Here is an 87,861-nt window from a genome sequence, read left to right as displayed (position 1 = left end):
TATGCGGAAAATGTGGAAAATAAAAAACCTTGTATTTTCAACCGTTACGGTCAAATACAAGGTCACATTAATTTATTGGCGGAGAGAGGGGGATTCGAACCCCCGATACAGTTCCCCGTATACCCGCTTTCCAGGCGAGCTCCTTAAACCACTCGGACATCTCTCCATAGTTTATTAATTAGTGCATCAATTATTGGAATTTTATCTATATCATTTGTTTGCTGTAATACATTTTGTGTATTCTTCTTTAACTACCTATTAAGGTTTTCTTTTTGGCTTTTCTTAGATGCCTAAAAAATCTCTTTATGATGTACGGACTGATAGTCTTGATATATTCATAGTTTACATTATGAGGAATCATTCTGTCCTTTAAAATAGGCAGATAGCTCGATACACATCCTCTTTTAGGGTCTATTGCTCCTATGTAGAGATTCTCTATACGTGAATCCATGATTGCCCCACTACACATGATGCATGGCTCTAGAGTAACGTACATATCACAGCCAACTAGTCTCCATCCACCTAGATGCTTAGCTGCTTTTTTTATTGCTATTAGCTCTGCATGTCCTAGAGGATCTTTATTTTGCTCCCTATTGTTATGAGCTCTTGCTATGATTTCTCCATCCTTGACTATTACGCATCCGATTGGAACCTCATTTATGCTATAGCTTTTTAAAGCTTCTTTCAAAGCTTCTCTCATAAAAAAATCTTTATTCATCATAAATCGCCTCGTATCATTTTATACAAAAATCCACTGATTGTCAATAATATTGTAACCTTTGACCCTTGTAATGACCTCTAGGTTAGTATACTATTAAATTAATAATTTTTTAAATATTTTAGAGGAGAACTTTATATGAAGAAAAACAACATTTTATTTAAATCTTTTCTGCATAAGCTCGGAATTATCACTATTATTCTCATATCAATTTTTACTTTTTCTTATGGTTCATCTCCAGTGTATGCAAACCACAGCATAGGTGTCTACATAGATAATAAGCCCCTAAAAATGGACGTTCCTCCTATAATAAGAAGTGGTAGAACTCTAGTTCCCATTTCTGCTATAGGAAATGCTCTTAGCTGCAAAATCACTTGGAATGAGCGAAATCAAAGCGTAATCATAAGAAAACAAGCTTCTATTATAAGGCTATCTATAAATAGCAAGCTAGCATATATAGATGATAATCCTATGCATCTAGACTATCCCCCTATAATAGTGAATGGTAGAACTATGGTTCCTCTTAGCTTTGTTGCAAATGCTCTGAATTACGATATTAAGTGGGACCCTGTTCGTATGAATGTATATGTGCACTCTGACCCTGTTAATATGACTATGGCAGAAGCTAAAGCTGCTGATAGCTCAATAAAGGTACTAGATATTACTACCCTAGAGATGAATATCGATGGTCAAATTAAAAAAGTTCAGCTTGCAAATGTAGTGTGCTCAAATGAAGACAATAAGCTTTTAAACACTGGTGGAGCTTGTATCTTAGGCAGTATTTCAAATCCTAAGCTAGATGAAATTAAAGAGCTTTTAGCTTCCGGAAATGTAAGCATAAAGGTTACTCAAAATCTAGATAAAGACACTGTAATAGCAGAGGTATATATAGACGGAGCATCTTTAAGTCAGCTTCTTATAGAGCTAGGATATGCAAATAGTATAAATAATTAATCTAGATGCGTATCGATTCAATTCTCCTTTTTTAGTAAGTTTATCATAATTGTATTGTAATTTTCCAAATAATATGGAAATATATAGGAGTAACACCAATACAATTATCGATACACTTACATAAAGGAGGCAATACAATGGAAAATCGTTATGACTTAAACAAAAACTTAGCTCAGATGCTAAAGGGCGGAGTAATCATGGATGTAACAAATGCACAGGAGGCTAAAATAGCTGAAGAAGCTGGAGCTTGTGCAGTTATGGCATTAGAAAGAGTACCTGCTGATATTCGTAAAGATGGCGGAGTAGCTAGAGCCTCTGACCCTAAAATGATAAAAGAAATTCAAGCTGCTGTATCTATACCAGTAATGGCAAAGGTTCGTATAGGGCATTTTGTAGAGGCTCAGATTTTAGAAGCTCTGAGCGTGGATTACATAGATGAAAGCGAAGTGCTTACACCAGCAGATCCTAGTCTCCACATAGATAAAAAAGCCTTTAATGTGCCTTTTGTATGCGGAGCAAAGAATCTTGGAGAGGCTCTTAGAAGAATCGGAGAAGGTGCTTCTATGATTCGTACTAAAGGAGAGCCTGGAACAGGCGATGTAATTGAAGCAGTTCGCCATATGCGTATGATGAACAGTGAGATAAGACGTATACAGGGACTTACTAAGGAAGAGCTGATGAATGCAGCTAAAGAGCTTCAGGCTCCTATAGAGCTAGTGACTTATGTACATGAGCACGGAAAGCTTCCTGTTGTAAATTTTGCTGCTGGTGGAGTAGCCACTCCTGCCGATGCTGCTATGATGATGCAGTTAGGCTGTGATGGTGTGTTTGTAGGCTCTGGAATATTTAAATCTGGAGATCCAAGAAAGAGAGCTGCAGCCATAGTAAAAGCTGTAACAAATTACAATGACCCTAAAATATTGGCTGAGGTATCAGAAAATCTAGGCGAAGCTATGGTAGGTATAAATGTATATTCTATAGCGAAAGACGATATAATGGCAGACAGAGGTTATTAATATGAAAACAATAGGGGTTCTCGCTCTTCAAGGAGCTTTTATCGAGCATGTAAATCATATAGAAAAGCTAGGTCATAAAGCTGTAGAAATACGAAGAAAAGAGCAGCTTGAAGGTATCGATGGAATAATTCTTCCTGGTGGAGAAAGCACTGCAATCGGAAAACTACTAGTCGATTTTGATATGAAGCAAGCTCTAAAGGAAAAAATAGAATCTGGGTTTCCTGTTTGGGGTACCTGCGCAGGAATGATATTACTAGCCAAAAAACTAGTAGACGACCCTACAGTTCATCTTGGCTGCATGGATATCACTGTCAAAAGAAATGCCTATGGAAGTCAGCTAGATAGCTTTATCACTGTAGATAATATAAAAGCACTGGATGACAAGCCATCAAAGCTAGTTTTTATAAGAGCTCCATATATTGAAGCCATAGGAAATACTGCAAAAGCGCTTCATACTGTAGACGAAAATATAGTAGCTGCAAGGCAAGAAAATATGATGGTTACATCCTTTCATCCTGAGCTTACAGATGAAACCCTGTGGCTTGAGTACTTTATAAACAATCTCGTTATAAACTAAAAAAACAATACAAAACCACTATCAAATTTTAACTTTATACTTCCAGTTAGATAAGGTCTTATAATAGACGACTTATCTAACTGGAAGTTTTTTATGCTCTTTTTTATCGGTCTTTTAATTTTACAAAGTTTTCTCTCTTTTTAGCCTAAAATCAGTATTGATATCCTAATCTATGATTATTTTTTATACTTGTTATATAATTTACTTTATATATATATGAAGTAAATATAATTTATGTTAAAATGTAGTCAATATATCCTAATCCATTTGTAACATATTGTCTAATACATAATACTACGATGTAAGGATTCATAATAAATAGTGTAAAGGGAGGTAAAAAATGAATAAAAATACGATATTCATGCTGATATCTATACTGCTAGGAAGCGGCGTAGGTTATGCTTACGGAAATCAGATGCTAGGTTTAGTTCCAGCTCTAGTAATAATCGTGCTACTTATAGCTATTGCTATATACATATCCGCTTCTTCAGGCATAACTTCAAACAAAGACTTAATAAACGGTCTAAAAGCTGTAGTATCTGGAGATTACGGCTATAATTTCAAAATGAAACTAGGAGCTACTGGCGAAATGGGAGAGGTAGCTGCTGAGCTTGATAAAATCATGCTGGCAGTAAATCATATGATTGCTAAAATGAAGGTTTCTGGCGAGCAAAGTGCTTATGAAAGCGAAAAGGTATATCACCAGCTCGAAATCAACAACGAGGTCTCTTCAAACATCAGTCATGCCGTTGAAAAAATAGCTTATGGCTCTACTGAGCAAAAGGAACATATAGATGAAATAACTGAAAATTCATCTGAAATGACAAAGCATGCAAGCTCTATAGCTGATAAATGTGAGCATAACTACAAGCTATCTGTTACAGTAGAAAAAAGTGTAAACGATGTAAAGCAGTATGTGGATAAGCTCCTAGATGGAATAGAATTTACAGGAGATGTAACAAAAACCTCTGCAAGCAAGATTCACGATTTGAAAAGAAAAGTGGAGAATATATCTAACTTTATAACTGTAGTTACTAAAATCTCAGAGCAAACTAATCTTCTAGCACTGAATGCTTCTATTGAGTCAGCAAGAGCTGGAGAAGCTGGAAAAGGCTTTGCAGTGGTTGCAAATGAAGTTAGAAAGCTAGCCGAAGAATCTAGACTAGCATCAGAGGATATCATCAAAATAGTAAATGAAGTAGTAAAAGAAACCGAGCTAGTAGTAGAGCAAATAGACAGTAACACTGCAACTGTAGCTCAAAACGTCAGCATGGTTTCAGAGGTGAAAACCCTAATAGAGCAAACTGCTACTCACATAACTCAAATGGAAAATGAAATTTCTTCTATCAAAGATATTACTATAAACCAAGCCAAGGAATCTGAAAAAATAGCTGAGGCTTTAGCTCAAGTATCAAATCTATCAAACGATATAGCATCTCAGACTCAAAATGTTTATGCCGCTTGCGAAGAGCAAACCTCAAGCGCAGAGCAGATGATGTCTTCATGCGAAATATTAACAAAATCATCAAAGGATGCACTCGATCAAGTTAAAGAGTTTTCCAAAGGAATTGTAATTAGCGAGTTAAAGAAAAAAGAAATAAATCGTTTAATCTCTGAACTAAAAAAGCTTGCTCTGACATCAGCTCTTACAGGGATGGATTACAATCAGCACAAAAAAGCTATAGATGATATTGTGAGTAAAGAAAAGAATCTATCTGTAGTATATTCTGCAACTCCAGAGACTCACAATCTACACTACATAAACCTCAACCTTAAGATGGATACTGTTGCTTTTAGAGAGTGGTACAAAAACCCACTCACATCTAAAAACAATTATATTTCTGAGGTATATGTGCCACTGGGTTCTGATAGTCCATGCGTGACTATATCAGTGCCAATACTTGATAACGGGCAAGTAGTTGGAGTTCTAGGTGCCGATTTAGAATTATCAGAAATTCAATAAATTATTAATTTAAAAACCTTTGTAAAAAATGCTCCTTTGGATTTATTAATCCGAAAGAGCATTTTATTTTTAAACGCAATTTATAGATTTCAACTTGGATATTTCTACATAATCTCTTTATTGAAATGTCCTCTTGTGTCAGTTTCTTTGTTAAATATAATTTGATTATCTTTACTTTTTAATTTTTTCATTGCCATATTAATGGTTTTAATAACCTGTTCTTTAGACTCAACCGTAAAATTCAATCTAAATGCCTCTACTCCTTCAATGTTTTGAACCTCATCTAAAAGATTGAGAATCTTTCCATTAAGTATAGTTGTAGTACAATCATCATGAGTAATGATAGGAAATGTCCCATGCTCATCTTTTAACTCATAGCTCCTAGTTTTACAACTACCGCATTGATTCATTTTTTTTAGTGGACAATATTTTGAAAACATCATAGGTGCTCTACCATATACAATCATCTCTAGTGCTGGATAACCATCATTTTTTTCATAATAAGAACTTATTAAATCCTCAATTTGCGTTTTGTTCAATTCGTATGATAGCGTAACTCGTTTTGCTCCTAATTTAAATAATTCGTAGCAGCTGTCTGAATTAACAACATTTAGAGAATAGTCCGTAATAAAAGGATTTGTTTTTCTATAGTGGTAAATTCCACCATATCCTCCAATTAGTAATTGTCCTTCTTTTTCCTTATAATCATTCTGGTTTCTTCTAACAGTATTATCAAAATAAATTTCTTTAATTCCACAACTCACGCAAGCATCATACTGCTCCTTAGAAGTTACAGAAGCAGTAAAGAATGGCTCTCTTGGAGTAAAGCTTATTTTTTCTTTTGCCTTAAAAGCCTTAATGCTTTTTTTCTTGCTGTTAAGCTTTAGCTCATACAAAGCTTGTACAATTTCTCTTCTTGCTACATTTAACAATTTTGCTGGAATAAATACATTACATTCCTCATAAATCACATTATTAAGCTCAAATATTGTATCATTTAGTCTTGAAAATTGTTTTATTACTTGCTCTTTTGTTGTTGGATTATTAATTGCTTCACTTAGTATGTCTTCGCCTTCATATAAATAGTTAAAACCCAAGCCTTCTGCTTCTATAATAAGCTTTGAATTTGGTTGTGCATACACCTTAATATCCAAATTAAAACGCTTAAATTCTTTTTCTAGTGACGATTCTAGCTCTTTGTAATATAAGTAATCTTTTGTTAAATATACGACATCATCCTTAGAAATCTTTTCTTTTATTTTGATATAGCCTACATCATTAGCTCTATTTATTAGCTTACCTTCTTTATCGTACAATTTTACGACAGTTAGAACAATATCTTCATTGTTATGGCTTATCCTTATAATATCATTTTGATTTAAAGGTCTTGTGAGCTTTATTTCGTACATGCCTTTAACAATATTACTAATTCTTCCAATTTCATAACCATAATTGTTTGGTCTTAATATATTTGTTATATCTTTCTTATCCTCATGAAATAAATATCCTTTAGTAAATGTTCTATTAAAAGTTTTACTTAGATTTGTTTTATCTTCTTCAGTTATTTTATAATCTAGAGCTCTTCGGTAGCGTGATACTACATTAGCAACATAGGCTGGTTCTTTCATTCGCCCTTCTATTTTCAAGGAATCAATTTCCTTTAAATCGTCAATATAATCTATTGTGTTTAAGTCCTTCGTGGATAAAATATAATTTTTTCCTAAAGCCTCATCAGCTGTCTTATCGATTATTTCATATTCTTTACGACATGAACCAACACATCTTCCACGATTTCCGCTTCTATAGCCTATTAACCCTGACATTAAGCAGTTTCCAGAATAAGATACACATAAAGCACCATGAACAAAAATCTCCAAAGGTATTTGTGCTATTTTCTTAATCTTTTTTACTTTTTCAATGGGAACTTCCCTAGACAAAACTATTCTTTTTGCCCCTAATTCTTTGAACAATAAAGTCCCGTCTAAATCATCTATCCCCATTTGGGTTGAGCAATGCGCTTCCATATCCACAAAGTTGTTAACTAAATAATCAAAAGCCGCAAGGTCGGCAACAATAATTGCATCAACTCCTATTTCATTTAATTGATGCATCTGCTGCTTCATAGCTTCAATTTCATTTTCAAAAACTATGGTATTCATAGTTACATAAATTTTGACATTTCTAAGATGAGCATAAGAAATAGCTTCTTTTAACGATTCAAAATCAAAATTTGATGAGTATGCACGTGCTCCAAATTTTTGCATTCCTAAATATATCGCATCACATCCATTAGAAATTGCAGCTATTAAAGCCTCCATATTTCCAGCTGGAGCTAGTAATTCAGCCATTTTCCCCTCCATATTATTCTCTAATTCGAACTAATTTCTTCTAATTGATTGCATAGCTTTTCTACTTTCATTAGCTCATCCATTTTAAAAGCTAATGTAATTTTTGCTTCTAGCTCTTGTTTTTTCTTATCTACTTCTAAATACTCTTTATTGAAATATTTATCATATACCATCTTTCGAAAGGTTCTTGTACGCATACGCTTTAACGTCTTATCTTCTACTAGTAAAACATGGTCTGCACAATTAGCTATAAGATAAAAATCGTGGCTAATCATTAGTACAGCTCCTTTATATTCAGAAATAGCTTTTTCCACAGCCATTTGGACATAAATATCGAGATGGCTAGTAGGTTCATCAAGTATAAGAAGCTCTGCGTTGGTATTTGCAATCATGGCTATTTTGAGCAAATTCTTTTCTCCACCAGATAGCTGTCCAACCTTTTGCTTTAAGGCATCCCCTTCTAAACAAAATTTCTCTAGATATCCGCTAATACTCTCTTTTGTCTCAAATCCTAAATTCTCCATAACTTCAAACACAGTTTTTGTTTCATCTATATTCTCATCTGTTAATTGTGATAAGCATGCATAATTTATATTCTCATCAATTTTAATTGAGGGATGATTGTTCTTTAAAATATCTTTTATCAAAGTAGTTTTTCCTGTACCGTTTGGACCAACAATAGCTACTTTCTCTCCTGATTTTAATTCAAAACTAATATTTTCTAACAAAACATCATCAAATGAAACGCTATAATCTGTAACGCTTAAAACCGTATAGTCATCTTTTACTTCCACTGGCTTAAATTCAATAAGTGGTTCACGAAGCTCAATAAATGGTTCTTTAATTTGTCTTGCAAGTAAACGGTCAAGCTGTGTTTGTTTCGCATTTACAGCATTTCCAAGTGTAGGATTAGCCACTATCGTAGCTCTTATTCTAAGAGCATCGACCATCTTCTCGGTACGATAAATTTCTTCTTGCTCTTCGATACTTTGTTGCTTAAGTTTTAACTTTTCCTTTAATTGAGAACAACGATATTCTGAATAACTACCATCATATTCTTGAATATCGCCGTCCTCTAAATGTAAAATCTTATTAAAACAATGATTCAGCAAATATCTGTTGTGTGTAATAGCTAATAATGTGCCCTTATACCCATTAATCAGCTTGCAAAGTCTATTTAAGTTTCCAAAATCAAGAAATACATCTGGCTCGTCCAAAACAAGAAGATTTTGAGATAATAACATTTCTTTCATAATTTGAAGTAATTTATACTCTCCACCACTGAGTTCTGATAGCTTCGTCTCCTCTAATTCACGCATACCCGCTAAATATAGTTGTTTTTGGATATTACTAATATAATTATCTCCATCCATTGACACAAATTCATCGAGTAGAGCTTGATACTTTTCAAATAAAGGCTCTACATTCTCAGCTACAGCCATTTCTTCACATATAGCAACTGTAGCATTTTGATTTTTAACGAATTTTTCGCTCAAATATTCAAATACAGTCTGCTCTTGTTCTTTATCTCGCACTGCAAACTGACTAGCATAACCAATACGGCAACTTTCATCTTTAATTATCTTACCGTCATACATATATTTATCTGGGTTAATAATCATATCAACAAGAGTCGATTTACCCGAGCCATTGCTTCCTATAAAAGCGCAGTGTTGTCCCATTTCCAACGAGAATGAAACCTCTTTATACAATACTTTTGCAGGAAAATCAAAGGAAAGTTTTTTTACTTGAATCATTTTGTTATCCTCAATTCTAAAAGTTTTTATCTAAATTATCACAGTAAATTATAGCAACTAGCACTACATAACACAAGAAAAGTTCTCAAATAATGACATACACATTAAAATTCTCTATATAGCTAATTACATAGCTAAAAACTTATTGTATAATTAAAGTTAAGTAGTTTTAAATTTGCCCTCTATGGGTAATAGTGTAAAGAAAAATTATTTGTTTTTTGAAATAAATTTGTTGTTATAGTAATCATTTGAATGGGGGCATAATTTTGAAAGGTACTGTTGTAGGAACTTGGGTCAAAACGCTTAGTCGCATGTATCCAGAAGATATCGTAAAAGAAAAAATGAAAGTGGCAGGAATGGATCCTAACAAAGCCATATCACCACTAGACGATATAGAGGATGCTAAGGTTTTTAGATTTACAAACGAAATATCAAAGCAATTTTCAATAAAAGAAGAAGACCTGTGGAGAGAAATAGGAAGAGATAATATCAAAGCATTTTATGAAGGCTACTCATCATTCTTCAAAAAAGCTAACCTATTTCAATTTCTAAACTCCATGAATGATGTCCACCAAGTAGTTAGAAAAAGAATTTCAGGCTCTAACCCTCCTGGACTGGATATGGAGATAATAGGAACAAACGATGTACTGCTTACATACCGCTCTAAACGTGGTATGTTTAACTATCTTCATGGACTTATAATAGGGGCTAAAGCTCACTTTAACGAAGACGTAAAAGTAAAAGAGCTATATAGAAAAGATGGAGAGATGCAGCTTCAGCTTACCTTTCCATATGAAGTAAGAAAAAGAAAAACTTACCAAATCAACAAGCTAATGTCTCTAGGCTTTATAAGGGATTTAGGAGCAAAGGTTTCTATTTTCGCAGTAATTATAGGGCTAATAGCTGGATTTTTAACCAAAGATGTAGCCTATGGCTATGTGATTACTCCAATAGTAACTGCACTTTTTGCATTTATAGGCTTTAAAATGCTGAGCCTTCCTCTTGAGGATATAAAAAATGAACTAAATGCTCTTTCTGCTAAAAACTTTGTAATCACAACAGAGATAGCTACAGGAAAAGATATGTACGAAGAAATCCACAGCGCTCTTAATAAATACAAGGAATCAGTAGCTGAGGACTTTATAGGATTTAACAGTATGACTGAAGAAATGCAAGGCTTTAGCGATACCTTAAGTGGGATTTCTAAGAAAATGGACACTACTAGCAAGGATATAGCAGATGTAGTAGAGCAGCTTGCTTACTCTGCAACTACTCAGGCTGAGGAAACAGAGCACGGTGTGAGCATGCTTCAGGACAATGTAGAGAGCATCAAAAATATATCTGAGCAGGAAAACAAAAACAAAACCGAGCTAGAGGACGCTCTTACCAATATCAAGGATTCATTCAAGGCTCTTGATAACACAGTAGTTAGCCTTGGAAATATTCTAGAGAAGTTTGAAAACGTGAGAAATGAAAGTATCAATTTAAAAAACAAAGGAAAAGAAATAGAAGAAATAGCTTCATTTGTATCAAGCATATCTTACCAAACTAATCTGCTAGCACTTAACGCTTCTATCGAGGCTGCAAGAGCAGGAGAAATGGGAAGAGGCTTCTCAGTTGTTGCTGAGGAAGTTAGAAAGCTTGCTGAGCAGTCAGAAACTGCCGCTGATAACATCAAAGAAAACGTATATGGCTTCTTGTCTGAAATGGACAATATGGTAAGTAGTATAACAGATCAGTACGATGTAATAAATTCAGAAAGCACTTCTATAAAACAAGCTATAGAAAAAACAGAATCTGCCAACGGCAAGATAGAAACTGTAGCTGAGAAAATGCTAGTAACAGCAGTAGAGCTAGAGAGTCAATCAGAAAAAATCACTTCTATGTTTACAAACATAGAATCCCTAGCAGCTATAGCTGAGGAAAACTCTGCATCTACAGAGGAAGTAAGCTCAAATGTAACTAGCTACTCAGAAGAAATTCTAAAGCTTACTGAAGGAATAAACGACTTCCAAAAACTTACAAACGAGTTCAAGGGATATATTTCAACCTACAAGCTCTAAAATTTCTCATTAAATCTTTGCAGCTTACAATTGAGTTTAATAGTATTTATTTTATTTAGTATTAAAGCCTGATTTCAACATTTCGCTGAAATCAGGCTTTTTAATTTACTCAGGTTTCTTTTTAGCATCTATATCCTCTGGAAGTGTATCTTCTTCTTGATTTCCTTGAGTATATAAATCGTAGTACATTCCCTTTAGAGCCATTAGCTCGCTATGTGAGCCTTGCTCCTTTATACCCTCTTCAGTAAGCACTAGTATCTTATGCGCCCCTCTTATAGTAGAAAGTCTATGAGCTATAGTAAGGGTAGTTCTTCCTTTAGAAAGCTCTACTAGAGACTGCTGGATGATTCTCTCACTTTGGTTATCAAGAGCTGAAGTCGCCTCATCTAGTATAAGTATAGGCGGATTCTTTAAAAATACCCTAGCTATACTGATTCTTTGCTTTTGTCCTCCAGAGAGCTTTACTCCACGCTCTCCTACATAGGTATCAAATCCATCGTGCAGATTCATGATAAAATCATAAGCTCCAGCTAGCTTTGCCGCATACTCTACTTCTGCTTTTGAAGCTCCTGGTCTTCCGTACTCTATATTTTCAAAAACACTGCCTGAAAATAAATACACATCCTGCTGAACCATTCCTATCTTGGAACGAAGGCTGTTTAGCGTGAAGTTCTTAATATTGCTATCATCTATAGAGATATTTCCCTCAGTTACATCATAAAATCTAGGAATAAGATTACAAAGCGTGGTTTTTCCTCCACCAGATGGGCCAACTAGAGCTATGTTTTCTCCAGGCTCCACTACAAAGGAAAGCTTTGAAAGTACTTTATTGTGGTCATCTGGGTATTCAAAGCTCACATTGTCAAATGTAATTTTGCCATCTACATGCTTTAGCTCTACTGCATCAGGCTCGTCTTTTATATCCACATCTGTATCCATAATCTCAATAAAACGCTCAATGCCTGTCATTCCTCTTTGGAACTGCTCCATAAACTCAACTATTCTTCTAACAGTTGCAAGAAGAGTGGTGACATACATGATGTAGGCAAGTAAATCCGCTGCGTTTATTCTTCCATTTAATATGAAAAATCCTCCAAGAAGTATAACCATAAGGTACATGATACCGTCAAAAATTCTAGTCATACTATGAAAGCCTGCAAGATATTTATATGCCTGTTTTTTAATTCCTAAAAACTTTTGGTTGTCTCTTTCAAACTTCTCTTTTTCTATTTCTTCATTTGCAAACGAACGAACCACTCTCATTCCTAGTAGAGCATCCTCTATCCCTGCATTTAAATCTCCTATGTGGTTTCTCTGGCTTTTAAAAGCTGACCTCATCAGCCTGTTAAACTTCGTAACACTCACTAGCATTATAGGTATGAATATAAATATTGCCATAGTAAGCACTAAATCTATTTTTGCTAAAACAGCAAATGAAATTACTAGCTTTAGTCCACCTATAAAAAATTCCTCAGGACAGTGATGAGCAAACTCAGTTACGTCAAATAAATCGCTCGTTATTCTAGCCATAATCTGACCGACTTTTGTGTTGTTGTAAAAAGAATCAGATAGATTTTGAAGATGAGAAAAGGCATCCCTTCTCATATCAGTTTCTATCTTTGCACCCATGATATGCCCCACACTTGACATATAGTAATTGCCAAGCACATCTATAATTCTAAGTACGAAATAAATTCCTGCCATCTGCCATATCAGCTCTTTAGTAAGAAGAGCCGCATCTTCCATTCCGACAGTTGCTATCTTTCTAAGGATAAGCGGAAGTGCAAGCTCGCAAAGTGTTGTAAGAGAAGCAAAGAATAAATCTAAGTAAAGTGTAGTTTTATACTTAGAAAAATATGGGACAAAGCGCTTAAACAATTCCCATGTGCTGTGTTTTCTATTTTGTACATTTTCCGCCATATTTTCCCTCCTTAATAAAGTCCAAATAAGTTTTATTTATTAAGAGAACCTGCTCTTTTCATACTTTTAAATCCTTTACTCGGACCTGAATTCGTTTTACTAGTTGTACTACCAGCCTTTCCTTGTTGTGTACTTTTTTTCTTTTTTTCTTCAATTAATTTTTTCATTTGTTCTATGTTTGTATTTGACATATATTAACTCTCCTTTATTTAAGTTTTCTGTTTTTATTTATAAAATTCATACATACAAAATATTTTATCACATTTCATTCAAATCACCTATAGCAACTAATTCTACTATTTTTATTTAAAAATATCAAACTAGTGATACCAAATCATATATTTAAATTAAAAAAATATCCACAATAAAAATCCACTTAATAGAGATAATTCTCCTCCTATTAAGTGGATTTTAGGCTTTTTTTACTTCATTCTTCCATATACTCTAGCTGCGTCTATAAAGTGCATGATTTTTTCAGGCGGAGTTCCTATTGGAATATCACAGCCTGAAGCCAAGATGTAACCGTTTTTGCTGCCCATTCCTTTTTCGCAGCATACTCTTACAGCTTCATAGATATCTTCTTTCGTTCCATTTAAAATTACTCCAACTGGATCTACATTTCCTATGACTAGAACTTTGTCTTCATAACCCTGCCTGAACTCGCCTATGTCTTCTATATTATCGAGACTAAATCCAGCTATTCCTGTACTTACTATTTCTTCCCATACAGGCTTTGTTTTTCCGCAAATATGCATTATGCCAGTGCCTCCCATTCTCTTTCTTATATGGTCTTGGCAAGTCTTGATGGTTGGAAAAACGAACTCCTTGTATACACTTTTATTTATAAGAGTACTTGAAGCAATAGGATCAGCTATCCCTGGAGTAATTCCTAAATCCATAATTGCATCCATGACATTAAGTGTACTTAGTGTAGCTATTTCAAGTATTTCTTTGATTTTATCTGGATTTCTTCTTAAATCTCTTAAGAATTTTTCTGTGCCTATTAAAAACGCTGTCGTAGTAAATGGCCCACCCACTGTATTTCCTATGTTTACCTCATTACCTAGCTTATCTTGAACTATTTTTAAAGCTTCAAGATATAGCTTTAGCCTTCCATCCTTATATGGATTAATAGGATTTAGCTTAGAGATTTCTTCATAGCTTGATATAGCAGGAGCAGCTATTTGGGGTATATCATTTTTCGAAAAGTGAAGCCTTGCTCCCATAGCTTCAGGGATTCCTTGAAGTCCAGGCCCTATACTGCAATTGTCAGCACGAAACATTTGAAAGGTTCTTATTATAGTATCTACTATTATTTCAGTGCTGTGGTTATAGTCATCTAGAGAGTAACCAAAATAAGTGGCATAAGACTCTCCAGTAAAAGGACAGCATGGCACTCTATCTATTTCTTCTCCCCTACCAAATGCATCCATCCTTTCTTTTGGTGTCATTTCATCCTTTGGTATAGCAATCATAATAGCCCCCTACTTTCTCTAAAAGTTAAAATAATAGGCAATCAGCAAATAGTCTCTCATATCCATCAGATGCTCCTAGCTCCATATAGTCTATAGTTTTTGCTATTTTTTCAAGGTCTTTTTTGATGTCATCTGACATAAGCGCCATATATGCGCCAGTTTTTGACGAGTTTCCTACATAGGTTATTTTGCTTTCTACTTCTTTTGGAAGTATTCCTGTACCTGTTAAGCTATCCACTGATAGATGAGAGCCAAATTGCCCAGCAATTACGACCTTATCTAGTTCATTTATGGAAATACCCGATTTATTTAGGAGAGCATAAAAACCAGAAAGTATAGCGCCCTTTGCAAGCTGTATCTGCCTTATATCTGACTGAGTTATATAGAGAGCCTGGGCTTTATCTTCTATCATAAACTCTCTTTTTTTACCATTTAGCCTGATGTATTTTTGTCTATAGTCATCCTCTGCTAATTTTTCTTTTTTTATAAAGCTTCCGTCTTTTTTTACTATTCCTGTTTTTAATAATTCTCTTAATGCTGCTAATATCCCACTACCACATATACCTATTGGCTGCTGCTCTCCTATAACTGAGAGTCTGACTTGCTCTTTATCTATTACCATATCCTCTATAGCTCCAGTTGCCGCTCTCATGCCACAGCTGATATTCATTCCTTCAAGTGCTGGCCCTGCCGCGCAGGAGCAAGAAAGAAGCCTACCATTGCTCGCAAGTACAATCTCGCCATTGGTGCCTATATCAATAAATAAAATATTGTCTTTGCTGTCATGAAGCTTTGCAACAAAAGCTCCCGCTACTATGTCAGAGCCTATATAAGAAGATACTCCAGGCAGACAGTATAGCTTGCCATTACTATTTATGTTTATCCCTATGCTAGAAGCTTTTATGTATTTTGATTTTACAAATACAGGTGCATAAGGAGATTTTCCAATTGAATTAGATTTTATTCCAAGTAAAAAATGAAGCATAGTAGTATTTGCAGCTACTGAAACCTCATATATATGCTCTTTGCTTATATTTGCACTCATGCACATTTCAAAAGTCATTTTATTTATTAAGTTTACTATTTCATGTTGAAGATTTTTAACTGCCTGCTCTTCATTTTCTAGAGCGTAGGTGATTCTAGTAAGAACATCGAGTCCAAATTTTTTCTGAGGATTAATATCTGAGCTAGACAAGATAGCCTTGCCACTGTTCATGTCCACAAGGTCAGCCGCTACGGTTGTAGTTCCGATATCTATAGCAAGTCCATAAATATTATCTGTTGTATTGCCTTTTTCAATTGCAATAACCTTATCCTTGTCAAATACAGCTGTCGCAACTCCATCAAATGGCTCTATCATTTTTAAAACATCAAAATCCACCTCATCTAGTGAGAGGCTCTTTAAAATTGCATCTTCAAAAGAAATTTGATTTTCAAGAGAAGGCTTTTCTATCTCAAATAATTTCTTAGATATAGAAGGACTTAAATTAAATTTTGGCATATATCCTGTAGTTAAAATTTTATGTTCTCTTTCCTTATGAAGAGTTTCTATTACTAAATTACTTTCTGGATGAATAAGGCACGAAAGCCTCACTCCTTCTTTAATTTCACTTTCACTTAGAAATTTTTTCTCTGCTTCAGGTATTTCGCCTAGACTTCCTTCTGTTATTTTTACTTTGCATTTTCCGCAAGAGCCCTTGCCATTGCAAGGGTTCTCTATAAATATATCGTTGTCATGAAGAATTTGAAGCAAATTTTGACCAGGCAAATACTCAATAGCCTTACTGCTTCCTTTTACAAAAATCTTAGGCATTATTTTTTGCATCTCCTTCTGTCAGTGCGCTCAGCATGGACCTTACATTTTTCAGCGAGGACTTCATACCAAGTCCACATGCTGGCGAAATGATATCAGAACCATCAAGCACGCATTTTTTTGTCATATCTGCAATTTTTTGCATCTCCCCAAACTCGATTGTATATGTACTTACATTTCCCATAATAAGTCTATTTCCTAGGTTTTTCTTGGCTTCAGAAATACTCACTATAGAATCAAAGCTAAGTACATCACTTTCTATCTTGTTTACTTCTTTATATACGTTCTTCATTTGTCCACAGATATGCACTATGCTTCTTTTGCCTAGCCTTTTAACTTCAGCTATTATTTGATTTATGTATTTTACTGCAAATTCATCAAACAGCTTTGGTCCTAGTATCTCCCCTGTACCACTCGGGTCAGATATAGCTATGATGTCTGCTCCTGCTTCTATCTGCTTTATAGCAAACTCTGTAATTTGCTTTGTAATAAAGGTCATGTACTCATGAGCTTTTTCGTTATTCTTTCTAAGCTCCTTATAAAAAACTACAGGCTCCATAATAGAACTGGCAGTGCTTATAGGCCCTGTGATATTTCCTATTATAGGAACCTCTGTATTTTTGGCTTTGAGAATTTTTATGGCGTCTATTACTGTGCTTGATCTTCCTTTAGAAAAATCTATAGCCTCAAGTTTTTCCCACTCAGATACAGAGCTTATGTTGTAATTTATTACATGAGGCTCATAGATATTGCTCCCCATATCAATGTCTGCTCCAAATTCCTCTGCTTCAACAGTCATACAAAATGGAACTCCATAGTTTTCAAAACAACCTTCTTTATACACAGCCTCAGATAAATCAGCCATCTGCTGAGGATTTTGGTGAGCATCTGGAAAACTTATTTCGCATAGCTTAATAAGTTCCTCTGTCACCATGTTCATCATTCCACCTGGACATATGCAAGGAGGTCTATCCACTTCTTGATGATTTAGAACCTTTTCTAGTCTTTCCTTTGGAGTAAGCATATAAATCTCCTTTCTATGCAGTAACTAGCAATTTTTTTGCAAGCTTAACTGCCTCAACTGCATTTGAAGAATATCCATCTGCCCCTATAGTGTCCGAGTATTTCTGAGAAATAGGCCCTCCACCAATTAAAACCTTAACCTTATCTCTTAGTCCTTCTTCCTTTAATCTATCTACTACTGTCTTCATTCCACCCATAGTAGTAGTCATAAGAGTAGATAGGCATACAAAATCAGCTCCTACTTCCTTAGCTTTACTTACAAAGCTATCAAGAGGAACATCTCTTCCTAAGTCAATCATTTCAAAGCCAGCTGTTTCTAGCATTATTTTCACAAGATTCTTTCCTATATCATGCGTATCTCCTTCTACTACTCCAATTACACCCTTTATCTTTGCTTTATCAGCTTCCTCTGCTGGCAGGTGTGGTCTTAGTATGTTAAGCCCTTCATACATTGCATCCGAGCATAAAAGCACATCTGTAACAAAATATTCTTCCTCATCATATAGCACGCTTGCTCTGTTCATCCCATCAACTAGCCCTTGCATAATACCATCAAACGCTTCATATCCTGCTTCTATATATTCTTTACTAGCCTCTATTACATCCTCTTCTTCCATATCTACTACACCATCTGACAGTCTCTTTAGTAAAGCCTCTTTTGATTTAAGCATTTTATTTCCTCCCTAAAAGTAGTTATTCTATATTTTTATTTAAAATTTGCTGAGTCAAGCGGCCATTTGCCATATTTTCTTGCTGATTCCATAAACTGATCTATATTCTCTAGTGGCAGATTACCAGAAAGGTCACAACCAGATGCAAGAATATATCCACATGGACTGTCATAGCCTTTTTGGATACAATTTTTCACTGCTAAGTCTACATCCTCTTGATTTCCTAGATAAAGGACTTCAACTGGATCGACGTTTCCTAGTATAGGTACCTTATCTCCCACCATTTGTTTTGTATACTCTAAATCTACTCTATTATCAATACTCAGCATATCGCAGCCTGATTTGACCATATCTGACACTATAGATGTAGTATCTCCACATATATGGTAGCAAACCATCCCCTTAGCTTCGTGAATTTCTTTCATAAGCTCGATAGTATAAGGAAGAACAAATTCTCTATACTGTTTCTGATGCAGTATAGTGCCTGATGCTATAGGGTCACATAATAGTATAAGTACCCCTTCCTTAATAAACTCTTTGCATATCATTTTTAAGGCTTCATTACAAAAATTAATTAATTTATGAAGCTTCTCTGGATTTCTTCTTGTAGCTCTTAAGAGGTTTTCTGTTTTATAAATACTCGCTGCTGCAGTAAAAGGCCCTGATATCAAAACTCCTGTAGGCACCTCATGTCCGATTTTTTCTATAATTAGTTTTGCCGCCTCCAAATGCAATTGAAAGGCTTTGTCATTTTTTAGCTCTAGCTTTGACATGTCTAGCTTATCTACATCATCCAAATCTTCTAAGATATATTTGACAATAGCTGGCACTGCATCTTCAGGATCAGTCATTTCACTTCCTAGAGCCATACCTACGCCATGAAGGCCATATTCAACTACAGCTAGGTCATTTCCAAATCTTTCATAGCAAGCAATCTGAGCATTTGCCTCGTTTACTGCACTGCTTCTCTTTTCCTTATGGGTCATTCCCAAAGCCAAGCCTGACATTGAGCACGCTACTGGCATAGCCAAAATTCTGTCCATTGGCTTTCCTGTCATAAAAGCTCCTAATCTTTCATTAGGGGTCATCTGATCTTTTTTATGCATATATTTCCTCCCAAGTTCACTTTATATTTATATTAATTCTATGGATTTTATGACTCTATCTTTCAATATATAATTTTTATTCTTGATGCACATTTCTCCCAAAAATTTTGCTTTTCCAATCATACTAACGCAAGCTTTATCGTATTTCATAGACTCTACTAGCTCAACATCTTTCCATTTTGCTTTATTCGTTCCAATTAAAGCAAAAGATGTTTTGGGACAAAGTAGCATAATTGAATCCTCAGTTATAATCTGCTGAGCTTCTTTTAATAGTGGGTAGGTAAACATCTCAACTATCTGCTCGGATAGTTTAGGTCCTAGGATATTAAGCCCCCCAGAAGAATCTCCATAACTAAAAATATTAACTCCCATATTTTGTGCTTCCCTTATAAAGCGAAGTAATTCAACTCTCAGCTTTTCTAAAATTTTCTCCATTACTTCAGGAGATTTTTTAAAAGCTTTAAAAACATACCTCAAATCAATTAGAAGGTTCAAAATCGTAAATGGTCCCGATATATATAGTGCTACATTTTCGCCTTCTTGCCTTAGATAACTACAAGCTTTCAGAACCTCTGCCAGTCTTCCCTTCGAAAAATCAAGCTCAGAAATGCTCAGTAAATCTTCTATGCTGGATGTGAGATAATCCTTGCCCCTAGGTCCTATTCTTTCATCACCGTAATTTATAACTGCGCCTAATGCTTCTCCTTCTAGAGTATGGCAAAAAGGCAAAGTGCAAAATGATGCGTCTTCATGATTTTTAATCTCTTTAGCTAAAACTGCCATGTCTTCCCAATTTTTATACGCATCTGGAAATTTAAGCTTTGTTTTTTGTACTATTTCCTCGTTTACTCCTGCTCCATTATTATATGTACAGTTAAAATCAGTTATGCTCATATTAATGCCTCCAAAACATCAGAAAACAAACCTTTGATATATGCTTGGTTCAAATCCTTGCCTATCACCGATATTTTTGTATCCTTGCTAGTATTTAAATACTCCCAGTCAAAATAATTAGGAGTAAAATCAAAATGCACAAAGCTAGAATCTGCTAGCTGAATTACTCCTTTAGCTCTTAACACTGTTCCCAATTCTCTATTTCTGAAAATATTTGATAAATTTGATAGCTCTTCCATAGATAATTTGTTTGGATTGTGAATTGAAACTGTAGTAAAATAACTCGTTGCTGGAATTGTTTTACCTGAGCCTGCAACATTAAGTTCGTGATTATACGCAGTTTTTAAAATATCCAAGGTTTTTTGGGTAGGATAGGACAGATAGTCTTCAGAAAAAATAACTGCTGAATTATTGACAGCTTTTATCTCATCCGTAATTTTCTCTAGAGCTGATTCATTTACATCCTCTATGTGAGTTATTATTATAGCCTTGGCATTTTCAATTTGATTGATATAAAACTCTCCAAAGCTATCTATATAGTCTTCGAATGAGCTAGCATCCACTAAAGTGACCACGCTCTGAATCTCAATGGTTTTAACTGAAGTCTTTGATATATCCTCACAGACAGCTACTATATCGGATAGGCAGCCTACCCCAGATGGCTCGATAAAAATATGCTCTAAATCATAATTGCTAGTGAGTTCATCTATGGTAGTTCTAAAATCCTTTATCAAGCTACAGCAGATGCATCCTGAGAATATCTCTTTTATTACTAGCTCTTCCTTGATAAAAAGCTCAGAGTCTATGCTTACATCAGAATACTCATTTTCAATTAAAGCAATTTTTCCTTTCATAAAAGGAATCACTTTTCTAATAAAAGTAGTTTTTCCTGCTCCTAAAAATCCTGAAACAATATGTAGTTTAGTGCTCAATCTAATTCTCCTTTGCCATTGCTTTAACTAATCAAAATATAGAATTTTATCTGGCTTAATTTTTAAGTTCACTATGTCTCCAATAGAAAAACCACTGCATCTGTCAACTAAAACATCCACATCTACATATTCATCCATGATTTTTACAGAAAATCTAACAATATTACCTTGAGGTATGAGGTTACTTATCACACCACTTAAAATAAACTCATTAGCTTTAGCTTCAAGCTTTTCTTTATGAATTTCTATAGACTCAGGTCTTAAGCCTATAGTATGCTCCTTGCTATACTTTCCACCTGTTATCTTAGAAAAAATTTCAGCTTCTATGACATTATAATTCCCCATAAAAGAAGCCACATATTTGCTTTTTGGCGTAAGATAAAGCTCAGCCGAGGTTCCTGACTGCTCAATTACTCCATCTTTAAATAGATGTATGGTATCTGACATTATCATTGCCTCGTCTTGGTCATGAGTTACCATTATGGAAGTCATATCATATTCCTTATGTAGTTCTTTAACTTTTAGCTGAAGAGCTTTTCTTAGCTTTGCATCGATGGCATTAAAAGGCTCATCAAGTAGCAAAACCTTCGGCTTCATTACGAGAGACCTTGCAAGTGCAACTCTTTGGCGTTCTCCACCTGAAAGCTGAGAAGGGTAACTTTTTACTTTTTCCAGTAAGTTTACAGACTCTAGAGCACTCATAACTTCATTTTTAATTTTACTTTCTGGCTCTTTTTTTAACTTTAGCCCATAAGCAACGTTATTAAATACATTCATAGTAGGAAATAAACAGTAAGACTGAAATATCATTCCTATATTTCTATCTCCTGGATTTTTATGAGTAATATCTTCAGAATCTAGCATTATTTTTCCATTATCTATACTTCCAAGGCCTGCAATAGACCTTAGAAGTGTAGTTTTTCCGCATCCCGAGGAACCAAGAAGCGTAACAAATTCATTTTTTTTGATAGATAAACTGATGTTTTTCAGCACCTGATTATCTGCATATGACTTACTTACATTTATAATATCTATATAAGACATCGATAACACCTTACTTTACATCTTGGGCTTTTTCAACAAAACTCATATCTATGATATTGTCAAATCCAACTTTATTTTTTAGAACTCCTGTCTTTAATGAGAAGTTTTCCATAGCTTCATAGCCTTCTGCTGATATTTTGCAATCAGGAGAATAAGCTATTTTTATTAGAGAAATTCTTTCTATTAAATCTTCTTTTGTACTTCCATCATGGTATGGCATAAGCACCTCAGCTACTTCTTCATCGCTGTGTGATGTAAGCCATTTCGCACCTTTAACTGTAGCATTTACAAATTTTTGCACTGTTTCTGGATTTTCATCTACAAATTTTTTAGTAGCTGTTATAATAGAGCCTTCAAATTTTTCTGAGCCAAACACTCTTTTTTTAGTTTCCATATCTGCACCGTCTACAAGGAAGTTTGCTCCTATTGCAGAGAATTTGTTTCTGTTGTAATGATCCATATAAGAAGCATCAATAGTTCCTTGCTCTAAAGCTGTAATAGATGCTCCATACTGCATTTGAGCAAAAGTAACATCCTCTGCTGGGTTAAGTCCTCCTTCTTCTAAAATGCTCCAGATAAATGAATATGGTGCTGAGCCTGGTGCTCCTGCAAATACTGTTTTTCCTTTTAGCTGTGATATTTCAGTAATATCCTTTGAACCTGCAAATCCGTAAAGTCTAGTAGTGTCAAGTGCTGCAACAACTTTTGATTCTAATCCTTCATCAAAAGCTCTAAACACTGGTTCTATAGATAGCATACAAAACTGAGAATCTCCAGCATGCATACCTTGGAAAGCAACTGGTCCATCTCCATATACTGCAAACTCCACATCAAGTCCTTGCTCTTCAAAGTACCCCATAGCATCTGCAATATGTACTGCTGCATAGTTCATTCCTCTAAATTCAGATACTACAACCTTTGTAAGTTCTTTTGACTCTGACCCTTCAGTAGTCTCAGCAGGTGTAGCTGTGTTACTACTACATCCAGTAAAAATACTCATAACTAAAGCTGCTGATAAAACTAAATTTGTAAATTTTTTAATATTTTTTTTCATAATCTTCATCTCCTTATTATTAAATACAAATTAATCTTGATTTTTTAAATTTTCCATTCTAAGACTAGTAACCGTTCTCCATACGAGTAGCTTTTGCTCCATAATATCCAATATTTTGTTTAGTCCTAGTCCTACAAAAAGCAGTATAACTATGCACGACATCACTCGACTAATATTAAAATATGAAGTTGAATAGGTAATCATCCAGCCAAATCCACCTTTTGAGCCTATATACTCGCCTATAATAGCTCCTACAAGAGCCGCACTTACTCCCCCTCTGAGTCCCGACAGTATCCATGGCATGCAAGAAGGAATTACAACTGTTCTAAGCGTTTGAAAATGACTTGCTCCAAGAAGATTTGCAGATTCCAGTATCCCTTTATCCATAGACTTAATAGCTCCATAAGTAGCTGAAAATACATTAAAAAATACCATTAAGCCTGCAAGAAAAATCTTAGAGGTAAGCCCTAGTCCAAACCAAAGAACATACACTGGCGCAAGTGCTAACTGTGGAATACAGCTAATTGCTGAAATTATAGGAGTTATTATTTCTCCAATAAAAGAGAAGTATCCAAAAACTATTGCCAGCAAAATACCTATAGCACTTCCAAAAAATAACCCCCAAAATACCTCGGTAAGTGTTATAGATGCATGCTTATATAGCTCTCCACTGGTAAAAAAGACTATTAAATCCTTTAGAATCTGACTGGGATAGCTTGTAAATATGGGATTATAGCTTCCAGATGATGCACTGTACTCCCACAAAAAAATCCCTGCAATAATAAATACGCTTCTTATAGCCACTACGCTAAAATATCTTTTCTTCTCTTTATCAATGCTTCTCATTTTTTCGTTTTTCCCTTTTTTCTTTTTCATATTCCGTATAATAAGTTTTTCCATATTCCATTTCCATACACTCGATATTATTTAAAGTCAGTTCCTCGCTTATTTCTGATTTTCTTTTATCCATCTCTACAGCATTTACTGTATTGTATATGCCGTCTATGACTTCGCTAAATAAAGAAATCGGAATTCCTACTGCACCCTCATCTTCAGCCCACTCAGCTAAAAATCTAGTCCCTGAGCAAAGCAAGGACATATTTATGGTATTATGTATCAAAGGATAGGCAGTAGCTTCTACACATACTCCTTGATTACCCGACATGCTAAACTGCTTACTTATCCCTTTGTTATATGTATAGCCTTGGATTATTCTCATTAGCTCTCTTGGTTTTCCTATAGCAATAACAACATCTGGCTTGTCATTGCTACTAAAAAACTCTACCGGCTGAACTAAAACTCCATATGTATTCGATAAAATATTGCCTGTCTCAAGCGCCGCTCTTTTTGCTACATTTTCATCTTTAAAAAGTCCAAGTCTGTATGGCGCCGTTCCATCCAAAAAATCATCTGCAGGTTTTTCTAATCCAAGTGCCCTTGTGCTACCTCCACACCCTGAAGTTAGCTTATCAAACTTTATTCTATGCCCTAAACTAGCTGATTTTACTGCTACACAATAAGACAGAGGATTTATAAGATTAACTACATCGTAGGAATCAAACTCTTGCTTATTTTTAATCAGCTTAACCCCAACAATTTTTCTCTCTATATTTAGTAATGCATAAGCTTTTATAATATCGTTTTCAAACATTTTCTTTCACCTCCTTGTTTCATATAAATTCATTTACATCTCCACCCCTTTTATATCTATACGCAAAATGTATACATTATGCATACACGTTTTTAGCGTAGCATGTTGTATTATCAATATCAAATTGAGTTTTTCTATTTAAAGTATAGAGTTTATTTATGCAAAAAAATAAGCCCTGTCATTTTTAACAGGACTTATGAAAACTATTTGATTAGTATAAAATTCTTTCTTCATCCTCTTCATATTTTCTAAATGGCCCTAAGCACAGCTCTCTATCTATCTGACATATTTTCATTTTTTCGTTTGAATGCTTGTTTTGTAGTACCTCATAAATATAACTATCATCAAACCCTATATCCTTTGCATCATCTTGAGTTGCTCCATAATATATAAGCGGAATCTTAGCCCAGTGAGCTGCACTGTAGCACATAGGACAAGGCTCGCAGGTAGTATAAAGTATACAATCTGAAAGGTCAAATCTTTCAAGTAATTTAGTCGCCTCTCTTATTGCTACTATTTCTGCATGTGCAGTAGGGTCATTGGTTTCTATCACTCTATTGTGACCTCTTGCAATTACTTTATTATCTTTTACTATAACCGCCCCAAAAGGTCCTCCAGCTCTTAATCCTATGCCCTCAAACGCTTCTTTTATAGCTTCTTTCATAAACTCGTCCATAATGCACCTCCCATAGCTTTCACCCTTATTTTATATATACCCAAGGCAAAAGAAAAATAGGCATTTAACGCAAAAAACTGCCTAAAGTAATATTTAGACAGTCTAATTATCGGTATTAGTTTTTTAAATGTGCTAAAAAAGGGTTAAAATTTATATTTTCAATAGTTCATAGTTCTGAAAGCCTTGAAATGGTGCACCCAAGAGGACTTGAACCTCCGACTCACAGTTTAGGAAACTGCAGCTCTATCCAACTGAGCTATGGGTGCACTTTGTAGCTAAAATACTACTTTACTATGATATCACTTTAATTTAAGCTAGTAAATATTTTTCTTAATTCACTTCTGAGTAATATTTTTGATTTGGACTAGTTGGTTTGCTTGGAATACTTAATTTCAAAAGCCCACCTCTTAACAAAGGACTTAATATATTTTTAGAAAAATGCCTTCTATCTTTAATTCCCAAATAATCTTGTATTTCTTTTCTGCTTTTTGGACTACGACAAAACTCAAGAATATCATGGGTTCTATCATCCTCAATTTTAGCTTGGGGGGTAGCTTGGGGGGTAGCTTGGGGGGTAGCTTGTTCATCTAAAGGTATTATTGTTTTAAAAACATCATCTTCTATAAATTTAGGATCTGCTCCAGAATATATCTTAGTGTACCTGAATATATTTCTAATCCCTGAGCCCAATTCCTCTGCCCATCCGATTTCACTAAAAAACTTAGCTAAAACAGGATTTTTAGGATATGGGGAAAAATTGAACGGATCAATTTCACCTATAATTCTAGATTTCGTAGCATTCTCTATATAAACTCTATGCTTTTCAATGATAATTTTTGCTGGATATGGATTTGAAAATTCTCTATGAATCAGCATATTAGATACTGCTTCTCTAAAGATTTTGTTTCTTAAGCTAATCCTTATATCTCCTTCTAAATAAAATTTGTCATTTAAATGCTTTGATATAAAGGCCATGAGCCTATCTCTACTTTCTATTAAGTTGGTTCTTATATCGTCTCTATCATCATAGCGATCTATATCTACTTTTCTTAAGATTGCATCTGTTCTATGATGTGGTAGTGCTGCTCTAATCAATTCATCTTTTCCAAATAACAAAATACCAGCTAATGTAATACCCTCCGTACCTGTTTGTGGATCTAGTAGATATAGTCCAGCACTCTTAAGTAAGTTTATATCATCCATAGATATCCATGGGTGATTATCTCTCTGATTTGAAGCCATCTGCCTTATTCTACTAATCAAATCCGTTCTTAAATCTTCTAGCTTTGCATATGGAAAAATTTTATTTTCAATATAAGTAGACTGTTTTCTTATATACATATTTGATAATAGTGTTGTATTTTCTGATATGTTAAAATCTCCATCTTCGTTACGATCATAAATTTTTCCACTACATTTATGAACTTGTGAACTCTCTGGAATATAGGCATAAAGAACATTTTTCCCTTTTATTTCAACTCCTGTTATTGATATATAAGCTGTAGGACTAATCTTATTTGAGTTATTTAGAGATGTAACAAATTCTTTTTTTATTTTTTCTATTTCTTCATCTTTTATTCCTATAATTTCTCCATCATCTCTGACTCCTAAGAACAAATGGCCTCCATTGCGATTTAGGAATGCACAAACTGTTTCAAAAACATCTTTATTCAATTTTCCTTTACTCTGCTTGAATTCAACTGTTATACTCTCTCCACCATCAATTATTTGCTTTAACTTTTCCATATTTATTCAACATCCTATAGATTTATTTTTTATTTAAATCTGATCTTTATCAATATCCTTACACTAATATTATATTACAAAATCTCAATCCTATTAATATTATTATATTAACCATTAAAACTCTCAAGCCAAATTGATATTTCTTGAATATTTAATTATAATGAAGCTATACAGATTATTAATAATTTTACACAATTATCAAGTTACAATAGGCATGAAAGTGCGAAGTAAAGGTTTTAGACAAGGAGATTTTTATGGAATATGAAATTAATGAATTAAAATTACAAGATTTAGATACATTAATAAATAAGTATATAATTTACTACAATGATGAAGGAGGAAGATGGACATATAATATAGCTAAAATAAGACTTGAGCAAAATTTTTTAACTCCATCTTTTTACGGTGTTGGACTGTATGACAAGTCTGAATTACTTGGATTTGCTATTGGGTGTTTCAAACAATATGACGACCTTCTTATTTACTATTTAGAAGAGATACTAGTATTCAAAGAATATCAAAATAAAGGATTAGGAACAAAATTATTACAAGAGCTAGAATCTTTAGTAAAGAAGCAGGGTGCAGAAAAGATAAGTTTATCTACAACAAATGAAGAAAAACATCAAAAATTTTATTCTAGACTTGGATTTGAAAAGTCTGACTTCCTCGTTCCTATGTTGAAAATAATCTAACATCTAAGACATCTCTTATATTTACGCTCTCCGAAACGCATTAATTTGAATATGCCCATCTATTTTGAATTTGAAAATTTCAAAACCACATTCTTCAAAATTTCGCTTAATTTCTTTTGGAGAATAAAATTTGACATCTCCTGCTTTTGATAGTGGTACAAATGGATTTAAAATTGCACGGATAATTAATGGATAGTATATATCAGCTATATAGACTACACCTTTTGGTTTTAATATTCGCCTCATTTCTTTAGCAAACGATTTTGGGTCAGGAAAGTGATGGTAGGCGGCACAAACTGTTACTATATCAAACATTTCATTATCAAAAGAGGTATGTTCGCAACTACTTACTTCAAATATCATATCCGGACAGCTTTTCTTAGCATTTTCAATCATCTTTTCTGAAATATCTATACCATAACCTTTCATACTGTGATTGTTTGATAACATTTTAAGAAATGTAGCATTTCCACAAGCAACATCTAAAATTTTGCTATTTGTATCTACGATCATCTCTTCTAATAAAAGTTTTTTGAATTTCAATGTGAATATACCTTCAGGAGTTTCATCATAGTTATCCGCTTTTTGATTATAACTTTCACGTGACTTATCCTCAAATGTTTTCATATCTCAAACCTCTCCCAATAAATAAAAAATCTTCTAATCTTTAAGGCTTCCTCAATATTAATCCAGTTGTAATAGCTATAAAACTAAGTTTTAGAGTTAAATTAACAACAGAGCTTCATACCATGTTCTTTTAACCACTTTCTTTTATCTTTATAATCTGGCATAATTGAAGACACTCTGTTCCAAAAGTTTTTAGAGTGGTCTTTATGTTCCATATGGCACATCTCATGAATAACCACATAATCAAGGACATGAGGTGGTGCCATTATTAGTTTGTAGTTAAAAGCCAAATCATTTTTATAGGTACAGCTTCCCCACCTAGTTTTTTGAGCTTTTATTTTGATATTATTTGGTTTTAGATTGAAGTATCTGCTATAGTATTCCACTCTATCAGCTATGGTCATCTTCGCTTCGTTTTTATACCATGACCAAATGGCATCTTTTATTGTTTCCTCATCATGCCTATGCATAGTTATGATTAATTTATCTTCATATAGCTTTACTTCAGGCTTTTTTAGTTTTTCATCTATCACTACTCTAAGCAGATAATTTTCTCCCCTATACATAAATGTCTCTCCCTCTACATATTCTTTTTTTATAGGAGTTATGTCTAGTTTGCTAAGAATTGCTAGTTTTTCTATTATCCACTTGCTTTTATTTCTCACACTTTTTTCTATTTGTTCTTCCGATATATAAATAGGCGCTCTTACTGTTATGATACCTGGTGCCTTAATACTGATTTCTAAGGTTTTTCTTTTTGAATAGACTACATTATAATCTATTTTAGTTGTCTCTAGATTCATACTGTATTTCATTATTCCCTCTTTTTTCTTCATTTTCATTAGAACTCTGTTCTACATTTTTTAAAGGTTCTTTCTTCGAAGATTTTTTAATTTCTTTATTAACTTCATTCATTGTTTTTATAATTTTTTTATTAATCCCTCTTATTTTATCTTTCATTTCAGAAAGCTTCTTTCTTTTTTCTGAAACATCTAGCCCTCTACCTTCATCTGCTTTGATTTCACTTTCTAATACACGAGCATTTCCCTTAATTTTTACACTTGCAGAGGTTTGAAATTTCACTTGATTAAGAGAGCTTGTTATACTAAACAAATTTGTCATTTCTTGTTGCTCATCATCAATGTAATTTTTATCTTTAAGCTGCTCTTTAATATTTTCTTCACGTTTTTCTTCTTGCTCTTTTCTAATTTCTAAATCTCTTTGTATGATTTGTTTGTTAAGCTCATTCAATTGCTCTTTCAAATCTTTTTGCATTTGTTTTTTCTGTTCTATCGATAAAGATTTATTTTCAGATACTGAATATATCTGCTTTTGAATATTTATAATTTGATTCTGCAAGCCTTCTTTTATAGAATCTTTTTTATTATATTTCATCACGGTATTGTTAGAAAGAAAACCGCTTTGATTTCTGATTTCTCCGAGTTTCATATATTTTATCCCCCTATAATTTCTATTTATTATATCCTCCAATATATTCCATTTGGTAATACTCGCAAATATCCATCAAATTCCTCATTAATCGCGCCTGTATTTACATCTCTTACTATCACACTCTCATGATACTCTGGATCCTCATACCACCGAGAAAAATATAAATCATTTCCATCACGAACTATCAACGATTCAGTTTTTCCTATTACTATTTTTTTACTTTCTGGCCATATTATTTCATAAATTCCATCGTTAGCATCTCTGCACAGCATTAAAGGATAACCTTTAAGCATAAGGTTGTAGCAATCAGGAGTTATTGATAGAGGTAATTCTTGCATGACACTAAGCCTTATGTATTCTGGTTCATAGCTATATATTTGTATTACTTTTAAATTAAAGTTAACTACTAAAAAATTAAACTTCCCATTATTCCATATTGGTTTTTCTATATATACATTGGATTTCATTTCAAATGGACTATGCACAGTGCCTTCTGGATAATGTATCAAATGACAATTCATACCTTCAAAGTTATGTCCTAATTTTACTATTTCTTCAGCTTCATACAAGTCGCAAAATGTTTTTTTGCTTTCTTGGCAATAATACCACTGTGAAGTTCCTTCAATTAATTCTGGATAGCAGTCTGAGATTCCATGTATTTTTATAATATTTATCATATTCACCTCATAATTCATACTTATTATTCTTTGATTCTAACATATTTTCTTCATTGAATTATTACAATCCAGAATCTGGGTATAATTAATAATAGCAAGTTTTTATTTTTTTAGGGGGCGATTTTGTGGAAATTAATAACTCATTACCTATTATCGATTACTCTGATAACGAGACCGGATGCTGTCCTAAGTTTCATCCAGAAAACTGGGACGAGAAAATTTTTAATTTTGACGAGCTTAAATTCATCAAAGCATCGACAAAAAGCTTTATGCATATGCCTATAACTATGGGTAGTGTTATGACAAAAACCTTTGGAGCTATTCAAGGCGCAAAAGCAGAAACAACCGAGCAATATCTCATACTTTCAAAGGACATTTCAAGTTGGAAATCCGACCATTATTTTTTAGTAGCTTCAGATGTTCCTGGCTATGAGAGCTTATCTCTTAAGGGAAACTATTACGCAAAGGTTTATGATGGAGCTTTTAAAGAGCTACCAAAATGGATGAATGAATTTGAAGAATTATTAAAGAGTAGGGGCTATAGTTCACATGACATGATGGCATTTTATACCACCTGTCCTAAATGCGCTATTCATTATGGACATAATTATATCGTTTTGTTCTCTAAAGTATCATAGTTATTAAGCTAAAAAAAGCCTGATAAAACAAATTTAATGTTTTATCAGGCTTTTTATTGTGAGTTAGTTAATTTATTGGGTTTTAAGTAATATAGCTTTTATATTACTAGTAAATCTTTTACTCTTAATTACTATGCTACTTTTTTGTTTGATTCTTTGCCCATTTTCTTTTCATAGCTAGAGTACATTACTAATGCTACTACTGTAAAGAATGCTGGTCCAGCTATACTCCAAATAGTAGAGCTTAGGTCTCCTTTTAGAGCTGGGTCTATTATTGTAAAGAAGTTTGCAAATCCAACTGTAAATACAACTATTATACTAGCTAACTTTGCACTTGATTGAGTTTTGTATATAACAAATGGCTTTTCGATTTCTTTTTTAGCTTTGAAGCTGATGAAAGCTCCAGCTATGAACATATATGGAAGAGTCATCGCAACGTTTGTCATTAGTACTAGCTTTGTAAAGAATGCAGACATTGCATCTCCACCAAATGATACTAAAAATAACATTACAGATACTGCTGTGCATTGTAACCACATAGCTGCTTTTGGCATTCCGTCTTCTACTTCGGACATTCTTCCTGGCCATAATTCCTTTGGCGTTCCTTCGATTAGCTGCTTTAGTGGAGCGTATGTAAGTGTGAAATATGCACCCATAAGTGCTAATACCATAGATGCTCCTACGTATCTAGCCATCCAGTTACCCATAGAAACAGATACTGCTTCAGTAGCACCAAATGCTTGTCCTAATTGATATCCTAAGTTGTTCATTATTACATAAGCGGCATTACCCATATGTACGTTTTCAGAAGATAGTACGTTTGTCCAGTTTACGAATACTCCGCAAAGCAGGATTCCAAGTGCATATCCTATAGAAATTACTATTGCTGCTATTGTTAAGCCTTTAGGGAAAGTAACCTCTGCATTTTCAGTCTGGTCAACCAGCCCTCCAACTACTTCAGTTCCTCCAAAAGCAAAGATTGCAAATACTAGAAAAGCAAGTATTGCTATAGGTGATTGGTAAGCTGCATTAGGAGATGAAATAAATGACTCTACTCCAGTTATAGGCTGAGCTAATTGTCCACCATTTCCTATAAATACAGCTATTGCTCCTATAATAAGTACTACGTTTAAGAATGTTACTGCGATTCCACCTACTGATGTAATCTTTTTGATTTTATCAAGTCCTTTTGTAGATACAAAAGTAACCATAAATACCCATAGGATTCCAAGAATTCCTAAGGTTTGTGTTGATGAAAGTCCAAATAATGACCATGTAGATGTAGTATCAGTTCCGAAGATAGCATTTGAGAATACTACCCATATTCCAGAGCCTACGTTTACCATCCAAATTATGTATGAAGCATACCACATAAATGTTCCTACGAAAGCGTATTTAGGTCCTACAGATTTTTCCATCCATGAATAAATGCCACCTTTTTCATTTTTGAAAGCTGCTCCGTATTCCGCCATCATAAAAGCAAATGGTATAAAGAATGTGATTGCAGAGATTATGTACCAAGGAATAGCACCGTATCCCATAAGGAAAAACGATCTAGGCATGTTCGCAAATCCGAACACTGAAGTAAAAATCATAAGTATTAATGATACCAGTGTTAACTTTTTAGAGTTATCTGTACTCAATTTCTTCATTCCTTTCGTAATGTTTAGAATTTTTTAAATTTTAAATATTTGTAATATAAAAAACATTAGTGTGGCATATAATATTTTTTATACGGATTAATTATAAAACTAGTATGTTATTTTTGCAACAATATAATGCAAAATTTTACTCAAATCGTTATACTCGAAATATTTAATCTAATGAATTTATTCTTTATTTTTTGTATGTTTAAAATTAGCGGAATATTGCATTTATTGCAAATTGTCTAGAATTAATGAAATACATAATTTAAATAGAGTTTTAAAACATAACTCACTACTATTAAATAAACTTAGAATTTATTGTTAAATATTTATCTATATTTATTGACGCTTTACAGAACGTATGTTCTTGTTTTAAAATGAATATGAGGGAGTGATTTATATGGGCGAAGGTATAGATTATTCAAAGCTACCTAGAAGAGATGTGCTATGCATTGATGTTAAGTCTTTTTTTGCATCTGTAGAAGCAGTACGGCGAAAGATTCATCCTTTAGATGCTTATATTATAGTTATTTCTGATTTCGAAAGACCTGGCGCAGTAGTTCTTGCTTCTTCTCCTAAAGTAAAGAAGGAATTTGGCATTAAAACTGGCTCCAGAAAGTTTCAAATCCCAGAAGATCCAAAGCTAATGATAGTAGAGCCTTCTATGAGTCTTTATCTTGAAATAAATCGCAGAATCTGCGATATTTTCAGAAGGTTTGTAGCTGATGAGGATTTACTAGTATACAGCATTGATGAAGCTTTTTTGGATATTTCTGCAACTAGGAAATTATTTGGAGAGCCTCTAGAAATTGCAAGAAAAATCCAAAAAACTATATGGGATGAGCTTAAATTAGTAGTGTCTGTTGGAATAGGAGACAATCCTCTGCTTGCCAAGCTTGCTCTTGATAATGAAGCCAAGAATAATAAATCTCAAATTGCTTACTGGTCTTATGAGGATGTGCCTCGCACTGTATGGAGGATTCCAAAGCTAACTGATATGTGGGGAATTTCTTACGGCTATGAAAAGAAACTAAATGATTTAGGAATAAAATCTGTGTATGAACTAGCTCATAGTAATCCACTTTTTTTAAAGAGTTATCTTGGAATCATGGGCCTTCAGCTTTACTATCACAGCTGGGGTGTGGATTACAGCAGAATATCAGAAAAAGTAGAATCCAAGCACCACAGCTACAGCAAGGGGCAGATGCTAATGAGAGATTATGATTCTAAAGCAGAGATTATGGCCGTCCTTAGAGAGATGGTAGAGCAAGTGTGCATTAGGCTTAGAAAATACGATATGACTTGCGAGGCTGTGAGTCTTTATATCAGCTTCTCCAAGCATGAGACTAGCTTTGGATTTAAAAAAACCAAAAAACTTCCTAGAGCTACTAATCACACCTCAGAGATAGCACTTTATTTCGATGCTATATTCGAAGAGAACTGGCGTGGAGAGCTAGTAAGACAAATCAACGTTTCTTGTGAAGAGGTAAAACCTGCTGAAGCTTATCAGTTGGATTTATTTGGCTCTATACAGTCAGAAAAAACAAATAAAATAGATAATATTATAGATGAGATAAGAGAAAAATATGGAAAGACTTCAGTATTTAGAGCTTATAATCTTTCTCATGGCAGTACATTTTTGCACCGCTCTGGTTATGTAGGTGGTCATAAAGGAGCTAGCAGCTTAAATAAGGAGGAGAAAAAATGAAGGAAATAAGGGGATATAATAAGCTAGAGATGCTTTATCCAGATAGGTGTATGCTCAAATGGAAGCCTATGCTTTTGTCAGAGCATGGTGAAAAGCTTTTAGACCACAAACTTGAGGTTGAAAAATCAGAAAATCCTTCTAAAGAGCTTATAAAAACCCCAAAAAAATAGGCATGTCGATTTAAGACTAGCCTATTTTTAACCCAAAATCTATAAAGTAGTATTTAGGAATCTGTATAGCTCTAATTTAGTAGAGTTTTTTATTGCATAGTAATTTATATATAAGCTTCACTGCTTTTAATCTCTACAGATATAAACACTTACCGAGCCGTCATTTACTAAAAAAATTCCGTTACCTTTTTCGTCGATTTCTACCTCAGCATCTGTATGACCTAGGGCATCAATCCAAATTTCCCCTTTATGCATTTCTCCTACATTCATGGTTTTTTCCCCAGCTTCTGTACTGGTCATGATAACTGCGCATCCTTTAGGGTGCTCTTTATCTCCTAGTCTCACCCATCCTATAACGTGCTTGTGATCTAGATAATCATCTTGCCTTCCATATGCATGATTTTGTCTTAGTCCCATGAGCTTATCTAGTATATCTGCCATAGGCTTAATTTGATTATCTCCAAGGGTTCCATAATAATCTCCATAAAATATGCACGGATATCCATCTTTTCTAAGCAGTATAGCTGCATAGGCAAGTGGTTTAAACCATTGTTTTACATAGGATTCTAGAGATTGATTAGGCTGCGAATCATGGTTTTCTACAAAAGTCACAGCATTTAGTGGATATTTGCTCACTATAGTGTCATTAAAAAGCTGTCCCATATCAAAGTTGCTCGCATCATAAGATGCTGCATGAAATTTAAAATGAAGTGGTACATCAAAGACATCTAGCTGGTAATCCACTTCGCTCAAATAGCTTTCTATAGTTGGCATTTCAACTGACCAATATTCTCCAACAGCATAGAATTCTTCACCAAAATCTGCTCTAGTTTTTAAAACCAAGTCTTTTATAAACCAGTCATTTATATGCTTTATTGCATCTAGTCTTATGCCATCGACTTTAGTTTCTTTTATAAACCAGTTAATCCAATCTAGAGTATGGTTGTATACGTCTGGATGCTTGTAGTCTATGTTTGTAAACATCAAATAATCATAGTTACCAAATTCCTCAGCTACATCCTGTGCCCAGTCTTTATTTTCACCTAGTATAAGATATATTGCAGATTTCTCTGTTTCTTGATTATAATCAGTTCCATTAAAATGCTCCCATGACCATTTGAAATCAGAATATTTATTGTTTCTGCCTTCAAAGTTAAACTTCGTCCAGCCTTGAATTTCATAAGGCTCGGATACTTCTTTATTTCTATCCATAGGGTCGACTTCTACAGCCATGAACCTCTGAGTCTCATCAGCTGAAGCTTTGTGATTTAACACTATATCTGCATACACTTTTATATTGTTATCGTGTAGCACATTTATGGCCTCTAAAAGCTCTTCTTTAGTTCCATATTTCGTTCTGATACTGCCTTTTTGATCAAACTCTCCAAGGTCGTAAAGGTCATATATTCCGTATCCCGTATCATTTGTAGCTGTAGCCTTCATGCAAGGAGGTATCCAAATAGCTGTTATGCCTAGTTCCTTAAGATGATTTGCATCGTCTTTAAGTTTATTCCATAGCTTGCCATCATCTTCTAAATACCATTCAAAATACTGCATCATGATGCCATTTAAGCTCATAGCGTTCCTCCTTGCAAATGAAGACCCTAAAAATACAAATTACATAAAGTTATATTATTTTTTTATTATTTTATCTGTTCCCATGTATGGGCGAAGTACCTCTGGCACTACTACAGTTCCATCAGCTTGCTGATAGTTTTCAAGTATAGCGGCAAGAGCACGTCCTATAGCTACTCCAGAGCCATTAAGAGTATGAACAAACTCTGGCTTAGATGCCTTGTCTCTTTTGAATCTAATGTTTGCTCTTCTAGCTTGGAAATCTTCAAAGTTAGAACAAGAAGAAATCTCTACATATCTGTTGTAGCTAGGCATCCATACCTCTAGGTCATATTTGTATGCTGCAGTAAAGCCTAAATCACCTGAGCATATACGAACTACTCTATATGGAAGTCCTAGTAGCTGAAGCACTTTTTCTGCATCTGCAGTAAGGGTTTCTAGCTCTTTGTAAGAATCCTCTGGCTTTGTAAATTTAACTAGCTCTACTTTGTTAAACTGATGCTGACGGATAAGTCCTCTAGTATCTCTTCCAGCAGATCCAGCCTCTGCTCTAAAGCAAGGTGTATATGCGCAGTATTTTGTAGTTAAATCATCGCCATTCATGATTTCGTTTTGGTGAATATTAGTAACCGGAACCTCTGCTGTAGGCACTAGGAAATATTCAAAGCCCTCTAGCTTAAACATATCTTCTTCAAATTTAGGAAGCTGACCCGTTCCTATAAAGCTAGTACGGTTAGCAATAAAAGGAGGAAGTACCTCTGTGTAGCCATGCTCAGCTGTATGTGTATTTAGGAAAAAGTTGATTAATGAACGCTCTAATCTAGCTCCTAAATCTTTGTACAATGTAAATCTAGAGCCAGTGATTTTTCCAGCTGCTTCAAAATCTAGAATATTAAGCTCTGTTCCTATATCCCAGTGTGCTTTTGCGTCAAAATCAAATGCAGTTGGCTCTCCCCATTTTCTTACTTCTAAGTTATCTTCGTCAGTATCTCCAGTTGGTACATCTGGATGTGGCACGTTTGGTATTCTAAGAAGCTTTTGGAACAAATCCTCTTCTACTTCTTTTACTTTATCGTCTAGATTTTTGATTTGCTCTGATAGCTCTTTTAATCTAGCCATAAGCTCATCTGTATTTTTTCCTTCTTTTTTATACTGAGGAATAAGCTTAGAGTCTACATTTTGCTCATTTTTTAGGGCTTCAACCTCTTGAAGTAGCTCTATACGCTTGTCATCAAGCTCTATTACCTCTTCGAAGCTAAAATCTTTTTCTCCTCTTTTTGCCATTAAAGGTTTGATTTCTTCTAAATCTCTTTTGATTCTTTTAATATCTAACATGTAAATCCCCCTCACTAAAATTAATATTTCATTTAGATAATAACTCAGTATTTACTAACTACCCATATTACAAAATAATAATACGGATGTTATTATCAAATTTTGTGAAATCAAAAAAGCTCCCGTCCCTAAAAAGGGACGAAAGCTTATACTTCCGCGGTGCCACCCAAATTGTCTACAAAGACCACTTGAACCTGTAACGTAGGTAGACGTTATCTTCTAGAGCTAGCGCCTTCAAAGATAAAGCTCAGAAACGGATTCAAAAGCTTAGTACGTGAGTTTTCACCTACCACTCACTCTCTGTAGAACTTGGACTTTTTACTACTTTTCATCATAGCCTATACATATGATTTTGTATTGCTAAAAATTATATCACTTATATCAAGCTATTTCAATTGCAAAAATAAAATTAAATTTATATTTAGAATCTTTCGCAGTGAAGTTTAAAGAATGCCTTAGGCTGTTTACAGACAGGACACATAGCTGGAGCTGCTGAACCATCGAATATATATCCACAGCACATACATTTCCAAAGCTCTTTGTCTTCTCTTTTGAATACATTTTCAGCTTTTACATGCTCTGCAAGTGTACGATATCTTTCTTCGTGGTCTTTTTCGATATCTACTATCATTCTAAATGAAGCTGCTACCTTTGGGAAACCTTCTTCATCAGCTATTCTTGCAAACTCTGGATAAAGCTCAGTCCACTCTTCGTTTTCACCCATAGCTGCTGCTACTAGGTTAGTGTATGTATTTCCCATAACTACAGGATAATCCGCATCTACGTGAAGTGCTACTGGAAACTCTTCTCCCTCTAAGCCTGCTACTGCATGATCATAAAATATCTTTGCATGAATACGCTCGTTGTCAGCTGTCTCGTTAAAAACCTCTGCGATTCTCATGAAGCCTTCTCTTTCAGCTACTTCTGCAAACATATTGTATCTGCCTCTAGCTTGAGACTCTCCAGCAAATGCTTTGATAAGATTTCCAAGAGTTCTTGTACCTTTTAATGATTTTTCTGCCATGATATTACCTCCTGATAAAGTTATTTTGGTCAGACGACCTCTAATTCACATTTACCCACTAATATAGCTAAAAAACAGCTATATTTATGATTATAGTATAAAATCTGTATATTTTCTAATATAAATTCCAAAATTCATTATTTTTTTATTATTATTCTAAATTTATTTTCAAGATAATCCAATATTTAAAATTAAATTGCATTTATTACAATTTATATTTTTATATCACAATCATAAAAAAACAGATTGAACTTTTAATAAAAATCCAATCTGCTAATTTACTTTCAATATATCAAGCTACTAGACACCTACCATAAATCTTTGATTTCATTAAGGTGAGCTCACTTGAGATATTTTAATTTTTATCTGAATCTAAATGCTTCATGTAAAGCATTCTGTGAGGATATGGAATTTGAATACCATTAGCATCAAAATCGTCCTTTATCCTTTGCATTATTCTATAGTATGCATTCCAGTAGTTCTCGTTTTTTACACTAGGCAGTGCGAATATCTTTATCCCGCTCTCTCCAAATTCTCGAAGCGCTACTGTAGGTTCTGGTTCATCGTAAATATCTGGATCCTCTTTGAATATAGCTTTTATTAGCTCAATAGCTTTTTTATAGTCTGAATTGTAATCAACCTCTATCATAAGCTGAATTTTCCTATCTATAGCAGAAGAAAAGTTAACTACATTTTCAGATGTTAGCTTTGAGTTAGGAATTATTATTTTTCTGTTGTCTACCGAGTATAAAATGGTATTCATAATTTGGATTTCATTTACGCTTCCAGACACTCCAGCTGCCTCAATAAAATCTCCTACTTTAAAGGGTTTAAATATAAGGATTAATATCCCTGATGCAAAGTTAGAAAGATTATTTTGAAGAGCTAATCCAATAGCAAGTCCTAGTGCTCCTATTGCCGCTACAAATGAATTCGTAGGAACTCCTATCCTTCCAAGAGCCGCTATAGCAACTATTATCAGAAGTAGAAAATAAAGTATCTGCGATATAAATCCTATAGCAGATGGATCTACATTTGATTTTCTCATGATACGCTTAGACAAATTCCTTACGTACCTAGCAATATAAAGTCCAACTAAAAATATCATTATCCCTATTATTATGTCCATCCCATAAGCCAAGAATAGCTCCTTTAGGGTTTTCATTAAATTAAAGCTTTCTTCTACTGCTGTTTGTACTTCATCTGTGACAGCCTCTGTGACTTTCTCTGTTACAGCTGCCAGATTGAAATAATTAATCATCTAGTGTCACTCCTTTTACTGCTCCAAACGCTTAAGAATATTTCCAAGCTCGTTGATTTTCTTTTCGTACTCACTTAAGCTTCCTGCTTTCAAAGCCTCTTGAGCTTGCTCATATAGTTCATTTGCCTGCTTTATAAGTCCAGCCTCATCCTCTGGTAGAGGGCTATCTGATGGCATCTGCTCTATATCAGTAGGTTCATCACTTACAGATGACTCTATTTGCTCGTTTGGATCTGACGGGCCTCCAAACAAGCTTGTAAGTGCTTTTTCGAGTGTATCTTCCATCACTACTTTATCATTGTAAGATGCTATTATCCTTCTAACCTCAGGTATAGCTTTTTCAGAATCAGCTCTGATGTAAAGTGGCTCAATATACAAAATAGAGCTGTTTATAGGTATTGTTAGTATATTGCCTCTTAGAACTTGAGATCCCCTGCTATCCCATAGGGCAAGATCTCTAGATATAACATCATTGTTGCTTATTCTAGCTTCCACCTGCTCTGGTCCAATTATAGTCTTGGATTTTGGAAACTCATAGAGCTTCAGCTTGCCATAATTATCTCCATCATTTCTAGCTACTAAAAATGCTGTCATATTTTGTTTTCCTGTAGGTGTATATGGTATGCTCAGAACAAATTCAGGCTTGCCTTCACCTGGAAGCTCAAAAGTAAAGTAAAGCGATTCCATTACTTGAGTCTTTCCTTGATAGTTCTGTTTAGCGATTTCCCATTTGTCTTCACGATTATAGAATATATCAGGCTGATTTGTATGGTAGGTTCCATACATTTTTGCTTGAATATCAAACATAGTCTGAGGATATCTCAAATGTGATATGAATTCTTTTGGCATATCTGACATAGGCTTAAATAGCTTAGGAAAAATCTTCGAATAGGTCTCTACTAAAGGATCTTTTTCATCTACTATATAGTAGTTTACATCTCCATTATAAGCATCTACTATAACCTTGAAGGAATTTCTTATATAATTTGCATTTTCATTAAAAGGCTCTGCATAAGGAAAATATTTTGTAGTCGTATATCCATCTATAATGTAATAAATCTTTCCATTTACAACTACTGCATATGGATCCTCATCATAACTCAAAAATGGAGCTATTTTATTTACTCTATCCATAATATTTCTATTTATTATAATCTTGCTATCAGAATTTACTCCACCTGAAACTAAAAGCTTAAAGCTTCCTTCTCTGATTGAATATAGCACCTTATTCAAGAAGTTGAGTTTAATACCAGCTGTTCCTTGATATTTAGTTGTTTGAAGCTCTTCTCCCATTGGATAGTCAAATTCTTGCTCATCTGTATTTACTACTACATAATCATTTGTAAGCTCTCCGAAATAAATTTGTGGTACAGTAACCTCTAACTCTTTATAATCTGAAACTGGTGGAACATTTCTTACTACCATGCTAGGCTGTCCAGATGAAGTTACTTTGTTTACTGGAGACATAGTAAGGCCATAGCCATGAGTATATTTAAGATGCTGGTTTACCCAGGTTTTAGCATTGTCGTCAAGAGCCTCTTTATCTAGCTCCCTAACAGATAGAAACATCTGAGTAAGCTTTCCATCGATTATATACCTATCTATGTCCACATCGTGAAATTTATAGTAATTTCTAAGACCTTGTAGCTGGTTGTATGCTTCATTTGTAGGTCTATAATCGTTTAAGCTTATATTACTTATAGTATCTTGATTATCAAGCAGGTCATCATAAGTTAAATCTTGATCTACCGAAAATTCTTCTACATCTATGTCATCAAGCCCATAGGCCATCTTAGTGTATTCTAAGCTGTTTGTTATATATTTTCTCTCTCTTGCCAATTCATTAGGTGATACTATTACTGCTTGGACAGCCATCTCAGCTCCTATTCCTAGCAGGTAGACAGCAACAAGGGCTATAGGGCCAAATGCAGCTAATTTCTTATTTCTTTTATATCTAGCTAGTATAAGAGCTATTGCTGATACAATGCTTACTACCATTTGAATTCTATATACGCCTAGAGTTACATTGATATCTGTAAATCCAGCTCCATATATAGCTCCAGTTTCTGAATATAAAAGTGCAAATGAAGCTAAATAGCTTCTAAGAGCTATTATTGCAAAAAATACTACTCCGATTAGCATTATTTGATCTAGAGCTAACTCCATTACTCTTTTTTGGAGGCTTACAAAGCTATTTTCTGTCCTTAGTCTTCTAATTTTACTACCCAATTCTTCCTTGTCCATAGGCTGTCTTATGGAAATAAGCACTATATAAATAACTATAGTTATAAGCATTAAAAATATAATAAATCCAAGTAAAAAAGTGAAAATTTCAGTGACTAGAGGAAGAGTAAATACATAAAAACCAATATCCTTAACAAAAATAGGATCCTTTATATTAAAGGAAGTGGAATTAATGAATTTTAGTATCTGCATCCAAAAAGAGCCTGCAATTCCAAACGAAAAAAATAGTGCAGTCAGAACAGCTACTACTCCCATAGTTTGATTTAAAGTCTTTTCTTCATCTTTTGTCGTAAGTATATTCATATATTTATAGTAATTGCTCTTTATGCGCTGAAGATATATATAAATAAATACTGTAAACGCAACAAAAAAAGGTATTCCTATATAAAGCTTTGCAAATACCTGTTTAATATAAGTAGAGGTATAGCCTACTTCTTTGAACCACAAGAAATCTGTCCAAAAATCAAGTAGCTTTCCAAATGATAAAAGAACTGCAATAATCACCATAAAAATTATTGTAATAGTTATTTTTTTAAAGGTTATTTTCTTTTTCGTCGATTGTGTCTCCATAATTGCCCCCATTTTATATAAATATACTATTGTTAATCTTATAGGTTATTGTTTACCCAAATATAACATAATGTATTCTCAATTAGAGTATATATTATACTTGAGGTTTTTAAAATGCTTTTCAAGGCATAAATTATATTTTTCTTTAAATTTAAAAAAATCTAAATATTTTGTTTAATAAAATTTACTCGTGGTATATATACTATAAGTTCAATATAAAAGGAGCTGATTCCACCAAAATAACTCATACTATATGAAAAGATTTAGTGGCAATGCTTATTTACTTATTTAGTAGAAGGAGTGAAGGGCGTATGATTCCACCAAAAACGATAAGTGAGATTCAGATTTAAACCTAGTCTTTAGATTAAATTATTAATTTCTAACCACCCTTGAAAAAGGTGTTTATCTATAAATTAAAGATTTAGTTTATTTGATTATTGATATATTGAATTAGATTTATGGATTAAAGCTTTATTTAAAAGTAAAGTAAGTAACCTATAAAAAAATTAAAGTATTTAGATTTAAAAACGAATTTAAAATATAAGTAAAGAAGACGCTGAGTAAAGCGTCTTCTTTTATTTATCCTCTATATATTTTTTTAACCGAAGTCGAAGCTGTAAGATAAAGCATAGCCTGATAATAAAGTTCAAACTCTATTATATCTCCTACCTTAATTTCCTCCGCTGCATCAGTTACATCTAAAATTACGTGGTCACTACTGCTTCCTTCTACTGTTATTCCTTTTAATTTAGGAATCAGGCTGTCGTGATGTCCTATATCTTTTTTTCCTAGAGCTATAAGAGCTCTTTTTCTCATTCCCTTATCTTCATACTCTGGTGTATTTCCAAAAGCATCTACAAATATCCTGCCTATAGGATGTGATGGCTTCTCCTTTACCTCTATCACCTGTGCCTCAAGGACAAAAGTATCTGTGTGATAGTCTTCCATAGAATAACCCCATAAATCTATTAAATCTCTAGCTAAAAGCATAGCCTCTCCTACTCTAAGATGATTTATCCCTTTTGGCATCTTAGAATCAAATAGTAGTGGCAATGAAGTTGTAGCTCCTCCTGATACTATTTCTAGCTTTCTTCTTATTAGTACAGAAATCTTTTCACTTATCTGAGCTAATTTTCCTAGATTCGATTCATCAGGGCAAATCGCTCCAAAACAACCAAGATTAGTTCCTACTCCATATAAATGAAGGCTATCTAGCTTTGTTTCTATATGCAGAGCTGTTTTTATTAGCTCTTCTTCATCAAAATAACCCTCTCTTAAATCTCCTAAATCAGCCATTAAAATTACTTTGTGAATTTTATTTTGATTGTTTGCTTCTATATTAAGTGCTTCTAAAACTACTATTTCTGAGTTTAGGCTTATTTCCGAGTATCTTACTACCTGCTCTACTTCGCAAAGCATAGGTACTCTAAGGAGCATCATATCTTCCTTTATACCCTCTTCTTTTAATTTTGCTAGCTTTTCTATTCTTGAATCAGCTATTCCCATACATCCTGCTTTTATAAACTCTTTGGCTACCTCTTTAGAGGAATCACTTCCCTTTACTACTCCAGTGATATTTATACCATTAGCATTTGCAAAGCTCACTAGATTTTTTGCATTATTATATAGCTTTTGTAAATCGATCTGTAGATTTGGATAAGCTGTATTTTCCATGTAGTTTCCTCCTTTATGTCTTTAATGAGTATTTTACTGTAAATTTCGAAAATTATAAATCAATAAAATGTTTTACATAAATAAATAATATTTTACTTTACATTTCAAATTTTTTTGATAGAATTGAAACCATAGTACATTTTTGCAGTATTACTTTTTTTATTTCAAAATAAAGGAGTGATACTATGAAACAAAACCATGAAATACTGCCACTTATCGAAGCGATGATGCAGTATGATCAAAGAGACGTTGTGCCTTTTGACGTGCCCGGCCACAAGCACGGGCGAGGAACCAAGGAGTTGGTGGACTTCTTCGGTGAAAAAGTCATGAGGATAGATGTCAACTCTATGAAATGCCTAGATAACATAGGTAATCCAGTAGGTGTAATAAAAGAAGCTCAGCAGCTTATGGCAGATGCCTACGACGCTGACCATGCTTTTTTCCTTACAAACGGTACTTCTTCTGGCGTACAAGCTATGATTATGAGTGCCTGCCAAGCAGGAGATAAGGTAATCTTACCTAGAAATGCTCACAAATCTGCAATAAACGCTCTTATATTAGGAGGCATTACCCCTGTATATGTTCAGCCTGAGATGAATACTCGTCTTGGTATAGCAATGGGAGTAACTGTTGAAAAAATAAAGGAAGCTATAGCTCTTCATCCTGATGCAAAAGCTGTCTTTCTTATAAATCCTACCTACTACGGAGCCGCTTCGGCGCTAAAAGAAATAACTGAGCTATGTCATAAACATGACATGGCAGTACTTGTAGATGAAGCTCATGGAGCACATCTTCATTTTCATGATGAACTACCTATGTCCGCTATGGAAGCTGGAGCAGATATGTCAGCAGTAAGTCTTCATAAAACAGGAGGCTCTCTTACTCAAAGCTCGGCTCTTCTTTTGAAAGGAGACATCATAGACAAGGACAGAGTAAAAACAATACTTAACCTCACAACAAGCACAAGTGCATCCTATCTACTTATGGCTAGTCTTGATGGAGCTAGAAAAATCCTAGCTACAAGAGGAGAAAAGATGCTTACAGATACTCTAAAGCTTTCTAGAAGCGCAAGAGCTGAAATAAATGAGATAGAAGGCCTTTATGCTTTTTCTACAGAACTAATTGATGCTCATGGTGTTTATGCTTTTGATGAAACAAAGCTCAGCATCAATGTAACTGGTATAGGACTTACAGGCTTCGAGGTATATGATATATTAAGAGACGAATATAATATCCAAATGGAGCTAGGCGATATCAACAATGTGCTTGCTATCATAAGCCTTGGAGATACAAAAGAAGCCCTTTGTGCTTTAGTATCTGCACTAAAGGATATAAGCGTAAAATATAAAAAGCCTGAATTTGACTGTCAAGTTAAGCCTCTAAAGAATCCTGAGGTTGTAATCATCCCTAGAGATGCGTTTTATATGCAAAAGAAAATTCTTCCTCTAGCTGATTCTGTAGGAGAAATAGCAGGAGAATACATCATGGCTTACCCTCCAGGTATTCCAGTACTAAGTCCTGGCGAGAGAATAACAAAAGAAATAATCGATTATATCGAAGTGCTTAAAACTCAAAAAAGCGTACTTACTGATAATCACGACCCTTCTGGCGAATTTATCAAGGTACTAAAACATAACAACGTATCTTCAATAGCTATTTGAGATTAAGCTTTACTATAAAATGTTAATTCAAAGTTAGTTTAAAGACATTAATTTCATATATAAATTTTATACAAAACTGTCAAAATTAAATTTTGGCAGTTTTATTTTTTTGATTTTTTTCAAATAAATTTCAGATTTATCCTTCAATTTTTGATAAAATGTTGATTTTTTAGCACTATTTTTACATCGAAATATATAGGCAGGATTTATATAAAACGTTTTCATAATATCTATATAAAAGTTAGACAATTTAGTTTAAAAATTATAAGACAATTTCTTAAAATTCCCTAGAATTGCAACATCTTCATTTTTATAATTTTCTGATAAATTAATATGTAAATTTTTTGTTTTATTTTTGATTTAGGTGTTGACAAGCAGTCAAAAATGCTGTATTTTGTTTTAGTATTAATAAACTTAAAGTTTACTTTTAGTAAACCACATTTTAATTCAACTTAAGGTTTATCTATACGAAACCACCCCATAGATAAATATTAAGTTTACCAAAATGAAACTAATTATACTGCAAAATATACGTACTATAATTTTGCTATTAAACCAAAACTATTCTGTAAATAAAGGAGTGATACGTGTGAAAATTGAACAACTAGGAAGACATATTCTTGTTGAATTTTATAACTGTGATAAAGAGGTGTTAAATAACCATTCAGAAATCGAAAAACATATGAACGAAGCAGCTATTCGCTCTAAGGCAACTATCGTGCAAAGTGCGTTTCATACGTTCAATCCATGGGGCGTAAGTGGTGCTGTTATTATTCAGGAGTCTCACCTTACTATTCATACTTGGCCTGAATTTGGATATGCCGCTGTAGACCTATTTACTTGCGGAGATAGTGTAAATCCTTGGATTGGCTTTGAATACTTAAGTGATTCTTTAAAAGCTGAGAAATGGGAAACTAGCGAAGTACCTAGAGGACCAGTTGATAAAATCAAAGCTTTTGCTAAAGAAGATTTAGGTGAGGTTCATTTCAAGCCTCAAACAGATTCAGAGATAGCATCTTAGGAGGTTTATTATGGAGTTATGGTACACAGAGCAACAAACAGATGAGGTGCGCTTTTCTATTAAAGTAAAGCAGCATTTATATACAGGAAAAAGTGAATTTCAAGATGTAGATGTATTTGAAAGTGAAGAATTTGGCAAGTTTCTTACTCTAGATGGTCTTATGATGGTAACTGAAAAAGACGAATTCATCTATCATGATATGATTACACATGTTGCTATGGCTACAAATCCTAATATCAAGAAGGTTCTTGTTATAGGTGGTGGCGATGGTGGTACAGTTAGAGAGCTTACTAGATATTCTCATATAGAAAAAATAGATATGGTAGAAATAGATAAGCTAGTTGTAGATGTTTCTAGGGAGTATCTTCCTATTACTGCATCTAAGCTAGATGACCCTAGAGTAAATCTTTATTTTGAAGATGGTATTCGCTTTGTAGCTGATACTAAAGAAATATACGACCTTATTTTAGTTGATTCCACTGACCCTATAGGGCCTGGAGAAGGTTTATTTACTACTGAATTTTATCAAAATTGCTTTAATATACTTTCAGATAACGGAATACTTGTAAATCAAAGTGAAAGCCCATATTATGACCAATTTTCTCATGAAATGAAGCGCGCTCACAAAAAGATTAAAAACATCTTCCCTATTTCAAAAGTATATCAGTTCCATATGCCTACATATCCATCAGGACACTGGTTATTTGGATTTGCATCTAAAAAGCTAGATCCTATTAAGGATGTTGATTTTGATAAATGGAACGCTCTTGGCATCAAGACTAAATACTACAATCCTCAGCTTCATGTAGGATGCTTTGCTCTTCCATCTTATGTACAGGAGATGCTAGACAATGAATAAGAATATTTTCACCTTTATAGGTTTTGATAATGAATTTGAAGAGTCTCAGATAGTATTATTTGGGGCTCCTTTTGACGGTACTACATCTTTTAGACCTGGTACTCGTTTTGCTCCTAACATCATGAGAAACGACTCCTTTGGACTAGAAACTTACAGCCCCTACTTAAACAAAGATTTAGAAGATTATATGCTGTTTGACTCTGGAGATTTAGATTTCCCTTTTGGAAATCCTCAAAGAATCATCGATATGATAAAAGAGCATTCTAAGGCTATATTAAATGCAGGTAAGATTCCTTTTATGATAGGCGGAGAGCATTTAGTAACCCTAGGAAGCGTACAAAGCGTATATGAAAAGTACAATGACCTTCATATCATCCACTTAGACGCACATGCTGATTTAAGAGAGGATTACATGGGCCAAAAGCTTTCTCATGCTACAGTACTCAGACGTTGCCATGATTTTTTAGGCGATGGAAGAATTCATCAGTTTGGAATTCGCTCTGGAACTAAGGAAGAATTTACTTGGGCAAAAGACCACGTGGATATGCATCCATTTTCATTAGATGGCTTAAAAGAAGTGATTGATGAATTAAAAGACAAGCCTGTTTATATAACTATAGATTTGGACGTATTAGACCCTTCAATCTTTCCTGGCACTGGAACTATAGAGCCAGGCGGAATAAGCTTCTTAGAGCTTATAGGAGCTTTTAAAGAGTTTTCAAGACTTAATAACATCGTAGGCATGGATGCAGTAGAGCTGTCTCCTCACTACGACCAAAGCGGTATGTCTACAGCCGTAGCATGCAAGGTTATAAGAGAAATGGCATTAGTAGCTGTAAAATAAAATATAATTTATAATTTCTAGCCATCCATATTTAAGGATGGCTTTTTATGTATGCAATTGTCTATATTTTACTACACGTTATAATCAAACCAAATATGGATAATTTATTTTTTTATTTAAATATAATAAGTACTTAATTAATTGTTTTTAATTGGGTAATAAAATTGTATAATGTTCCTATCACTAAAGTGTACATTATAAGGGTAGTTAATATTAGGGCAAATTATCTTATACTTGGGCAAGGGGATGATATTTGATGGTAAATACAGATATTTTTAAAACAAATGAAGAAATTTTAGCAGCGTTTAAGCTAGTACTACCTTATTTAAACAGAATAGTTCACGACGATATGGCTGTAGGACTTACAAATCTACAAGAATATATAGGCTACTATCGTGCTGACGAATTCGAGCTTGATCTTCCAGAGGGAAAGCCAATCAGAGGCATCTCTACTATAGAAGAATGCATCAGAAAAAGAACGGATACATTTGATGACGTTCCTGCTCACGTTTATGGCAGGGCAATAAAAACCATCTTCACTCCTATTTATGGAACAAAAAATGAAATTATAGGTACACTTAGTTCGGGAATAGACTTTGAAGATAATAACAAATTAGTGAAAAACGTAATTGATTTGGCTGAAGTTACCCAGCAGGTAGCAGAAAGTATGACCCAGTTAGCAAGCTCTTCAGAAAACTTAGCTGAGTCTGGTCAAACATCAGTTGTACGAGTTAATGAGCTTACTATTAAACAAAAGGATACTCTAAACATCTTAGATTTGATAAAAGCAATAGCTAATCAAACCAATCTTTTAGGCTTAAACGCTGCCATAGAAGCAGCTAGAACTGGCGAACAAGGTAAGGGATTTGCAGTTGTTGCCAATGAAGTTAGAAAGCTCGCTGTACAATCTCAGGATGCTGTAAAAAAAATAGAAAGCATTTTGGGTGATATGGACAAAAGTGTATATCAAATCAGTGAAAGCATCGATACTGTTGGCGCAATAAGCCAAGAACAAGCTGCTACAACTGAAGAAGTTTTAGCGAGTATTGAAGAAATTAACAATACCATCAGAGATTTAAAAGACTTTGTAGAAAGATATAAATAAAAATAAATCCACTATAAAGACCTCTGAGGATTATTACAGTCTATAATCATTGTAAATTTGCTGTTTAGCAATAAAAAAACCACCAATCTGGTGGTTTTTTTAAAGAGAGGATATCCTCTCTTTTTTTATGTGTTTTATTAAGTTAGTATGTATATAAATTATATAATAAATTTATAACCCAGATATCAAAATACCTACAACCATAATCAAACCAAACATCATAACTAGTCTTTTTGCTAACATATTAGTCCTTACCATAAAATCACTTCCTAACTGTATATTAAAGCATTATATCACATAAACAACTCGTCGTCAAATTAGAGGTTGTTTATACAATTGCAAGAAAATAATCTTTTATAAGCAATTCTAATTATTATCCACCAGTCAGAAATCCTTTTATTTCCATAAAAAAACCAGTTTCTTATTATAGAAACTGGTTTTTATTTTAGTTATATAATTATTATTAGTGCTTTGCTCTATGAGGAATCATATCAAAAGCTTTTCCTTCTTTACGCATTTTTCCAAACTCTGCTGTAGCAGTGAATAATACGTCTGTAGAAGAGTTAAGAGCAGTCTCGCATGAATCCTGAATAACTCCAACAATGAATCCAACTCCAACCATCTGCATAGCTACATCATTTGGAATACCAAATAAGCTACAAGCAAGAGGGATAAGAAGTAATGATCCACCAGCAACTCCAGATGCTCCACAAGCAGATACTGCTGAAAGAACACTTAGGATTACTGCTGTAGCTAAATCAACTTCAATACCAAGAGTGTTAACTGCTGCAAGAGTAAGTACTGAAATAGTAATCGCAGCTCCTGCCATGTTGATAGTTGCTCCTAGAGGAATAGATACTGAATAAGTATCTTTATCAAGGTTTAACTCCTCGCAAAGGCTCATGTTAACAGGGATGTTCGCAGCTGAACTACGAGTAAAGAATGCTGTAATACCACTGTCTTTAAGACATTTTAATACAAGTGGGTAAGGATTCTTACGAGTGTATACGTAAACTATAATAGGGTTAACTACTAAAGCTACGAAGAACATTGTTCCTACAAGAAGAACGATTAATTGTCCATATCCTAAAAGTGTGCTTAATCCACTAGTAGCAATAGAATCGAAAACTAATCCCATGATACCAAATGGAGCTAAATTGATGACCCATCTAACCATCTGAGCTACTGCATCAGCAAAGTTAGAAATCATATCTTTAGTTGATTGAGCTGCATGCTTAAGTGCTAGTCCTAAAAGAACTGCCCAAGCAAGAATTCCTATGTAATTTGCATTGAATAATGCTTTTACAGGGTTATCAACTAGGTTCATAAGAAGTGCTTTAAGAACTTCTGTAACGCCTCCTGGAGGAGTTAAGTCTCCAAGACCTTCAGTTCCTGGAAGTGTTAATGTAAGTGGGAATACAAAGCTTGCAATAACTGCTATAAGTCCTGCTAAGAATGTTCCTAGTAGGTAAAGTCCTATGATAGACTTCATGTTTGTTTGCTGTCCTGCTTTATGCTGAGAGATTGCAGACATTACTAGGAAAAGTACTAATACTGGAGCAATCGCTTTCAAAGCTCCTACAAATAGAGATCCAAGGATCACTACACCTTTTGCTTGCTCTGGAACTGTAAGCGCTAGTACTATACCGATGATTAAACCGATGATTATACGTTTAACTAGACTTATTTGGTTCCATTTTGCCAATAAGTTGTTCATTTCATTCCTCCTAAAAAAATTATAATATTAATGATTACTTCTTCGGTATTATTTTACCATAAACGAGATGTTTAGAGAAGAGCAAAAAGTACATTTTGTCCACGCAGACGAAACAAATTCCAAATTTCGTTGAAAATTCAAAAATATAAATTTTTTTATATGTTAACGCAAGAGGTAATTTTCAGAATCTTCTATACACAAGAAAACTCCTCTAGTGTAGTAGAGAAGTTTTCAAAATGAGCTTATATATATAAATCTATAATTAACCTAGTAAAATATAAATTTTTATCATTAATTGCTATTTTTTTACATTAATTTTAAAGCTTATTTAGAAATAGTCTCTAGTATAGTATCACCTATTTGAACAGTGTAGTTTTTAGCTTTAACTAAATCCTTGCTACTATATACTAACGCAGAAAATGCTTTTTTGTTGATATGCTCATATAAAACTTTACCTGATTCGTCTTTAATAGTAATTTTTGCTCCTACTGCTATCGATTCTTTAGCTGTTACTACTATATGACTCTGAGCAGATTCACTAGAAAAGCTTTGAAGCATATCACTTCCTCCAAGTGCCAACACTTCTCCACCTGTTACTAAGCCTGTTCCATTATAATCTATCGCTCCATCTCCTCGACCCCCTGAGCCTTCGATTACAACCTTGCCTCCAGATACAGTTAGATTTCCATTAGAGTCTATGCCATCGCCACTCGCATCTATATATAAGTCTCCTCCTCTTATGATAATTTCAGTTCCTTCCTGATTTTCAAAGCCTCCTCCAAGAGGCATTCCCTCTGGTCTTTGCATTTCGCCTTCAGGAACAGCTTCACCTTCTGGTCTTTGTGGTCTATTTTTGATTTTTTCTTGCACATCGGCTGGCAAATCTTCAAAATTCTCTGGTTTTTGTCCAAAGCCCTCTGGTGGAGCTGGTCTTTCTTCTAGATTTTTGTCATTCTGATTGCCTTCAGGTGTAGCTGATGAGACTTCATCTGTTTTTAATGAAGAATCTGTAGCATTTATTCCATCATCAGAAGATTTTATATCAATATCCCCACTTACTATATCTACAACTTTCCCTTCTATACCTTCTTCACTTTCTTTTATATTAAGGCTTTTTCCATCTATATATACATTTTTATCACTGTGGATTCCATCGCCCTTTGCTGAAATTTCTATTACTGAATCTTTGATATTGAGTGCATCGTTTGCATTTAGTCCATCATTTGCAGCTGTGATTACAAAGCTTCCTCCAAGCATTTTAAGGTCATCACTCGACTTAATCCCATGCTCGTACTTTCCATTTACTATTAACTTTCCACTTCCATTGATTGTTAAATCGCTTTTGCTATATATTGCAGCATTTAGTTCTTCACTTTCTGCCACGTCTATATCTTCAATAGTATTTTTTGAGCCCGTAGCAAGGGTAATGAATACCTTATCTGCTGTTAACACTTGAATAGGAGCTGAAACTCCTTTCATAGAAATATTATCAAATACCAGCCATATTTTTTCTGTGTCAGCCGCTTCGACAACTACATTTAATCCATCACTGCTACCAGATAAAATATAGGTTCCTTCTTTAGTTATCTTTACAGTCTTATCTTCTAGCTTCGCTCCATCTCCAGTTATTTTAGCAGTGGTTGAGCTGAGCACGATTTTGGAGGCTTTACTCTCTTCGTAGTCAATTTTGCTGTCTCTGTCAGTAAAATAAGTTGAATCAATTTGTAATGCACTAGAAGTTTCTGTTACTGTAGTTCCTACTGCATCTTGAGCCGTACATCCTGCAAAAGGCATAATTATAAGCATCAAAGCTAGAAACATACCTGCTAGTCTTTTTTTCATTTTATATTCCTCCTAAAGTTTTTTTAATTCCATAAAGTCATTATAGGGGAGTAACTTAAAATGAACTTAAAAAAGCACACCTAGATTTTAGATTTTTATCTGCTTTCTAGATGTGCTTTAGCTTCTTGTTTTGCCCAGGCTACAAGTTCTATTTCTTCAGGGTTTTTCATTTTTTTAGCTTCAATTTCCGCAGTTTTTATCAGCTTCATACCAGAAGCTTTATCTTTGTTAATTATATAAATCAGACCCAAATAGACATCTAGTACGGCTTTTTTCCAAAGTATGTCTACCATGGACTGACAATGCTTAGCATAATCTAGGTACTCTTTTGCCTTATCGTAATCTTTTTTATGATACATAGCTTGACCAGCATTTATGCAAAACACCATAAGACTGGTATAGGCATTTTTGGCTTTTCCTATCTCTATAGCTTTTTCATAGGCTATTATTGCTTCATCGTAGTTATTGTTTAGCCTATGTATCTCTCCTATATAATTATATGCAGCTGCAATATTAAGTGCATATTTTTCAGCCACCTCTTTACTTATAGTAAAGGTGTTAATAGAGCTAGTTAGAACTTCCTTCGCAAGGGTATATTCCTTTTTAAGGATATAGTAAAGTCCCTTAAATCTAAGTATTATACCTGTTTCCTTATGATAGTTTCTTCTTATGGCAATATCTAGAGCAAGCTGAATATATTCTTGCATTTTATCAGCTTCACTGATTTGTATGCAGTAGTAAATCATTTGCTTATATGCCTCTAGAGCGTAGTCATCGTCGTTTATTTCTATTGACTTGCTAATCATTTCACTTATATATTTAGTTCCTTCTTCATAGCTGCCTTCCCTGATTAGATATCTGCCTTTCATATGTAAAAATGCGATTTCTCCTATAATTACATCTCTGGTCTGACCTTCTTTTTGTCTTACCTCTTTTAGTAGATTCTCTATTTCTAGTAAGTAAGCCTGAGTTTGCTTTCTGCTCATATATGCATCCTTAAATAAGGCTTCATCTCCAGATGCAAGTATTGGAAATAGCTCATGAGAGTAGTTAAGATAGCGATTAAGGCTCTTTACGCTATAATCTAGCGCCTTTACTTTGTTTGCCCCTCTCATGTAATGAAATATAAGTCTATGGTATAAATCCATGTCTGCAGGCTTGTCGTGAAGCTGCTTTTCGATAACATCTCCAATTTGATTATGAATGAACCTTCTTTTGATTTCCGTTTGACTTTCGTATATGTACTGTCTGAGCTTCGGATGAGTAAAAGAAAATCTTATACTGTCATTTTGAATGCTCTCTTTGAGAATGTCTTTATCTGTAAGCTCCTGAATTACATCTATAAGCTTGCCTTCCTTGATATCAGAAAGGCTGTTAATCATTTCAAAGCTAGTATCTTCAAAGAAAAACGAAATTAGCTTTGCCACATCCTGAGCAGACTTTGATAAATCATTTAGTCTTTCTTCAAAATAAAAAATCATGTCACTACTTATTCTCTTCGGATCTTTTCCACTTAAAACTGCAGCTATATAATACTTTATAAACAAGAAGTTCCCTTGCGTTTCAAAATAAACATCATCAAATAGAGCTTCTGTTTGCATATGCTTTGGAAGCTGCTGACTTATAAATAGCTTTACCTTACTGTAATCCCAGCGTGAAAGGCTAATAAATTCAAGCTTTTGATTTTCAATCAAAGCTAAAAACTGCTTCGAAATCATATTTTTGTCTTTAATGCTACTGCTTCCTATCATGTATATGCTTATGTTATTAGTAAGCATATACTCTAAAAGATTCCTGCTTTTTTCATCCATGTTATGAATGTCTTCTATATACAGTATTATTTTAGAATTACTGTCTTTAAACATAGCCACAAAAGAATCCCAGAAAAAACTCTCCATAAGGTCTAAAATGTTTTCTTCATTACCTTCCATCATGCTAATTATGCTTTTAAGATGCTCATTCCAGCTATTTATTAGAGCCTTGTCACCAATTTCGTTTACCAATAAATTCTTAAAATAGCTATATGGATGATTTTTCTGAGTTTTGATACACTTAGATTTAAAAATCAAAACTGTTTTATTATCTAATCTATTTAAAAAGTTTGATATCAGATTGGATTTTCCTATTCCTGCCTCTCCTAAAATCACAAATGAGGTAGGAGGCTTATCTAGCATAAATTCCTCTTGATTTTGCTCTAAAAGTCTAAGCTGAGAATACTTTCCAAAGAACTCAGAAAAATCTGAGACTGTATTTTGCCTTTTCTCATTCATAGCATCTAGTACTTCATTAAATATAGCCGTAGTTGCTTCATCTGGCTCTATGCCAAGTTCCCTTTCAAGCGTAGATTTTAGCTTATTATAGCTCTCTATAGCTTGACTGTACGCTTTGGTATTCTTATAGCCTTCTAAAAGAATTTGATAAGCTCTTTCATCAAAATCATCTACTTCAGTGAGTAGCTTTGCGTACTTTATTATTTTATTCCAGTTGATTTCAGGTTTTGTTTTTTCTTCATTTATGGATATGTATAAATTTTGAATATACTTTTCTTTATATTGCTGTTTTGCTTGCGTATACCACTGCTCAAATAAAGGCGCATTCTTAATTGAAAATCCTTGCAGAAACTCTCCCTTATATGCTTTGATAAATATTTCTGGCTCAGACAAAGCTTCAGGATTTGTATAGGTAATTATGTCCGTATTAAGTACCACAAGAGATTTTTCAGAGGATAGCAGTATGTCGTCACCGAGTAAACTTCTTATCTGATAAAGCGCATTCCTGAGATTTTTCTTGGCAAGAGAATCTGATAACTCATCCCAGAATAAGCTAGCAAGCTCATCTCTAGTTGAGTGATTGTTTACTAAAAGATAGAAAAATATTGCTTTAGCTTTTTTATATGGAAAAGATACCTCAGCCTTACCTTTTTTTATAGATGGAATTCCAAATATATTGCATACAATACTCATAAAGGCTATCCTCACCTCTTTTCTCTTCGTACTTTATTTATCTACTTATAGCTTTATATACTTATAGCTTTATATACTTATAGCTTTATATACTTATAGCTTTATATTTTAATAAATTTCTATATATACTTTATCATAAATTTATAAAAGCTGACATAATCCATAACTCTTTTTTATAATTCCAAAGTTTAGAGTTCATAAATTATATCTTAAGAACTATATATAATTTTTTTTATATATAATAAGATATATAAGGTATTTATAAACAATTCATTAATTAGGAGGGCATCAAAATGGGTTTTAGCTCAATAAAGAAAAAGCTAGTTTTTATATTTTCATTAATCATACTTATTCCTATGCTTACAACAGGCTTTGTTTCAAATATGATCCTGTATAAGACGCTTAGTAATTCTTATACGGAGCAGCTTAACACTACCGTAGGCAATATAAGTTCAATCATCGATGAAAATTATAGCGGTTACGAAGCTATACTATCTCAATTAACAGAGAATTCAATAGCAAAATCATCTGCAGTAATAGATGCGGATACTGTGAAAAAAGAATTAAATGGCTTCATTAATGCAAACAATCAAATCTTAAATGTATATATAGCTACTAAAAACAAAAATATGTATATATATCCAGAAACTGAGCTTCCTGAGGGTTATGACCCTACTGGAAAGTCTTGGTATAAAGAATCATTAACTAATAATGGTGCTATTTTATGGCAAGATGCCTATACAGATGTGGCTACTGGCAATACTGTAGTTACTGCTACTAAAGAAATTAAAGATGAAGCTTCAAATCAGATAGGCGTTGCAGGTATAGACATAGATATATCAAATCTATCTAGCTTGTTTAGTGATACTAATATAGAAAAAACAGGAGAAGTAATTCTTCTGGACAAAACAGGTATGATACTAGCTTCTAAAAGAGAAGATTTACTAGGAAAAAATTTAAATCCCAATAGAATTGATACCGATGAGGACACTAAAGACCAAGTCGTAGAAAATGCATTCACTAATCCTGAGGAAGCAGCTTGGGTAGGTGAATTAATAGATAAAGAAACTAGCTCATTTGAAGCCAATGTATTTGGAACAGATAAATTTATTTATTCACTTCGCAATGATAAAACAGGCTGGGTACTAATCGGAATGATTGATAAAAAAGAAGTGTATTCAGAGATTATGTCCATGATGATGACTCTTATCGGCTTGTTTGCTGCTTTTATTATAGTTGCTCTTATTATAGGTATCTATGTATCAAAGAGTCTAACTAACCCTATAAAAACATTAAAGGAATCAATGGAAAAAGGAGAGCAAGGAGACCTTACTGCAGTAGCTCATATAAAGAGCAAGGATGAGCTAGGAGAACTAGGAACAAGGTTTACCAATATGCTAGCTAGCGTAAAAAATCTAGTTCATACTGTAAAGCTATCTTCTAACAATGTCGTTAACGTTTCTGAAGACTTGACTACAAAAGCCAACGATGTAAGCTCTATTTCTGAAGAAATCGCTAAGGTTATGGATGAACTATCCCTTGGAATACAAAATCAAGCTGAAGAAACTGAAAAAGCTTCGCAAATATCTGTAGAGTTCAATGAAAATCTCTCTAAAGTAAAAGACTACAGCAATAAAATAGCTCAAGAAAGCGAAACAATGGAAAGCAGTAATATAGAAGCAAAAAATGCTGTACTAGAACTAAAATCTAAAAATGAAAACACTATATCAGGTATGTCTTACATCGAGGATAGTATAAACACCTTGGTTAAAGAAACTAAAAATATCGAGCAGATACTAAGTACTATTTTAGATATATCTTCACAAACTAACTTATTGGCTTTAAATGCTGCTATAGAAGCTGCAAGAGCTGGAGAGTCTGGAAGAGGATTTGCTGTAGTAGCTGAAGAGGTAAGAAAGCTAGCCGAGCAATCAGGTAATTCAGCAGAAAACATCCGCGAAATAATAACAACAATTGTTGATACCACTAAGGTCGCATCTGGCAATATGGATAATATAAAGGAAGATTTACAAAAGCAAAGCTCTGCTGTTTCACTAACAGAAACTAGCTTTGATAAATTAAATTCAGCTATTGATAATATAGTTGATAAATTGTCTGGAATGAACGATAGTATCGAAATTATGACAAATAACAGCATTTTACTAACAACTAATATCCAAAATATTTCAGCTGTATCAGAGCAGTCCTCAGCAGCTACTCAAGAAGTAAATGCTAGTATTATGAATCAATTAAATGATATTCAAAATGTAAAAAATCAAGCTAATGAGTTATATGCACTTGCAAGAGATTTAGACGTGCATATAGAAAAATTCAAAATATAAATAAACTCCCTTAATTAAAAATAAGCTGGTGCATATGCCCAGCTTATTTTTAATCTATATATTAATTTTTAAAATCATAGGTCTAAATTTTTAGTCCATCTTAAAAAACTCAACTCTTTCCTTCATTTCCTCTGTCATGGAGTTAAGAGTAATTGCTGATGAGGTTACCTCTTCAACTGATGCGCTCATTTCCTCTGCTGATGCAGCTATCTCCTGAGCTGTTGCCGCTGAGTTTTCAGATATCTCGCTTACTAGATTGATGTTTACTAGGATATCATCTTTTTTATCTATGATTCTCTGAGATTCTTCATATGCCTTGTCTATCTTTGGCTTAATCTCATCTACTGAATCCTTTATATTCTCAAAGGATTCTATGGCTTTTTGAATATTGGATTTTTGTTCATTTATTTCTTCGCTTACAGCTTTAGTAGAATTAATCATTCCATCTGTTTCAACTGCTACTGAGCTTATGATTGAATTTATTTCTTCAGAAGATTCCCTGCTTTTTTCTGCTAGCTTTCTGATTTCATCAGCTACTACTGCAAAGCCTCTTCCTGCTTCTCCAGCTCTTGCTGCTTCTATTGCTGCGTTTAGTGCTAGAAGGTTTGTCTGGTCAGATATTTCGTTTATGAGCTCTGTGATTTCATTTACCTTGCTTACGTTATCTCCTACTAGCTTAACCTTTTCTATAAGAGAACTAAAGTTATTGTAAAGTCCATCAAAGGATTCTGTAACCATATTCATTTCAGTAGAGCTTGAATCTGCCAAGGTTTTTATATTGCTTGAAGATTCTTCTATGCCTTTTACTTCTTTTGACATCTGCTCTATATCCTCTGCAAAGCCATACATGGTTTCTGAAATTAGCTTAAGCTTTTCGAACTGGTCAGCTGAGCCAGCTGCCACATCACTTATTGCCATAGCAACACTTTCAGCTGTAGTACTCATATCTTGAGAAAATGAAGATAACAGTTTAGAGCTTTCGTCTATTTTTACAGAATCCTCTTTAAATCCGCCAATTATGCTCTGAAGCTGTTGCTGCATATTAGAAAATGCTCTAGCAATATCTCCTAGTTCATCGTTTTTATTCACGTCCTTGGCATCTATCTCTTCAGCTAAATATCCATCTGAAATATGCTCAGCAACTTTACTTATACGCTTAGATCTTTTAGATAGATTGGATGCAAAGTAAGCTATTATAATCGCCAGTATAATAATAGAGCCTATACATGTAGCTGCAAATATTCCAAGTAGCTTATTTAGCCCTTCAAAAAGCTGCTTTTCAGGAATTTCTATAACTACTGCCCAATTAGTCTCCTTTGCCATATCATAATAGATAAGGTTTTTTCCACCATTTGCTTCTATACTGGTATTCCCGAGCTTTCCAGATAATATATCCCCTGATACGCTGTGAAATAAAGTAGTTTCATCTTCTACTATGTTGTTTTTCATGATAGCATCCTTATTAATACCTGCCATATATAAGCCTTCCTTACTTATAAGCAAGGCACTTCCACCTTTAGCAAGCTCGACATCAGCCACCATCTTTTGAATACTTGTAAGGTCTATATCTGCTGTAACAACACCTATAACTGCAGAATCCCTTACTATAGGATATGAAAAAGTAATCATAGTCACATCTGTTCCAGGGTCGTAGTATGGCTCTGACCAAGCTCCTTCTCCACTTGAATCTGCACCTATCCTATACCATGACTCATTCCAGATATCTACTCCTTCTGTCCAGTAGCTATTGTCTATCACTATTCCTGCTCCATCTTTGTATGCATAAGGAGAGTAAGCTGGCATATTATTATAAATATTTGGCTCAAACCAAACTCCTATTCCAAAGGTATCGTCATTTACCTCCAAATAACTCTCTAGTAGTGCTTCATATTCTGGCTGAGTCAGTGCATTGGGATTTGATGCTACTGTTTTTCCTAAAGCTTCTCCTAGTCGTTTGTGTGCTATAAGCGACTGATTTATCTCAGCTATAGTATGCTCTAGCTTATACTCCATCTGATAGGATATTTCTTCTTCTATCATCATCTTTGAATACATATATCCAATGCTTGAAAGCACCACCATAACAATTAAAATAGGTGGCAATAAAGTCACTAGGATTTGCTTTGCAAGTCCAGACTTTGTTTGAATACTTTGTTGAACATTTTTGCCCATAGACTTCACCCCTCAATTTATAATCATAATAATTAAATTAATATTAAACAAAATATAAACTATATTATAATCCTGTTCTCATATATTCTCAATAGCCAAAAGTTAAATATTATTTAATTATTAGTCTTGTATATATCTCTGTTAAGGAAAACCAACCATATGGGTTGTTTTCTTCATCAACTGTTAGAATAGTCTCTTTTCCAAGCTCTATGCTTTTTTGAATCCCTTGAAGTACAGTAGCGTCATATTTTACTACGCTACTGCTGTCATAAAGGTCAAAGCTTATATCTGACTGCTTTATTACTAAATCCTTGATTTTTATTGTATTAAGGTAAGCCATAAAATCCTTTGACTCAAAGAATTTCTTGGCATATTCACTTCTGTCATTTACTAATACAAAATCCCTCTTTTTTTCATTTCTCTCTATTACCCCATTGTTTAGAAGCACTATTCTTGTACCTAATTTTATAGCCTCTTCTATATCATGAGTGACAAAGATTATAGTTTTTTTAAGCTTGCTATGGATTTTGATTAGTTCATCTTGAAGATTTCTCCTAGTTATTTCATCCACTGCCCCAAATGGTTCATCCATAAGAATAATTTCTGGATTTGCTGCTAAGGCTCTAGCAACCCCTACTCTTTGCTGTTGTCCTCCGCTTAGCTCTTTAGGATATCTTCTAAGCATGCTTTCATCCATACCTACTAGTTTTATAAGCTCCTTTGCTACTGATTTTTTCTCAGTCTCTGGCCTTTTTAATAAATCTAGTACAAAGCAAATATTGTCTTCGACTGTCAAGTGTGGAAGCAGTCCGATTTGCTGGATAACATAACCTATACCCCGTCTTAATTCAATTAAATCATACTCATCTATTTGCTTACCCTTTATGTTTATTTCCCCTGAATCAGGTATGAGTAGTCCGTTTATCATTTTTAATATAGTGGTTTTTCCACAGCCTGAAGGACCTAGTAATACCAAAAACTCACCTTGCTCTATAGCTAAGGAAAATTTGTCTAATACTACATTTTCACTATAGGCTTTGCTCACTTCACTAAATTCAATTATTGCCATTATATCAGTCCCTTTGCTTTTAAAAACTGCTCTGCCACATCTCTTGGATCCATATTCTCTTTTTCAACTTGATAATTCATCTGTATCATTTCATCATCTGATATCTGCCCTGTTAGCTTTTCAAGAACCTCTTCAAGCTCAGGATATTTATCTAGAGTTTCTTTTCTTATAAGTGTAGCTGCTTGATAGGCTGGGAAGAAATTTTTATTATCTTCTAGCACCTTTAAATTATATTGCTTGATTAGTCCGTCAGTTGAAAATGCATTTATTACATCTACTTCATCAGAGCCTATAGCTTCGTACTTAAGTCCAATATCCATTTCCTTAGTATCCTTGAACTCAAATCCATAAACATCCTTTAGCGCTTCATATCCATCGTCTCTTTCAAAGAAATCATATTCTGCTCCAAACACTAAATCCTTGCTAGCTAAAGCCAAATCATCATAGGTTTCTAGGTTATAAGTCTGAGCTGTAGATTCCTTTACAGCAAGGGCGTAGGTGTTATTAAATCCATATAAGCCTAGCCACTTAATATTGTATTCCTCTAGATATCTATCTTGTACTCTTTTATAAAGCTCATCTGAATCTGTTATAAGATCCTCTTTTAGCACAAACAACAATCCTGTTCCTGTATACTCTGGATATATATCAAAATCACCACTTAACATAGCTGGATGTATATTAGATGTTCCTCCACCTATTCCAAGCTTTTTCTCCACTTTTATGTCAGTATGATTCTCTATAAGAAGAGATAGCATCTCAGCCAAAATATACTGCTCAGAATGAGGCTTTGATGCAATTACTACAGTTTTTGGTTCTTGACTAGAGCAAGCTGTAAGCGTCAAAAGTATTGCTGTTAATATCAGTCCTGCTAGTATTCTTTTCATTTTATCCTCCTTAGGTGCTCACATATTGATTTTTCATGAGCCTTTCAACCAATCCTAATATAAAATCAACCACAAAAGCTAAGCCTGCAACTAAAAGGCTTCCTGCAAAAGTCATTTCAGGAAAATTAGTCGTTATTCCTCTCCAGATTGCTACACCTAGTCCTCCAGCTCCTATAAATGATGCAATTGCTCCAAGTGCTATAGTCATTACTACCATAGTTCTAAACCCTGCAAAAATAACAGGAAGAGCAAGAGGAATTTGAACCTTTAGCAAAAGCTGTCTATCCGTACTTCCCATTCCCGTAGCTGCTTGAATTAAAAAAGGGTCTACCTCGTTTATCCCAACATATGTGTTTCTAATTACAGGAAGAAGCCCATATATGCAAAGTGCAATAAGAGCACTTTTATTTCCTACACCAGTTAATGCCACCAAAAATCCAAAAAGAGCAATAGATGGAATAGTGTATATTATATTCACTGTTCCCATAATAAACCCTGCTATAACCTTATTTCTCGTCATATAAATACCAACTGCAATACCTATAACTGTGATTATTAATATAGCTAAAAATGTTAGATACATATGCTGTATAAATAATGTGAGGAAAAATTCTTTTCTTTCCATAAAAAGACTAAAAACGTTTTTTATAAAGGTTATTTTGCTCACCCTCTTTCTCTTTTTTTTTATTATTAACATGGAACTTTAATATTCATACCCAAAACTACTTGAATTTATATATTTTTCTAATAACAAAAAGGCTCATAGTCTGAGCTTACAATTAAAAAACCCCCTGCCAATTAAGGCAGAGGGGATAGTTATTTGGTTTATATACTTTTTATTTTCCTTCAAATATCTTTGCTACAGCAGATTTTACTGCGCTGTCATCAGCCACATATGGAAGTGTAATATGACCTGAGCCAGCATAGTTTTCATTGAATTTTGCACTTGTTTCGATTGAGTTTTCGTTTCTAGCCCATGAACGTCTAGCAACTCCACCCATTACGTCCCAAAGCATAGCTGATTTGATTATCTCATCAACTCTATGGCTTCCATCTAGTACTAGTCCAAAGCCTCCGTTGATTGATTTACCAATACCAACTCCTCCTCCGTTATGAAGAGCGATAAGGCTCATTCCTCTAGCTGCGTTTCCTGCATAGCACTGTACAGCCATATCAGCCATTACATTACTTCCGTCTTTGATGTTTGATGTTTCTCTAAATGGAGAGTCTGTACCTGATACATCGTGGTGGTCTCTACCTAGCATTATCGGTCCTACTTCACCTTTTCTAACCATATCGTTAAATTTAAGAGCTATGTTTACACGACCTTCTGCATCTTGATAAAGAATTCTAGCTTGTGTACCTACTACCATCTTGTTTTCTTCAGCATCTCTTATCCAGTTGTAGTTATCAAGGTCTTGGTAACGTCTATTTGGATCGATGCAGTCCATAGCAGCTCTATCAGTTCTTACTAAATCTTCATGGTCTCCTGTAAGGCATACCCATCTAAATGGTCCATAGCCATAGTCAAATAGCAGTGGTCCCATAATGTCTTCTACATATGATGGCCAGATAAAGCCGTCTTTTTCGTCTATTCCATTTTTAGCTATTTCTTTTACTCCTGCATCATAGATTGATTTCATAAATGCATTTCCGTAGTCAAAGAAGTATACTCCTCTTGATGTAAGCGTCTTGATAAGCTCATAGTGATGCTTAAGTGTAGACTCTACCATAGCTCTGAATTTTTCTGGCTCTTCAGCTAGTAATCTAGTACGCTCTTCAAATGTAATGCCTTCTGGACAATATCCGCCGTCATACACGTTATGGCAAGATGTCTGGTCAGATAGTAAATCTATGTGAATGTTGTTGTCTACAGCGTATTTTAGTACATCTACAATATTTCCATGATAAGCAATAGATATTGATGTTTTGCTTTCTTGAGCTTCTTTCGCCCATGCAAATACCTCTTTTAAATCTGCTGATTTCTTGCTTACCCAGCCTTGAGAATGTCTAGTTTCTATACGAGACTCATCTACCTCAGCTATTATTGCCACACCTTTTGCAATCTCACATGCTTTACCTTGAGCTCCACTCATTCCTCCAAGTCCTGAAGTTATGAATAGTTTTCCTTCTAGGTTCGCATCTTTTCCTAGACCTAGCTTTAATCTTCCTGCATTAAGAAGTGTGTTGTAAGTTCCATGAACTATACCTTGAGGTCCTATATACATCCAGCCTCCAGCAGTCATTTGTCCATAGTTTGCAACACCCATCTGCTCAGCTATTTCCCAGTCTTTCATATTGTCAAACATACCTATCATAAGGGCGTTTGTGATGATAACTCTAGGTGCATCAGGCTTTGATTTGAATAATCCAAGTGGATGTCCTGATTCTATTACTAGAGTTTGATCTTGAGTCATAACCTCTAAGTATTTTTTGATTAATTGATATTGCATCCAGTTTTGGCATACGCTTCCTGTTTCTCCATATGTTACTAGCTCATATGGATATAGTGCGATTTCAAAGTCTAGGTTGTTGTCTATCATAACTTGGAAAGCTTTACCCTCTACGCAGTTTCCTTTGTAATCATTGATAGATTTTCCGTAGATTCTTCCTTCTGGTCTGAATCTATATCCATAGATTCTTCCTTTTGTAGTTAGTTCCTCTAAAAACTCAGGAATCATCTGAGCATGGTATTTTTCAGGTATATATCTAAGTGCATTTTTAAGTGCTACCTCTGTTTGCTCTTTTGTCAGTCTAAATCCTCTGTCTGGAGCTCTTCTGATACCTTCCTCAAACTTTGGCATCTCAGGTAAGAAGTCATCTAGCTTAATTGTCATAGCTCCTGCAATTTCAGTATTGTTCATCATGATTTAAAGTTTCCCCTTTCTTTAATCTTCTAGTATTCTAACTCAACAGCTTTTTCAACTGCAGCTAGGATTTCACGAGAATCTATAAGAGCAGTTATTTTATCAAGCTCTTTGTACATTTCTATGTTATTGTCGTTTTCCATGAATTTAACATCTCTTCTGATTACATCGTAAGCTGGCTGAGTTCCTATTCCTAGAACAAATCCATCATTTGCTCTAAAATCTATAGCCTGGCAAGCTGCCATAAGCTCAGTAGTAAGAACTCTTTTAACGTTGTCTATTATATCTCTAGCTGTACGAGCAGCTATTGTTCCCATACTTACTATATCTTCTTGGTTTGCAGATGAAGGTATAGAATCTACTGATGCAGGGTGAGCAAGTATTTTGTTTTCTGATACTAGAGCCGCTGCTGCATACTGAGTAATCATAAATCCTGAGCTTAAGCCTCCGTCTTTTGTTAAGAAAGCTGGAAGGTCATTTAGTTGAGGATTGATAAGTCTTTCTAGTCTTCTCTCAGAAATACCTCCTATTTCAGCTGCTCCTATTCCTAAAAAGTCAAATACTACTGCCATAGGCTCGCCGTGGAAGTTTCCTCCAGAGATGATATCGCCTTCTCTTGTAACTATTGGATTGTCTGTTACTGCATTTAGCTCTAGCTCAACTTTTTCTTTTACATATAATATAGTGTCTTTTGAAGCACCGTGAACTTGAGGCACACATCTTAATGAGTAAGCATCTTGTACTCTTAACTCGCCTTGTCTTGTTGCATAAGTACTTCCTTCAAGTAGCTTAAGCATATTTTTAGCAGTAACCATCTGTCCTCTTTGGTTACGAATCACGTGAATACGTGGATCATAAGCATCAGTAATACCTCTAAGTGCCTCTACGCTAAGAGCTGCTGTAATATCGCTAAGCTTGATTAAGCCTATTGCATCATAAACTGCAAGAGCTCCTGTAGATGTAAGCACCTGAGTTCCGTTTATAAGTGCAAGACCTTCTTTTGCATCTAATTTAATTATAGGAATGCCAGCTTTGTCCATAGCTTCTTTTCCGCTCATATGTACGCCTTGATATTCTGCTTCTCCTAGTCCAAGCATAGGAAGAACCATATGTGATAATGGAGCTAAGTCTCCAGATGCTCCTAATGAACCTTTTTCTGGAACTAGAGGATGAACGCCTTTGTTTAGCATAGCAATAAGAGTCTCAAGTGTCTGAGGTCTTACTCCTGAGTATCCTTTAGAAAGTGCATTTGCTCTAGTAAGCATGATAGCTCTTACTATATCAGTAGTAAAATATGGTCCATATCCACAAGCATGAGATCTGATAAGGTTTTCCTGTAGCTGAGCACAGTCTTCCTGAGAAATCTTAACCTTAGAAAACTCACCAAATCCTGTAGTTATTCCGTATACTACCTTGTCTTTTGCAACTATATCTTCAACTATAGCTCTAGATGTAATTACATTTTGTCTAGCTTCTTCGCTTAGCTCAACTGTAGCCCCATGTCTTGCTACTTCTACTAAGTCCTCAAGTGTAAGAGTATTTCCTGTTAAAATGATGTTTTGCATTTTTTCTCCTCCTAATCTTTTTACATAACTCGATGTTTATAGGATAAATCATATCCGTCAAATTTTAGTCTAGCTTATTAATTAAATTTTAACATTATTTTGAAGATTTTATAATGAGTGTAAGTTTGCTAAATTGATTTGATTCTAAAAAAAGAGACCAATTCATTAAAAATGAAGCTAGCCTCTTTTCCCATTTGTCATATAAAAAGTTCGATTTTGTAGGCATTTACTGACACACTATCATAATTTTATAGGTTGTAAATTATAAAGCTGTGCGTCAATAAAACGTCTAATTTTTATTTTTTGTGTGCCAAAATTTCTTATGGCATTAGTAATCTTTCACTACATTAATAGACGATTTCTTTTTTTAGTATTCCTCAGATGTCCACTCACTTCTAGTTTTATATAGATATTTTAAAGTAAATGGAAGAATAAATAAAAGCGATAAGCCTATCCATATTCCAAATCCAATGTTTACTATATCAGAGCTTGCATCTATATATTCTGACATAAGGGCACTCGAAAGATTATTTGCTATATGAATAATCATAGGCGCCCAGATAGAGTTTGTCCAGTGAAGTGTAAGTCCCATAAATATAGCTAGTATAAAGGTATAGATGCCTTGAGCTACATTCATATGGTAGAGTCCAAACAGCAGTGCCTGAATAAAAAGCACCCATTTATAGGACATGACTTTATCTAGCTCATTTGTTATAAGTCCCCTAAACATGACCTCCTCTATAAATGGAGCGGCTAGACCTACACTAAATATCATCCATAATCCTCCAGAAGAGGTAAGTCCCATCATGTTTTCTACGTGAGCTTCGTAAGCTTCTGGAAGTAACATGCTTATACCTACCACTACAAGAGCATTTAGAGAAACTAGCGAAAGCCCTGCAAGAACAAGCGCTGTGGTTTTTTGTAGCGATATAGGATTGAATTTACAGTAATCGAATATGTCCTTCTTCTTAGAAGCCTTTACTATCCATGCATATACTAAAAAGGATATCGCCGCCGCAAAAACTATCGCCGATGGAAGCTTGTTATTTAGCCAGTCCATGACCTCTAGGTTTTGTAGCTTGGTATCTGAAACATAGTAGTATGTTGTTGCTACTATAATATATGTGTACTGAAACACATAGTATACAGCAAGGTAGATAAGCACAAACATCCCTGCTGAAAAAATTTTTTTCATTCATTTCCTCCTAGCAACTTTTTATCGTCATTTTTTCTTAGCCTAGAATATTTTGAAGCACATGGTCTATGAGCCTAGGCGTACGATTTAATAAATCTACTTTATATACTCTCTCCGTCAGCTTATGAAGGTCTTTCCCCCATGGTCCAATATTTACGCACGGCATAGCTATTTCCTTTATATCCTCTATAGGAACATCATATAAAGTCTCGAACAAAGGCATAGCATCTTTTAGAGCCTTTTTCGTTTCATCTGCATTTATAACATTGGTATAGCTCAGGTCTGAAATTCCTGGAAAGAAATTAACCTTATTGTATTGTTCTCCAAAATTCGCCACCGTAAACTCGTTAATTAAATTATTTAAAGCTGTGATTTTAGGGTCCGAATTTTCAAATAATTTATTCGAAACATGAGGATAATAAGGCGGCATAAGCCCATAAACTACAGTAGGCTCACTTGGAATATAGCCTATTACAAAATCCACTAGCTCAAAATTTGCATCTAGTATAGTAAGCTCTCCTGAGGCAAATCCAGTTTTTAGCTGTGACAGCTTTTCATTATATGCTATTTCAAAGCTATCACCATAAAGGTTCTTTGCTTCAGTGTATATGCCATAAAAATCCTTGACCTTTACCTTGTAATTCATAGGTTTGCTCTGATATCTGCTATATACCTCATAGTTTTTCTTCATGGTTTCAAGGACATTTTCAAATGAATCTATGCATATTTTTTCTAGCTTTAGAAGTATGTCCTTAGGGGTGTTACTAAGAGTAAGTACACTCAGGCATCCATACATGCTAAGAGGAAGCGATACATCATAAAAGCTCTTGCTATCTTTCATATATAGCCAAGTAGGTGGCACTGTCACCTCATCATCAAGGCTGTCTGCTAGCTCCATATTAATCTCAGTTCTTCTTACTATTTCACTCATTAGATTTACTGGGTTAAAGCCATCAAGCACATTGCCTGCATGAGCAAGCACTCCTCTTACATAGACAAAGCTCATAAGCTTTCCTATAGAGCCTTCATAAAAAGCACCCTTTGCTTTATCCTCTCTTCTATGAGGTTCAGAATTTATCATAAGCTTATAATCAAAGCCATAGATTTCCTTTAAAGTGTTTAAAAGCTTTACTCCTCCTCTCATGCCCGCTGATAAATTTTCTTCATCTGGTACAGCTATTAGAACTATATTTCCTTTAAAATTTTCTGCCTTGGCATACTGCTTCATAAGTGCGAGCTGAATAGCTCCTCCGCCTTTCATGTCAGCAGTTCCTCTTCCAAAAATGTAATCGCCTGAATCAAGATCCGTTTTTATTTCTTCATCAAAAGTCTCTTTTATTTGTCTAAGCTTTCCTATAAGTGGCTCTGGATTAAAAGCATCTGATTTAAATCTACCATAATCATCTATTTCTACTATATCAGAGTGATGGATGAATACTATTGTTTCATTGCCAGTTCCTTTAACCATATTCCAAAAAACTCTTCTATTATGAGGATCATTCTCTATTTTATAAAGTCCATAGTAATCAGGATTAGCTTGATAATAAGGCTGAGTTTTGCAATAGCTCATCAAAAACTGCTCAACTAGACGCTCGGATTTGGTATTTGTGTAGCTAGGAATAGCTATATATCTCTTTAATATGTCTAAAACATCCTTTTCAATCTCTTCAAAATCAATTTTGACCATATCATCAGCTCCCCATAAACTAATTTACATATACTACCTTTATTATAGACTGTATTTTGCTTTCGTTGTTAAATTTTTCTTTGACAGAATCTAGAATGCATTGATACTCATAATACATTATCATACGAGTGAAAAATATATTGATGAAATAAAACACATATTTCGGCAGCGAAAAATACAACACTTGCCAAATCTATGTTCTTTTTTGCTGCCGTTTCATAGATTCTCTTAGTCTGTAGCTCTCACCAGAAAATACAAAGATATGAGCGTGATGTACTAACCTATCTACTAAAACTGCCGTTAGGCGGTTATTGCCAAACACTATATTCCAGTTTCCAAATTCTAAATTTGAAGTAATTATCAAGCTACGCTTTTCATAAGAATCAGATATTACTTGAAATAATAACTCCGATGCATCTTTGTGCAAAGGAACAAAACCAGTCTCTTCTATGACTAGTAAATCCAATTTGTTTAATGTTCTCATAAATGTATTTAAACTGCGTTCTTGATGTTTTTCTAGCAATATATTTGCTAGTTCTGAAGCTGTATAAAACTTTATCCGTTTACCTTTAGTACATGCTTCTAATGATAGAGCTGTAGCTAAAACAAGAAATATAACATATTTCATCTCATGTCATGATTTAATAACGTAGCTTAATAAATCTCACGCTGAAAATAGATTAGAAAACAAATTAAAGCATTATGCTAAATATAAACTATTGATAATAGATGACATAGGCTATCTTCCAATAGATAGGCAAGGTGCTAACTTGTTTTTCCAGTTGATAAACAAAAGATACGAAAAGAATTCTACAATAATAACTAAAAACCAACCCCTTCACAAATTGGGAGAAATATTTTCTGATTCAACGTTAGCTAACGCTATATTAGACAGATTAATTCATCACTCAACAGTAATAAAAATAACAGGTCCATCATATCGCTTAAAAGATAAGATTGACCTGTTAGAAATAAAGGTGAATAATAAGAATTAAATTTTTTTGTACTTTAAATTCTAATAATTGTACATTTTGAGATCCTCAAAAAAATACATTTTAGCATTGATATTTAGAGATTTTTCACAAAGACATTTAATCAATGATTAACCTTTAATAAATAAGAACGGTTTTTTTGATTGTAGTTTGGATTATCTGCAATAAATATATTTTGAACCTACTAAGTAATTTGATTGAAATAATCATACTGGTGTGTTTTTTTATAAAAATATATAATAACCAATCTAAAAATGCAACGTCCCAATGATTTACAAGAAGTATATATATTAGATGATATAATGAAAAACGTATTAAACTGTTATTAGGACTCTTAATCCCTATAGAATATAGAAAAAATTTTGGATTACTTATCTAAAGTCCAAAAAACGTCCTCTCCTCCAAAAAATACATTTTGGAGTTTGCATGAGTTAATTGATATTATTGGTGCTTATTATCCAATTTCAAAATTTCAGAACCTAAACATGTTCTATTTTACGCTTACAGTAAAATTACAATTTGACAAAAATAGACAACAAACATTTTCCGTTTTAGGTTCTAATAGTATGATGGATTATTTATAAACCAAAGTGAATTCTTCCCACACTGTGGCTTTATAAAAATACAATAAGAATTTCTTATTACAGAAACCATAATATAAAATAAATTAATGTGTAATAGCTAATTGATTTCATAACGAGTTCGCAACTTTTCAAGCACTCTCTCTGGGTAATAATTTAATTCAGAAATAAGACTTGGTATAACATCATTATTCCCTTCCAAAGATGCAATAATTATTTTCATCTTAGTTAAAGTATTGTTGTTTGAGGCTAAATTATTAGTATAATTTTTAACAAAATCATTATGAATTTTCTTTAATTCATTTATTTTTTTGAATTTTACACAAATATAAAATTTATCCATTAAAACCCAATGATTATTCGGATACTTGACTAATGCTTCGTTAATTAAATCAATTGACTGCTTTTCGTCGTTTTCACAATATGCCAAATACTGTGATTTACATCTTAAATAGAATTCCTCAGCATTATTATGCTGATTTTTATTTAATTCTGATAGTAGTTTATTTAACTCAATACTTTTATCCTCAACCCTTGAGTTCCTTAATAAACTTGTAAAATAAGCATGTATGTGAAAGGGATTACTTTTTTTATCATTTTTGTAATTTTCCTTTGCTAGATTATATGCTGTTTCAAAATCATCAATACTTAAATATACTTGAACTAAATCTCTTTGAGCTCGTGCAAATTTTTTCCGCTTGCTCAGAGCTTCCTCGTATCTTTCTATTGCTTTATCTGTTTTGCCAGAAAGACGATAATAGAATCCATATAGAAAATCATGTTCTGCTCCACTAATTTTCCTTACTTCTTGATGAAAACGATCATCATTTTTCCTTGCAAGTGCTAGGCACAGATAGTATCTAATTTCTTGCTTAATGTGGTTATCGATAAAAGATTCATTAGTCAGCACTCTATCAGCTAAAATGATAACATCTTTATAATTTTTTCTAATATCGTAAAGCTCTTTCATTGTCTTTAAATAATGTGATGGAGCTAATAATCTTGCAATGTTTTCAACTTTATTCTCTAATAATGCCCTTTTAATCATATACTGATATTCAGTCAAATCAATGATATATTCATCTTGATTATAGTCATGAATGAACGCATCTAAACTTTTAGTTATTGCAAGACTGTATTCATTCGGTAGTTTTAAACTCATGCGTATAAGATAATCATGTATAATATCATTTAATCGAATATACTCTTTGTTAGTTCCAATATTAACGCATATCCCTTTCGCATAAAACTCTTCAAGATACCTGTAGTTTGCATTATCGTTTCCAACAACTTCAAAGAATGTCTCATAACCAATTGTGCCAAACTCTGACAATAAGGCTAGTATTCCTAGTGCATGACTATCTTCGCTATATTCTTTAATGATTTCTACAACTCTGTCTGTATTATAATCCACAATCAAGTGTGATTTTCTTTTGGCTTCTGCAACACCAAGTTGCTTAATTAATTGACTTGCATACATAGTTTGCTCTGGATAACCCTTTAGCAAACCAACAAAAAAATCTACATCTTGTGACAAAAGTTCCAAATCTTCCAACTGCAAATATCTGTAAAATAATCTTTCGCGTTCAGATTTACTAAGTTCTTCGATATGTGAGAACATTATATTTTCGTAATCATATTGGTATGCCTCATACACTCTGTATTTGGAAGCGATTCCAATTACCATATATCCAATTTCTGATACTTTTTCGTATAAATCCTTAAACCAACCTACTAATTCTCTTGAATGTGTAATTATACAACCATTATCATTAATAAATACTCTTTGATGTTCATCACGTAATTCATATAGCAACTTTGCTGCAATACCTACTTTCACTTCTAATGGAGTAGAAATGCTAATTTCTATTTTTCTTCTCTCTGTTAAACCCAAATCACATAATTTAAAAACAAAATCCTCAATACTTTCATGTGAATCTAGATTAATTATTGGAGGAATATAACTATATTTTATAGTATCAGTTTTTATCCAAGAATGGTAAATCACTTTTTTACGTCCAATGGTTGGAAGTCCTGATGCAATTATGAAAGCAGGAACTTTTTTTCTAAAATCATTAATTCTCATCTCAAACTCTTCAATTACATCATTTCTTCCAACAAAAATTCTATTCTTCTCAGCTAACTTAGGATGTTTTGAAAAACTCATTTCAATCAATCTTTGATGTATAAGTTGAACAGCTTTATTAGGAGAAATAACAACTTTAAGATTGTTTTCTCTGAGCCAATCAGGAATTCTCTTATCATCATGTTTTATACGGTTGTCAATAATAATAGGGAATATTCTTTCTAACTTAGAACTTTCAGTAAGAAGTGTATTTGCTTTGAATAACTCATATTTCACCCAGTGAGAATTAAGCGAATTTTCCGATAAAAATACTACAAACAAATCGCTACTGTTCAATCCTCTATCAATTTCTTCAATAGATTTCACTCCTTCTTCAAAAGTGTATTCATCATAAATTATTCGATCTCTTTCCATTTTTTTTGAAACAACTCTAACATAATGATCTTTGTCTGAACTACTATGAGATAAAAAAACTTTCATATCTTCCCCCTATAATTAATACTATATTTATTTATTGATGTTAACTAAATATATCTATGGCTAGAGTAACATAAAATAAACTTAGAATACTTCCCATTTTATTACACAACATATACCTTTTACAAATAATCATACTATTTTGTGAGTTCTTTTTTATTATAATTCCATTAATAACCTATCCCAAAATATAATATAGTGGTCAAAAAGAACCATCATTAATGATTTCTTCTGAGGATAGTTCGCTATTTTATAAAGTTCATAGTAATCAGTATTATTTTGACCATATCATCAGCTCCCCAAAAACTAAATTGTTCTTACATTAATATGCGGTGGTAAAAAGGGTGTCTGTCTTTGTCCAACTTATCATACAGCTTAAGCTCTGCACTTTCTCCATCATAGACATATATATACAGCTTATCCTCCTCTTTTGTCATAACCAAAAATTCGCCCTCATTCTTAGAATTTACTACCTTTATTATAGACTGTATTTTGCTTTCGTTGTTAAATTTTTCTTTGACCAAGCTCTCATCTGCCCAGTTTATTTTAGGCTCACTCGTAACCAAATAAAAGCTCGAATCTAAGCTTCCGTTTTTCTCCACCTTCACTTCTATATTGCTTGATTCATTGTAGATGTCATTGTCTTTATTATTGTAATAAAAAGTCATATAATCAAAATCCCTATTTTGATTCTCACTTACATATTCATACTTGTTTTTCTCACTGCTTACAAACTCTCCACCTATGCCTAGTTTATTTATGTGCTCATCTGCTAGAGCTCTCATCTTATCTTCTGTCAACTCCTCTTGCTCATCATTAAAAATTCTATATGACTGATAAAAATTCACTTTATTTTCTGCTAGTACATATTCAAAGGTATACACATCTTCATCTGTTCTATCTAGAGACTTAGGGTCTTTTTTCGTAGTATATGACCAGCTATATCTTTCATCTGCATAAGGCTCAGCAAAATATGAAAGCGTATCTAAACCAGTAACTCTTTTAGAGATTTTTGCTAGCTCCTCTCTTACAGATTCTTTAGTAATATTATTTTCCTCTTTAGCTACTTCCATTTGCAATTTTAAATTCTCTGGGCTCGATTTTTCATAAGCTTTGCTCATAAACTCAATATGCTCTTCATATATCTCAAAGATTTCTTTTTCCAGCTTTTTTCTTTCATCGTAATTGTTATTATCATATTCAATTAGCTGCTTTGCATTTTCAAGATTAGCTCTATTAAATTTACTAAGCTCCTTAATATATATTAGCTCTTTTTCCGAAACGCTATCATCAGAGATAACGGCTTCTATATTTTTATTTACCCCTGAATACACTTCGATAGCATCAAAAAAATATTCAGAATCCACGGATTTTTTCTGAACTATAGCCATGTTCATTCTATTTCTTTCCATCAAAGTTATAACTGAATTTTCTATATATACTGGTCTTATTTCATTGATATTATTTATCTCCTGAACTGAAGTAAGATAGGTATCAAGGTTCTCAAGCTGATTGACATATAGCTCAAAATTTACATATAGATTGCTCTTATATGCGTTCTTGGAGCCTATTACTTCCTCCACATAGTTTTGACTTAAAAATAGCACTAGTACTCCCAGTAATCCAATGAGTTTATTTCTAAAAGCTTCTTCAGTAAAAAACTTCACCTTCTATCATCCCCCTGCATGCATTTTCCTTAGATTACCATATATGCTCCAGATAAAAATAAAAATATATTGACAAAAAAATTTATAAATTATAGCATGACTTATAAGAATTATAGAATATAACCAAATGAGGAGATATAATGCCAAAAGAAACTTTTTTTAACCTTCCTGAAGAAAAGAGACAAAACATATATAATATTGCTATAGATGAATTTTCTAACAAGCCTTATGAAAAAGTCAGCATAAGCCAAATTGTTTCACGTGCAAAGATTGCAAAAGGAAGCTTTTATCAGTATTTTGAAGATAAGGAAGACCTCTACACCTATATTATAGATATAATAGGTCAAGAAAAAATCAAATTTATGGAAAAGGATTTTGACAAAATTGAGGATATGGATTTTTTTGAATTTATGAGATTGCTCTATAGAAATGGTGTCAAATTTGCAGCTGCCGAGCCAAACTTGACCAAAATAGCAACTGGATTCATGGTGAATATCCCAAAGGATTTAAAAAATAAGATTATATCTAGAAATGCAACAAGTGCAGTGGACTTATTCAACGCCTTTATCCAAAAAGCCATGGACAAAAATGAGCTAAGAGATGACATCGATGTAAACCTAACCTCTCAGATACTCACTCATATGAGTATAGCCATAACTGAATTTTACTTTGATAACTCAAATAATGTCAGCGAAGAAAACTTTGAAAACCTTCTAAAAAGTGCTGATGCAATGATAGATATTTTGAAATTCGGACTAAAAAAGCAGTAGTTTACAATAGAAAATCCTAGATTAAGCTCTACGCTAATGCTTTGCAGATGCTTTTTAATCTAGGATTTTTAGTATTAAAAATACCACTCAAAAGTCTTTTATATAAGACCTTTGCATGGTATTTTTAATTTTTGTCACTTATAAAAGACTTTTAGTCTCTATTGATTATATTTCCTCAAGCTTTATAAGAAGCTCTCCTGATTTTACTTGCTGCTGCTCTTTTACTAGGATAGCCTCTATTTTTCCAGCTTGCATAGCTACTATATTGGTCTCCATTTTCATGGCTTCTACTACCATTAGGCTTTGTTTCTCTTCTACTACTTCGCCTTCTTTTACTAGTATCTTTAGTACCGTGCCTGGTATGCTTGCCCCTATTTCCATTTTGTTGTCAGGGTCAGCCATTTGAGTAAAGGTAACTTTATTTTCCTGTCCGCTGTTTTTATCGTAGATTTTTATCTCTCTTCTGTTTCCATTTACTTCAAATGCAAGCAATCGGCTTCCTTCCTTGTCAACCTTACCTATTTCTAAAAGCTTGATAACTAGGATTTTACCTTTTGCTATTTCTACTTCACAAGTCTCTCCTTCTGAAAGTCCATGGAAGAAGATGTCGCTTCCCATTCGGCTAAGATCACCGTAATCCTTGATATATTTTAGGTAGTCCTCAAACACCTTAGGATATAGGGCGTAGCTTAAGGCATCCTTCATATTAGGCTCTATTTTATGAGTCTTTTTAAGATACAGCATTATAGCTTCAAAATCTTCCTCTTCAAGTAGCTGTCCTGGTCTTACTGTTACAGGCTCTTCACCTTTTAGCACCATTTCTTGGATGTCTTTTGGAAATCCTCCCATAGGCTGTCCCATCATACCTTTAAAGTAAGTCACTACTGAGTCTGGATATGTTAAATCCTGTCCTTTTTGAGTGATATTTTCAGGAGTAAGATCATTTTGAACCATAAAGATTGCAAAGTCTCCTACCATTTTTGATGAAGGAGTAACCTTTACTATATCTCCTACCATCTCATTTACGTTTTTATACATCTCTTTTACTTCTTTGAATTTATGTCCCAGTCCAAAGCTCTCTACTTGAGGCTTTAGGTTTGAATACTGTCCTCCTGGAATTTCATACTTGTATACTTCAGTAGTCCCTGATTTTAAATCAGATTCAAACTTTGCATACACAGGTCTTACTGCTTCCCAGTATCTAGATATTTCTTCAATATTATCCAGATTTATGCCTGTAGCTCTTGAAGTGTTTTCTAAAGCTGCAACTACAGAGTTTAGTGCAGGCTGACTAGTAAGTCCAGACATGCTGTTAAATGCAGTATCTGCTATATCCACTCCTGCTTCAGCTGCCATAAGCACTGTTGCTACTCCATTACCTGAAGTATCATGTGTGTGAAGGTGAATAGGAATAGAAATCTCTTGCTTAAGTGCTCTTATTAATTTATCTGCGGCATAAGGCTTAAGTAGAGCTGCCATATCTTTGATTCCTAGGATATTTGCTCCTAGTCTTTCAAGCTCCTTTGCCATATCTACATAGTATTTTAAAGTATATTTATCTCTAGTTTCGTCTAAAATATCTCCTGTGTAGCAAATACAAGCCTCTGCAACTTTGTTGTTATTTCTCACTTCTTCTATTGCCAGCTTCATACCATCAAGCCAGTTAAGTGAGTCAAATATTCTAAATATATCTATACCTGAAATTGAAGACTGCTTTATAAAGGCTTTGATTACATTGTCAGGATAGTTTTTGTAGCCTACTGCGTTACTTCCTCTAAGCAGCATCTGAAACATCACGTTTGGAATTCTTTGTCTTAAGTCCTCTAATCTCTCCCATGGAGACTCATTTAGAAATCTATATGCCACATCAAAGGTTGCTCCACCCCACATTTCTAGAGAGAACAAATCATTTCCATAAACTGATGTAGCTCTTGCTATACGAGTCATATCTCTAGTTCTTACTCTAGTAGCCATAAGTGACTGATGGGCATCTCTCATAGTAGTATCTGTGATTAGAAGCTTTCTCTGCTCATGAATCCATGATACTAAGCCCTCTGGACCTTTTGCATCTAAAATCTGCTTTGTTCCCACAAGCCCTGAAGGTCTAGGTGGCATAGGTGCTACTGGCACATCGAAATCCTTTTTGCTTCCTTTTGTTTCGTTTACTACCTTTTCACCAATATATCTGAGTACCTTTAGCTCCTTGTCCGTCTTAGGTGCTATGTCAAATAACGATGGATTGTCAGCTATGAAGTGAGTATCGCAAAGTCCTTTATGAAACTCTTCTCTATTTAAAACATTGATTAGAAATCCAGTATTTGTTTTTACTCCCGCAACAGAAAGCTCCTTGATTGAACGTATAGCTTTTCTTATTGTATCTTCAAAAGTTCTAGATTGAGCAGTTACCTTAACGAGCAAGCTGTCATAGTATGGACTAATTACAGAGCCTGTAAAGCCATTTCCTCCATCTAGTCTTATACCAAAGCCTGAGCCTGTACGATATACATCTATTTTACCTGTATCTGGAGCAAAGTTATTTGATGGATCTTCTGTTGTAACCCTGCACTGAATAGCAAAGCCTCTAGGCTTTATATCTGCTTGGGATGCAATTCCAACCTCAGGAGAATCTAGTGAGTAGCCTTGAGCTACTAATATTTGGCTTTGAACTATGTCATAGCCTGTAACCATCTCTGTAACTGTATGCTCTACCTGAATACGAGGATTCATTTCTATGAAGTAATGGTTTCCATTTTTATCAACTAAAAACTCAACTGTACCTGCATTGCAGTAATCTACTGCTTTTGCTATCTTTAAAGCATCTTGGCATATCTGCTCACGTTTTTCCTGTGTAAGAGAAACTGCAGGAGTAAACTCGATTAGCTTTTGATGTCTTCTTTGAATGGAGCAGTCTCTTTCATAGAGGTGAACTATATTACCATGAGTATCACCTAATATTTGTACTTCTATATGCTTAGGCTTTTCTAAGTATTTTTCTATGAATATATCATCTATACCAAAGGCTTTTTTCGCTTCACTTTGAGCGCTGTGAAAAGCTTCTAGTAGCTCTTCTTCCTTTGTTACTATACGCATACCTCTTCCGCCGCCGCCTGCTGCTGCTTTTATCATTACAGGGTAACCGCAAAATGCTGCAAATTCCTTAGCTTCTTCATCTGATTTAATTGGTTTTTCTACTCCTGGTATAGTAGGAACATTGGCTTTTTTTGCAACTATCTTAGACTGAATTTTATCACCTAAGCTATCTATCATCTCGCCAGTCGGTCCAATAAATACTATTCCTGCCTCAGCGCATTTTCTTGCAAACTCAGCATTTTCAGACAAGAATCCATATCCAGGGTGAATTGCATCTACGCCTTTTTTTAATGCAAGTCCTATGATTTCATCTATCCCTAAATAAGCCTCTACAGGTCCCTTATTTTTACCTACAAGATAGGATTCGTCTGCCTTGGTTCTAAATAATGAGGTTCTATCTTCATTTGAATATATTGCTACTGATCTAATTCCCAGTTCCTTACATGCACGAAAAACCCTTATCGCTATTTCACCACGGTTAGCGACTAAAATTCTTTTGAATTTTTTCACTTTCATGACAGCCTCCTTAAAAAATCTTGCAGATAATTATGACAAACACGAACATTAATCAATATTATCCGTTTATAGTTTAGAAAAGTTATAAGATAGATTATATATACTAAGGACTCATTTTACAAGTATTTTTGAACAAAAATAATAAGTTTAATCATAAAATTTTGTTTTTATCTATACTCGTTTTAGTTCTGTTTTCTAGGAAAACATTTTTCTCTTTGCAAGTTGATGATTTTTTTTGCAAGATATAGCTATCTTTATTTAGCTTTTCATAGCTGTCCATTTTATAATAGCATTGTATTTTTTACTTAGTTATTAGCTCACTCAAAATCTTAGCTGTAAGACTTGGACTTGCCTTGCCCTTTGTTTGTCTCATCACACTTCCTACTAAAGCTTGGAAAGCTTTCTCCTTGCCTGCTTTATATGAGCTTACTATATCTTCGTTTTCTGCTATGAGCTTTGATATTATACCTTCAAGTAAAGCTACATCTGTAATCTGACGCATATCTTCTTTTTCTATTATCTCGTCTACGTCTTTATCGCTCTTCCATAGAAGCTCAACTATTTTCTTTGCCATGCTTTGACTGATTACATCCTCTTCTATACGCTTTGCTAATACTCCAAGCTTTGAAGGTGCAAATGGAATCTTTTCTGCTTCTTCTTCCTTGCCAAGAAGTCTAAATACTTCGCTGAGCATAAGGTTAGCTACCAGCTTTGCACTACCTTCTTTTACTGCCTCTTCATAAAAATCTGCTATAAATTTTTCTGATACTAACTTATCTGCTTCATAAGCTGTAAGGCCGTAGCTATCCATATAAGTTTTCTTTCTTTGATCAGGAAGCACTTCTATTGAGTCTTTAATTTCCTTTAGCTTTTCTTTTGTTATCACTATAGGAGCAAGATCAGGATCTGGGAAGTATCTATAATCATGTGCATCTTCTTTAGTTCTCATGCTAAATGATTTTCCTAGCTCTGGATCCCATCTTCTAGTTTCCTGAATTACTTCATCTCCTGATTCTATCACTTCAATTTGTCTTTTGAATTCGCTTTCTATGGCTTTTACTATGAAGCTAAAGGAGTTTAGGTTTTTCATTTCTGTACGAGTTCCTAGAATTTCGCTTCCCTTTTCTCTTACTGATAAATTGACATCACAGCGAAATGACCCTTCATTCATCTTGCAATCCGATATTCCTGCGTACATTATTATGGATCTTAGCTTTTGCAGATAGGCTTTAGCCTGAGCAGCACTTCTTATATCTGGTTCAGACACTATTTCAATAAGTGGAACTCCTGCTCTGTTGTAGTCTATAAGAGAGCCCCCATCAGTATGGATTAGCTTGCCTGCATCCTCTTCTATATGAATTCTAGTTATTCCTATTTTGTAGTTTTCATTTTCTTCTTCTATTTCTATATATCCATCATGGCAAAGTGGAAGGTCATATTGAGAAACTTGATAAGCCTTTGCTAAATCTGGATAGAAATAGTTTTTTCTATCTTGCTTTCCTCTAGGAGTGATACTGCAGTTAGTGGCTATACCTGCTTTTACTGCATAATCTACAACTTTTTTATTTAGTACTGGAAGACTTCCTGGAAGTCCCATGCAAACTGGGCAGGTCTGAGTGTTTGGACTTGCTCCAAATTTTGTACTGCATCCGCAAAATATTTTCGTGTTTGTATCTAGCTCTACATGGACCTCTAGTCCAATTACCATTTCATATTGTTTTTTAGCCACCGTATACCCCTCCTGTCTTTGTGATTTCAGCTTTATATGCCTGTTCATAGTTATAAGCAGCTCTTAAAAGAGTGTCCTCAGAAAAAGTACTTCCAATAAGCTGCATCCCTACAGGAAGCTCATCCTTATCGAATCCACAGTTCATAGAAAGCGCTGGAAGTCCTGCTATGTTTACAGGCACTGTATAAATATCTCCCATATATGCCTCTACTGGATCTGTTCTCTTCTCTCCTATTTTATAAGCTGTAGTAGGTGCTACAGGAGATAGTATCATGTCATAATCCTTAAATATCTCATCATAAGACTGCTTTATAAGAGTTCTTACTTTTAGAGCTTTTTTATAATAAGCATCGTAGAATCCAGAGCTAAGAGCATAGGTTCCTAGCAGTATTCTTCTTTTTACTTCTTTTCCAAAGCCTTCTTGTCTAGATTTTTTATATAGCTCCTCCAAAGATGCGTATTCATCTGTTCTGTATCCATACTGGATAGAGTCGAATCTAGCAAGGTTTGATGAGGCTTCAGCTGATGAGATGATGTAATAAGCTGATAGTGCATAGTCTAGATTTTTTATCTTTACATCCTCTACTATAGCGCCTAGCTTTTCAAATTTTTCTGCAGCTTTTAATATGCTCTCTTTTACGTCTGCTTGAACTCCCTGCTCGAAAAACTCTCTAGGAAGAGCTATTTTCATGCCTTTTATATCTTTTTTTATCTCTGTTTCATAGCTAGGCTTTTCAAATCTAACACTAGTGCTGTCTTTTGCATCGTGTCCTATCAGTACCTCTAAGGTAAGCGCTGCATCTTCAACTGTTCTAGCTATAGGTCCAATTTGGTCTAATGATGAAGCAAAAGCTACTAAGCCACTTCTAGATACTGAGCCATAGGTAGGCTTTATTCCTACTGCCCCGCAAAAGCTTGCTGGCTGTCTTATCGAGCCCCCAGTATCAGAGCCTAGAGCTACTAGTGCCTGATGAGATACAACTGAAGCCGCTGAACCTCCTGAACTTCCACCTGGTACTCTTGATATATCGTGAGGATTTGTGGTTATTTTATAATAAGAGTTTTCTGTAGAGCCACCCATTGCAAACTCATCTAGGTTTACTTTACCTAGCATTATGGCATCCTCACCTTTTAACCTTTTAACTACCTCAGCATCAAATGGAGACATATAGCCCTGCATCATCTTTGATGCACAGGTTGTAGGCATATCCACAGTACACATATTGTCCTTTAATGCTATTGGCATTCCTGCTAATCTTCCAAGCTTTTCACCGTTTTTTCTTTTAGTATCTAAAGCTTCAGCTTGTTTTACAGCCTCTTTGTTTATATATAAATAAGCTCCTATTTTATCATCTACTTTTTCAATCTGAGCTATATATGACTTAGCTATATCTACACTTGATATTTCACTTTTATCTAGAGCAGATTCCAGCTCCTTTATCGACATATCTATAATTCTGGTTTTCATAATCCACCTCGTGACTTTCTATTTAAATTTAAGCTTGATTGTAAGCTTCGTTATAAGCAAATGGTAAGCACATGCAATTTATGTTATCTCCAAGCTTCTTATTCTATGATTTGAGGAACAAAGAAACATCCTTCTTCTTTTGTTTTAGCATTTTTTAGAAGCTCATCTCTATCGTAGGATTTTTCTAGCTCATCTTCTCTAAACACATTGCACACTGGAAGTATATGATCTAGTGGCAAAGTATCAGAAGTATCGAGCTTCGAAAGCTCATCTGCAAAAGCTATAATATTACTTAAATCTTCACTTAGACTCATTTTTTCAGATTCATCTAAATGAATTCTAGCAAGGTCAGCTACATACTCTATAGTTTCTTTTGTCACAGCTGATTTTGATTCAGATTTTTTAATTACTGCTCCTTGAGCTTTTGTATATAGCTCTAGCTCACTTAGCTGGTCATCACTAACTGTAGATGGAGAGCTTATCATTACGCAAGAGCCGTCTCTCATCTTAGGGAAAGCTATTACCTCTCTGATTGATGATGACCCAGTTAGTAGCATCACTAATCTATCTACTCCAAATGCAAATCCTCCATGAGGCGGCGTTCCGTATTCAAAGGCTTCTAGCATAAAGCCAAAGCGCTCTTTTGCTTCTTCCTCGCTAAACCCAAGTAATGAAAACATTTTAGCTTGCAACTCCTGCTCATGGATTCTTATACTTCCACTTCCAAGCTCCACTCCATTTAGGACTATATCATAAGATTTTGCTCTAACTAGCCCTGGGTCTTTGTCCATAAGTGCAAAATCCTCGTCCTTTGGCATAGTAAATGGATGATGCATTGCTACGTAACGTTTTTCTTCTTCTGACCACTCAAGAAGAGGAAAATCAGTTACTACTAAAAACTCAAAATCATCTTTTTTTCTTAGCCCTAGCATATCGGCAGCATCTAATCTCAATCCTCCAAGTATCTTGTAAACCGATGCTTCCTTGTCAGCGCAAAAGATAATGAGATCTCCAGGCTCTGCCTGCATTTTATCTAAAATACTATCCATTTCTTCTTTTTTGAAGAACTTGGTCAGTACAGATTTAAGCTCTTTATCTTGACCTATAGCTATCCACGCCATTCCTTTTCCGCCATAGCTCACAGCTTTTTCAGTTAGCTCCTCTATTTGAGTTCTTGTAAAGCTATCTCCACCTTTTACATTTATGGCTTTTACTATGCCAGTAGAGTTTGCAATCTTAGAAAAAACTTCAAAGCTACAAGTCTTTGCTATATCTGTAAGATCCACCATTTCAAAGCCAAATCTCGTATCTGGCTTATCTGAGCCATATAATGACATTGCTTCATCATAGGTAAGTCTTCTAAATGGAGTTTTAAACTCTCTTTTAAGTACATCACTGCCTATCTTGCTAAATAAATGCTCTAGTAGCTCAATTACATCCTCTTGATCTACAAATGATAGCTCCATATCTAGCTGTGTGAACTCAGGCTGTCTATCAGCTCTTAAATCTTCATCTCTAAAGCATTTTGCAACCTGGAAATATTTATCCACTCCCCCTACCATAAGTAGCTGCTTATAAATCTGAGGTGACTGAGGCAGAGCATAAAATGTCCCTTTATCCATTCTGCTTGGTACTAGAAAGTCTCTAGCTCCTTCAGGAGTACTCTTGGTTAATATAGGAGTTTCAACTTCTAGAAAATCCTGCTCTATAAGATAATTTCTAACTGTAGATATAACCTTTTGTCTCATCTTTAGATTCTCTAGCATAGCAGGTCTTCTAAGATCTAGATATCTATGTGTAAGTCTTAATTCTTCCTTTACTAAGCTAGCATCCTCTATCATAAAAGGTGGAGTTTTTGCTTTTGAAAGTATTCTAACCTCCGTAGCCCTTATATCTATAGTTCCAGTCTCTAGGTTAGGGTTTATAGTATCCTCATCTCTTTTTTCTACTCTTCCTTTAATTGCAACAACATATTCACTTCTTATTCCTTCAGCTTTTTCAAAATCTTCCTCTGAAACATTTTTCGCATCTATAACTACTTGGATGATTCCAGTCTTATCTCTTAAATCTAAAAATATTACACCTCCTAAATCTCTTCTTCTTTGTACCCAGCCCATTACTATTTGGTTAGTATCTATATCCTTTTCTCTTAATACGTTACAGTATACTGTTCTTTTTAATCCAGCCATAAATTCAGCCATTTCATTTCCTCCTTAAGAATATTCATATATTTATGCAAATAAAAAAACCTTCCATCCCTATACAGGGACGAAAGGTTAATAGACTTTTCGCGGTACCACCCAGATTGATTCACTTAATGAATCCTCCTCATTCGATACGGACAATAAATGCTGTCGATATCTACCAGATATAACGGTCTGGCTCCGACTAAGTCTACTCACTCAAGGCTTTCGGTTAGCAACTCTGAGATGTTCTTCAATCAAAAATCCGTACCGCTTTCTCACCATCTGCGGCTCTCTGTAACTACCAATCTGATTTACTCTTCTCTTCATAGTCTTTTGGGAAATATTAAATTTAAATGTTGAAATTGATTATAGGATAGATTTCAATTAGTGTCAACACATAAAAATTAAATTTTTCATATTTAAAAAAATTGTGGAACTCGGTTCCACAATTTTTATGTTTTATAAAAATAGTTCGGCTATCTGAACAGAGTTTGTAGCAGCACCTTTTCTAATATTGTCAGCAACTACCCACATATTCAATCCATTTTCTATACTGAAATCTCTTCTTACTCTACCCACAAATACTTCATCTTTTCCTTCTGCGTGTATAGCCATAGGATATATATTGTTTTTTACATCATCTACAACTACTACTCCATCAGTTGATTTAAGAAGTGAAAATACTTCATCTAGATCAAAAGGCTTTTCAAACTCTAGATTGATAGATACACTGTGAGAGTATTTTACTGGCACTCTAACTGTTGTAGCTGTAACTCTTATACTTTCATCCCCTAGTATCTTTTGAGTCTCCTTAATCATCTTAATTTCTTCTTTAGTGTAGCCATCCTCATTAAAAACATCTATATGTGGAATACAGTTGTAGGCTATAGGATGAGGATATTTTTGAGGAGACTGACCCTTCATGCCTTCTTCTAAATCTTTTATTCCTCCAACGCCTGAACCTGATACTGACTGATATGTAGAATAAACAATCCTTTTAATTTTAAATCTTTCATGAAGCTTAACTAAAGGAACTACCGACTGTATAGTTGAGCAATTAGGGTTTGCAATAATTCCACTTTGCCATTTTACATCATCTGGGTTTACCTCTGGTACTATAAGAGGAACATCTTTATCCATCCTCCATGCACTACTGTTATCTATAACTACTGTACCTTTTGACTTTGCTATAGGAGCATAAATTTTACTAACATCTCCTCCAGCTGAAAATAGTGCTATATCGATTTTTCTATCGAATGAATGCTCATCTAATTCTTCTACCGTATATTCTTTATCACAGAAGGTTATCTTCGTTCCCTTTGACTTTCCTGATGAGAATAAATATAGATTTTCGATAGGAAAAGCTCTTTCTTCTAGTACTTTGAGCATCATTCTTCCTACCATACCTGTTGCTCCTACTACTGCTACGTTAAATTTTTTCATGATATTTCCTCCTGTGTCTGAAATTTTAGCATTTTGCTATACTTGGATATGTCTTATCCTGCAAAAAGTTTATTAAGTAGTATACTAACACCGTTTTTTTATTAAATCAACATATTTTTAATTAATAGCCACTTAATTTTTCAAATTTCTTCCATTTTGACATCATGCTTATATATACATACTTATATACATATCTTCTATTTCTTATCTCTTAATAGTAATATACTTAATTTCGCCTATTTTTTTGCATTAAAAAACCACAGAATATGATTTCTGTGGTTAGTCAATTGGCTACGTCCTACTCTCCCGGGACCCTGCGGTCCGAGTACCATCGGCGATGAAGAGCTTAACTGCTGTGTTCGGGAT

At 34.1% G+C, this 87,861-nt stretch carries 64 protein-coding genes, 2 tRNA genes, 1 rRNA gene, 2 pseudogenes and 2 other annotated features; of the genes and pseudogenes, 18 read left to right on the top strand and 51 right to left on the bottom strand.

The window, feature by feature from the left end:
- Positions 1 to 76: 76 nt before the first annotated feature.
- Both B5X47_RS03990 and B5X47_RS03985 read right to left on the bottom strand, forming a co-directional pair.
- Positions 77 to 166, bottom strand: a tRNA-Ser gene (locus B5X47_RS03990).
- An 81-nt stretch (positions 167 to 247) separates the two neighbouring features.
- Positions 248 to 721 carry a nucleoside deaminase gene (locus B5X47_RS03985; RefSeq protein WP_079588926.1) on the bottom strand — a complete coding sequence of 158 codons (474 nt, stop codon included), beginning with the start codon at positions 719 to 721 and terminating at the stop codon, positions 248 to 250.
- Between the two features lie 135 nt (positions 722 to 856).
- On the opposite strand from B5X47_RS03985, the gene B5X47_RS03980 reads away from it, so the two are divergent.
- The 4 genes from B5X47_RS03980 (at position 857) to B5X47_RS03965 (ending at position 5,228) form a co-directional block, all read left to right on the top strand.
- On the top strand, positions 857 to 1,672 hold the full coding sequence (locus tag B5X47_RS03980) for a copper amine oxidase N-terminal domain-containing protein (protein WP_079588925.1): 816 nt from the start codon (positions 857 to 859) through the stop codon (positions 1,670 to 1,672).
- A 137-nt stretch (positions 1,673 to 1,809) separates the two neighbouring features.
- Positions 1,810 to 2,688 carry a pyridoxal 5'-phosphate synthase lyase subunit PdxS gene (pdxS, locus tag B5X47_RS03975; RefSeq protein ID WP_079588924.1) on the top strand — a complete coding sequence of 293 codons (879 nt, stop codon included), beginning with the start codon at positions 1,810 to 1,812 and terminating at the stop codon, positions 2,686 to 2,688.
- A 1-nt stretch (position 2,689) separates the two neighbouring features.
- A complete protein-coding gene (gene pdxT, locus B5X47_RS03970) occupies positions 2,690 to 3,265 on the top strand; it encodes a pyridoxal 5'-phosphate synthase glutaminase subunit PdxT (RefSeq protein ID WP_079588923.1) in 576 nt (191 codons plus the stop codon).
- Between the two features lie 340 nt (positions 3,266 to 3,605).
- Positions 3,606 to 5,228 carry a methyl-accepting chemotaxis protein gene (locus tag B5X47_RS03965; RefSeq protein WP_079588922.1) on the top strand — a complete coding sequence of 541 codons (1,623 nt, stop codon included), beginning with the start codon at positions 3,606 to 3,608 and terminating at the stop codon, positions 5,226 to 5,228.
- A gap of 104 nt (positions 5,229 to 5,332) precedes the next feature.
- Here B5X47_RS03965 and B5X47_RS03960 read toward each other — a convergent pair whose 3' ends face one another.
- Together B5X47_RS03960 and B5X47_RS03955 are read right to left on the bottom strand one after the other, a co-directional pair.
- Positions 5,333 to 7,576, bottom strand: a complete 2,244-nt coding sequence (locus B5X47_RS03960) for a U32 family peptidase (RefSeq protein WP_242950999.1) — start codon at positions 7,574 to 7,576, stop codon at positions 5,333 to 5,335.
- A 20-nt stretch (positions 7,577 to 7,596) separates the two neighbouring features.
- A complete protein-coding gene (locus tag B5X47_RS03955) occupies positions 7,597 to 9,333 on the bottom strand; it encodes an ABC-F family ATP-binding cassette domain-containing protein (RefSeq protein ID WP_079588920.1) in 1,737 nt (578 codons plus the stop codon).
- 266 nt (positions 9,334 to 9,599) lie between these two features.
- Here B5X47_RS03955 and B5X47_RS03950 point away from each other — a divergent pair, with 266 nt between their 5' ends.
- Entirely contained in the window at positions 9,600 to 11,396 is a 1,797-nt protein-coding gene (locus tag B5X47_RS03950; protein WP_079588919.1) for a methyl-accepting chemotaxis protein, read from the top strand.
- 105 nt (positions 11,397 to 11,501) lie between these two features.
- On the opposite strand, the gene B5X47_RS03945 is transcribed toward B5X47_RS03950, so the two are convergent.
- The 16 genes from B5X47_RS03945 to B5X47_RS03875 form a co-directional block, all read right to left on the bottom strand.
- Entirely contained in the window at positions 11,502 to 13,316 is a 1,815-nt protein-coding gene (locus tag B5X47_RS03945; protein WP_079588918.1) for an ABC transporter ATP-binding protein, read from the bottom strand.
- Positions 13,317 to 13,348: 32 nt separating this feature from the next.
- Positions 13,349 to 13,507 (bottom strand): hypothetical protein, encoded by a 159-nt coding sequence (locus B5X47_RS13855; protein WP_200805080.1) that lies wholly within the window; start codon positions 13,505 to 13,507, stop codon positions 13,349 to 13,351.
- Positions 13,508 to 13,738: 231 nt separating this feature from the next.
- The gene (locus B5X47_RS03940) at positions 13,739 to 14,791 is read right to left on the bottom strand and encodes a uroporphyrinogen decarboxylase family protein (protein WP_079588917.1); all 1,053 of its coding nucleotides are present in this window, start codon (positions 14,789 to 14,791) and stop codon (positions 13,739 to 13,741) included.
- Between the two features lie 25 nt (positions 14,792 to 14,816).
- Entirely contained in the window at positions 14,817 to 16,604 is a 1,788-nt protein-coding gene (locus B5X47_RS03935; RefSeq protein WP_079588916.1) for an ASKHA domain-containing protein, read from the bottom strand.
- Positions 16,597 to 17,628 carry a uroporphyrinogen decarboxylase family protein gene (locus tag B5X47_RS03930; protein ID WP_079588915.1) on the bottom strand — a complete coding sequence of 344 codons (1,032 nt, stop codon included), beginning with the start codon at positions 17,626 to 17,628 and terminating at the stop codon, positions 16,597 to 16,599. Before B5X47_RS03930 ends, B5X47_RS03935 begins: the two co-directional genes overlap by 8 nt.
- Positions 17,629 to 17,641: 13 nt before the next feature.
- Positions 17,642 to 18,298 carry a corrinoid protein gene (locus B5X47_RS03925; protein ID WP_079588914.1) on the bottom strand — a complete coding sequence of 219 codons (657 nt, stop codon included), beginning with the start codon at positions 18,296 to 18,298 and terminating at the stop codon, positions 17,642 to 17,644.
- A gap of 35 nt (positions 18,299 to 18,333) precedes the next feature.
- The gene (locus B5X47_RS03920; RefSeq protein WP_079588913.1) at positions 18,334 to 19,404 is read right to left on the bottom strand and encodes a uroporphyrinogen decarboxylase family protein; all 1,071 of its coding nucleotides are present in this window, start codon (positions 19,402 to 19,404) and stop codon (positions 18,334 to 18,336) included.
- A gap of 27 nt (positions 19,405 to 19,431) precedes the next feature.
- Positions 19,432 to 20,298 (bottom strand): uroporphyrinogen decarboxylase family protein, encoded by an 867-nt coding sequence (locus tag B5X47_RS03915; RefSeq protein WP_079588912.1) that lies wholly within the window; start codon positions 20,296 to 20,298, stop codon positions 19,432 to 19,434.
- On the bottom strand, positions 20,295 to 21,230 hold the full coding sequence (locus tag B5X47_RS03910; protein WP_143215755.1) for a CobW family GTP-binding protein: 936 nt from the start codon (positions 21,228 to 21,230) through the stop codon (positions 20,295 to 20,297). The genes B5X47_RS03915 and B5X47_RS03910 overlap by 4 nt, the downstream gene beginning before the upstream one ends.
- A gap of 27 nt (positions 21,231 to 21,257) precedes the next feature.
- Positions 21,258 to 22,274 carry an ABC transporter ATP-binding protein gene (locus tag B5X47_RS03905; protein ID WP_079588910.1) on the bottom strand — a complete coding sequence of 339 codons (1,017 nt, stop codon included), beginning with the start codon at positions 22,272 to 22,274 and terminating at the stop codon, positions 21,258 to 21,260.
- 10 nt (positions 22,275 to 22,284) lie between these two features.
- Positions 22,285 to 23,328 (bottom strand): ABC transporter substrate-binding protein, encoded by a 1,044-nt coding sequence (locus B5X47_RS03900; protein WP_013360297.1) that lies wholly within the window; start codon positions 23,326 to 23,328, stop codon positions 22,285 to 22,287.
- 30 nt (positions 23,329 to 23,358) lie between these two features.
- On the bottom strand, positions 23,359 to 24,204 hold the full coding sequence (locus tag B5X47_RS03895) for an ABC transporter permease (RefSeq protein ID WP_242950998.1): 846 nt from the start codon (positions 24,202 to 24,204) through the stop codon (positions 23,359 to 23,361).
- Positions 24,161 to 24,979: a DUF169 domain-containing protein gene (locus tag B5X47_RS03890; protein ID WP_079588907.1), complete on the bottom strand. Its 819-nt coding sequence runs from the start codon at positions 24,977 to 24,979 to the stop codon at positions 24,161 to 24,163. The genes B5X47_RS03895 and B5X47_RS03890 overlap by 44 nt, the downstream gene beginning before the upstream one ends.
- A 211-nt stretch (positions 24,980 to 25,190) precedes the next feature.
- Positions 25,191 to 25,655 carry a nucleoside deaminase gene (locus B5X47_RS03885; protein ID WP_079588906.1) on the bottom strand — a complete coding sequence of 155 codons (465 nt, stop codon included), beginning with the start codon at positions 25,653 to 25,655 and terminating at the stop codon, positions 25,191 to 25,193.
- Between the two features lie 189 nt (positions 25,656 to 25,844).
- Positions 25,845 to 25,921 (bottom strand) — tRNA-Arg (locus B5X47_RS03880).
- A gap of 64 nt (positions 25,922 to 25,985) precedes the next feature.
- Positions 25,986 to 27,401: an RNA-binding domain-containing protein gene (locus tag B5X47_RS03875; RefSeq protein WP_242950997.1), complete on the bottom strand. Its 1,416-nt coding sequence runs from the start codon at positions 27,399 to 27,401 to the stop codon at positions 25,986 to 25,988.
- A gap of 254 nt (positions 27,402 to 27,655) precedes the next feature.
- Between B5X47_RS03875 and B5X47_RS03870 the strand changes: the two genes are divergently transcribed.
- Entirely contained in the window at positions 27,656 to 28,093 is a 438-nt protein-coding gene (locus B5X47_RS03870) for a GNAT family N-acetyltransferase (RefSeq protein ID WP_079588904.1), read from the top strand.
- A gap of 21 nt (positions 28,094 to 28,114) precedes the next feature.
- Here B5X47_RS03870 and B5X47_RS03865 read toward each other — a convergent pair whose 3' ends face one another.
- From B5X47_RS03865 to B5X47_RS03850, 4 genes are all read right to left on the bottom strand, one after another.
- Complete coding sequence (locus B5X47_RS03865; protein ID WP_079588903.1) at positions 28,115 to 28,720, bottom strand: class I SAM-dependent methyltransferase; 606 nt, start codon at positions 28,718 to 28,720, stop codon at positions 28,115 to 28,117.
- A gap of 101 nt (positions 28,721 to 28,821) precedes the next feature.
- A complete protein-coding gene (locus B5X47_RS03860) occupies positions 28,822 to 29,556 on the bottom strand; it encodes a M48 family metallopeptidase (protein ID WP_159446390.1) in 735 nt (244 codons plus the stop codon).
- Positions 29,504 to 30,169 carry a FlxA-like family protein gene (locus B5X47_RS03855; RefSeq protein ID WP_079588901.1) on the bottom strand — a complete coding sequence of 222 codons (666 nt, stop codon included), beginning with the start codon at positions 30,167 to 30,169 and terminating at the stop codon, positions 29,504 to 29,506. The genes B5X47_RS03860 and B5X47_RS03855 overlap by 53 nt, the downstream gene beginning before the upstream one ends.
- A 29-nt stretch (positions 30,170 to 30,198) precedes the next feature.
- Positions 30,199 to 30,849 (bottom strand): hypothetical protein, encoded by a 651-nt coding sequence (locus tag B5X47_RS03850; protein ID WP_242950996.1) that lies wholly within the window; start codon positions 30,847 to 30,849, stop codon positions 30,199 to 30,201.
- Positions 30,850 to 30,974: 125 nt separating this feature from the next.
- On the opposite strand from B5X47_RS03850, the gene B5X47_RS03845 reads away from it, so the two are divergent.
- A complete protein-coding gene (locus tag B5X47_RS03845) occupies positions 30,975 to 31,487 on the top strand; it encodes a hydrolase (RefSeq protein ID WP_079588899.1) in 513 nt (170 codons plus the stop codon).
- Between the two features lie 131 nt (positions 31,488 to 31,618).
- Here the strand turns inward: B5X47_RS03845 and yjeM are convergent, their stop codons facing one another.
- Entirely contained in the window at positions 31,619 to 33,139 is a 1,521-nt protein-coding gene (yjeM, locus tag B5X47_RS03840; protein WP_079588898.1) for a glutamate/gamma-aminobutyrate family transporter YjeM, read from the bottom strand.
- A gap of 394 nt (positions 33,140 to 33,533) precedes the next feature.
- Here yjeM and B5X47_RS03835 point away from each other — a divergent pair, with 394 nt between their 5' ends.
- Both B5X47_RS03835 and B5X47_RS13770 read left to right on the top strand, forming a co-directional pair.
- Entirely contained in the window at positions 33,534 to 34,841 is a 1,308-nt protein-coding gene (locus B5X47_RS03835; RefSeq protein ID WP_079588897.1) for a Y-family DNA polymerase, read from the top strand.
- Positions 34,838 to 35,011, top strand: coding sequence for a hypothetical protein (locus B5X47_RS13770; RefSeq protein ID WP_159446389.1), 174 nt, complete (start codon positions 34,838 to 34,840; stop codon positions 35,009 to 35,011). The genes B5X47_RS03835 and B5X47_RS13770 overlap by 4 nt, the downstream gene beginning before the upstream one ends.
- 126 nt (positions 35,012 to 35,137) lie before the next feature.
- Here B5X47_RS13770 and B5X47_RS03830 read toward each other — a convergent pair whose 3' ends face one another.
- The 6 genes from B5X47_RS03830 to B5X47_RS03805 all read right to left on the bottom strand — a co-directional run bounded on the left by B5X47_RS03830 (position 35,138) and on the right by B5X47_RS03805 (position 44,694).
- Entirely contained in the window at positions 35,138 to 36,589 is a 1,452-nt protein-coding gene (locus B5X47_RS03830) for an alpha-amylase (protein WP_079588896.1), read from the bottom strand.
- Positions 36,590 to 36,643: 54 nt separating this feature from the next.
- On the bottom strand, positions 36,644 to 37,921 hold the full coding sequence (gene serS / locus B5X47_RS03825; protein WP_079588895.1) for a serine--tRNA ligase: 1,278 nt from the start codon (positions 37,919 to 37,921) through the stop codon (positions 36,644 to 36,646).
- Positions 37,922 to 38,052: 131 nt separating this feature from the next.
- Positions 38,053 to 38,265: a binding site (T-box leader), on the bottom strand.
- Between the two features lie 77 nt (positions 38,266 to 38,342).
- A complete protein-coding gene (gene rbr, locus B5X47_RS03820) occupies positions 38,343 to 38,945 on the bottom strand; it encodes a rubrerythrin (protein ID WP_079588894.1) in 603 nt (200 codons plus the stop codon).
- Positions 38,946 to 39,300: 355 nt separating this feature from the next.
- Positions 39,301 to 40,206: a mechanosensitive ion channel family protein gene (locus B5X47_RS03815; protein ID WP_079588893.1), complete on the bottom strand. Its 906-nt coding sequence runs from the start codon at positions 40,204 to 40,206 to the stop codon at positions 39,301 to 39,303.
- 15 nt (positions 40,207 to 40,221) lie between these two features.
- On the bottom strand, positions 40,222 to 43,020 hold the full coding sequence (locus B5X47_RS03810) for a UPF0182 family membrane protein (protein WP_079588892.1): 2,799 nt from the start codon (positions 43,018 to 43,020) through the stop codon (positions 40,222 to 40,224).
- 579 nt (positions 43,021 to 43,599) lie between these two features.
- Complete coding sequence (locus tag B5X47_RS03805; protein WP_079588891.1) at positions 43,600 to 44,694, bottom strand: alanine racemase; 1,095 nt, start codon at positions 44,692 to 44,694, stop codon at positions 43,600 to 43,602.
- Positions 44,695 to 44,879: 185 nt separating this feature from the next.
- Between B5X47_RS03805 and B5X47_RS03800 the strand changes: the two genes are divergently transcribed.
- The 5 genes from B5X47_RS03800 to B5X47_RS14000 all read left to right on the top strand — a co-directional run bounded on the left by B5X47_RS03800 (position 44,880) and on the right by B5X47_RS14000 (position 50,184).
- On the top strand, positions 44,880 to 46,355 hold the full coding sequence (locus tag B5X47_RS03800) for an aminotransferase class I/II-fold pyridoxal phosphate-dependent enzyme (RefSeq protein WP_079588890.1): 1,476 nt from the start codon (positions 44,880 to 44,882) through the stop codon (positions 46,353 to 46,355).
- Between the two features lie 589 nt (positions 46,356 to 46,944).
- The gene (speD, locus tag B5X47_RS03795) at positions 46,945 to 47,376 is read left to right on the top strand and encodes an adenosylmethionine decarboxylase (protein ID WP_079588889.1); all 432 of its coding nucleotides are present in this window, start codon (positions 46,945 to 46,947) and stop codon (positions 47,374 to 47,376) included.
- Positions 47,377 to 47,386: 10 nt separating this feature from the next.
- Entirely contained in the window at positions 47,387 to 48,235 is an 849-nt protein-coding gene (gene speE, locus B5X47_RS03790; RefSeq protein ID WP_079588888.1) for a polyamine aminopropyltransferase, read from the top strand.
- Positions 48,228 to 49,079, top strand: a complete 852-nt coding sequence (gene speB, locus B5X47_RS03785; RefSeq protein ID WP_079588887.1) for an agmatinase — start codon at positions 48,228 to 48,230, stop codon at positions 49,077 to 49,079. Before speE ends, speB begins: the two co-directional genes overlap by 8 nt.
- 256 nt (positions 49,080 to 49,335) lie before the next feature.
- Positions 49,336 to 50,184 (top strand): methyl-accepting chemotaxis protein, encoded by an 849-nt coding sequence (locus B5X47_RS14000; RefSeq protein ID WP_079588886.1) that lies wholly within the window; start codon positions 49,336 to 49,338, stop codon positions 50,182 to 50,184.
- A gap of 463 nt (positions 50,185 to 50,647) precedes the next feature.
- Here B5X47_RS14000 and sstT read toward each other — a convergent pair whose 3' ends face one another.
- The 3 genes from sstT to B5X47_RS03765 all read right to left on the bottom strand — a co-directional run bounded on the left by sstT (position 50,648) and on the right by B5X47_RS03765 (position 56,706).
- Positions 50,648 to 51,901: a serine/threonine transporter SstT gene (gene sstT / locus B5X47_RS03775; RefSeq protein ID WP_079588885.1), complete on the bottom strand. Its 1,254-nt coding sequence runs from the start codon at positions 51,899 to 51,901 to the stop codon at positions 50,648 to 50,650.
- Positions 51,902 to 52,225: 324 nt separating this feature from the next.
- The gene (locus B5X47_RS03770) at positions 52,226 to 53,743 is read right to left on the bottom strand and encodes a carbohydrate-binding domain-containing protein (RefSeq protein ID WP_079588884.1); all 1,518 of its coding nucleotides are present in this window, start codon (positions 53,741 to 53,743) and stop codon (positions 52,226 to 52,228) included.
- A 95-nt stretch (positions 53,744 to 53,838) separates the two neighbouring features.
- Complete coding sequence (locus tag B5X47_RS03765) at positions 53,839 to 56,706, bottom strand: AAA family ATPase (RefSeq protein WP_079588883.1); 2,868 nt, start codon at positions 56,704 to 56,706, stop codon at positions 53,839 to 53,841.
- Between the two features lie 293 nt (positions 56,707 to 56,999).
- On the opposite strand from B5X47_RS03765, the pseudogene B5X47_RS14080 reads away from it, so the two are divergent.
- Both B5X47_RS14080 and B5X47_RS14075 read left to right on the top strand, forming a co-directional pair.
- Positions 57,000 to 58,103 (top strand): annotated as a pseudogene (locus B5X47_RS14080) (cache domain-containing sensor histidine kinase); the annotation flags it as partial.
- Positions 58,104 to 58,229: 126 nt separating this feature from the next.
- Positions 58,230 to 59,048, top strand: a complete 819-nt coding sequence (locus B5X47_RS14075) for a methyl-accepting chemotaxis protein (RefSeq protein WP_408605642.1) — start codon at positions 58,230 to 58,232, stop codon at positions 59,046 to 59,048.
- Positions 59,049 to 59,138: 90 nt separating this feature from the next.
- Here the strand turns inward: B5X47_RS14075 and B5X47_RS03755 are convergent, their stop codons facing one another.
- The 9 genes from B5X47_RS03755 to B5X47_RS03715 all read right to left on the bottom strand — a co-directional run bounded on the left by B5X47_RS03755 (position 59,139) and on the right by B5X47_RS03715 (position 71,118).
- Positions 59,139 to 61,220, bottom strand: coding sequence for a methyl-accepting chemotaxis protein (locus tag B5X47_RS03755; protein WP_079588881.1), 2,082 nt, complete (start codon positions 61,218 to 61,220; stop codon positions 59,139 to 59,141).
- 109 nt (positions 61,221 to 61,329) lie between these two features.
- A complete protein-coding gene (locus B5X47_RS03750; protein WP_079588880.1) occupies positions 61,330 to 62,289 on the bottom strand; it encodes an ABC transporter ATP-binding protein in 960 nt (319 codons plus the stop codon).
- The gene (locus B5X47_RS03745; RefSeq protein ID WP_079588879.1) at positions 62,289 to 63,176 is read right to left on the bottom strand and encodes a glycine betaine ABC transporter substrate-binding protein; all 888 of its coding nucleotides are present in this window, start codon (positions 63,174 to 63,176) and stop codon (positions 62,289 to 62,291) included. Before B5X47_RS03745 ends, B5X47_RS03750 begins: the two co-directional genes overlap by 1 nt.
- 10 nt (positions 63,177 to 63,186) lie before the next feature.
- A complete protein-coding gene (locus B5X47_RS03740) occupies positions 63,187 to 63,801 on the bottom strand; it encodes an ABC transporter permease (protein ID WP_242950995.1) in 615 nt (204 codons plus the stop codon).
- A 211-nt stretch (positions 63,802 to 64,012) separates the two neighbouring features.
- A complete protein-coding gene (locus B5X47_RS03735; RefSeq protein ID WP_079588877.1) occupies positions 64,013 to 66,043 on the bottom strand; it encodes a urocanate hydratase in 2,031 nt (676 codons plus the stop codon).
- 29 nt (positions 66,044 to 66,072) lie between these two features.
- The gene (gene hutH / locus B5X47_RS03730; RefSeq protein WP_079588876.1) at positions 66,073 to 67,608 is read right to left on the bottom strand and encodes a histidine ammonia-lyase; all 1,536 of its coding nucleotides are present in this window, start codon (positions 67,606 to 67,608) and stop codon (positions 66,073 to 66,075) included.
- Between the two features lie 367 nt (positions 67,609 to 67,975).
- A complete protein-coding gene (locus B5X47_RS03725) occupies positions 67,976 to 68,803 on the bottom strand; it encodes a CPBP family intramembrane glutamic endopeptidase (RefSeq protein ID WP_079588875.1) in 828 nt (275 codons plus the stop codon).
- Between the two features lie 37 nt (positions 68,804 to 68,840).
- Positions 68,841 to 70,490, bottom strand: a complete 1,650-nt coding sequence (locus tag B5X47_RS03720) for a M20/M25/M40 family metallo-hydrolase (protein WP_079588874.1) — start codon at positions 70,488 to 70,490, stop codon at positions 68,841 to 68,843.
- Between the two features lie 193 nt (positions 70,491 to 70,683).
- On the bottom strand, positions 70,684 to 71,118 hold the full coding sequence (locus B5X47_RS03715) for an ATP-binding protein (RefSeq protein ID WP_079588873.1): 435 nt from the start codon (positions 71,116 to 71,118) through the stop codon (positions 70,684 to 70,686).
- A gap of 37 nt (positions 71,119 to 71,155) precedes the next feature.
- On the opposite strand from B5X47_RS03715, the pseudogene B5X47_RS03710 reads away from it, so the two are divergent.
- Positions 71,156 to 71,485: pseudogene (locus B5X47_RS03710) on the top strand (ATP-binding protein); the annotation flags it as partial.
- A 678-nt stretch (positions 71,486 to 72,163) separates the two neighbouring features.
- Here B5X47_RS03710 and B5X47_RS03705 read toward each other — a convergent pair.
- Both B5X47_RS03705 and B5X47_RS03700 read right to left on the bottom strand, forming a co-directional pair.
- Positions 72,164 to 74,629 (bottom strand): TIR domain-containing protein, encoded by a 2,466-nt coding sequence (locus tag B5X47_RS03705; RefSeq protein ID WP_079588872.1) that lies wholly within the window; start codon positions 74,627 to 74,629, stop codon positions 72,164 to 72,166.
- A gap of 314 nt (positions 74,630 to 74,943) precedes the next feature.
- Positions 74,944 to 76,293, bottom strand: coding sequence for a hypothetical protein (locus B5X47_RS03700; RefSeq protein WP_079588871.1), 1,350 nt, complete (start codon positions 76,291 to 76,293; stop codon positions 74,944 to 74,946).
- Positions 76,294 to 76,433: 140 nt separating this feature from the next.
- Here B5X47_RS03700 and B5X47_RS03695 point away from each other — a divergent pair, with 140 nt between their 5' ends.
- Entirely contained in the window at positions 76,434 to 77,063 is a 630-nt protein-coding gene (locus tag B5X47_RS03695; RefSeq protein ID WP_079588870.1) for a TetR/AcrR family transcriptional regulator, read from the top strand.
- 165 nt (positions 77,064 to 77,228) lie between these two features.
- On the opposite strand, the gene B5X47_RS03690 is transcribed toward B5X47_RS03695, so the two are convergent.
- The 6 genes from B5X47_RS03690 to rrf all read right to left on the bottom strand — a co-directional run.
- The gene (locus B5X47_RS03690; RefSeq protein WP_079588869.1) at positions 77,229 to 80,669 is read right to left on the bottom strand and encodes a pyruvate carboxylase; all 3,441 of its coding nucleotides are present in this window, start codon (positions 80,667 to 80,669) and stop codon (positions 77,229 to 77,231) included.
- Positions 80,670 to 80,970: 301 nt separating this feature from the next.
- Positions 80,971 to 82,398: an Asp-tRNA(Asn)/Glu-tRNA(Gln) amidotransferase subunit GatB gene (gene gatB, locus B5X47_RS03685; RefSeq protein ID WP_330395732.1), complete on the bottom strand. Its 1,428-nt coding sequence runs from the start codon at positions 82,396 to 82,398 to the stop codon at positions 80,971 to 80,973.
- Positions 82,391 to 83,866 carry an Asp-tRNA(Asn)/Glu-tRNA(Gln) amidotransferase subunit GatA gene (gene gatA, locus B5X47_RS03680; RefSeq protein WP_079588868.1) on the bottom strand — a complete coding sequence of 492 codons (1,476 nt, stop codon included), beginning with the start codon at positions 83,864 to 83,866 and terminating at the stop codon, positions 82,391 to 82,393. The genes gatB and gatA overlap by 8 nt, the downstream gene beginning before the upstream one ends.
- Before the next feature lie 98 nt (positions 83,867 to 83,964).
- Complete coding sequence (gene aspS / locus B5X47_RS03675; RefSeq protein WP_079588867.1) at positions 83,965 to 86,067, bottom strand: aspartate--tRNA ligase; 2,103 nt, start codon at positions 86,065 to 86,067, stop codon at positions 83,965 to 83,967.
- Between the two features lie 60 nt (positions 86,068 to 86,127).
- Positions 86,128 to 86,388: a binding site (T-box leader), on the bottom strand.
- Positions 86,389 to 86,511: 123 nt separating this feature from the next.
- Positions 86,512 to 87,495 carry an aspartate-semialdehyde dehydrogenase gene (locus B5X47_RS03670; protein ID WP_079588866.1) on the bottom strand — a complete coding sequence of 328 codons (984 nt, stop codon included), beginning with the start codon at positions 87,493 to 87,495 and terminating at the stop codon, positions 86,512 to 86,514.
- Positions 87,496 to 87,780: 285 nt separating this feature from the next.
- Positions 87,781 to 87,861, bottom strand: a 5S ribosomal RNA gene (rrf, locus tag B5X47_RS14125); the annotation flags it as partial.

It is taken from the genome of Acetoanaerobium noterae (assembly GCF_900168025.1).
Taxonomy (GTDB): domain Bacteria; phylum Bacillota; class Clostridia; order Peptostreptococcales; family Filifactoraceae; genus Acetoanaerobium; species Acetoanaerobium noterae.
The sequence above is the reverse complement of the archived record's forward strand: the minus strand, read 5'-3'. Positions and strand labels throughout refer to the sequence as shown.

Coding starts and splice junctions, on each gene's coding strand:
- B5X47_RS03985 (WP_079588926.1), bottom strand. CDS start 721: ATGATGAATAAAGATTTTTTTATGAGAGAAGCTTTGAAAGAAGCTTTA.
- B5X47_RS03980 (WP_079588925.1), top strand. CDS start 857: ATGAAGAAAAACAACATTTTATTTAAATCTTTTCTGCATAAGCTCGGA.
- pdxS (WP_079588924.1), top strand. CDS start 1,810: ATGGAAAATCGTTATGACTTAAACAAAAACTTAGCTCAGATGCTAAAG.
- pdxT (WP_079588923.1), top strand. CDS start 2,690: ATGAAAACAATAGGGGTTCTCGCTCTTCAAGGAGCTTTTATCGAGCAT.
- B5X47_RS03965 (WP_079588922.1), top strand. CDS start 3,606: ATGAATAAAAATACGATATTCATGCTGATATCTATACTGCTAGGAAGC.
- B5X47_RS03960 (WP_242950999.1), bottom strand. CDS start 7,576: ATGGCTGAATTACTAGCTCCAGCTGGAAATATGGAGGCTTTAATAGCT.
- B5X47_RS03955 (WP_079588920.1), bottom strand. CDS start 9,333: ATGATTCAAGTAAAAAAACTTTCCTTTGATTTTCCTGCAAAAGTATTG.
- B5X47_RS03945 (WP_079588918.1), bottom strand. CDS start 13,316: ATGGCGGAAAATGTACAAAATAGAAAACACAGCACATGGGAATTGTTT.
- B5X47_RS13855 (WP_200805080.1), bottom strand. CDS start 13,507: ATGTCAAATACAAACATAGAACAAATGAAAAAATTAATTGAAGAAAAA.
- B5X47_RS03940 (WP_079588917.1), bottom strand. CDS start 14,791: ATGATTGCTATACCAAAGGATGAAATGACACCAAAAGAAAGGATGGAT.
- B5X47_RS03935 (WP_079588916.1), bottom strand. CDS start 16,604: ATGCCTAAGATTTTTGTAAAAGGAAGCAGTAAGGCTATTGAGTATTTG.
- B5X47_RS03930 (WP_079588915.1), bottom strand. CDS start 17,628: ATGCTTACTCCAAAGGAAAGACTAGAAAAGGTTCTAAATCATCAAGAA.
- B5X47_RS03925 (WP_079588914.1), bottom strand. CDS start 18,298: ATGCTTAAATCAAAAGAGGCTTTACTAAAGAGACTGTCAGATGGTGTA.
- B5X47_RS03920 (WP_079588913.1), bottom strand. CDS start 19,404: ATGCATAAAAAAGATCAGATGACCCCTAATGAAAGATTAGGAGCTTTT.
- B5X47_RS03915 (WP_079588912.1), bottom strand. CDS start 20,298: ATGAGCATAACTGATTTTAACTGTACATATAATAATGGAGCAGGAGTA.
- B5X47_RS03905 (WP_079588910.1), bottom strand. CDS start 22,274: ATGTCTTATATAGATATTATAAATGTAAGTAAGTCATATGCAGATAAT.
- B5X47_RS03900 (WP_013360297.1), bottom strand. CDS start 23,328: ATGAAAAAAAATATTAAAAAATTTACAAATTTAGTTTTATCAGCAGCT.
- B5X47_RS03895 (WP_242950998.1), bottom strand. CDS start 24,204: ATGAAAAAGAAAAAAGGGAAAAACGAAAAAATGAGAAGCATTGATAAA.
- B5X47_RS03890 (WP_079588907.1), bottom strand. CDS start 24,979: ATGTTTGAAAACGATATTATAAAAGCTTATGCATTACTAAATATAGAG.
- B5X47_RS03885 (WP_079588906.1), bottom strand. CDS start 25,655: ATGGACGAGTTTATGAAAGAAGCTATAAAAGAAGCGTTTGAGGGCATA.
- B5X47_RS03875 (WP_242950997.1), bottom strand. CDS start 27,401: ATGGAAAAGTTAAAGCAAATAATTGATGGTGGAGAGAGTATAACAGTT.
- B5X47_RS03870 (WP_079588904.1), top strand. CDS start 27,656: ATGGAATATGAAATTAATGAATTAAAATTACAAGATTTAGATACATTA.
- B5X47_RS03865 (WP_079588903.1), bottom strand. CDS start 28,720: ATGAAAACATTTGAGGATAAGTCACGTGAAAGTTATAATCAAAAAGCG.
- B5X47_RS03860 (WP_159446390.1), bottom strand. CDS start 29,556: ATGAAGAAAAAAGAGGGAATAATGAAATACAGTATGAATCTAGAGACA.
- B5X47_RS03855 (WP_079588901.1), bottom strand. CDS start 30,169: ATGAAACTCGGAGAAATCAGAAATCAAAGCGGTTTTCTTTCTAACAAT.
- B5X47_RS03850 (WP_242950996.1), bottom strand. CDS start 30,849: ATGATAAATATTATAAAAATACATGGAATCTCAGACTGCTATCCAGAA.
- yjeM (WP_079588898.1), bottom strand. CDS start 33,139: ATGAAGAAATTGAGTACAGATAACTCTAAAAAGTTAACACTGGTATCA.
- B5X47_RS03835 (WP_079588897.1), top strand. CDS start 33,534: ATGGGCGAAGGTATAGATTATTCAAAGCTACCTAGAAGAGATGTGCTA.
- B5X47_RS13770 (WP_159446389.1), top strand. CDS start 34,838: ATGAAGGAAATAAGGGGATATAATAAGCTAGAGATGCTTTATCCAGAT.
- B5X47_RS03830 (WP_079588896.1), bottom strand. CDS start 36,589: ATGAGCTTAAATGGCATCATGATGCAGTATTTTGAATGGTATTTAGAA.
- serS (WP_079588895.1), bottom strand. CDS start 37,921: ATGTTAGATATTAAAAGAATCAAAAGAGATTTAGAAGAAATCAAACCT.
- rbr (WP_079588894.1), bottom strand. CDS start 38,945: ATGGCAGAAAAATCATTAAAAGGTACAAGAACTCTTGGAAATCTTATC.
- B5X47_RS03815 (WP_079588893.1), bottom strand. CDS start 40,206: ATGATTAATTATTTCAATCTGGCAGCTGTAACAGAGAAAGTCACAGAG.
- B5X47_RS03810 (WP_079588892.1), bottom strand. CDS start 43,020: ATGGAGACACAATCGACGAAAAAGAAAATAACCTTTAAAAAAATAACT.
- B5X47_RS03805 (WP_079588891.1), bottom strand. CDS start 44,694: ATGGAAAATACAGCTTATCCAAATCTACAGATCGATTTACAAAAGCTA.
- B5X47_RS03800 (WP_079588890.1), top strand. CDS start 44,880: ATGAAACAAAACCATGAAATACTGCCACTTATCGAAGCGATGATGCAG.
- speE (WP_079588888.1), top strand. CDS start 47,387: ATGGAGTTATGGTACACAGAGCAACAAACAGATGAGGTGCGCTTTTCT.
- speB (WP_079588887.1), top strand. CDS start 48,228: ATGAATAAGAATATTTTCACCTTTATAGGTTTTGATAATGAATTTGAA.
- B5X47_RS14000 (WP_079588886.1), top strand. CDS start 49,336: ATGGTAAATACAGATATTTTTAAAACAAATGAAGAAATTTTAGCAGCG.
- sstT (WP_079588885.1), bottom strand. CDS start 51,901: ATGAACAACTTATTGGCAAAATGGAACCAAATAAGTCTAGTTAAACGT.
- B5X47_RS03770 (WP_079588884.1), bottom strand. CDS start 53,743: ATGAAAAAAAGACTAGCAGGTATGTTTCTAGCTTTGATGCTTATAATT.
- B5X47_RS03765 (WP_079588883.1), bottom strand. CDS start 56,706: ATGAGTATTGTATGCAATATATTTGGAATTCCATCTATAAAAAAAGGT.
- B5X47_RS14075 (WP_408605642.1), top strand. CDS start 58,230: ATGGATGAACTATCCCTTGGAATACAAAATCAAGCTGAAGAAACTGAA.
- B5X47_RS03755 (WP_079588881.1), bottom strand. CDS start 61,220: ATGGGCAAAAATGTTCAACAAAGTATTCAAACAAAGTCTGGACTTGCA.
- B5X47_RS03750 (WP_079588880.1), bottom strand. CDS start 62,289: ATGGCAATAATTGAATTTAGTGAAGTGAGCAAAGCCTATAGTGAAAAT.
- B5X47_RS03745 (WP_079588879.1), bottom strand. CDS start 63,176: ATGAAAAGAATACTAGCAGGACTGATATTAACAGCAATACTTTTGACG.
- B5X47_RS03740 (WP_242950995.1), bottom strand. CDS start 63,801: ATGGAAAGAAAAGAATTTTTCCTCACATTATTTATACAGCATATGTAT.
- B5X47_RS03735 (WP_079588877.1), bottom strand. CDS start 66,043: ATGATGAACAATACTGAAATTGCAGGAGCTATGACAATTAAGCTAGAT.
- hutH (WP_079588876.1), bottom strand. CDS start 67,608: ATGCAAAACATCATTTTAACAGGAAATACTCTTACACTTGAGGACTTA.
- B5X47_RS03725 (WP_079588875.1), bottom strand. CDS start 68,803: ATGAAAAAAATTTTTTCAGCAGGGATGTTTGTGCTTATCTACCTTGCT.
- B5X47_RS03720 (WP_079588874.1), bottom strand. CDS start 70,490: ATGGTCAAAATTGATTTTGAAGAGATTGAAAAGGATGTTTTAGACATA.
- B5X47_RS03715 (WP_079588873.1), bottom strand. CDS start 71,118: ATGAAATATGTTATATTTCTTGTTTTAGCTACAGCTCTATCATTAGAA.
- B5X47_RS03705 (WP_079588872.1), bottom strand. CDS start 74,629: ATGAAAGTTTTTTTATCTCATAGTAGTTCAGACAAAGATCATTATGTT.
- B5X47_RS03695 (WP_079588870.1), top strand. CDS start 76,434: ATGCCAAAAGAAACTTTTTTTAACCTTCCTGAAGAAAAGAGACAAAAC.
- B5X47_RS03690 (WP_079588869.1), bottom strand. CDS start 80,669: ATGAAAGTGAAAAAATTCAAAAGAATTTTAGTCGCTAACCGTGGTGAA.
- gatA (WP_079588868.1), bottom strand. CDS start 83,866: ATGAAAACCAGAATTATAGATATGTCGATAAAGGAGCTGGAATCTGCT.
- aspS (WP_079588867.1), bottom strand. CDS start 86,067: ATGGCTGAATTTATGGCTGGATTAAAAAGAACAGTATACTGTAACGTA.
- B5X47_RS03670 (WP_079588866.1), bottom strand. CDS start 87,495: ATGAAAAAATTTAACGTAGCAGTAGTAGGAGCAACAGGTATGGTAGGA.